This is a genomic window from Novosphingobium lentum NBRC 107847 (assembly GCF_001590965.1).
Lineage (GTDB): Bacteria > Pseudomonadota > Alphaproteobacteria > Sphingomonadales > Sphingomonadaceae > Novosphingobium > Novosphingobium lentum.
On the sequence record NZ_BCTW01000009.1, the window covers coordinates 113,392 to 200,242 of the forward strand.

Annotated in this window: 92 protein-coding genes and 1 pseudogene (1 of these 93 cut by a window edge); 19 read left to right on the forward strand and 74 right to left on the reverse strand. The window is 64.4% G+C overall.

The features are described from left to right. Positions 1-446, reverse strand: partial view of a 16S rRNA (guanine(966)-N(2))-methyltransferase RsmD gene (gene rsmD / locus NL2_RS09775; protein ID WP_068074194.1) — the 5' portion only. It extends 106 nt beyond the left edge of the window; only the first 446 of its 552 coding nucleotides appear in the window; the start codon lies at positions 444-446; its stop codon lies off the left edge, out of view. Further along, on the reverse strand, positions 443-1,372 hold the full coding sequence (locus NL2_RS09780) for a pseudouridine synthase (RefSeq protein WP_084356010.1): 930 nt from the start codon (positions 1,370-1,372) through the stop codon (positions 443-445). The genes rsmD and NL2_RS09780 overlap by 4 nt, the downstream gene beginning before the upstream one ends. Before the next feature lie 161 nt (positions 1,373-1,533). Between NL2_RS09780 and NL2_RS09785 the strand changes: the two genes are divergently transcribed. Continuing rightward, entirely contained in the window at positions 1,534-3,228 is a 1,695-nt protein-coding gene (locus NL2_RS09785) for an AmpG family muropeptide MFS transporter (RefSeq protein WP_068074196.1), read from the forward strand. Here the strand turns inward: NL2_RS09785 and NL2_RS09790 are convergent. From NL2_RS09790 to NL2_RS09895, 23 genes and pseudogenes are all read right to left on the reverse strand, one after another. Beyond that, positions 3,225-4,532: a bifunctional folylpolyglutamate synthase/dihydrofolate synthase gene (locus NL2_RS09790; protein ID WP_068074198.1), complete on the reverse strand. Its 1,308-nt coding sequence runs from the start codon at positions 4,530-4,532 to the stop codon at positions 3,225-3,227. The genes NL2_RS09785 and NL2_RS09790 overlap by 4 nt on opposite strands. A gap of 138 nt (positions 4,533-4,670) precedes the next feature. Continuing rightward, positions 4,671-5,522: an acetyl-CoA carboxylase, carboxyltransferase subunit beta gene (accD, locus tag NL2_RS09795; RefSeq protein WP_068074200.1), complete on the reverse strand. Its 852-nt coding sequence runs from the start codon at positions 5,520-5,522 to the stop codon at positions 4,671-4,673. Next, complete coding sequence (gene trpA / locus NL2_RS09800; RefSeq protein WP_068074204.1) at positions 5,519-6,322, reverse strand: tryptophan synthase subunit alpha; 804 nt, start codon at positions 6,320-6,322, stop codon at positions 5,519-5,521. The genes accD and trpA overlap by 4 nt, the downstream gene beginning before the upstream one ends. After that, the gene (trpB, locus tag NL2_RS09805) at positions 6,319-7,566 is read right to left on the reverse strand and encodes a tryptophan synthase subunit beta (RefSeq protein ID WP_068074206.1); all 1,248 of its coding nucleotides are present in this window, start codon (positions 7,564-7,566) and stop codon (positions 6,319-6,321) included. Before trpB ends, trpA begins: the two co-directional genes overlap by 4 nt. 165 nt (positions 7,567-7,731) lie before the next feature. Then, the gene (locus tag NL2_RS09810; protein WP_068074208.1) at positions 7,732-8,376 is read right to left on the reverse strand and encodes a phosphoribosylanthranilate isomerase; all 645 of its coding nucleotides are present in this window, start codon (positions 8,374-8,376) and stop codon (positions 7,732-7,734) included. A 94-nt stretch (positions 8,377-8,470) separates the two neighbouring features. Continuing rightward, positions 8,471-9,157 (reverse strand): orotidine-5'-phosphate decarboxylase, encoded by a 687-nt coding sequence (gene pyrF, locus NL2_RS09815; protein WP_068074210.1) that lies wholly within the window; start codon positions 9,155-9,157, stop codon positions 8,471-8,473. Beyond that, the gene (locus NL2_RS09820) at positions 9,154-9,465 is read right to left on the reverse strand and encodes a LapA family protein (RefSeq protein WP_068074212.1); all 312 of its coding nucleotides are present in this window, start codon (positions 9,463-9,465) and stop codon (positions 9,154-9,156) included. Before NL2_RS09820 ends, pyrF begins: the two co-directional genes overlap by 4 nt. Before the next feature lie 70 nt (positions 9,466-9,535). Further along, positions 9,536-10,864 carry an adenylosuccinate lyase gene (gene purB / locus NL2_RS09825; RefSeq protein WP_068074214.1) on the reverse strand — a complete coding sequence of 443 codons (1,329 nt, stop codon included), beginning with the start codon at positions 10,862-10,864 and terminating at the stop codon, positions 9,536-9,538. A 369-nt stretch (positions 10,865-11,233) separates the two neighbouring features. After that, the gene (locus tag NL2_RS09830) at positions 11,234-11,851 is read right to left on the reverse strand and encodes a hypothetical protein (RefSeq protein WP_068074219.1); all 618 of its coding nucleotides are present in this window, start codon (positions 11,849-11,851) and stop codon (positions 11,234-11,236) included. 139 nt (positions 11,852-11,990) lie between these two features. Then, a complete protein-coding gene (locus NL2_RS09835; protein ID WP_068074221.1) occupies positions 11,991-12,233 on the reverse strand; it encodes a hypothetical protein in 243 nt (80 codons plus the stop codon). Between the two features lie 153 nt (positions 12,234-12,386). After that, positions 12,387-12,587 (reverse strand): hypothetical protein, encoded by a 201-nt coding sequence (locus NL2_RS09840; protein WP_068074224.1) that lies wholly within the window; start codon positions 12,585-12,587, stop codon positions 12,387-12,389. Continuing rightward, the gene (locus NL2_RS09845) at positions 12,584-13,903 is read right to left on the reverse strand and encodes an MFS transporter (RefSeq protein WP_245647642.1); all 1,320 of its coding nucleotides are present in this window, start codon (positions 13,901-13,903) and stop codon (positions 12,584-12,586) included. Before NL2_RS09845 ends, NL2_RS09840 begins: the two co-directional genes overlap by 4 nt. A gap of 141 nt (positions 13,904-14,044) precedes the next feature. Beyond that, entirely contained in the window at positions 14,045-15,406 is a 1,362-nt protein-coding gene (locus NL2_RS09850) for a S8 family serine peptidase (RefSeq protein WP_169799502.1), read from the reverse strand. A gap of 201 nt (positions 15,407-15,607) precedes the next feature. Next, entirely contained in the window at positions 15,608-15,946 is a 339-nt protein-coding gene (locus tag NL2_RS09855) for a hypothetical protein (protein ID WP_068074226.1), read from the reverse strand. Positions 15,947-16,024: 78 nt separating this feature from the next. Beyond that, a pseudogene (locus NL2_RS20745) lies at positions 16,025-16,189 on the reverse strand (JAB domain-containing protein); the annotation flags it as partial. A gap of 103 nt (positions 16,190-16,292) precedes the next feature. Further along, entirely contained in the window at positions 16,293-16,580 is a 288-nt protein-coding gene (locus NL2_RS09860; protein ID WP_245647643.1) for a helix-turn-helix transcriptional regulator, read from the reverse strand. A gap of 193 nt (positions 16,581-16,773) precedes the next feature. Further along, the gene (locus NL2_RS09865; protein ID WP_068074227.1) at positions 16,774-17,436 is read right to left on the reverse strand and encodes a TetR/AcrR family transcriptional regulator; all 663 of its coding nucleotides are present in this window, start codon (positions 17,434-17,436) and stop codon (positions 16,774-16,776) included. 161 nt (positions 17,437-17,597) lie between these two features. Beyond that, entirely contained in the window at positions 17,598-17,987 is a 390-nt protein-coding gene (sdhC, locus tag NL2_RS09870) for a succinate dehydrogenase, cytochrome b556 subunit (protein WP_084356011.1), read from the reverse strand. Between the two features lie 58 nt (positions 17,988-18,045). Next, the gene (locus NL2_RS09875; RefSeq protein WP_245647644.1) at positions 18,046-19,491 is read right to left on the reverse strand and encodes an efflux transporter outer membrane subunit; all 1,446 of its coding nucleotides are present in this window, start codon (positions 19,489-19,491) and stop codon (positions 18,046-18,048) included. 3 nt (positions 19,492-19,494) lie between these two features. Then, positions 19,495-20,508 (reverse strand): TetR/AcrR family transcriptional regulator C-terminal domain-containing protein, encoded by a 1,014-nt coding sequence (locus NL2_RS09880; protein ID WP_068074230.1) that lies wholly within the window; start codon positions 20,506-20,508, stop codon positions 19,495-19,497. Beyond that, positions 20,508-21,140: a TetR/AcrR family transcriptional regulator C-terminal domain-containing protein gene (locus tag NL2_RS09885; protein ID WP_068074233.1), complete on the reverse strand. Its 633-nt coding sequence runs from the start codon at positions 21,138-21,140 to the stop codon at positions 20,508-20,510. The genes NL2_RS09880 and NL2_RS09885 overlap by 1 nt, the downstream gene beginning before the upstream one ends. Before the next feature lies 1 nt (position 21,141). After that, positions 21,142-22,746 (reverse strand): DHA2 family efflux MFS transporter permease subunit, encoded by a 1,605-nt coding sequence (locus tag NL2_RS09890; protein WP_068074236.1) that lies wholly within the window; start codon positions 22,744-22,746, stop codon positions 21,142-21,144. Further along, positions 22,743-23,774: an HlyD family secretion protein gene (locus NL2_RS09895; protein WP_084356012.1), complete on the reverse strand. Its 1,032-nt coding sequence runs from the start codon at positions 23,772-23,774 to the stop codon at positions 22,743-22,745. Before NL2_RS09895 ends, NL2_RS09890 begins: the two co-directional genes overlap by 4 nt. 92 nt (positions 23,775-23,866) lie before the next feature. On the opposite strand from NL2_RS09895, the gene NL2_RS09900 reads away from it, so the two are divergent. Beyond that, positions 23,867-24,487, forward strand: coding sequence for a TetR/AcrR family transcriptional regulator (locus tag NL2_RS09900; RefSeq protein WP_068074239.1), 621 nt, complete (start codon positions 23,867-23,869; stop codon positions 24,485-24,487). On the opposite strand, the gene NL2_RS21165 is transcribed toward NL2_RS09900, so the two are convergent. Beyond that, a complete protein-coding gene (locus NL2_RS21165; protein WP_157083127.1) occupies positions 24,476-24,670 on the reverse strand; it encodes a hypothetical protein in 195 nt (64 codons plus the stop codon). The genes NL2_RS09900 and NL2_RS21165 overlap by 12 nt on opposite strands. A gap of 83 nt (positions 24,671-24,753) precedes the next feature. Then, a complete protein-coding gene (locus NL2_RS09910) occupies positions 24,754-25,125 on the reverse strand; it encodes an SPW repeat protein (protein WP_068074243.1) in 372 nt (123 codons plus the stop codon). Positions 25,126-25,337: 212 nt separating this feature from the next. On the opposite strand from NL2_RS09910, the gene NL2_RS09915 reads away from it, so the two are divergent. Beyond that, positions 25,338-25,955 carry a TetR/AcrR family transcriptional regulator gene (locus NL2_RS09915; RefSeq protein WP_068074244.1) on the forward strand — a complete coding sequence of 206 codons (618 nt, stop codon included), beginning with the start codon at positions 25,338-25,340 and terminating at the stop codon, positions 25,953-25,955. A gap of 34 nt (positions 25,956-25,989) precedes the next feature. Here NL2_RS09915 and NL2_RS09920 read toward each other — a convergent pair whose 3' ends face one another. The 3 genes from NL2_RS09920 to NL2_RS09930 form a co-directional block, all read right to left on the reverse strand. Next, positions 25,990-26,634 (reverse strand): DUF3159 domain-containing protein, encoded by a 645-nt coding sequence (locus NL2_RS09920; protein WP_068074245.1) that lies wholly within the window; start codon positions 26,632-26,634, stop codon positions 25,990-25,992. Next, entirely contained in the window at positions 26,624-28,156 is a 1,533-nt protein-coding gene (locus NL2_RS09925; protein WP_084356013.1) for a multicopper oxidase family protein, read from the reverse strand. Before NL2_RS09925 ends, NL2_RS09920 begins: the two co-directional genes overlap by 11 nt. Before the next feature lie 162 nt (positions 28,157-28,318). Then, on the reverse strand, positions 28,319-29,221 hold the full coding sequence (locus NL2_RS09930) for a LysR family transcriptional regulator (protein WP_068074251.1): 903 nt from the start codon (positions 29,219-29,221) through the stop codon (positions 28,319-28,321). 266 nt (positions 29,222-29,487) lie between these two features. Between NL2_RS09930 and NL2_RS09935 the strand changes: the two genes are divergently transcribed. The 5 genes from NL2_RS09935 to NL2_RS09960 all read left to right on the forward strand — a co-directional run bounded on the left by NL2_RS09935 (position 29,488) and on the right by NL2_RS09960 (position 34,831). Then, complete coding sequence (locus NL2_RS09935) at positions 29,488-30,975, forward strand: amidase (protein ID WP_084356014.1); 1,488 nt, start codon at positions 29,488-29,490, stop codon at positions 30,973-30,975. Positions 30,976-31,061: 86 nt separating this feature from the next. Then, the gene (locus NL2_RS09940; protein WP_157083128.1) at positions 31,062-31,493 is read left to right on the forward strand and encodes a hypothetical protein; all 432 of its coding nucleotides are present in this window, start codon (positions 31,062-31,064) and stop codon (positions 31,491-31,493) included. 81 nt (positions 31,494-31,574) lie between these two features. Next, on the forward strand, positions 31,575-32,336 hold the full coding sequence (locus tag NL2_RS09945) for a MipA/OmpV family protein (protein ID WP_068074256.1): 762 nt from the start codon (positions 31,575-31,577) through the stop codon (positions 32,334-32,336). A gap of 149 nt (positions 32,337-32,485) precedes the next feature. Further along, positions 32,486-33,754 (forward strand): FAD-dependent oxidoreductase, encoded by a 1,269-nt coding sequence (locus NL2_RS20750; RefSeq protein WP_084356024.1) that lies wholly within the window; start codon positions 32,486-32,488, stop codon positions 33,752-33,754. 60 nt (positions 33,755-33,814) lie between these two features. Then, on the forward strand, positions 33,815-34,831 hold the full coding sequence (locus NL2_RS09960; protein WP_068074261.1) for a LysR family transcriptional regulator: 1,017 nt from the start codon (positions 33,815-33,817) through the stop codon (positions 34,829-34,831). On the opposite strand, the gene NL2_RS20755 is transcribed toward NL2_RS09960, so the two are convergent. From NL2_RS20755 to NL2_RS10015, 12 genes are all read right to left on the reverse strand, one after another. Further along, positions 34,764-35,003, reverse strand: coding sequence for a DUF2274 domain-containing protein (locus NL2_RS20755; RefSeq protein WP_084356016.1), 240 nt, complete (start codon positions 35,001-35,003; stop codon positions 34,764-34,766). The two genes, NL2_RS09960 and NL2_RS20755, sit on opposite strands and share 68 nt — an antisense overlap. 3 nt (positions 35,004-35,006) lie before the next feature. Next, positions 35,007-36,230, reverse strand: coding sequence for a TraB/TrbI/VirB10 family type IV secretion system protein (locus tag NL2_RS09965; RefSeq protein ID WP_068074263.1), 1,224 nt, complete (start codon positions 36,228-36,230; stop codon positions 35,007-35,009). Continuing rightward, positions 36,227-37,276 (reverse strand): P-type conjugative transfer protein TrbG, encoded by a 1,050-nt coding sequence (gene trbG, locus NL2_RS09970; protein WP_068074266.1) that lies wholly within the window; start codon positions 37,274-37,276, stop codon positions 36,227-36,229. The genes NL2_RS09965 and trbG overlap by 4 nt, the downstream gene beginning before the upstream one ends. Then, positions 37,273-37,956: a conjugal transfer protein TrbF gene (gene trbF / locus NL2_RS09975; RefSeq protein WP_068074268.1), complete on the reverse strand. Its 684-nt coding sequence runs from the start codon at positions 37,954-37,956 to the stop codon at positions 37,273-37,275. The genes trbG and trbF overlap by 4 nt, the downstream gene beginning before the upstream one ends. Further along, positions 37,956-39,320, reverse strand: coding sequence for a P-type conjugative transfer protein TrbL (gene trbL, locus NL2_RS09980; RefSeq protein ID WP_068074274.1), 1,365 nt, complete (start codon positions 39,318-39,320; stop codon positions 37,956-37,958). Before trbL ends, trbF begins: the two co-directional genes overlap by 1 nt. A 4-nt stretch (positions 39,321-39,324) precedes the next feature. Further along, a complete protein-coding gene (trbK-alt, locus tag NL2_RS09985) occupies positions 39,325-39,714 on the reverse strand; it encodes a putative entry exclusion protein TrbK-alt (RefSeq protein ID WP_068074277.1) in 390 nt (129 codons plus the stop codon). 10 nt (positions 39,715-39,724) lie between these two features. Next, positions 39,725-40,501, reverse strand: a complete 777-nt coding sequence (gene trbJ / locus NL2_RS09990) for a P-type conjugative transfer protein TrbJ (RefSeq protein ID WP_068074279.1) — start codon at positions 40,499-40,501, stop codon at positions 39,725-39,727. Beyond that, the gene (gene trbE, locus NL2_RS09995) at positions 40,498-42,954 is read right to left on the reverse strand and encodes a conjugal transfer protein TrbE (protein WP_068074281.1); all 2,457 of its coding nucleotides are present in this window, start codon (positions 42,952-42,954) and stop codon (positions 40,498-40,500) included. The genes trbJ and trbE overlap by 4 nt, the downstream gene beginning before the upstream one ends. A gap of 12 nt (positions 42,955-42,966) precedes the next feature. Continuing rightward, positions 42,967-43,248: a VirB3 family type IV secretion system protein gene (locus tag NL2_RS10000; protein ID WP_008827607.1), complete on the reverse strand. Its 282-nt coding sequence runs from the start codon at positions 43,246-43,248 to the stop codon at positions 42,967-42,969. Beyond that, a complete protein-coding gene (locus NL2_RS10005) occupies positions 43,248-43,577 on the reverse strand; it encodes a TrbC/VirB2 family type IV secretion system protein (protein WP_436626979.1) in 330 nt (109 codons plus the stop codon). The genes NL2_RS10000 and NL2_RS10005 overlap by 1 nt, the downstream gene beginning before the upstream one ends. Further along, the gene (gene trbB, locus NL2_RS10010; RefSeq protein ID WP_068074282.1) at positions 43,577-44,560 is read right to left on the reverse strand and encodes a P-type conjugative transfer ATPase TrbB; all 984 of its coding nucleotides are present in this window, start codon (positions 44,558-44,560) and stop codon (positions 43,577-43,579) included. Before trbB ends, NL2_RS10005 begins: the two co-directional genes overlap by 1 nt. A 223-nt stretch (positions 44,561-44,783) precedes the next feature. After that, the gene (locus NL2_RS10015; RefSeq protein ID WP_068074285.1) at positions 44,784-45,668 is read right to left on the reverse strand and encodes a LysR family transcriptional regulator; all 885 of its coding nucleotides are present in this window, start codon (positions 45,666-45,668) and stop codon (positions 44,784-44,786) included. A 108-nt stretch (positions 45,669-45,776) separates the two neighbouring features. Here NL2_RS10015 and NL2_RS10020 point away from each other — a divergent pair, with 108 nt between their 5' ends. Together NL2_RS10020 and wrbA are read left to right on the forward strand one after the other, a co-directional pair. Then, the gene (locus NL2_RS10020; RefSeq protein WP_169799503.1) at positions 45,777-46,169 is read left to right on the forward strand and encodes an MAPEG family protein; all 393 of its coding nucleotides are present in this window, start codon (positions 45,777-45,779) and stop codon (positions 46,167-46,169) included. 52 nt (positions 46,170-46,221) lie between these two features. Next, positions 46,222-46,848 (forward strand): NAD(P)H:quinone oxidoreductase, encoded by a 627-nt coding sequence (gene wrbA, locus NL2_RS10025; RefSeq protein WP_068074424.1) that lies wholly within the window; start codon positions 46,222-46,224, stop codon positions 46,846-46,848. A 60-nt stretch (positions 46,849-46,908) separates the two neighbouring features. Here the strand turns inward: wrbA and NL2_RS10030 are convergent, their stop codons facing one another. The 18 genes from NL2_RS10030 to NL2_RS21430 form a co-directional block, all read right to left on the reverse strand. Next, on the reverse strand, positions 46,909-47,343 hold the full coding sequence (locus NL2_RS10030) for a CopG family transcriptional regulator (RefSeq protein ID WP_068074288.1): 435 nt from the start codon (positions 47,341-47,343) through the stop codon (positions 46,909-46,911). Between the two features lie 9 nt (positions 47,344-47,352). After that, positions 47,353-49,341 (reverse strand): conjugal transfer protein TraG, encoded by a 1,989-nt coding sequence (locus tag NL2_RS10035; protein ID WP_068074293.1) that lies wholly within the window; start codon positions 49,339-49,341, stop codon positions 47,353-47,355. Positions 49,342-49,366: 25 nt separating this feature from the next. Beyond that, positions 49,367-51,106, reverse strand: coding sequence for a relaxase/mobilization nuclease domain-containing protein (locus NL2_RS10040; RefSeq protein ID WP_068074294.1), 1,740 nt, complete (start codon positions 51,104-51,106; stop codon positions 49,367-49,369). Between the two features lie 244 nt (positions 51,107-51,350). Beyond that, positions 51,351-52,112 (reverse strand): lytic transglycosylase domain-containing protein, encoded by a 762-nt coding sequence (locus NL2_RS10045; protein ID WP_068074295.1) that lies wholly within the window; start codon positions 52,110-52,112, stop codon positions 51,351-51,353. Between the two features lie 3 nt (positions 52,113-52,115). Next, the gene (locus NL2_RS10050; protein ID WP_068074298.1) at positions 52,116-52,463 is read right to left on the reverse strand and encodes a DUF736 domain-containing protein; all 348 of its coding nucleotides are present in this window, start codon (positions 52,461-52,463) and stop codon (positions 52,116-52,118) included. 45 nt (positions 52,464-52,508) lie between these two features. Then, positions 52,509-53,054, reverse strand: a complete 546-nt coding sequence (locus tag NL2_RS10055) for a S26 family signal peptidase (RefSeq protein ID WP_068074300.1) — start codon at positions 53,052-53,054, stop codon at positions 52,509-52,511. Next, positions 53,051-53,569, reverse strand: a complete 519-nt coding sequence (locus tag NL2_RS10060) for a DUF2840 domain-containing protein (protein ID WP_068074302.1) — start codon at positions 53,567-53,569, stop codon at positions 53,051-53,053. The genes NL2_RS10055 and NL2_RS10060 overlap by 4 nt, the downstream gene beginning before the upstream one ends. Next, positions 53,566-53,820: a hypothetical protein gene (locus NL2_RS10065; protein WP_068074304.1), complete on the reverse strand. Its 255-nt coding sequence runs from the start codon at positions 53,818-53,820 to the stop codon at positions 53,566-53,568. Before NL2_RS10065 ends, NL2_RS10060 begins: the two co-directional genes overlap by 4 nt. After that, entirely contained in the window at positions 53,817-54,455 is a 639-nt protein-coding gene (gene parA / locus NL2_RS10070) for a ParA family partition ATPase (protein WP_068074305.1), read from the reverse strand. Before parA ends, NL2_RS10065 begins: the two co-directional genes overlap by 4 nt. 208 nt (positions 54,456-54,663) lie before the next feature. Then, positions 54,664-55,551, reverse strand: a complete 888-nt coding sequence (locus NL2_RS10075; RefSeq protein ID WP_068074306.1) for a replication initiator protein A — start codon at positions 55,549-55,551, stop codon at positions 54,664-54,666. Between the two features lie 11 nt (positions 55,552-55,562). Further along, a complete protein-coding gene (locus NL2_RS10080) occupies positions 55,563-55,844 on the reverse strand; it encodes a helix-turn-helix transcriptional regulator (RefSeq protein WP_008832698.1) in 282 nt (93 codons plus the stop codon). A 138-nt stretch (positions 55,845-55,982) separates the two neighbouring features. After that, positions 55,983-56,363, reverse strand: coding sequence for a DUF2285 domain-containing protein (locus NL2_RS10085; RefSeq protein WP_068074307.1), 381 nt, complete (start codon positions 56,361-56,363; stop codon positions 55,983-55,985). Positions 56,364-56,427: 64 nt separating this feature from the next. Further along, complete coding sequence (locus NL2_RS21775; protein ID WP_084356018.1) at positions 56,428-56,739, reverse strand: transcriptional regulator domain-containing protein; 312 nt, start codon at positions 56,737-56,739, stop codon at positions 56,428-56,430. A 123-nt stretch (positions 56,740-56,862) separates the two neighbouring features. Beyond that, the gene (locus NL2_RS10090; protein ID WP_068074308.1) at positions 56,863-57,126 is read right to left on the reverse strand and encodes a DNA -binding domain-containing protein; all 264 of its coding nucleotides are present in this window, start codon (positions 57,124-57,126) and stop codon (positions 56,863-56,865) included. Between the two features lie 128 nt (positions 57,127-57,254). Beyond that, complete coding sequence (locus NL2_RS10095) at positions 57,255-57,500, reverse strand: helix-turn-helix domain-containing protein (protein ID WP_068074309.1); 246 nt, start codon at positions 57,498-57,500, stop codon at positions 57,255-57,257. Between the two features lie 189 nt (positions 57,501-57,689). After that, positions 57,690-58,019 carry a DUF736 domain-containing protein gene (locus NL2_RS10100; RefSeq protein WP_068074310.1) on the reverse strand — a complete coding sequence of 110 codons (330 nt, stop codon included), beginning with the start codon at positions 58,017-58,019 and terminating at the stop codon, positions 57,690-57,692. A gap of 577 nt (positions 58,020-58,596) precedes the next feature. Continuing rightward, positions 58,597-59,127 carry a hypothetical protein gene (locus tag NL2_RS10105; RefSeq protein WP_439646890.1) on the reverse strand — a complete coding sequence of 177 codons (531 nt, stop codon included), beginning with the start codon at positions 59,125-59,127 and terminating at the stop codon, positions 58,597-58,599. Between the two features lie 53 nt (positions 59,128-59,180). Continuing rightward, on the reverse strand, positions 59,181-59,345 hold the full coding sequence (locus NL2_RS21430) for a hypothetical protein (protein WP_169799504.1): 165 nt from the start codon (positions 59,343-59,345) through the stop codon (positions 59,181-59,183). A gap of 328 nt (positions 59,346-59,673) precedes the next feature. On the opposite strand from NL2_RS21430, the gene NL2_RS10110 reads away from it, so the two are divergent. Further along, a complete protein-coding gene (locus tag NL2_RS10110) occupies positions 59,674-60,234 on the forward strand; it encodes a flavin reductase family protein (protein ID WP_068074312.1) in 561 nt (186 codons plus the stop codon). 16 nt (positions 60,235-60,250) lie between these two features. On the opposite strand, the gene NL2_RS10115 is transcribed toward NL2_RS10110, so the two are convergent. The 4 genes from NL2_RS10115 to NL2_RS10130 all read right to left on the reverse strand — a co-directional run bounded on the left by NL2_RS10115 (position 60,251) and on the right by NL2_RS10130 (position 67,460). Next, complete coding sequence (locus NL2_RS10115; RefSeq protein WP_068074314.1) at positions 60,251-61,183, reverse strand: DUF2493 domain-containing protein; 933 nt, start codon at positions 61,181-61,183, stop codon at positions 60,251-60,253. A gap of 317 nt (positions 61,184-61,500) precedes the next feature. After that, complete coding sequence (locus NL2_RS10120) at positions 61,501-62,547, reverse strand: DUF7146 domain-containing protein (protein WP_068074317.1); 1,047 nt, start codon at positions 62,545-62,547, stop codon at positions 61,501-61,503. Beyond that, the gene (locus tag NL2_RS10125; protein WP_068074319.1) at positions 62,547-66,866 is read right to left on the reverse strand and encodes a strawberry notch family protein; all 4,320 of its coding nucleotides are present in this window, start codon (positions 66,864-66,866) and stop codon (positions 62,547-62,549) included. The genes NL2_RS10120 and NL2_RS10125 overlap by 1 nt, the downstream gene beginning before the upstream one ends. A 156-nt stretch (positions 66,867-67,022) precedes the next feature. Beyond that, entirely contained in the window at positions 67,023-67,460 is a 438-nt protein-coding gene (locus NL2_RS10130) for an antirestriction protein (RefSeq protein ID WP_068074321.1), read from the reverse strand. Between the two features lie 238 nt (positions 67,461-67,698). Between NL2_RS10130 and NL2_RS10135 the strand changes: the two genes are divergently transcribed. Continuing rightward, entirely contained in the window at positions 67,699-68,058 is a 360-nt protein-coding gene (locus NL2_RS10135) for a hypothetical protein (RefSeq protein ID WP_218006107.1), read from the forward strand. A gap of 6 nt (positions 68,059-68,064) precedes the next feature. Here NL2_RS10135 and NL2_RS10140 read toward each other — a convergent pair whose 3' ends face one another. The 5 genes from NL2_RS10140 to NL2_RS10160 all read right to left on the reverse strand — a co-directional run bounded on the left by NL2_RS10140 (position 68,065) and on the right by NL2_RS10160 (position 72,561). Then, positions 68,065-68,301 carry a DUF6117 family protein gene (locus tag NL2_RS10140; RefSeq protein ID WP_068074323.1) on the reverse strand — a complete coding sequence of 79 codons (237 nt, stop codon included), beginning with the start codon at positions 68,299-68,301 and terminating at the stop codon, positions 68,065-68,067. Then, positions 68,301-68,711: a hypothetical protein gene (locus tag NL2_RS10145; RefSeq protein WP_068074326.1), complete on the reverse strand. Its 411-nt coding sequence runs from the start codon at positions 68,709-68,711 to the stop codon at positions 68,301-68,303. Before NL2_RS10145 ends, NL2_RS10140 begins: the two co-directional genes overlap by 1 nt. Positions 68,712-68,780: 69 nt before the next feature. Next, positions 68,781-69,002 carry a hypothetical protein gene (locus tag NL2_RS10150; protein WP_068074328.1) on the reverse strand — a complete coding sequence of 74 codons (222 nt, stop codon included), beginning with the start codon at positions 69,000-69,002 and terminating at the stop codon, positions 68,781-68,783. A 58-nt stretch (positions 69,003-69,060) separates the two neighbouring features. Beyond that, positions 69,061-71,193: a ParB/RepB/Spo0J family partition protein gene (locus NL2_RS10155; RefSeq protein WP_068074330.1), complete on the reverse strand. Its 2,133-nt coding sequence runs from the start codon at positions 71,191-71,193 to the stop codon at positions 69,061-69,063. Positions 71,194-71,364: 171 nt separating this feature from the next. Next, entirely contained in the window at positions 71,365-72,561 is a 1,197-nt protein-coding gene (locus NL2_RS10160; RefSeq protein ID WP_068074333.1) for a hypothetical protein, read from the reverse strand. Positions 72,562-72,833: 272 nt separating this feature from the next. Here NL2_RS10160 and NL2_RS10165 point away from each other — a divergent pair, with 272 nt between their 5' ends. Beyond that, a complete protein-coding gene (locus tag NL2_RS10165; protein ID WP_245647645.1) occupies positions 72,834-74,717 on the forward strand; it encodes a putative bifunctional diguanylate cyclase/phosphodiesterase in 1,884 nt (627 codons plus the stop codon). A gap of 92 nt (positions 74,718-74,809) precedes the next feature. On the opposite strand, the gene NL2_RS10170 is transcribed toward NL2_RS10165, so the two are convergent. After that, positions 74,810-75,190, reverse strand: a complete 381-nt coding sequence (locus NL2_RS10170) for a COG4315 family predicted lipoprotein (protein WP_068074336.1) — start codon at positions 75,188-75,190, stop codon at positions 74,810-74,812. A gap of 220 nt (positions 75,191-75,410) precedes the next feature. Here NL2_RS10170 and NL2_RS10175 point away from each other — a divergent pair, with 220 nt between their 5' ends. Genes NL2_RS10175 through NL2_RS10190 form a run of 4 tightly spaced genes read left to right on the forward strand, consistent with a single transcriptional unit; the run spans position 75,411 to position 78,575 of the window. Next, entirely contained in the window at positions 75,411-75,785 is a 375-nt protein-coding gene (locus NL2_RS10175; RefSeq protein ID WP_068074338.1) for a DUF305 domain-containing protein, read from the forward strand. A gap of 2 nt (positions 75,786-75,787) precedes the next feature. After that, positions 75,788-77,251 (forward strand): YncE family protein, encoded by a 1,464-nt coding sequence (locus NL2_RS10180; RefSeq protein WP_068074340.1) that lies wholly within the window; start codon positions 75,788-75,790, stop codon positions 77,249-77,251. Positions 77,252-77,271: 20 nt separating this feature from the next. Continuing rightward, complete coding sequence (locus NL2_RS10185; RefSeq protein ID WP_068074343.1) at positions 77,272-77,802, forward strand: RNA polymerase sigma factor; 531 nt, start codon at positions 77,272-77,274, stop codon at positions 77,800-77,802. Then, complete coding sequence (locus NL2_RS10190) at positions 77,799-78,575, forward strand: anti-sigma factor family protein (RefSeq protein WP_068074346.1); 777 nt, start codon at positions 77,799-77,801, stop codon at positions 78,573-78,575. Before NL2_RS10185 ends, NL2_RS10190 begins: the two co-directional genes overlap by 4 nt. 85 nt (positions 78,576-78,660) lie before the next feature. On the opposite strand, the gene NL2_RS10195 is transcribed toward NL2_RS10190, so the two are convergent. Continuing rightward, positions 78,661-79,752, reverse strand: coding sequence for a hypothetical protein (locus NL2_RS10195; RefSeq protein ID WP_245647646.1), 1,092 nt, complete (start codon positions 79,750-79,752; stop codon positions 78,661-78,663). 268 nt (positions 79,753-80,020) lie between these two features. Then, positions 80,021-80,575: a hypothetical protein gene (locus NL2_RS10200; protein ID WP_068074350.1), complete on the reverse strand. Its 555-nt coding sequence runs from the start codon at positions 80,573-80,575 to the stop codon at positions 80,021-80,023. A gap of 96 nt (positions 80,576-80,671) precedes the next feature. Between NL2_RS10200 and NL2_RS10205 the strand changes: the two genes are divergently transcribed. Together NL2_RS10205 and NL2_RS10210 are read left to right on the forward strand one after the other, a co-directional pair. Beyond that, positions 80,672-81,304 (forward strand): hypothetical protein, encoded by a 633-nt coding sequence (locus NL2_RS10205; protein ID WP_068074352.1) that lies wholly within the window; start codon positions 80,672-80,674, stop codon positions 81,302-81,304. Positions 81,305-81,323: 19 nt separating this feature from the next. Continuing rightward, a complete protein-coding gene (locus tag NL2_RS10210) occupies positions 81,324-84,302 on the forward strand; it encodes a TrlF family AAA-like ATPase (RefSeq protein ID WP_068074354.1) in 2,979 nt (992 codons plus the stop codon). A 9-nt stretch (positions 84,303-84,311) separates the two neighbouring features. On the opposite strand, the gene NL2_RS10215 is transcribed toward NL2_RS10210, so the two are convergent. Together NL2_RS10215 and NL2_RS10220 are read right to left on the reverse strand one after the other, a co-directional pair. After that, positions 84,312-85,580, reverse strand: coding sequence for an endodeoxyribonuclease RusA (locus NL2_RS10215; RefSeq protein ID WP_068074356.1), 1,269 nt, complete (start codon positions 85,578-85,580; stop codon positions 84,312-84,314). Positions 85,581-85,622: 42 nt separating this feature from the next. Continuing rightward, positions 85,623-86,851: PDDEXK nuclease domain-containing protein (locus tag NL2_RS10220; RefSeq protein WP_068074358.1), on the reverse strand; the 1,229-nt coding region annotated here is incomplete at its 5' end.

Consider the following 86,851-nt stretch of genomic DNA (forward strand, 5'->3'; position numbering starts at 1 on the left):
TCCAGGCTGACCCAGGTCGCCTCGCCGATCCAGCCGAGCCGGGCCAGCCGATCGATCGCCACCAGTCCGGCACCGCTGCCGTACGGCGGATCGAGCAGCATCAGGTCAACCGGCGCCTTGGCCGGGCCGAGCGCGAGCACCGACGTGGCCCGCACATCGCTGCGATCCTGCGCCTGCAGGCTGGCGATGTTGGTGCGCAGGCTGCGGATCGCGGCGGGGTCCTGCTCGACGAACAGCGCCGATGCGGCACCACGTGACAAGGCTTCAAGCCCCAGCGCGCCCGATCCGGCAAACAGATCGGCCACGCTCAGCGCTTCGAGCGTGCCCAGCCGACTGACCAGCATAGAGAACAGCGTTTCGCGGGTGCGGTCGGCAGTGGGGCGAGTCACGTCCCCGTCGGGCGCCCGCAATTTGCGGCCACGCCATTCCCCGGCAACGATTCTCATTCCGCGCCCAGACCCTTGCGGAACCGCTCGACATCGACCTGCCGCACTTCTTCGGCAGCGCCACGGGGCAGGTCTTCCAGATGGAACGGACCATACGCCAGCCGCAGCAGCCGCGACACTTCGAGCCCGAGAAATTCCAGCACGCGCCGCACTTCGCGGTTCTTGCCCTCGGTCAACGTCAGTTCGATCCACTGGTTGCGCCCGGTGCGCCGCTCCATGTTGGCGTCGATCGGACCATAGCGCATGCCCTCGATCTCGATCCCGTCCATCAGGTCTTCGAGCTGCGACTGGGTGACATCGCCATAGGTCCGGGCGCGATAGGTGCGGGGGATGCCGCTGGCGGGCAGTTCCATCGCCCGTTTCAGCTCGCCGTCATTGGTCAGCAGCAGCAGGCCTTCGGTGTTGAGATCGAGCCGGCCGACCGGCATCATGCGCGGCGTGCCAGTGGGCAGCGCGTTGCGCAGCGCATCGTAGATCGTCGGCCGCTTCGCCGGATCGCGCTCTGCCGTGATCAGGCCCGCCGGCTTGTGAAACCGGAACAGGCGGGCAGCAGCGGGCGGGGCGACCGGCTTGTCATCGACCGCGACGCCGCGCAAGTTGAGCAGCACCGTGGCGGGCGTATCGATCACCGTGCCATTGAGCTTGACCCGGCCATCGGCGATCATCCGCTCGACCTCGCGGCGCGAGGCGATCCCGGCGCGAGCGAGCAGCTTGGCGATACGCTCGCCATCCCGGGGCGGCAGGCTGGCATCCTTCGGCGTGGCCGGGGCACGTGGCCCGGATGTCGGAACGCGCGGCTTGTAGCGTTCGCCCGGCACGGTTTCGCCGCGTTCGGGCAGCTTGCGGCGGCGGCTGGCGTCCTCGTTGCGGGACGGGGAGCGCGAAGGCGTGCGCGAGGGCGGCTTGGATGGCGGTCTGGCGGGCATGGACGGGCCTTACGCCGCCTGCTCGCCCGCGTCACCTGATCTTCGCGCGACGGTGGCGGGCGATCTCATAGGGGCTGTTCACGCCCCATTTCCCCGCTAGTCTCACGCCAAAATGCGGTGCCCCCAAACGGCGCCGATGCAGGAAAGAAGGGTCACGCTCCATGGCATCAGCCGCCGCCGAACCGGCACCGCGCCCCAAGGGGTTCCGGTTGCTGAAGATCGCGCTGCAATCGCGCAAGTCGGCGACGATGCTGGGCTTCGGGTTCTCATCAGGCCTGCCTTACGCGCTGCTGATCGGCACGCTGAACGCGTGGCTGGGCGAAAAGAAGATCGATCTGGCCACGATCGGCGTGCTGTCGTGGATCGGCCTCAGCTATTCGTTCAAGTTCCTGTGGTCGCCGCTGGTCGACCGCGCGCGGCTGCCGCTGCTGGACAAACTGGGTCGCCGCAAGAGCTGGATCCTGGCGTGCCAGGCGGTGCTGGTGCTGGGCTTCGCCGGGCTCGCCGCGACCGATCCGGCGACGAATATCGGCACGTTCGCGCTGTTCGCGTTCCTCGCCGCGTTGGCGTCCGCGACGCAGGACGTGGCGGTCGACGCGTGGCGGATCGATGTCGCCGATGCCGATACCCCGGTGGAACTGCTCTCTGCGATCTACCAGTTCGGCTACCGCATTGCGTCGATCGTCGGCGGAGCGCTGGCGCTGGTATTGGCGGCGCGGATGGACTGGGGGCTGGTCTACCTGCTGATGGGCGGGCTGATCGTGCTGATGGGGCTGGTGACGCTGCGCGCGCCCGATACCCCGCGACCCGAGAAAGGCCTGCTGTATGACGCGCTGGCGCAGCCGGGTGCCTTGTCGCCCGGTGCGCGGATGGTCGCGCTGGCCATCGTCGGGGTCAGCTGGGCTTGGGCGATCGCCTCGATCATCGGGTTCATGGTGTCGATGCTCGCGCCGGCCGTACCCGGCCAGCCACATCCTTCGGTGGCCGATTTCCTGAAGGGCCACGGCCCGTGGATCATCTTCGCGACGGTGGCGGTGCCGCTGATCGTCGCGGCCACGACCAACTGGATGATGGCGCGCGGGCGCGGCGTGATGACCGCGCCGGACGACCACGTCTCGCCGCTGCGCACCGCTGCCAACCATCTGTATGTCGCGTTGGTCTCCCCGCTCGCCGAACTGTCCGCCCGGCTCGGCTGGGGCGTGCTGGTGGTGATCGGCATGATCCTGACCTACACGCTGTGCTACAACATCTGGTCGAGCTTCGCCTTCCCGTTCTACCTCGATTTCCTGCACTACACCAAGGACGAGGTGGCGTTCGCGTCCAAGCTGTTCGGCATTTTCATGACGATCCTGGGCATCAGTCTGGGCGGCTACCTGTTCGCCCGGCTGGGCCGGATGCCCACGATCCTGATCGGCGCGATCCTGCCGATGCTGGGCAATTTCGTTTATGCCGACCTCGCCGAAGGGGCGGTGCACATCGATGCGGTGGGCAGCGCGATCGGGCTGAAAGCACTGTTCGCCGCGTTCGGGTTCGATGAACGGATGGTGCGGCTGCTGCTGGCGATTAGCTTCGAGAACGTGTCCACGGGCATCGCGGGTGCCGCGTTCGTGGCGTATCTTTCGGGCATCGTCAGCAAGAACTACACCGCCGTGCAATACGCGCTGCTGTCGTCGCTCACATTCCTGATCGGCTCGCTGGGCCGGGGTATCGCGGGCGAGGCGTTCGACACGTTCGGCTATGCCACGGTATTCCGCTGGACCGCGGCGGCAGGGCTGGTGGCGGTGGTGTTCGTGCTGATGGAATGGCTGCGCAGCAGTCGCGTGGATGCCCGCGCCCGCGCCGCAACCGCGCCCTAATCGGGCAGTTCGCCATTGAGCCGCAGCACTTCGCCGGCAAGATACAGGGAGCCGGCGACCAGCACTTCGCCGCCCGGCGGCAGGGTGCGCAAGGCAGACGGCACGGTGGCGGATGCGCGCGGACCCACCGACGCGTGCGGCACGAACGCCTCGATGCCATGTGACGCGTGGCCTGCGATCGGCACCACGGTCACGCTGGCAAGGCGCCCAGCCAGCGGTGCGACTATGGCGGACGGGTCCTTGTTGGGGAGCATTCCGATGATGAGGTGAACGTCATTCCTGGCCGCGAAAAACTGTGCGATCGCTGCGCCCGCATCGGGGTTGTGCCCGCCGTCGAGCCACACGGGGCGGCCTTGTGCCAGCGCGGTCAGCGGACCTTCGCCAAGCCGCTGCAACCGCGCCGGCCAGCGCGCGGCGACGATCCCGGCGGTCATCGCTTCGGGCGAAACCGCGATCGCCTGCTGGTGTCGCAACATCGCCACCGCCAGCGCGGCGTTGTCGGCCTGGTGCTTGCCGGGCAGCGAGGGCAGCGGCAGGTCGAGCGCGCCCGCCGCGTCGCGATAGGCAATCGTTTCGCCAGCGTCGGCCCACCAGTCGCGACCGCGAGCGATGACCGTCGCGCCGATCTGCCGGGCGGTCGCATCGACGGCTTCGCTCGCTACCTGCGGATACGCCATCGTCACCAGCGGCACGCCGGGCTTCGCGATCGACGCCTTTTCGAACGCGATCCGCGCCAGCGGTTTGGTGGGCACGCCGTCTTCGGGCGAGAGCAGGAACGCTTCGTGGTCCAGCCCCAGCGTGGCGATGCCGCACACCGCCGGGTCATCGATCACATTGGTCGCGTCTAGCCGTCCGCCAAGCCCGGTCTCGATGATGCAGGCATCAGCCGGAATCCGGGCGAATGCGAGGAACGTCGCCGCCGCCGTCACCTCGAAGAAGCTGGGGGAGAGGTCCTTGGCGGCGTTGAGCACTTCCTTCAACAGCGCCGCCAGCAGCGCATCCTCGATCAGCCGCCCGGCGATGCGGATACGCTCGTTGTAGCGCACCAGATGCGGCTTGGTCGCGGCGTGGACGGTGAGCCCCTGCGCCTCCAGCATCGCGCGCAAGTACGCACAGGTCGAGCCTTTGCCGTTGGTCCCAGCGACATGGAACACCGGCGGCAGGAACCGATGCGGGTTGTCGAGCCGGTTCAGCAGCGTGCGGATCGTGTCGAGGCTCAGCCGCCCTTGCGGCAGCGACAGCGCGGCGAGCCGGTTGAGCTGGCCCTGTACGGCCGGATTGTCGGAAATGGCGAAGTCGCGCAAATTACCCCTCCGTCAGTTCCTCCCGGAACTGCCACCTCCCCATCGCAAGTCGATGGAGAGGAACTTGAATGTTGCGACCCTCACCATGGACTGGCGATGGGGAGGTGGCTGGCGCGAAGCGTCAGACGGAGGGGCCAATCAGGCCGCCTTGGCCGCCGTCAGGTAATCGATCAGCCGGGCCAGTGTGGCTTTGAGTTCATGCCGGTGCACCACCATATCGACCATGCCGTGATCGTGTAGGTACTCGGCGCGCTGGAACCCTTCGGGCAGCTTTTCGCGGATGGTGTCCTGGATCACGCGTTGCCCGGCAAAGCCGATCAGCGCGCCGGGCTCGGCAATCTGCACGTCGCCCAGCATGGCATAGCTGGCGGTGACGCCGCCCGTGGTCGGATCGGTCAGCACGACGATATAGGGCTGTCCCGCGCGGCGCAGGCGGCTGATCGCGACGGTGGTGCGCGGCATCTGCATCAGGCTGAGAATGCCCTCCTGCATCCGTGCGCCGCCCGCCGCCGTGACGGCGACGTAAGGGCACTTCTCCTTGATCGCCCGCTCGATCCCGGCGACGAAGGCGCTGCCCACGGCCATGCCCATCGATCCGCCCATGAACGCGAATTCCTGGACGCCGACCACGGCCTTGTGCCCGCCGACTTTGCCCAGACCGTTGGTCAGCGCATCGGCATGCGGATTGGCGGCGCGCGCGGCTTTCAGCCGGTCGGGGTACTTCTTGCTGTCGCGGAACCTGAGCGGGTCTTCCTTGACCTTGGGCGCCGCCAGCACCTCGTACCCGCCATCATCGAACAGCTGGGCCAACCGCGCGTCGGCGCCGATCCGGCCATGGTGTTCGCAGCGCGGGCAGACCGACAGGTTCTCCTCGTACTCGCGCGTGAACAGCATCTCGCTGCACCCCGGGCACTTGATCCACAAGTTGTCGGGCGTCTCGCGCTTGGGCGCGAACGGCAGCGCGTTGCGGACGCGGTTGATCCAGCTCATGCGGTCACCTCGCGGGCATGATGGACGGCAGCGGAAAGCGCGGCGGTCAGTTCGCGCACTGGACCGGCGGCCTTGGCGCCGTGCTTGGCGACCAGATCGACGAACGCGGAACCCACGACCACGCCATCGGCCACCCGCGCGATGGCGCGCGCCTGATCGGGCGTGCGCACGCCGAAGCCGACCACGACTGGAATGTCGGTCGCCGCCTTGAGCCGCGCAACCGCGCTTTCGATCGAACCGAGCTGTGCCTGCTGCTTGCCGGTGATGCCCGCGACCGAAACGTAGTAGAGAAAGCCCGACGAGCCTTCGAGGATGGTCGGCAGCCGCGCGGCGTCGCTGGTTGGCGTGGCCAGCCGGATCGGCGAGATACCGTGCGCGCGCAAGTTGGGGCCGAGCGCGTCGTCCTCCTCGGGCGGAATGTCGACGCAGATCACCCCGTCGACCCCGGCAGCGGCAGCCTGTTCGGCAAACCATTCCGGCCCGCGCCGCACCATCGGGTTGGCGTAGCCCATCAGCACCAGCGGCACGTCGGGGTGCCGTTCGCGAAAGCCCTTGGCGATCGCGAGAATGTCCTTCGTTTTCGTACCTGCGGCGAGTGAGCGCAAATTGCCTGCCTGGATCGCCGGGCCATCGGCCATCGGATCGGTGAACGGCATGCCCAGCTCGATCACGTCCGCGCCGCCGGCAACCAGCGCATCGAGGATCGCGGGCGTGGCGGCCGGTGTGGGATCACCCGCCGTGACGAAGCACACGAGCGCGGGGTGGCCCTTGGCGAAAGCGGCGGAGAGACGTGCGCTCATATCTTCGCCCCCAGATGCTCGGCTACGGTGAAGATGTCCTTGTCGCCGCGACCGCACAAGTTCGCGAGGATGATCGAGTCGCGCGGCAGGGTCGGCGCCAGCTTGGCCACGGCGGCGATGGCGTGGCTGGGTTCCAGCGCGGGGATGATGCCCTCGGTGCGGCACAGCAGCTGGAACGCGTCGAGCGCTTCCTTGTCGGTGGCCGAGGTGTAATCGACCCGGCCGACATCGCGCAGCCACGCGTGTTCCGGCCCGATGCCCGGATAATCGAGGCCCGCGCTGATCGAGTGCGCTTCGGTGATCTGGCCGTCATCGTCCTGCAACAGGTACGTCTTGTTGCCGTGGAGTACGCCCGGCGCGCCTCCGGCGAGGCTGGCGGCATGTTCCTTGTCGAGGCCATGGCCCGCCGCTTCCACGCCGAGCATCTTCACGCCGGGATCGTCGAGGAACGGGTGGAACAGCCCGATCGCGTTCGATCCGCCACCGATCGCGGCCACCAGCACATCGGGCAGGCGTCCGGTGCGGCTCAGCATCTGCGCGCGCGCTTCCTTGCCGATCACGCTCTGGAAATCGCGGACGAGTTCGGGATACGGGTGCGGCCCGGCGGCGGTGCCGATGATGTAGAACGTGTCGTCGACATGCGCGACCCAGTCGCGCAGCGCCTCGTTCATCGCGTCCTTGAGCGTGGCCGCGCCGCTGGTGACCGGCACCACTTCGGCGCCCAGCAGCTTCATCCGGAACACGTTGGGCTGCTGGCGGACCACGTCGGTCTGCCCCATGTAGATCACGCAGGGCAGGCCGAACCGCGCGCACACCGTGGCGGTGGCGACACCATGCTGGCCCGCGCCGGTCTCGGCGATGATCCGCGTCTTGCCCATGCGCATCGCGAGCAGGATCTGCCCGACGCAGTTGTTGATCTTGTGCGCGCCGGTGTGGTTCAGCTCATCGCGCTTGAACCAGACTTGCGCGCCGTGTCCTTCGGGTGCGCTCTTGCGCAGTTCATCGGTCAGCCGTTCGGCATAGTACAGCGGGCTGGGGCGGCCGACGTAGTGTTCGAGCAGGTCGTTGAACTGTTCGGTGAACGCCGGATCGGCCTTGGCGCGGTTGTATTCGCGCTCAAGCTCAAGGATCAGCGGCATCAGCGTTTCCGCCACGTAACGTCCGCCGAACTGGCCGAAATGGCCGCGTTCATCGGGCTGCGTGCGAAAGCTGTTGGGCGCGGCTGTGATGGTGGTGGCAGTCATGCCCGGCGCTTGGCAGACGGGGTGCGGATTGTCCAGATTCGCGCGCGTCGCGGCGCATCGTGTTCAGGCGGCGTTTATCCGCGAGCCGTAAAGACCGCCACGCAACGTCGTGAGGGCGGCTTCTTTCGGGAGGCCGCCTTCTAGCGTTTTGGGCGAGCCGATTCGTCAGGCGCTGCGCGCGGCCTTGCAGAATGCGGCGATCAGCGCGGCGTCCTTCACCCCTGGCGCGCTTTCCACACCGGACGAGACATCGACCAGCGGCGCACCGGTCAACCGAACCGCGTCGGCGACGTTCGTTGGGCCAAGCCCTCCCGCCAGCCCCCACGGCAGGCCGATCCGCAGCCCCGCCAACAGCGTCCAGTCGAAAACCAGTCCCATTCCGCCGGGCAGGTCCGCGCCCGCAGGCGCCTTGGCGTCGAACAGCACCAGATCGGCGGCACCGGCATAGGCCTGAGCGCGCGCCACATCGGCCGAGCCGGCAACGGGCACCGCCTTCCACACCGGCAAGCCGAACCGCGCGCGCAGTTCGCCCGCGCGATCGGGGGATTCGGTGCCGTGGAGCTGGAGGATGTCGAGCCGTCCGGCGGTGATGGCGTCGGCGATCTTGCCATCGCTCGCATCGACAAACAGACCCACCGCGCTGACCCGGCCAGCGTTGCGCTCGGCCAAAGCGGCGGCATCGGGAGACGTCACGTTGCGGGGAGAGCGCGCGAAGAACACAAACCCCACATGGTCGGCGCGCGCGGCAATGGCTGCGTCCAGAGCGGCCGGGGCGTTGATACCGCAGATCTTGATGGCGGGTTGGGACATGGGCACTCCCATAGCGCAGGCGGGCGCGGGAGAAAGGGGGATGTGCGGCGAGCTGGGTCGAAAGCCGAGCCCGGGCGCCCGCGTTACGCCCCGGTCAAAGCGTCGCTTCGATTGCGCGCGCGGCGGCGACCGGGTCTTCCGCGCGTGCGATCGGCCGGCCGATCACCAGCACGCTGGCGCCGGCATGGCGCGCCTCGCGCGGGGTGACGGTGCGCTTCTGGTCGCCCGCTGCCCTGTTGGCCGGGCCATCGACCGGGCGCAGGCCGGGCACGACGAAGAACCCGTTCTTCCACTGGCGATGCACCGCCGCGACTTCGTGGCCCGAGCAGACGATGCCGTCGAGCCCGGCTTCCTCGGCCAGCGCGGCCAGCCGCAGCACCTGGTCATGCGCGCTGCCGCCCACGCCGGTGCGCGCCAGATCGCTTTCATCGAGGCTGGTCAGCACGGTAACGCCCACGACCTTGCAGTGTTCGCCGGCCGCCGCCTTGGCATCTTCCATCATCGCGCGCCCGCCGGCGGCATGGACCGTGACGATCGCCGGTTCGAGCACGTGGATCGCCTGCATCGCGGCGGCGACGGTGTTGGGAATGTCGTGCAGTTTGAGGTCGAGGAAGATCGGCAGGCCGATCTTGGCCAGTTCGTGCACGCCGTGGTGGCCGTGGGCGCAGAAGAATTCGAGCCCCAGCTTGATCCCGCCGACATGGCTGCGCACTTTCTGGGCCATCGCCACCGCGGCATCGAGGCGCGGCATGTCGAGCGCGAGATAGATCGGGTTGGTCACGCTGCCGGATTGCCCGGCGTCGCCGCGTCGAACTGTGTCGTCGTGCCCAGCGGCGGGGCGGGGGTGCGTGACAGCAGCGAGTTTTCCAGGCTCATGATCCGCCGTCCCAGCCGCCAGCGGGTGGTGCGGTAAAGCAGCCAGCTGGGCAGCAGGCCCAGTCCGAACGCGCCGATCACCAGCGCGGGCAGCTTGGTTTCCAGCACCAGCCCCTGCCAGATGTGCACCGTCACCGGTTGCCAGTTGGCCAGCGTGAACGCCGCCAGCACGACGGCCACCAGCACCCAGACAATCGTGCGCACAACTTGCATTCGGTCTCTCCGTGGCTTCCCGTCGCGATGCTAGGGCGTCTTGGCGCGCTTGGCCAGTGTCGCCCCGTTTCTACTTCCCGAACACCCGGGCAAAGATCGTGTCGACTTGCGCCAGGTGGTAATCGAGGTTGAAGCTCGCCTCCAGATCGGCGGCGGCGATCTTGCCGGTCACTTCGGGATCGGCCTTCAGCAGATCGAGCAGCGACAGCGCGCCGTCCGATTGCCACACTTTCATCGCGTTGCGCTGGACGATGGCATAGGCATCCTCGCGGCTGACCCCGGCTTGCGTCAGCGCCAGCAGCACGCGCTGCGAGTGGACCAGCCCGCCCATCCGGTCGAGGTTCTTCTGCATCCGTTCGGGGTAAACCAGCAGCTTGTCGATCACGCCGGTCAGTCGGCCCAGCGCGAAATCGAGCGTGATCGTCGCATCGGGGCCGATGAAGCGCTCTACCGACGAGTGCGAGATGTCGCGCTCGTGCCACAGCGCCACGTTTTCCAGCGCCGGCACCACCGCCGAACGCACCATCCGCGCCAGCCCGGTAAGGTTCTCGGTCAGGATCGGGTTGCGCTTGTGCGGCATCGCCGACGAGCCTTTCTGACCCGGCGAGAAATACTCTTCCGCCTCCAGCACTTCGGTGCGCTGCAGGTGGCGCACTTCGACCGCCAGCCGTTCGATCGATCCGGCTATGACGCCCAGCGTGGCGAAAAACATCGCGTGGCGATCGCGCGGGATGACCTGGGTGGAGACCGGCTCCACCGCCAGCCCCAGCTTGGCCGCGACATGCGCCTCCACCGCCGGGTCGATATTGGCGAAGGTGCCCACAGCGCCCGAAATCGCGCAAGTCGAGATTTCCTCGCGCGCCGCGATCATCCGCGCCCGGCAGCGCGAAAACTCGGCGTAGGCTTGCGCCAGCTTCAATCCGAACGTGGTCGGCTCGGCGTGGATGCCATGGCTGCGGCCGATCGTGGGGGTGTACTTGAACTCCATCGCCCGGCGCTCGATCGCCGCCAGCAACGCGTCGAGATCGGCAATCAGCAGGTCGCTCGCCTGCCGCAGCTGGACCGACAGCGTGGTGTCGAGCACGTCGGAGCTGGTCATGCCCTGGTGCATGAACCGCGCCAGGTCGCCGCCGGAATGTTCGCCCACCCGGTCCGCCACCCAGGTCAGGAATGCGATGACATCGTGCTTGGTCACCGCCTCGATCGCGTCGATCGCGGGCACGTCGATTACCGGCGCTGTGGCCCACCAGTCCCACAGCGCCTTGCCTGCAGCAGCAGGGACGACGCCGAGTTCGCCCAGCTTGTCGGTGGCGTGGGCCTCGATCTCGAACCAGATGCTGTAGCGCGCTTCGGCTTCCCAGATCGCGGTCATCGCGGGGCGGGAATAGCGGGGGACCATGGTTCGACTCCGGGCAAGAACGTGGTGGACGGTTGCGGTGGCCGCTAGGGGCGGGGCGGCGCGAAGGCAAGGGCGGCGGGCCGTTTTGGGGCTGGTTTGGCGCCTTCGTCCTTCGGCCGGGTTTTCTAACTTCTCTAACATTGCCCGAGTGCGTGCCGAATGGTTTGCGCGAGCGAGTCGCCTCGGTCAGCGCGATTGCCGATGCAAATCAGGGGGTTGCGACAATGTCAAAGAGCGCACGGAGTCTAGGCGCGGACGCGGCGTGTAGGACAGGGGAAACTTCGGATGACGACACGACACGTCACCGCCCCCGACTGGGGCGAGGTAGGTCGTGCCCCGGTTTGGCAGCGTCAGTATTGTGCTCCCGGCTTACCGAACCCGGGGGGCTTCCTTGACCTTGCCGACCTTCACGGCGTCCTTGCCGGAACTGCCACCGCCCGTACCGCTACCGCCCGTACCGCTACTTGCAGTTGTGCCTGCCGATGACGCGCTGGCGCTACTGGCCCCTACGCCGATCTCGCTGCTGCCCAATGAATTTGTGCCACTTGTCCCGCCTGATCCGGTGTCGGTGGAGTTGTGCTGCCCGCTGTCGATCCCGCCCGAGCCGATCTCGCTGCCGTGCGACGAACCCGTTTCGCTGGTCCCACCCGAACCGGCATCGCTGCTGGGCGTTGAACCTGTGTCGCTAGACCCGTGCTGGCCGCTGTCGACGCCACCCGATCCAGTGTCGCTCTCTCGGGGCGTGCCGTTGTCGATGGGCTGTTTGCCCGAACCCGGATCCGGGTTGTCGTGCGATCCGACTTCCCCAGTTCCGGGCGTGCCGGAATCGGTGCCGCCATTGCCCGGCTCGACAGTGTCGTGACCACGTCCATCCTGCTGATGCGCGTCTCCGCCCGATTTGGCGAAGGCCGACGTGGCCAGCGAGGTCGAGAGCAGCACCGTCATCGCCGGCGGCATCACGACCGCGAACTTTCCGCAGGCTTCCATGAACGCCCTGCGATCCGCGTCCCCGATTGTAAGTTCTCTGTTGGCCGGTTTCATGGCGACGCCTTCTCTATCTTGCTCTGTCGGCTTGGGATTTGAAGGCAACTTTCGATCCTGAACCCGCCTCCGCAATGGCGCCGCGTCAACCCGGCAGGCGCCGTTCCTTCGGCTTGTGATGCCGATCGCGCTTGTCGTGTCCGCCGGTGAAGTGCTGGCCGTTGGATGACTTCGCAATCGCCGGCGATGCCAGCGACGTCGATAACAGCACGGTCATCGCCGGCGGCACCAAGACGGCGAGCTTGCCGCACGATTCCAGAAACGTCCGCCGGTCTTCGCCGCCCGGTGAAATTCCGGAATTTGCAATATCGGTGTGTTCGGGGTCCACGATCAGTCCTTTCGCAACAGTCTGCGATCACTTGACATCAACGTGTTCCGACATTCAACCACCGAGCCGTAATTTCCGGATGTATATAATTGAAATTCAAATAGATTATCGATTTTGGATTATGTCATTGGGCCGCCCTGCATTCAACTTAAGTTAGACGACTGCCCGGCAGCGGCGTTCCTTGGCGAAGGTGGCATCGAGCCTGATCTTCAATTCTGCAAGCGTGTCGGCGCAGAGCTGTTTCAAGCCTGCGGCATCGAAGGGAAAGATCGGTGTCGCGAAGGGCTTGAGCCCAACAAAATACAGGTCGCAAGAATCCCGATTGACCCCGGCATCAGTATCGCCAGCCTTCACGCCGCAACCGCCCTGCTGACGACACCACCGCGCACTTGCCGCCGCAGCACCAGCAGCAGCACCGCCAGCGGCAGGCACATGACGAACAGCAGGGCCAGGCCGGCGTGGAACGTCCCGGTTGCGTCCCTGGCCACGCCCCAGGCGAACGGGGTCACGAACGCGCCGATCTGGCTCATGGTGTTGATCGCCGCCGCGCCGACCGCGAGTTCGCTGATCGACAGGAGGCTGGCCCAGCCCGACGAGGTCAGCATCGGGATCGCAAAGCACGAGCCGGCGAACGCGAGGTAGGCAATGGCGACGACCAGCGGCGTGGTCGACAGGTCGATCACCGCGAACGCCACCGCCATCACCACCGCGAACCAGAACGCGTTGAGCCAGCGGTCGCCGTGCTTGTCGGCATGGTCGCCCGCGATCAGCATGGTGGCCGCGCCGACGATGCCGCCGGCGGTCACCAGGTAGCCGACGTGCTTGAGGTCGAGCCCGGTCGCGCCGGTCAGGATCATCGGCGCCGAGAGGATGAAGGTGGTGATCGCGCCGATCAGCAGGAAGCCGATCGTGCCCGTCAGCAGCACGCGCGGATTGCGGAATGCGGCGAGCGCGTTGTGGTGCGATGGCGGCGCCATGCCGGCCTGCTCGCGCGCCAGTTCGCCCAGGATCCAGTCTTTCTCGGGCGGGGTGAGCCATGTTGCGGTGGCCGGGGCATCGGGCAGGAAGCGCAGCACGACCAGCCCGATCAGCACGTTGGGCAGGCCTTGCGCCACGAACAGCCACTGCCATCCGCGCAAGTGCGCCAGCCCGTCGAGCCCGAGCAGCCAGCTCGACACGCCGCCCATCACCACCGAGGCGAGCGGGCTGGCGACATAGAACCGGCTGACCGCGCGGCCGCGATGGCAGGGCGGGAACCACGATGAGAAGTAGTAGATCACGCCGGGATAGAACCCGGCTTCGGCCACACCCAGCAGGAAGCGCAACGCGTAGAACTGCCCCGGCGTGTGGACGAACATCATCGCGGCCGACAGCAGGCCCCAGGTGATCATGATCCGTGCGATCCACTTGCGCGCGCCGAAGCGTACCAGCAGCAGGTTCGACGGAATTTCGAACAAGGCATAGCCGAGGAAGAACAGCCCGCCGCCCAGGCCATAGATGGTTGCGTCGAACTTGAGGTCGGCATTCATCTGGGTGGCGGCGAAGCTGACGTTGACCCGGTCCATGTAGGCGAACAGGTACGCCACCATGATCAGCGGCAGGATCCGCCAGAACGCCTTGCGCATGGCGGATGTGGCGAATGCGGGTGATGCACTGCTGCGCGTAGCCAAAGCTGTTCCCCCGATGGAGCGGAACTATGCCCCGTCAGCCCGGGCAAAGGGTACGCGAATCAGGCAAATCCTCAACCGCCGATTCAGGATGACCGAGTGCGGTAGACGGGGACACGAACCACCGTGCCCCCGTCGGGTCCGTCAATGTCCGCCGATGGGATCGGGATTGCCGTCGGGATCGCCAATCGCGGTGCCGACCTGCCGGGGCGCGCCGAGCAGCAGGATGCCGGCCATGTGCGGCGTGGACATCGATGTGCCCGATATGGTGTTGTAGCCGTTGGCCAGCCACGTCGACAGCACCAGCACGCCCGGCTCGGCATAATCGACCGGCGGGTTGCCGAAGTTGGAGAACGAGGCGAACTTGTCCGCCGCGTCCACCGCCGAAACGGTGTAGATGTTCTGGCCGTTGACGCGCGCGGGCGAGTGCAGGGTGGCGCTTTGCGTTTCATTGCCGGCGGCCAGCGCGAATTTCACGCCCGTGGCGGCGGCATTGATCACCGCCTGATCGAGCGCGGTATCGATCGGTCCGCCCAGGCTCATGTTCGCCACGTCGCCAGGGTGACCGTTGGCGGCAACATAGTCGATGCCCGCGATCACGTCAGAGGTGGAACCACTGCCCTTGCGATTAAGCACGCGCACCGCCACCAATGTCGCGCCGGGCGCCACGCCCACCACGCCGATGCCGTTCTTCTTGGCGCCGATCGTGCCCGAAACGTGCGTGCCGTGGCCGTTGAGATCGTTGGGCGAGGTTTCGCCGGTCACGAAGTTGCGGCTGCGCACGGTATCGACGTTGAGATCGGGGTGGGTCAGGAAGATGCCGGTGTCGATCACCCAGGCGGTGCCGGTGACCGTGACCTGCACGCCGCCGCCCACACGGGTGATGCCCGCCGGGATGGTTTCGGGCGGCTGGGTGCCGCCGCCACCGCCGCCGCCCTTGCCACCGTCAGTCGGCTTGGGCGTGGGTGTCGGGGTGGGGGTTGGCGTGGGCGTGGGCGTGGGCGTGGGGGTTGGCGTGGGGGTGGGTGTCGGCGTGGGTTTGGTATCCAGCGGGCCGATCGGGTCGTCGATGAAGCTGATCACCCGGTCCTCCTCGCAATACGAGATGGACGCGTTGTGCGCGCGCATCGCATCGACGCGCTGCTTCGAGGCGTTGACCGCAAAGCCCTTGAGCGCGGTGTCGTAATAATGGCGCACCGCGCCGCCATCGGTGCGCGCGATGCGGTCTGCCTCGCCATGGATCGCGTCGCGCTGCACCGCGCCGGTGCGGAACACGCAGATAAAGCTGCCGGGGATGACGTCGCCGGGGTTCAACGTCGAGATGTCGGCGGCAGCGGGGGTGGGGTTCAGCGCGGACGGGGCCGCACTGCTGCCGGCCGAGCTGGCCGCTGGCAGCTTCACCATGCTGGCGCCGATGCCTTCGACAAGTCCGCTGCCGACGCCCGCGTAAGCCAGCGCTGCCATTGCGACGACACTAACCGAAACAGCAAGTCCGATCCGCTTCATGATCCCGATCCTTTTCGTTGCCAGGCGCAGCGCCGTGGCCGAACGTGTGGGATGGTCCTGTCGTCTTGCCCCTCGCAATCACCCCGAAGGGTTAGAAGCGGACGTGTTTCGCGACTATTTCGAGAGTCGGCCGGGCGCCACGGCACCGGCCGATCCGCTCGGTTTCGGGGTTTTTTGAGCGATGTCAGCCGCTTCGCGCGGTTACTTGCCGTCGAGCGCCAGCTTCGCGCCTTGCCATGTCCCCAGCGCCAGCATCGCCAGCCCGATCGTGCCCAGAACGGCGTCGTCGTGCCTGACCGTGTGCAGGTGCAGGACGTGAACGGTCGCCACGCCCAGCGCGATGGCGCCCAGCACGGCGATCAGCGCGAACAACAGGGTGCCCTGCAGGTTGGTGGCGGCGCGATAGTAGATGTGCCGCCGCGATCGCCCTGCGTAGCGCCACCAGCGCCCTGTCGGGTGTGTCGGCTGGTCCGGCGCGCGCTGGAGGATGCCGGAGACGGTCGTCTGGGGCGGCTCCGGTTCGGGTGGTTCAGCGGCCATGGCGTCGATCTCCTTACAGCACCGTACCGCCACCCTTGCGCACTGCACCGGCCCTGCACACTGCGCCGCGCGCGCGGGTCAAATCAGCCCCTTGGAGCGCAGGCTGACATGCCCTTCGCGGCCGATGATGATGTGATCGTGGACGATGATGCCCAGAAGGCGCCCGGCTTCGGCGATCTTGTTGGTGATCTGGATGTCGGCGCGGCTCGGCTGAGGGGAGCCGGACGGGTGGTTGTGCACCATGCCTTCCAGAATTCTAAGCCATTGATATAAAAGCGTTAAATGGAAATATGGCAGGGACTGGTGCCGGCGACTGGGGGCGGTTGATCATGCCCGAACGTGACCATCACGCCTGATCACCCCTAGGCTCGCGGTGCCCCTTGGATGCACGGCACTGCACCTTATTCTTTTCATCCCACGCATCAAGCTCGTCGAGGGGGTAGAGCACGGCCTTGCCAACTTTGACGAAGGACGGGCCGAGACGCATCGCGCGCCAATTTCTAAGAGTCCCAACCGAAACACCGCCTCGGTAGCGTTCAGCCACCTCGTCAGGCGTAAGGAATCTGCTGTCTGGCACTACCGCCTCCTTCGGCAGAACGACCAAAGCCGTGCCGCCAAGTCTTGAGTTGATCATCGCGGCTGTCCGTCAAGCATCGCTTCCGGCTATGTTTGAGCGCCCAGGACCGGTGCCTCACGCGTCCGCACGGACATACATGCTGCGCCATTCACCGCCGCGAAAGACGCTCCAGGCGGGTGTCGGAGAAACGGATACTGTAGAGGCCACATAGGCGGGGTGGCCGCGCTGTCTTTCGTCGATGGCGCTAGGTTTATTCCTTAGCTGAAAGGCGCCCGCTCATTCGCCCAGGGCAGCCGTAGGCGCGCAAAAACACATCGACGGCCAATCTCGCATCGGCGCGGATTTCGTGGGCTTCTACGTTCTTGCTCAGTCCGAATGCAGCGCGGCGAAAGCAATTTCCATGGCAGATGGAAGTTAGGACCTGGGCGGCCTCCAAGGCATCGCCTGAGCGTAGATTGCCGCTCCTCATATGCGTCTCGAGGATCGTAGCTAGCAGGTCATGAAGGCGTGCTGGTGCGTTGCGGAAGAAGATCTGGGCCACCTCTGGGAATCGTACGGTTTCGGCGGCAACCACGTGGCGGAGCGCCAACGCGCGTTGGGACACGACGCTCTCGATAAACTGCCGACAGAACCTGAGTAGGGTCTCCTCAAGGATGTCACTCTGCTCGAGCCCTACGGTCAGCTCACGCTGCAATTCCATTGATGCAGCACTGACAACATGTCTGAAGAGTTCTTCTTTCGAAGAAAAGTAGGTCCAGAGCGTCGCCTTCGACCCCCCGAGGCGCTCGGCGATTTGAGACATGGACGTGCCGGAAAATCCATTCTGCAGGAACTGCTCCTGCGCCGTCTGAATGATCTTTTTACGTCGTTCAAGCCGTCGTGACTCTCTGCGACCGGCCTCTCGTCTGCTCATGGCGGCTCAGCCGACGATCCAAAAAATCGTGCTGAACGCTGCGCAGACTATCGCCACCCCAAATACAAGCAGGAGGGTAGCTCCGATACTGTTGCGCGGTGAAATCAAAACTAGGAGCTCCGCCCACTTTTGGTTCTGGCGAGAGTTCATTCGAAAGCCTCCTACTTCAGTGTTAGGACCGTCCAAAATGCGAGGGTCAGGACGGCGGAAATCGCGAACGTCGCCAAGGCGCCTCGCTGAGCGGTCTTAAGCTCGAAGCCGGCGCCGATATCCATGATTAGGTGGCGGATGCCCGACGCGAGATGCTGGAAGAAGCACCAACTCAAGCCGAACAGGATGCACGTGCCGAGCCAACTGGAGGCGAAGCCGGCGAACTGTTCGTAGGTACGCGGCCCCTCGGCGAGCGACCACAGCCACCAGACCAGCATAGGCGCTCCCATGAACGACATCGCGCACGCCGAGATGCGATGCATGATCGACGTCATCATCGCCGCGGGAGGACGGTAAATTGAGGCATGTGGTGATAACGGACGTTGCTTCTTCTCGGGCATGCTTCCTCCGTATTTCGCAAGCCGCGGCACCTAGTTTGAACGGCGGCATCGACCGGGCTTAGGACGTGAGCGTAGCCTCCACATTCTCCCAGCCGCCTCCGAGGGCCTTATAGAGAGCCGCAAGCTGCTGGAGCTGTGCGGCCTTGGCCTGGAGAGCGAGACGGTCGGCGGCGCTATAAGCGGACTGCGCTTGCAACAGCACCGTCAGGTCGTCCTCGCCGGCGGAATAGCGGGTACGAGCGAGCTGGAGCGCCTCACGCGCGTCTTCGCGAGCCTGGTTACGCTCGCTGGTGGTGCGTTCGGCCGACGCGAAGCGATTGATCGCCGTTTCGCTATCAGACAGCGCATTCAGGACAGCGCGTTCGTAGCGGATCGCTGCGGCGTCTGAGCGGGCGTCGGCAGCGCGAATCTGAGCGCGAATGCGACCCGCCGAGAATATTGGCCAACGAAGCGAGGGACCTACCTGGAAGCGCAGGCTGTCGCTGGCGAACAAATCCCCCGGAGTTCTGGCTTGTTGTCCGATTGCTCCGATAAGAGAGAAACGCGGAAAGAGTTCGGCCGTGGCGACGCCGACATCGGCGGTGGCGGCCGCGATCTCGCGTTCGGCCTGCCGGACGTCAGGCCTTCTGCGCAGGAGATCCGAGCGCAAGCCTACCGAGAAATCGAGGTCGCTTGTCGGCAAGGCAGTCGGGGCGGAGAGCTGCTCGTATCGAGCTTCTGGGGGCTCCCCGACCAGAACTGCGAGGCGGAAGGCGGCCGCGGTGGCGTCCGCCTCCAGACCCGGGATGGCACCCGCCGTTGTCCGCGCCTGGGCCTGAGCGCGTGTGAGATCGAAACGCGAGGCCGCACCGACGCGTAAGCGGTCCGCGACGATCTGGGCAATGCTAAATTGAGCGTCGGCGTCCTCGCGCACGCTCGCCCGGAGGGCCTGCGCGGTGCGAAGGTCTATATAGGAGCGAACGACTTCACCAATGACCTGAAGGATGACGCCACGCCGCGCTTCTTCGGCCGCCTCGACGCGAGCGTTGGCACTCTCCACGGCGCGCCGCGTGCCTCCCCACAGATCGATCTCCCAGGAGGCGTCGAAGCCGATGTCGTAGATGGAGAACTCCGGTTCGAGCGCCGGGATCTTACCTACCGGCAACTGCCCATTGGAGCTGAGACGATTCTCTGTGGCCACCCCCGCCGCCCCGACTTGGGGGAATTGGCGGCCGAGAACGGCGTCCCGGTTGGCGCGGGCCTCGCGCAGGCGCGCTGCGGCCTCGTCGAGGTCCTTGTTGTTGGCAATCGCCGCGTCGACCAATTCGATCAGAATGGGATCGTTGAGCTTGCGCCACCACGCGGCGTCCACTTCGGCCGTGTTGACCGGCGAAATCCAGGCCTCGCGAACGGGTACGGCTGGCGCCTCGAAGTCGGGCCCAACAACACAGGCGCTTAACAGCAGGCACGGGATGGCCAGCCCAAGCGGCAGGCAACGACTGCTAATGCTGGGAAGTCTTTGCACTGGCTATTGTCCTTCATTGACGGGCGCCGTCGCCCGGCCAGCGGTCATGCCGTCTAGGAACAGCTTCACCGCAGTGCGCGCGCGGAGGTCTATTTCGGAGGGCGTGGGCACATCACCGATTTGCAGGATCGCCTGCAGGTGAATGTCGCCGTGGAGCATGGCAAGGAACTGCCTTGCTCCGGCATCGCAATCGGAAAGCTCGATATGGCCGTCGCGAACAGCCTGCTCGAGAATCTTGGAGAGAACCGCGATCGCACGCTTGGGGCCGTGTTCGGCATAAATCCGCGTGGCCGCTGGATATCGCTCGGCCTCGAGAACGGCGGTGTAGCAGACCTCGAGAAGCGACGGCGTCATCATCGCCTCAAGTAGATTGCGGCCGATGATGGTCAAAAGCTCACGGAATGGCAGGGAGAGCTGATCGGCGCTGACCGCGAGGGCGCTGTCGGAATGCTGGCTCACCACCTTGGTGAACTGCTCGACCAGAAGGGTCTCGACACTTTCGCGGCTGGTGTCCTTCTCTCGCAGCAATTGAAGGTACAGCCCGTGCGGCGTCCAGGTGAAGCTCCGTCGGCCGAGAACGAAGGCCGTAAGGACGGCGCAGTTTGACCAGCCTCGGACCTGGCTGGCGTGGCCAGGCACGGCTTCACGCACTCTCAGGATGTCCCCCGTGCCGCCCCAGCGCAGGAACTTGACCGCATCGGCCGGCGGCAGGACCGTGACCATCATGCGCGACCACCAAGGCTCAACGAGAATCCAGCTTCCGGTGTTCGTCGGTCGCATCGCAAACACGTGCTTGTGCTTGCTGAACACGAAGCGGTGCCACCATTGCGCTTGCAGTCCGGGGACGAAGCAGATGATCCATTCGACCGGGTCGAGCGTGACGAGAGAGCCGTTCTCGTCAGCGCTGTTGGCAAGGTCCGCCGGAACGGCGGACACGACTTTTTGGTCGACGCCGGGGCTGTTCCTGCGACGGAGCCAAGCGGCGCGGATCTGAGGGGTGTCGTCGCGGTCGAACATCACGCCTGCCCGCGCGCGCAGCCGTTCAGAACCAGATCGATGCTCGCGGCGACGGGCTCTGCGGCGTCGGCTGCTGTGGTTGAGCCTGCGGGATGCAGCATAAGCGCCTTGTATAGGGGTTCTCGAAGCATCCCCATGAGCTGTTCGGCCGCGAGGTGCGCGTCGGATACCGACAAGACGCCTAGGCCATGCGCTCGCGAGAAAAACTTCCGAAGTTCGAGGGCAACCGAAGCTGGGCCCGCGTCGTAAACCCGTTTGCGCAAATCGGGGCTGCGCGCGCCTTCCGCCATCATCAGCCGCACCAGCGCGATGATGGAGCTTGAATATTCCCGCCACGCCAAGGTGCCGAATTCGGTCAGCACACGCCGCACCAAGTCCAGGTCGGCGATCCGTTGAGCCCCGGTCAGGGGCGTGATGAGGTAGGCGGCTTTGCGCTCCGCGATCGCGACGAGAAGGTCATCGATGCAGCCGAAGGCGGAGAGAATTTCGTCGTGCGAATAGCCTTCGCGTTCGAGGACAGGATCGAGACCAAGCAGCGTGCCGTGTGGATCTTCGAGGCTCAGGGTAAGCGTCTGCAGCATCGCGTCGCGATGCTCAGGACCGTTGGCGGAGTTGGTGGGGTTGCCGATCATGCTAGACGCCTTCCTCTGCTGAGAGCTGCGCACGACGCGCCTTTCCCGCGCGCGAGAGAGCGATCTTGATCGCGATGAGCACCGGCGCGGCGATCACGAAGAGCAGGGCTACTGCATTGAAGGCCGTGTTGAAGGCGATGACGGTGGACTGTCCACCGACGGCCCGCCCTAGAAGCAGCGAAGCGGCCTGGTTTGCTCCGGCGGCATCCATGCCCCGTCCGATCAGCATCGCAGTCGTGGTCGCGAGGCGCTCGGCAACGGCGGGGGTGCCTGCGCTGATGGAGGCTCCCAAGACCGCCTGATTGCCGACTACCTGATGATCGATGAGCGTCTGCAGGGTCGCGACGCCTATCAACCCGCCCAGTTGGCGGCCGACGTTAAATAGTCCGATACCGGACGCAACGAGATGCTTTGGCAGGCCGCCGAATGCGATGAGGGTGATCGACAGAAACAGGAACCCCAACCCGAGGCCCCGCAAGAGGATCGCGGGCATCATGTCATCGGAGCCGCTCTGGCTGGTCGACCATGACAGCATCCACATCGCGACCATGATCAGGAGAATACCAAGGGGGACGGTGGCAATCGGTGGAATCTTGCGCGCCTGCATCAGGAGCGCTGCGAGAAGAAGCGCCCCAACGAAAAGTCCGCCGCTTGGAAGAAGGAGTTGCCCTGCGTCGGTCGGCGTGAAGGCCAGAACGGAAACTGCGAAAGCGGGTATCAGAAAGGCGCTTCCAAAGAGTGCGGCCCCTGCGACAAAGCTGACAACGAAAGCAAAAGCGAAGTCGTCGGTCTTGAATGCGCCGAACTGGAGCAGGGTTTGCTGACGCGTCGTGATTTGGCGCACGACAAAAGCACCGAACGCGGCGACGGCTCCGATCGTCAGCCAGACGATGCGTGGCTCATCGAACCAGTTCCAGCGGCTTCCTTGGCTGCAGATGTAGGTCACGCAGCCGAGGCTCGTCGCGAAGAAGGCAAAGCCGATCCAGTCGAATGGGCCGGTCTGCGATACTTCGTCCGGTCCCGCATCCGACATGAGGAGAAGGCCGACGGCCCCTATCGCAATCGGAGCGTTCCCGAAGAAAATCCATGTCCAGGATTGATTGTCGAGCAACCAGCCCTGCAGTGCCGGAGCAATCGTCGCCGGCGCAACCACGGACCCCATTGCGAAAAGCGCCTGGACAATGGGCTGCTGTTCTCGAGGGTAGGAAAAAAATAGCAGCGTTTGGCCGGCGACGAGCAGGACGCCGCCTGCGAAGCCTTGAACGACGCGAAGGGTCGTGAGCGCTCCGAGATCGACAGTGACAGCCGCGAGCGCACAGGCCGCGCCCATGATGACGGTAGCCCAGAGGATCAGCTTTCGCGGTCCGAAATAGGAGATCAGCCATGGTGCTGCGACAAAGCCCATCAGCTTGAGACCGGTATAGCCCATGTCGAGCCACGCGAACTCGTCGGGCGTGGCGTAGGTGTCACCGAGGATGTCGCCGCGTCCGAGCGAAAGAACTGTGCTCGCCACAGCTTCCGTGACCGATGCAAGGAGGACCGCAGCGATGAGGATGCCGCCGTGAGTCTGTACCGATTTGCGTTCAGAGGTCGTTATGGCAATCATGAGCCACTTCCGCGCTCGATCTCCACTCGCGCGGAGAGACCGGGGACGATCCTGCCCGGCAGTGGATTGTTCACCAGCCGGATCTTGACCGGCACTCGCTGGACGACACGGATGAAATTCCCGGTTGCGTTATCGGCGGGGAGCAGGCTGAAGGCCGAGCCGCTGCCCGGTGCGAAACTGTCCACAACGCCTTCAAAAGTACGATCCGGGTAGCCGTCGATCGAAATTCGAGCCCGCTGTCCTGGCCGGATGTTGGCGACTTGGGTCTCCTTGAAATTCGCGACGAGCCAAACGTCATTCACGGGAACGATGTCGAGAAGCGGCGCGCCCGGCGCGACGAGACGACCGACGCGGACCTGTCGATTGCCCACCACGCCTCCTACCGGTGCGCGCACGACAGTGCTCTCAAGGTCGAGCCTTGCAAGGTCGCGCGCAGCTTCGGCCTGCGCGACGGCGGCCACGGCGGCTTCGCGCTGGGTGCCGAGTACGGTGATCCGTTCCTGCTGAGCATCCACGGTTGCAGAGGCGGCGGCCACACCAGCTTCCGCGCGAGTGCGGGCCGCGTCGCTTTCATCGACCTGCGCTTGGCTGACCGCGCTCGACCGGATGAGTTCTCGACGGCGGTCGCTAGCCTTCGTGGCGAGATTTAGTTCAGCGAGTGCGGCTTGCCGCTGCGCCGTCGCTTGGCGGATCGTGGCACGTTGCAGCGTCGTGTCTGCGGCGGTGTTTGCGAGGCGAGCCTTGGCTGCCTCGACATTAGCATCTGCTTGCGCGAGGCGGGCCCGGTAGTCGCGATCGTCAATTCGAAACAGGACATCGCCCGCTCTGACGGTCTGATTGTCGGCGACCTCGACGCTCATCACATAGCCACCGACTTTTGGAGCGAGCGAGGTGATGTCGCCACGCACAAAGGCGTTGTCGGTAGAGGTTTCGCCACTCGACTTGGCCCAGGTCCATGCGACCGCACCGAGCACGATCGCGGTGAGGCACAGCACTACGCCGATAAGCTTCTTGTTGGGCCGCGCCATGCTCCGCCTCCGGTAATGGGTGTTACCATTGACCGGTACGGTAATGGACGTTACCAGTCAAGGGGATTTGACGAAATGAGGTGACGGACGCGATGGTTGCAGCGAAATTGGATCGGACCTTGGGGCGACGTGAAGCCCTGCTGGCAGCGGCTGCCGAAGTGTTCTTCGAGCAGGGCTACGCGGCAACCAGTATCGATGCGATCATCGAGCGCGTGGGCGGATCGAAGCGCAATATTTACAATGAGTTTGGAAGCAAGGAGGGCATGTTCACAGCGCTCGTCAGCAAATTTGCCGAGGAAGTCCTATCCTCTCTAGTCATCGATGAGATCATGGGACGGAATTTGCGCGAAACTCTGATCGCCTTTGGTGAACATCTAATGGGCGCCTATATGTCTCCGGCCCTGATTGGCGTGTATCGGACGGTGGTCGCGGAGGCCAATCGGTATCCCACGCTCGGAAAGACGTTCTATGAGAACGGGCCCGCGCGGGCGACCGGGCGACTTGCCGAGGTGCTAGAAGCGGCAAAGGCGCGTGGCGAAATTCATGCCGACGACTGCTTCCGAGCCGCGAGCCATTTTGTGGGGATGATCCGCGACAACCTCCACCTTCAGGTGGTTCTAGGGCTGCGGTCGCCCCCAGATGCGGAGGAGGCACGCATCGCCGTCCTTTCGGCCGTCGACGTCTTCCTAGGTGGAGTGGCATCACGCCGATAGCGCGAAATCGGATCCAGAGCTCGGTAAGCGCGGCTTTTCTTTATTCGTGCAGTGGGCCTGGCGAGCGCGATTGACGACCTCCCGAACATCTTCTGGTGTTACCCCGTCGCGCTGCATGACCAGCTGCACGATGGGATCGGCCAGAAGTTCGTCGAGCGTGAATTCCTTGTTTGCTTCTGCCATGGGGCCGCCCTACTTGTTCTACAGGCTGCAGCGCGAGGGGGGAGCCAAATTTGACTCTCCCCTCGGTAGCTCTTCTGGACAAGTTAGCGGCCGTGGGCTGGACGGTCGTGGGTGATGCCCTGCGACCGCCGCGCCGACATGAGTTGCACGGTCGCGATAGTGGCGACGCAGATGCCGATGAGAACATGCGTCCACATCGCCGTCTGGGCCGCGCCGAAGCCGAGCACGAACGGCGCGGCGATCGCCCAGCAGCCTAGTGCGATATTAGACCACTCCGCCCACGCGCCGTAACGTCCGAGGGCGACCGCCGAGCAGCAGACGACGAGCAGACCCACAATGCCGGCGTTCCACGCCGCTGCAGGTATGGCGCCGAACGCGAGTGCTGCGCAGGCGAGGCCGAGTCCGAGGAGCAGATTGGTCCACTCGAGCCCCTTGCTTGGTACTTCCGTTTTCATTTCCTATCTCCTTTGGTGCAGGTCCGGTAATGTACCGTACCATCTCTTAAACCTCGTAAGGCCGATAGGGTTCCGGAGGAATTTTGGCGGATTGAATGGAAGTTACCCGGTGCCTTCTCGGCACCTGACTGAAAGCTTCGGGCAAACGCAATGCGGGATACGGAACCGTACCGTCTCCTATAGATTCAACGAATAACAAAAGGAGATCAGATTTGTCGGAAAACGGTCACGATCGGCGAGCGGCACAGCGACGCGAGGAAATTCTAGCCATTGCTACCGAAGTCTTCTTCGCGAAGGGCTTCTCGAGGACGTCGATCGACGACGTGTTGGAGCGTATTGGTGGGTCTAAGCGCACGCTGTATAGGCACTTCCCAGGGAAGGAGGCGCTATTCACTGCCATTGTCACCACGTTCTCGGATCGGGCTTCCAATTTTGCACCCACCACGAGATCGGGCGAATTGCGACCCCTCCTTCTTGAGTTGGGAGAGCACTACCTCGAAAACCTCCTCTCAAAAGACGTTGTCGCAATGTTTCGAATGGCGGTCGCCGAGGCACCCCACTTCCCGGAAGTGACAAAGGTTGTCTACGAGAATGGGCCAAAGCGCGCTTGCGAGCTGCTGGCGAAGAAATTCTTGGAGTATAACGAGAGCGGCCAGGAGAAGATCGACGATCCCGCGGAAGCCGCGCAGGCCTTCCTGGCGACACTCAGAGGCGACTTGTTCTTCAGGGTACTCTTGACTGCATACAAGCCAACGCCGACCCAAGTTAAGAAAAGCGTCGCCGCCGCCGCCGATTACTTCTTGAAGACGCATGTGAGCAGCAGAATGTGATTGTCTGTCGCGCGGATTCGGGGCGAACCCAAGTCTAGCGACCAGCCTCCCTATGGGCGTTGGAGGGCGCCAGGAGCGCAGTCTCATGCCGCTGCGCATGGCGTTTGACCTCCTTGCGGGCGAAGACAAGCGTCACCGCGACCAGCGTTGCGAAAACAGGTCCCGTTGCCACGTGGATGGAAGCAAGAACGATGGTATTGTCGGCGACGTAGAATACCGCTTGTAGACCGAAATTGACGATGTTGATCGCGACTGCGGTCGCCGTGGTGAGAGCATACACTCGCAGCAATGGGCGTAATTCGTACCAGTTGCCGGGACCACCGACGACGCGGTTGAGCAGGACGCCCGTCAACGGCCTGCGAACTATCAGCGAGCCGATGCAGACCAGCATCGCCGCTACGGGAATGAGCGCCGGTGCGATGAAGAAATCCCGCGCATCGCCGGTAAAAGCTGCGACACCGGCGCAGGCGGTCGCGATTGCCAAGCCAATCAAGGCCTGTTTGAGCGGCTGCTTGCGGATGAGCCTGTAGAGAAAGATGACGACTGCGGACGCTGCGGCAGCGCCTAATGCCGGCCAGAGCGTGCATGCTGCGTTGACAGCGACGAAGACGACGGACGGAACGGCTGTCACGATAATGCCCACGACGCGGGACAGCGGAGATTTTTGCTCAGACGACATCGAAGCGCGCCATCATGTCATGATCCTCGTGTTCAAGATTGTGGCAGTGGAGGAGGTATCGGCCACGGTAGCCGTCGAAGCGCATGATGACCGTGACGGACTGGTCGAATTCGAGCGCGGCGGTGTCCTTCCATCCTCGTTCGTGCGGCAAGGGCGGCTTGCCATCCCGTTCGAGCACCTGGAAGTTGACCAGGTGCACATGGGGCGGATGGCACATCGTCGGGAAAATCGTTTTCTGACGGATGAACCGCCAGATTTCGATGTCACCGTACTTTGGCGCGGCATCAACCCGTTCCGGGTCGAAACGATTGCCGTTGATCGTCCAGTAGATCGGAGGAAACCGGAGAGCAAAGTAGGGCTTTGCTCCGAAGACAAACTCGCGCACGCGCACAGCATCTTCTGGCCGTAAACGTTCGATCCGGCTGAGCCTGGCCGGCACGGTGGCTTCATCACGGACGGAATCACCTACGACGTCGAACCGCATGACCTCACTAAGCGGTCCTTCGCCGCGCAGATTGCGCACAATAATGGTCTCGCCAGCTCGGCAAGTTGCAAAGTCGACCACGATCTCGACCCGTTCGGCCATCGCTAGGGGCAGGCGCGTCAACGTCACAGGCGCATCAAGCAGACCGCCATCAGTCGCGATCTGGACAAAGGGGCGGTCGCCTTCGAGCGCTAACTCAAGCGGCTCCGAATTGTCGGCGTTCAGGAGTCGAAAACGATATTTCCGTCGCTCGACAGCGAGGCGAGGCCACGGAGCCCCGTTGGCGAGCATCATGCCACCACCAGCGCCTAGATGACCGTGATGTTGATATTCCAACTCGCCGGTCCTGGTGAGACGGCGCGTGGCGATCATGATGGGAATGTCCTGAGCGCCGCGGGGCAGCGACAGGCCCGCTTCTTCTTCGTCCTCGAGGATGTAAAAGCCGAGGAGGCCCATATAGGTGTTGCGACCGGCGCCACCCATGCAGTGATCGTGATACCAAAGCGTGGCAGCTCGCTGGTCGTTAGGATAGATGTAGGTCCGCGTGTTTCCAATCGTCGCCTGAATCTTGGACAGGTCCGTTCCGGGTCCGCAGAGTGCGGCCAGATTGTCGAAATTCTTTGGAAGGATGACGTCCATGGGGAAGCCGTCCGACTCGGACGGGACCCGGCCGCCATGGAGATGCACGACCGTCAGCGTATCGAGATTGTTGGTGCAGCGGAGGATCGTCGGTGTGCCGCGTTTGGCCCGGATCGTCGGGCCGGGGAAGGTGCCGTTGTAAGTCCACGCCGTGGTCTCGACACCGGGTAGAATGCTGACCTTCGCTTCGCGCTGCTCGATTTCGTAGTGCGCGCCTGATGCGTCGACTTTTTTTGGCGCGAGAACCGGCGAAATCGGCAGGTCGCGCCTGAAGCGGATGTCCGGCGCCGCAGTTAGCTCGGTCGTGCTCACGCAGCCCCCGACCGTCGCCGCAACGCCGAGCGCGCCCATGGCCAGCGCTTCGCGGCGTGAAAGCATTGGTTCGGATGGTCGGGTCATAAAGGCGCCTCTATTCGGAGGGCGAAGCGCCTGAGTTGACGGACTTCGCTGCCTGCCGGTGTCGCAGGGCTAGCGCGAAGCTACGTAATCCGTCCAATCGATGATCAGTATACTTAGATATCGCCTCAACAAATACTGGCTCTCGTCTCGGAAGGGGGGCAGTCACAGCTCTCCGAGCTGTAGTCCTTGGATCGTGGAGCGGACATGCTGCACGGCGACATCGACATCGTGTCGGGCGTGCCAGGCGATATGGATCGGGAATTCTTCCAGTACGATCGGGGGCTTGAAGATGGCGAAATCTTCGATCGACGCCAAAGGCAGGCTGAGCGTCGGTATTACACTTAGGAAGTCAGAACGTTGGACGAGCGGCGCCACCATCAGGAAGCTGGGAACCACGAGGGCGATGCGACGGGTCCGCCCGAGGGCGGCGATTTTGTCGTCCAGTGCGGCTCGTACTTCCCCCCTGCCGGAGACGTTGATGTGCGGGAAGGCTAGCCACTGATCGAGGTCGAAGTTCGTTGCGGCGGGGTGATCCTTTCGCATGATCACCCGCCACCGCTCGCGCATGAATTCCTCCCGCGTAATTGGGGGGGCAGCGGTTGGAAGAATCGAGATGGACAGATCGATTGCGCCTTTCCCGAGCGCCTCCAGCGCACCGACGGCGCCGTGGTAGGGCTGGAAGACAAGATCGATACCGGGTGCTGTTTCTGACAGCAGTCGATGTAGCTGGTCAGCGATGCGGATCGCGAGATGATCGGCGGTAGCGATGCGCACCACCTTCTGGACCGTTCGCAAAGCTTCCGGCTGCAAATCGAGAAGAGCATGGGTGTCGGCCAGCAGGTCCTTGAGGCGGCCGCGAAGAGCCTCAGCGACCGGTGTCAGGCGCATCGCGCCTTCTGCGCGCTCCAGCAGCGGGTCACCAAAGAGCTGCCGCAGGCGGGCGAGACTCGCCGATGTTGCCGGCTGTGACAGATTCAGACGGTTCGCGGCGCGCGACACATGGGCCTCATCCAAGAGGGCGTCGAGGATGACGAGGAGGTTCAGATCGACTGCGCGCAAGTTCATGGCGGATAGTATAATCTAAACAAATGAATTGTCGATCAAGGTATCCTTCAGGGGGATACCCCCATCCGGCGCTCGGGCCAGCGCCGCGCGAGTGGTCGGCAACTCTCATCGCTGCTGCAGATGGGGCCATCCTCGCGTTATTTGTCCGTCAAATGTCGCTTCATAGCAAAAGCCGATTGGGAATTGGCCCGGCTCTTCGAGAGTAAAGGGTCGTTCGACCGTTTGACGTTTCTCGACTTGGTCTGAAGTCGCCGAGGACAGGTATAATGAATCAGGAAATTCTCGAATCTACAGCAAGTGCTGCGGAACTTATCCGGTTGGTTCGTGCAAAGGAAATCTCGCCTAGCGAGGTTCTCGGTCAGACGATCTCCAGAATCGAGCGGCGCAATCCATCTCTGAACGCGATCATACACCTTGATGCCGACGCCGCTCTTGAGACGTCTCGTAGCGTCGAGGCGCGGCTTCTCGCGGGCGACGGGACCGTACGCCTTGGCGGCGTGCCGACGGTCACCACGGAATTGTTCAGTAGCTATCCGGGTTGGCCCAACAGTCTCGGTGGAATTCCATCCGTGAAGCACGCCAAGGGAGCGAGCCGTTCCCTCTATCCCCGGCGGATGGAAGCGTCCGGCGCGGTGCTCCTAGGGTACACCAATTCGTCCCCGCTCGGTTTTACCAGCGTCTGCGACAACCGCCTGTTCGGGCCGACCGCCAACCCGTTTGATCTGGCGAGGAACAGCGGCGGCGCGGCGGGCGGCAGCGCGGCGGCCGTGGCAGACGGCCTAGTGCCGATTGCTGGCGCGCTCGACGGCGGCGGGTGGATCCGAATTTCGGCGGCATGGTGTGGGGTCTTTGGATACCAGTCTTCGCACGGGCGGGTCGCGCGCGTCACACGGCCGAGCGCGTTCGAAGTTTCTCCGTTCGCTTACGACGGCGCGATCAGCCGGACTGTGGAAGATGCAGCTCTCGCGCTGAATGCGCTGGTCGGGTACGAGCCGGACGACCCCTTCAGCGTCCCTTCCGATGTTGATTGGACACATGCGCTGATCAATCCGGTACGCGGATGTCGGATTGGCTTCGCCCCGCATCTTGGCGGGTTTCCGGTTGCACCGGAGATCGTCGAGGTTCTGACCGCGTCTGTCGCCGCGTTCGAAACGCAAGGTGCGCACGTGGTGCCGTTCGAAATTCAATTTCCGCATTCAGCCGAAGAGATCAGCGCCGCATGGCGGCGGATGGTGTCGATGCGCATGGCAGGCGCGTTCAACGGATTGAAGAAACGCGGCATCGACCTGTGCAATGACTTCAGAGACGAGATTCCGGAGGAGGTCTGGGTCTCGATCGATCAGGCGCAGTCGCTCGGCTCAGCCGGGATGCAACGTGATCAGCAAATCCGCACCGCCGTGTACGACGGCATCAATCGCGCTTTGGCTGAAGTGGACGTGATCGCCTGCCCGGCAACGGGTGCGCTGCCTGTGATGAACGGCGTAGCGGGCGACACCAGCGCCCCGAGCGCGATCGACGGCGTGGCCGTCGATCCAGTCGTGGGCTGGTGCCTCGGCTTCCTGACCAACCTCTCCGGCCACCCTTCGGCGTCCCTACCAGCGGGATTTGCGAAAGGTCTCCCGGTCGGTCTGCAACTGATCGGGCAGCGACATGGGGATTTTGAGCTCCTCTCGCTCTGCGCCGCGTTCGAAGCGGCGCGACCCTGGGCGGCTTCCTACGACCGATGTGCGGCCAGAGTGCTGGCTTCCGCATGAAACAATCGGGGCTGGTGCGAAGTACCGGGGGCGCGGACGACCGCCCCGTACCGTACGCGCCAGCTCCTTCAACCAGGAGAAGCGATGTGAGGGTGAAGAACGCATCAAATCCGAAAGGCATTCTTCGATCGAAAGCGCTGGGGCTTCACGTCCCCCGCCTTCTGCTCGGGCTGCTGTTTGTCGTGAGCGGGACTGACGGCTTTTACTTCCTGGCGACCGGCGAAAATCTCATCCATCCGCCGGCGACGCCCGACGCACGCGCGTTAGAAGAGGCGATGCTGGCGAGCGGGTTCATGTGGCCACTCGTGAAGGCCGTGAATCTTCTCGGCGGCATGTCCCTGTTGTTCAACTTCAGGCCGGCCTTCGGGCTGGCGATCATCATGCCTGCCATCACGGTGATCACCCTCTATCACCTGACTCTCAATCCGGCCGGCGTTCCCGCAGCCATCGTCATGGATCTGTTGGCGGGCGTCCTCGCCTACGCCTACCGGCGCAACTACGCGCCAATGCTCGCCTAGGCCAGCGGGGGCTCCCACGAACATCCAACCGTCGCGCAGCGCTCGAAGCGACGCACGATCATGCCAAGAAGGTCATTTGCCATGCAGAAACAGCTAGTTCCTGCAACATTGTTGTTGCTGATCGCCGGAGAGGCGCGCGCGGACGACGTCCAATCCGGCGCCGGGGACAAAGACTACAATCTGAGCGTCGGGCCCGGGGCTGCGATATTTCCGACTTATCAGGGATCGAATAAGTCCAGGGTGATCCCGCTTCCTGTCATAGAGGGGCGGTATGGCCGGTTCTTCGTCGACACGTCGGAAGGCATCGGGGTCGATCTGTATCGCGACGACATCTTCAGGCTGGGGGCGAGCGTCACCTATGTCGCGGGGTACGATAGCGGTGATGTTCCGAAAGGCATCAACGGGATCGACGATACCGCTGGCGCGCGGGTCTTTGGAAGTGTTCGGCTCGACCGCTTCACCTTCTCTGTCGGAGCCGTACAGTCCATCGGTGGAACCAAAGGGCTGGTGGCCGACGCGGGACTTTCTTACTACCTGCCGCTGACATCGAGTTTCGCACTTGTCCCGTCCGTCAGCACGACCTGGGCCGACGGGAAGTATATGGACAACTACTTCGGTATCAGCGCCACGGAGTCGGTGGCTTCCGGGCTTCCGACGTTCAAAGCCAATAGCGGGTTTAAGGACGCCTCACTCTCGCTGACCGGGATCTACCGCGTCTCCGACCGATGGACGGTCACTGGCAACGTGGGCGCGACAATGCTGTTTGGCGACGCCCTCGATACGCCTCTGAACCAGGAAAAATGGAATCCTACGGGGTTCCTCGGGTTGTCGTATCGGTTCTAGTCGATGGCGAGGCCGTGCGGCGAGCCGGATCGACCAGCACTTATATCCGCCGAACAAATACGCGGGTATATGAATCATCAATTGTACGGATGGCGGCGCCAGTTTTACAGCTCTGCTGCCAATAATGCGCCCGATGGCGAGGTGGAGTGATGCGAGTTCTAATCATTGGTGGGGGCCTTGGTGGGCTTTGCCTCGCGCAAGGCCTTCGTAAGGCCGGGACGGACGTCTCGGTATTCGAACGGCAGGCGAGTGCCTCCGAAAATCTGGCCGGCTATGGCATCCACATCAATCGCCACGGTCAGCAAGCTCTGAAGGCGTGTTTGACACCGGAAGGCTGGTCGCGATTTGTCGACCTCAGCACCCAGGCGGGCACCGAGCTGCATTTCCGCGACGAACAACTCCGCCGGCTCGCAACGCGCGACGAAGCGGCTCTCTCGGGCAAACCCGCGAGCGAGGTCGGACTGCGCGGCGTCGGGCGCATCGAACTGCGGGAGATTCTTCTCGATGGGCTGACGGATGCCGAACGCCCTGTGGTTCAGTGGGACAAGACCTTCATCCACTATGAGCAACTTTCCGGCGGCGGCGTCCGCGCTTACTTCGCGGATGGCAGCAGTGCTGAGGGCGACTTGCTCGTCGGGGCGGACGCGAGCCATTCGAAGGTACGCCAACAATATCTTCCGGATGTGCATCGTCTGGAGTTGGGCATCCTGGCGATCGCAGGCCGTTATGTTCTCGACGAAACTCGGGCGCGGGCCTTGCCGCGTGCGCTGACGGATGGCTCCCTCAACAACATCGTCCCGGCGGGTCCAGGCTGGATGTTCGTTGCGGCCTGGCGCTCGCGCTCGGCTGATGTGGACGGACACCGCCAAGCTGCGCAGAACTATGTGATGTGGGCCTATGTCACGCCCCGGTCGCAGCTCGGTCTCGCTCCCCTGGACGATGGGGCATTGGCGCTGCAGGAATTCGTGCTGAGGCGGATACAGGATTGGTCGCCCGACCTAACCACCCTCGTTCGCGACGCTGACCTCGAGACGGTGGCTCCCGTCCCGCTCCGATCCATGCCGGAGCTTGAACCATGGCCGCCCAGCAACGTCACGCTGATCGGGGACGCGATCCATAACATGACGCCGATGGCCGGCATTGGCGCGAACACGGCGCTTCGCGACGCACGCATCCTGTGTGACGCGCTGGTCGAGGCGAAAGCCAGCGACGGACCGCTGGTGCCGGCCGTGGGCGTCTATGAAACGCAAATGCGTGAATACGCCAACAAAGCAGTCGGCCTTTCCAGGCGAAATGCCGAGAACGCCAGTTCCGACGCGCCTTTTCCGAGGCGCATGTTCCGGCTGGTCCTCCGGCTCGCGCAAGCCTTCCCGCCGGTCATGCGCGCAACCTTGGGTCGGAGTTCGAAGGAACCCTGACGAGCGGCACCAGTGGGCGCCTCATCGATGGAGCGGCCTTCATTTTCCTACGAGGAGGCCATGCCCGATCTGTCGCTGGATTTGAGACATTTGAGATACGCGATTGCGGCAGCGCAGCACCGAAGCTTCAGGCGCGCCGCGGTGGCACTCAACATCTCGCAGTCGACGCTTACGCGTCGAGTGCAGTTGCTCGAGCATCGTATCGGGTTTCGCATCTTCGACCGCGGGCCTGATGGGGTCCGCCTAACCCGTGCCGGCAAGTTGTTTCTGGAAGAGGCATCGACGGGCATGAACCAGCTCGGACATGCGGTGCAAGTTGCGGCATCGGTGCAGAACGGGGAACGCGGTGAATTGCAGGTCGGCGTTCTCGTGCCGCTCACGGAAGGTCGTCTACACCTTGCTCTCAAGGAGTTTCACAGACGTCATCCCATGATCCGTGTTCGGTTGCGCGAGGGCTCGTCGGAGCAGAACCTCGCGCGTGTCACGACGGGAGAGCTGGACATCTCGTTCCTCCCTGGGCGCCCACGGCTGGCTGAACACGAGGCGATGCTGCTTTGGACCGAGGGTATCTTTGTCGCGATGCCCCAAGATCATCGACTTGCGGAACGGGAGGAGCTGGTCTGGCAGGATCTGCGTGACGAGACTTTCTTGGTCACTCAGAGGGGGGTCGGTCCGGAGATCCATGATTATGTTGTGCGGAAGCTGTCCGCGCCAGGCTTCAGTCCGCAGATCGACGTCCACGACGTCAGTCGAGAAAGTCTCCTGAACATCGTCACCATGGGTTATGGGATTACCCTCGCAAGTGCTTCATTCCTCGGCCGCGGCGCGGCTGGCATCACATTCCGACCGATCGGCGGAGATCCAGAGCAACTCCCCTCTACAGCCGTGTGGTCGCCGAGCAACTCGAACCCTGCGCTTTTTCACCTGTTGTGTCTCGTCAAGGACGTGGCTGCCGGGCGAATGCCCCAGATAGGTGGAAGCCAGGTTCGAAAGGTCCTAGTGCTCCTGATTAGCTTCCAGGCGTTCGCTCAGTCCTATCTCGGCGTGCCCGTGCAAATCCTCGATCCGTTTGTATGAAGCGTTGAACCATCGCCAGGATGAGCTTTTCAAGTTCGGCGACAGCAACGCCTTCTTGTTGAGCTAGAATCTCTGCATATTGGCGCAAGTCTCGATGGAGAGCCGCAGGCAATTCGAGCGAAACCTTGATAGGCTTTTCGTCGATGACGGCGCCCAGTTTCAACTTGCTCATCGGTCAACCTCCGTAGGGCTCGAGCACAACGTCTCGGGTGACGATCACGCGGACGGGGAACCCCGGACGAATCGTCAGCGTCGGCGCGACGTTGAGCTGTCGGCGGATAATTTGCTGGCCGGCGTCATTGATGGTGTCCTGGCCTCCGTTGCGGATCGCTTGGATCAGGCGGTCATCGTCATTGGTAGCGAGTTCGGCGCCGACGCTGAGCAAGGTCGAAAGCCCCGCTGCCTTGGCGAGATCCCACCAATGATAATCGACGCCGTCCTGCAGGCCGGCATAGCCCTCGGCGTCTGCGCCGGGTTGGCGCTCGAGCACGATCGAGCGACCGTTCGGAAAGATGAGCCGGTTCCAGACCAGCAGCACGCGACTTTGCCCGAACTGCACGTTGTTGTCGTACTGGCCGATGACGCGCGTACCCTGCGGCACGAGAAGGATGCGGCCGGTCGGACTGTCATAGATGTTCTCGGTCACCTGCGCGGTTATCTGGCCTGGCAGGTCCGAGCGAATACCGGTGATCAGCGCAGCGGATATGACCGCTCCGGCCTGCAGGATATTGGGCGAGGCCGGTGCTGCGACGCGATCGGGTGAGACAGTGCGGCGGTCGGCGGCCGCGTTGAGAAAGGCGTTCTGGCGGTCCTGCGCCGTCGGCGTGGCGGGCTGCGGCGCCAATCCGAGACTGGTCAGGTCGGGTAGCTGTTGTGTGCTGGGCGTGGTCGAGGAAGGCCCTGCGGCGGCGGACCGGGTTTCAGTACCGGCGAACAGCCGCGCCGTGCGGGCCGCCTCAAGCTCCTGAATGCGTCGCTGCTCCTCCGGACTGAGACCGGGATTAGCGGTGGCTCCGCCGGGTGCGGGAACGGGTTGGCCGCGATTTTGTGCCCCCAGCATCGGGCGGCCGAGGTCGCCGGGGAGCGGCGGACCAAGCTGGGGCACACCGCTATAGTCGCGCGGCAAGCCCGCAATGCCGTCGGCGGTGGCGCGGTTCTCGGTCGAGTAGAGCTCCTCGTTCGGGCGGCCACCGTCGCGGGTCTGAAGTGCATAGACAAGCGCGCCACCGATCCCGACGCTGGCGACGAGGCCAATTCCCGCGAGGACCTTGCGCGATAGCCGGGTGACACGCGGCGGCTCGGCGCGCAGCCGCATCGGCGCCGGGCTAGCCGGCTCGCCGGTCAGGGACTGAGCCTCGTCGTCGGGCACTTCCTCGTTTCGGGGGTCGCGCTCGCTCACGACGCGGGCCTCCCATCGGTGCGGGTGATGCGGACGCGCTTCTGGTTATCGCCGGAACCGAAGCGTAGCTCGGCGGCTGCGAAGAGGCGGTCGACGATCATGTGGTGTCCGCGGACGCGATAGTTCACCAGTTCCGAGGAATTCCCCTCCGGTCCGACGACGAAGAGCGGCGGCATCTCGCCCTGACCGATGCCGCGCGGAAACTCGATGAAGACCTGACGGCCATCGTCGAAAGCGCGCAGCGGCCGCCAAGGCGCGCGATCACCCTCGATCGCGTACCGGAAGTTGACGTTGGCGAGATCAACTCCGCTCGCCACCGGCTGCGTCGCCTCTGCCTGCGAGTTCTGCCGGCGCAGCGCGATGAGCTGGTCCTGCGGATACTGCCAGGAGACCGACGCCATGTAGGTGCGCTCCGTCGAGCGCAGCTCCATGTGGTAGGTGCGCAGGTTGGTGTTGATGACCAAGTTCGTCATCAGATCCGCGCGGGTTGGCTTCACCAAGATGTGGATTTGGCGCGTCGCACCCGATCCGCTTTCGGTATCGCCGATGATCCAGCGGACTGTATCGCCGGCGGCAACGGGACCGGCGCCAACGAGCTGCTCGCCGGGCTGCAATGCAACGTCGGTGATCTGCCCGACAGCCGTATAGACCTGATAAAGCGCGCCCTGAGTGAAGGGATAGACCTGCATCGAGTTGATGAAGCCGTCCCGCACTGGCTGGATGCGCGCGGCCGCATTGGCCTGGTTCACCCTCGCCGCAGGATCGGCCGGCTCGGGCGCGCGCCGCGTTTCCTCAACCGGCTTCATCTGACCTGGCAGCGGTAGCGGCCGCGGCAATTCGACAACCTGCACAGGTCCGGGCGGATCGATGGTCTGCACGGCCGGAGCGGCATTGTCGTAGGAGATTTCCGGCGGCGGCGTGGTGGTGGCGCATCCGGCGAGGGCGGACGTCGCCAGCAACACGAACGGCAATGCGGATTTGCGCAGAGACGGAAACACGAGGATGTGTGAAGCCGGATTGCCGACTTTACGGAAAGACGGCTTCATTGCCCAAGCTCCCGTGACCAGTTGATGGCGTTGACATAGATGCCGAGCGGATTCGCCCTCAGGCGGTCGGCATTGCGGGGGACCTGCACGACGATCGTCAGGATCGCGGTCCAACGTGTGGTCTCGGCGATCTGACCGTTCTCGTAGCGACGCTCGACCCAGGCGACGCGGAAGCTGTCGGGCGAAGCGCGAATGACGCTCGAGACGTCGACGGCCACCTGTTGGCGGCCGACCTTGGTGAAGGGGTCGTTCGACCGTGCATAGTCGTTCAGAGCCATCGCCCCGCGATCGGTCGTGAAGTCGTACGCCCGTAGCCAGTTCTGGCGAACGATGATCGCGTCGGCAGGGATCGAGCGCACCTGCTCGATGAAGCGCGCCAGGTGGAAGGCGATCTGAGGGTCGGTCGGCCGATAGTCGGCCTCGGCGGGCGCAACGGCTTGAGCCTGACCAAGCCGGTCGACCTGCACCACCCATGGCACGATCGTTCCGCGTGCCGACTGCACGACCAACGCGGTGGCGAAACCGGCTGACAGGATCAGCGAGCCGAAGGCCATGAGCCGCCAGTTCTTCGCCTGAACGCGCGAAGCGCCGATGCGCTCGTCCCAGACCTGGGCGGCACGCTGATAGGGGGTCTCGGGTTCTGCGGCTTTGCCGTAGTGAGTGGAGGGTCGTTTGAACATCAGCGATCGCCTTCGGAAAGGTTGATGGATGAGCCGCCGCCATGGGCGTCGCCGGAACGGACGGCATGTGCCGTGGCCTGAATGGCGTGGGTCATGTGCTGTGAGCGGCGCATCCGCTGGGCCCAGGCGGGCGGGCCGCCAGCAGTCGGAGAGCCGCCTGCGCCGGCTCCGTCTCCGGTGGATGCCGCGCCAGTAGAGCCCATGGTCGAGGAGCCGCCCGTCGCTTCGAAGGCGGCCTTGCCCCCAGCGTTGAAGCTGGACCGCAAGCTGTCTGCGGCCTGTGATGCGGCACGGCGGAGCGGGGAGGCAGCCGCGCTACCGCCGGCTCGTGCCACGCCGCCAAGGCCCGAAGCGACGCCGGCCGCGCCAGACTGGCCGGCGGCGCCGAGGCTGTAGGCGGTGGACGCTCCACCAGCCATAGCGGCGCCGCTACGGGCAGCGGCGGCCGCGCCGCCAGCCAAGGTCGCGCCACCCGACGCCACCGCGCCAACCGCGCCAGCACCGAGCGCGACCATGCCACCAGCGGCCATGCCGGTGCCGACAGCAGCGCCCGCGCTGAGCTGCGGGCCGCCGGAGACGATGCCGCTGGCAATGCCGGGCCCGAAGATGCCGAGGCCGAGTAACGACAGGGCGGCGAGCACGATCGCCATGGCCTCGTCGATCGTCGGGGTTGCGCCGCCAAAGCCGGCCGTGAATTCGGAGAACAGCGTCGAGCCGATGCCGATGATCACGGCCAGGACAAGCACCTTGATGCCGGAGGAGATGACGTTGCCCAGCACGCGCTCGGCCATGAATGCCGATTTGCCGAACAGGCCGAACGGGATCAGCACGAAGCCGGCGAGGGTCGTCAGCTTGAACTCGATGAGCGTGACGAAGAGCTGGATCGCGAGGATGAAGAAAGCGAGCAGCACCAACGCCCAGGCCAGGAACATGCAGGCGATCTGGATGAAGTTCTCAAAGAACGACCAGTAGCCCATCAGGCTGGAAATCGAGTCGAGCAGCGGTCGGCCGGCGTCCAGTCCGGTCTGCGCGACCTTACCGGGGCGTAGGAGATCGGCCGTGGTGAAGCTGGTGCCGCTGGCTTTCAGGCCGAGGCCGGCGAAGCTCTCGAAGATGATGCGGGCGAGGTTATTCCAGTTGCCGATAATGTAGGCGAAGACGCCGACGAACAGCGTCTTCTTCACCAGGCGCGCCATGATGTCGTCGTCGGCGCCCCATGACCAGAACAGTGCCGCCAGAGTCACGTCGATGACGATCAGCGTCGTCGCAATGAAGGCCACTTCGCCACTGAGCAGGCCGAAGCCGCTATCGATGTAGCGGGTGAAGACCTCGAGAAAATGGTCGATGACGCCTGTGCCGCCCATGATGTTATCTCGCCTGGTCGAGCTGCGGCGGCGCGATCGGTGCGGGAGGCTCGAAGACCGGCTGATCGGTGCGGCCCGGTTGGGGGATGACATTGACCTGCGGAGCCGGCGGCATGTCCGGCAGTCGCTCGGCAGGACGCGCGCCGGGTGCGAGGAAGCGGTTGCGGTTCTCCGCCCAGGCGCGCAGGCAGGCCGGATCGCGCGGTCCGGCCTCGCCCAGGGACTGACACCGGATCAGCGCGTCTCGCAGCGGATCAGCTTGCACCTGCGTCATCCGACCGGAAGGCCACGCCTCCGGCGCTTCCTCCTTCCGGTTCATCTCGATTGCGGTCGCGGTGATCGCGACCGCCACGAACACGACGGCGCCGAGCCGGGCGAGCATCTTGCCGTCCATCGTCGCGTCCTCAGTTGCCGTTCGGGAACATGCGGGCGTTGCCGGGCTGATAGCCGGCGCCCGGCGTCAAGAACCGGCGGCGCTGCTCACGGCCCTGTTCGGCGGCGGCGGAGCGCTCCGCTTCGGATAGGCTCTGGGCCCGGCCATTGGCTGCGACGACAGCCGTGAGGTCAGCGAGTTGCTGTGCTTGCAGCGCAAGGAGCTGGTTGCCCGCCTGGGTCGCCTGCAGCGCGCCGGTCGCGCCTTGGCTCTGGCCAACCAGCGCCGACATCTGGGTCCGGTTCGTGTCGATATTGCCGACCACACCGGCTTGGACGCGCATGGCGTCCTGCAAGCCGCCGACGGTGTTTTGCCAGCGTTCGCGAGCGCCGGTGACGAGCTGCTGGTCCGAGGCGGACATCGACGCATCGCCGTAGGTCGTGCGGAAAGCCTGGTCGATGTTCTGGACGTTATAGGCGATGCGCTGAGCTTCGCCGAGAAGTTGCTGGGTGCGCTGGACGGACTGTTGGAGCTGCTGGAGAGACGAAAATGGCAGGCTGGTGAGATTGCGCGCCTGATTGATCAGGCCCGTCGCCTCGTTCTGGAGCGACGTGATCTGGTTGTTGATCTGCTGTAGCGACCGCGTGGCGGTCAGAAGATTCTGAGCGTAGTTCGTCGGGTCATAGACGATCCCCCCGAACTGCGCGTGCGCGGGCACCGCGAAAAACGGGATCGCGGAAACGGATGCGGTGAACAGCGCGGCGGTCAAGCGCAGCATGCGCGAGCGGGAACGAACGGAACGTGTCATGGGCGTGCCTCCGGGTCAGTTTGGGGGGTGACGTTGGTGAGGTCGGCGACGAGGTCGGCGGCCCAGGCAAGCCGGTTTTCGGCGAGCCACTCGGCAAGGAAGCCGTCCGTGCCGCTGCGGGCATGGACTTCCGCGATGAGCGCCTGATGCTGCTTCGATGATGCGGCGCAGAGCGCCAGTGCGACGTCGGACAGGCCGAGCTCAAACAGCCGGTTGCCGCGCCGGGACTGGCAGTAGTAATCGCGTTTGGGCATCGCCCGCGCGAGGATTTCGATCTGGCGATCATTGAGGCCGAAGCGGCGATAGATGGCCGTGATCTGAGGCTCGATGGCGCGTTCGTTGGGCAGCAGGATGCGGGTCTGGCAGCTCTCGATAATGGCCGGCGCGATCGCCGAGCCGTCGATGTCCGACAGAGACTGCGTAGCGAAGATGACGCTCGCGTTCTTCTTGCGTAGCGTCTTCAGCCACTCGCGGAGCTGACCCGCGAAGCCCTCGTCGTCCAGCGCCAGCCAGCCTTCATCCACGATCAGCAGCGTCGGCCGGCCGTCGAGGCGGTCCTCGATGCGGTGGAACAGATAGGCGAGCACGGCTGCGGCCGCGCCGGTGCCGATCAGCCCTTCGGTCTCGAAGACCTGAACATTGGCTTCGCCAAGATGCTCGGCTTCGGCGTCGAGCAGCCGACCATAAGGACCGCCGACGCAATAGGACCGCAGCGCCTGTTTCAAATCGTTGGATTGAAGCAGGACCGAGAGACCTGTCAGCGTCCGCTCGACGATTGGCGCGGAGGCCAGTGACGAAAGCGCCGACCAGAGGTGCTCCTTCACCTCGGGCGTGACGGGGACGCTCTCGCGCGCCAGGATCGCGACAAGCCAGTCGGATGCCCAGGCTCGCTCGGCGACGTCGTCGATCCGGGCTAGCGGCTGAAGCGACACGCTGTCGTCGGCGCCTTCAGTGAGGCCGCCGCCGAGATCATGCCAGTCGCCGCGCATGGCGAGCGCGGCGGCGCGGATCGACCCGCCGAAGTCGAAGGCGAAGACTTGGGACTGCGGATAGCGCCGGAACTGCAGCGCCATGAGCGCCAGCAGCACCGACTTGCCGGCGCCCGTCGGCCCGACGATCAGCGTATGGCCGACGTCGCCGACATGGATGGAGAGCCGGAACGGGGTGGAGCCTTCGGTCTTGCCGAACAGCAGTGGGGGTGCTGCAAAATGCTCGTCCCGTTCCGGTCCCGCCCACACCGCCGAAAGCGGGATCATGTGGGCGAGATTCAATGTGTTGATCGGCGGTTGCCGGACGTTGGCGTAGACATGGCCGGGCAGCGACCCGAGCCAGGCGTCCACCGCGTTGATCGTCTCGGGCATGGCCGTGAAGTCGCGGCCCTGGATAACCTTCTCGACCGTCCGCAGCTTCTCGGCTGCAATGCGGGGATCGTCGTCCCAGACGGTGATGGTCGCGGTCACATAGGCCTGGCCGGCGTAGTCGGCGCCCAGCTCCTGCAGCGCCATGTCGGCGTCGGCGGCCTTGTTGGCCGCATCGGTGTCGACGAGCGCGGAAGCCTCGTTGGTCATCACCTCCTTGAGGATGGCGGCGATCGACTTGCGCTTGGCGAACCATTGCCGCCGGATCTTGGTCAGCAGTTTGGTGGCGTCGGTCTTGTCGAGCAGCACGGCCCGCGTCGACCAGCGATAGGGAAAGGCCAGCCGGTTCAGTTCGTCGAGGACGCCGGGCGTAGTCGCGGTCGGAAAGCCGACGATGGTGAGGATGCGGATATGCGCATCGCCGAGCCGGGGTTCGAGGCCGCCCGTTAGCGGCTGATCGGCCAGAAGCGCATCGAGATACATCGGCGTTTCGGGGACACGGACGCGATGTCGCTTCGTCGAGACGGTCGAGTGCAGGTAGGTCAGCGTCTCGCCGTCTTCGAGCCAGGCGCATTCCGGCATGAAGGCGTCGATGAGCTGAAGGATTCGATCGGTGCGGTCGGCAAAGCCGCGCAGGATCTCGTGTGCATCGACACCAACATGATCGCGGCCCTCGTAGAGCCATGTCTCTGCGCGGGCAGCATCCTCGGCCGGCGGCAGATAGAGGAAGGTCAGGAAGTAGCTCGACTCGAAATGCGCGCCGGCCTCTTCGAAGTCGGCCTTGCGCTCGGCGTCGACCAGGCCGGAGGCGCTGTCGGCGAACATGCTGGCCGGATAGGTCGCGGCGCCGTGGCGCTGCGCCTCGACGAAGATCGCCCAACCGGAACCGAGGCGACGGAAGGCGTTATTGAGTCGGCCGGCGACGGCGACCAGCTCGGCAGGCACGGCGCTGTCGAGGTCGGGACCGCGGAAGCGCGCCGTGCGCTGCAGGCTGCCGTCCTTGTTCAGCACGATACCTTCGCCGACCAGTGCGACCCATGGGAGGTAGTCGGCGAGCCGGGTATTGCGGTTGCGATATTCGGCGAGGTTCATCATCGACGTCGCTCCTCAGACGGACAGGTGGCCGGGGATGCGCAGATGCTTGCGCACGACGTCGACGAACTGTGGATCGCGTTTGGCCGCCCAGACGGCCGCGAAATGTCCCACGGCCCAGAGACCGAGGCCGACCAGCCAGAGACGGAGGCCAAGGCCGAGCGCGGCCGCCAGCGTGCCGTTTAGGATGGCGAGCGAGCGCGGGGCGCCGCCGAGCAGGATGTGCTCGGTCAGCGCCCGGTGGACCGGGACCGAGAAGCCCGGCAACTCGCCGCCATGATCCGCGCCGTCGGCCATCAGACGAGCGCTCCGCCGCCGAACGAGAAGAAGGACAGGAAGAAGCTGGACGCGGCGAAGGCGATCGACAGGCCGAACACGATCTGGATCAGCTTACGGGCACCTCCCGACGTGTCGCCGAAAGCGAGTGTCAGTCCGGTGATGATGATGATCATCACGGCGATGATCTTGGCGACCGGTCCCTCGATCGATTCAAGGATCGACTGAAGCGGCGCTTCCCAGGGCATCGACGAGCCGGAGGCGTGGGCGGCGGGTGCGAGTGCGAGTGTGAGGAAGGTGACCGACACCGCCGTGGCGATGTGGCGACGGATGCGCAGGGCATGCTTGATCATGACGGGTCTCCTGTGAGGGGCTGGTTTGCGGGGGTGACGCGGTAATCGCCGTCGGGGCCGAGGCCCTCGATGCGGGCGAGTTCGGCCAGGCGGCGCGAGGAGCCCCGGCCGGAGAGCACGGCGACGAGATCGATCGTCTCGGCGATCAGCGCGCGCGGAACGGTGACGACGGCTTCCTGGATGAGCTGTTCCATGCGGCGCAGCGCGCCGATCGCGGTGCCGGCGTGGATGGTCCCGACGCCGCCGGGGTGGCCGGTGCCCCAGGCCTTGAGCAGGTCGAGGGCCTCGGCGCCGCGGACCTCGCCGATCGGGATGCGGTCTGGGCGCAGGCGAAGAGAGGAACGGACGAGATCGGAGAGCGAGGCGACGCCGTCCTTGGTCCGCATGGCGACGAGATTCGGCGCCGCGCATTGCAGCTCGCGGGTGTCTTCGATCAGCACGACGCGATCCGAGGTCTTGGAGACTTCGGCTAGCAGTGCGTTGGTGAGGGTTGTCTTCCCAGTCGAGGTGCCGCCGGCGACGAGGATGTTGCGGCGGTCGGCGACGGCCTGGCGCAGGGTCTCGGCCTGAGCCGCCGCCATGATTCCGGCTGCGACGTAGTCGTCGAGCGTGAACACGGCGACGGCGGGCTTGCGGATCGCGAAGGCCGGCGCGGATACCACAGGGGGCAACAGCCCCTCGAACCGCTCCCCCGTCTCGGGCAGCTCGGCGGACACGCGCGGTGCGCCGGGATGAACCTCCGCGCCGACATGGTGGGCGACGAGGCGGATGATCCGCTCGCCGTCAGACGGCGAAAGCAGCTCACCTGTATCGGCAAGTCCCTCGGAAAGCCGGTCGACCCAGAGCCGCCCATCGGGGTTGAGCATCACCTCGACGATCGCGGGGTCTTCCAGAAACCGGGCGATGGCGGGGCCGAGCGCGGTGCGCAGCATGCGCGCGCCGCGAAGGATCGCCTCGGATTTCTGGTGAGTGGCCGCCACATCGTCCCCGTTCTCTTGCGGGTCCGCGAAGTGCGGCCCTGGATCGGGGTTGAGTAGAAGAGGCAGAATTCAGGTCATTACAACAACCATAATGTGGTCGTCGTACTGTGGCGTACAAAGACAGGAGAATGGCGGATTGTGAGGTTACTTGCGCAAGACGGCGCTCGCGCTATCTGCGTCACGCGCGACTAGGGCGAGTCGACGATAGCTTCCGTGGGCGATCTCAAGGATTCATCGTTGCAGAAAGATACTCAAGGAGAGCGCGTGAGGCGGGCTTTGCGGCTCTTCCCGCAGGCAGGACCGCGTGTACATCGACCGAGCCCATTTCCCAACCGGGCAAGATTTGCACGAGAGCGCCGCTGCGCACTTCATCGCGACACCCCCACGCCGCCGTGGAGGCGATGCCGAGACCCGCTAGCGCCGCTGAGATCGCGACTTCGTTCACGGAGATATTGAGCTTGCTCTCAAGGCGGACAGATACGGACTTGCCTCGGGCGCGGAATGTCCATCCGTCTGGTCGCATGCCGGAAGGGCCCATGATCAAGGCGTGGGAGGATAAATCGGCCGGCCTTTGCGGCGTGCCGGCGCGCTCGAGATAAGCGGGCGACGCCACGAGCATTCTTAGAGAACTTCCCAGCTTACGGGCCGTCAAACTGGAGTCATCGAGCGCGCCGAAGCGCAGAGCCACGTCGACAGCTTCATTGATCAAGTCCTGCCGACTATCGGCGAGCACGAGATCGACCCGCAGTGAGGGATGCCGATCCATGAAGGTCGGCAGACGAGGAACAAGCTCGCGCATTGCAAAGCTGGTCGTGGCGCCCAGACGCAGCACGCCTTTCAGTTCGCCCGTGCCTCGGGCTTCGTGATCGGCTTCCTCAAGCGCTGCCAGCACCGGTTCGATCCGGGCGAGATACTGCATGCCCGCTTCGGTCAGGGTAACGGCGCGTGTCGAGCGTGAGAGCAGCGTGACGCCAACATCTCGCTCCAGGCCCGCGACGATGCGTGACACGGATGGCTGCGACAGACCGGTCTCACGGGCCGCCGCGCCGAAGCTTCCGGTGCGGGCCACGCGGCCAAGGAGATGGAGGGCGCCTAGCTTGTCGGTCATTCGAAATACGAATTACTCTTAGTTGTTTGATCAGGCTACCCAACGAAATCCGAATGGGCAAGTATCGTCTGGTAAATGGCGACACAATTCATACGGATGGAGATGTTCTTGGAAGCTCAGTCACTTATTTTTGCAGGCATCCTCATTTGGGTTTCCGTGCTCGTGCAGCACGTAACCAATATGAAGACGCGCGGAGCGCAGTTCTTGATGAGCGACAGATCCGCTCCGCTGTCCGAAGATGGGCTAACGGGCCGGGCAACGCGAACTCTGCGTAACAACATCGAGTCGATCGCGATGTATGTGCCGATTGCGGCCGTGGCGGTGGCCATGGATGTCACGACACCCGTGACCTATTGGTCCGCGATCACCTGGATGGTCGTGCGGACGACCTTCAGCATCGGCTACTGGCTCAAGATCAACATGTTGCGGTCGCTGTCGTGGCTGGTCGGTATGGCCGCGATCGCCGCCTTCGCAGTGGCCCTGGCTGTGCAGGCCGCCTGATCGGACGCGCGCGCCGAATCTCAACCTGCACTCCAATTTCATGAGGAAAGCCATGACCAAGATCTTGATCCTGTATTATTCGAGCTATGGCCATATCGAACAAATGGCTCATGCCGTCGCCGATGGTGTTCGCGACAGCGGCGCCCATGCGACGATCAAGCGGGTGCCGGAGATTGTACCTCCCGAGACCGCCTCGGCCTATGGCTTCAAGGTGGATCAATCTGCTCCGATCGCGGTGCCCGATGAGCTGGCGGACTACGACGGCATTGTCCTGGGTGTACCGACGCGCTTCGGTGGGATGGCCGCGCAGATGCGGAACTTCCTCGACCAGACTGGAGGACTCTGGCACGCCGGAAAATTGATCGGGAAAGTCGCTTCGATCTTCACGTCGTCGGCGACGCAACACGGTGGCCAGGAGGCGACGATCCTCACCAGCATTCCGACTCTCCTGCACCACGGCATGATTGTCGTCGGTTTACCTTACAGCGCGACCGACCTTATGGGGCTCGACGAGGTCAGCGGCGGGACCCCCTATGGTGCAAGCACGCTCTCAGGAACGGACAACAAGCGGCAGCCGAGCGAGCGAGAGCTGGGGCTTGCCAGAACCCAAGGACGATTTGTTGCGCATGTCGCCATTCGGCAAAGTCCGGGCGGGAATGAGGCTGCGCATCCAGTTTGAAGACTGATGCGAAGATTAAAATGACTTGGGGACAGCGATCATTGTCGGTCCGCGCTCTCATCATTCCGCGTCGTGGCTCGGCGTGATATCATCCGAGATCTCCTGCCGCAGCTTCGGCCCGTGTGCTAGCCGCCGACCGAGCGCGGTGACGAACGCCTCGTAGCGTTCGCCGGCCTTGGCCCGCGCTGCCTGAGCGGCGGGCTCGGGCAGTGCCGGGGTCGTGGTCACCCAGAAGCGGACGAACACCGCCAACGTCTCGACGGCGATGCCGAGGTCGCGCTCCATCCGCGCCATGCGCCGGTCGAGCTGGTCGAGCCGTTTGGTCGTGGCCGCTTCCTGGCGCTCGGCGGCGTCGGGCGAAAGGAAGGAGGCGATGCCGGCTTCCGCGATCAGCGAGAGGGACTGATCACGCCGGGCGGCATGCGCGGCGAGCGCCTTCATGACGTCCGGTTCAAGATAGACCGACAGCCGCTGCTTTTTCGGGGGCTTTGCCAGAGTCGCCTCCTACAGCTCGATGCCGTCGCCGGGATCTAGGGACGCCTGGCGCGCCACCTGGCGCATGGTCTGGTTCATGCGCGAAAGGCGTGCGGCGTCTTCATCAGCGTCATCGCGGGGATCGATCTCGAACTCGTTCTCGATTGGCCTATTCGGCTCGACCGGCTTGGCGCGGCTCAGCTCCGGCTGATGGCGGCGCTCGGATTCGGTCGTATCCTCGTCTTCCGATCCGCTCCCGCCGCCGGTAACGGTCGCCGCGGGCGGTATCGCTGGAAGAGGAAGCGTGCTCCAGTCGTCCGGCCGGGCTGTTGTCGGTTTCACCAACGTCGGCGGCGTCAGGATGCGCTCCTGAAACCGGCGATCCTCATAGTAGCGGGCCTTCTTCGCGCGGATCGGCGGGGTGCCCGCCACCATGACGATCTCGTCGGCGGGCGGGAGCTGCATGATCTCGCCGGGCGTCATCAGTTGCCGTGCCGTTTCCGAGCGGGAGACCATCATGTGGCCGAGCCAGGGCGACAGGCGATGACCGGCATAATTCTTCATCGCCCGCATCTCGGTCGCGGTGCCGAGCGCATCGGAGACGCGCTTCGCGGTGCGTTCGTCATTGGTCGCGAAGCTAACCCGCACATGGCAGTTGTCGAGGATCGAGTTGTTCGGCCCGTAGGCTTTCTCGATCTGGTTCAGCGACTGGGCGATGAGGAACGCTTTCAGGCCGTAGCCGGCCATGAAGGCGAGCGCGCTCTCGAAGAAGTCGAGGCGGCCGAGCGCCGGAAACTCGTCGAGCATGAGGAGTAGCCGGTGGCGGTTGCCCTTCGCCTGCAAATCCTCCGTCAGGCGCCGGCCGACCTGATTGAGGATCAGGCGGATCAGCGGCTTGGTCCGGTTGATGTCCGACGGCGGCACCACGAGGTAGAGCGTGGTCGGATGCTTGCTGCCGACGATATCGACGATGCGCCAGTCGCAGCGGCGCGTGACCTCGGCGACGACGGGGTCACGATAGAGGCCGAGGAAGGACATCGCGGTCGATAACACGCCCGACCGCTCATTGTCGGATTTGTTCAGCAACTCGCGCGCAGCGGACGCAATGACCGGGTGCGGCCCGGCCTCGCCGAGATGGGCCGTCTTCATCATGGCGGCGAGCGTCGACTCGATCGGCCGCTTCGGGTCGGAGAGGAAGGCGGCGACGCCAGCCAAGGTCTTGTCGGCTTCGGCATAGAGGACGTGAAGGATCGCGCCGACCAGCAGCGCATGGCTTGTCTTCTCCCAGTGGTTCCGCTTCTCGAGACTGCCTTCGGGGTCGACCAGAATGTCGGCGATATTCTGCACGTCGCGGACCTCCCACTCTCCGCGACGAACCTCCAGCAGCGGATTGTACGCGGCCGACTTCGTATTGGTCGGATCGAACAGGAGCACGCGACCATGACGGGCGCGATAGCCGGCCGTCAGCGTCCAGTTTTCCCCCTTGATGTCGTGGACGATGGCGGAGCCCGGCCAGGTCAGCAGCGACGGCACGACCAGGCCGACGCCCTTGCCGGATCGCGTCGGTGCGAAGCACAGCACATGCTCAGGCCCGTCATGGCGGAGATAGTCGCGGTCGAACTTCCCGAGGACGACGCCATCCACGCCGAGCAGGCCAGCGGCGCGCACTTCGTTGGCATCAGCCCATCGCGCAGAGCCGAAGGTCTCGGCATTCTTGGCCTCACGCGCCCGCCACACCGACATGCCGATCGCAACGGCGATGGAGATGAAGCCGCCGGACGCGGCGATATAGGCGCCTTCGATGAAGATCCGCGGGGCATAAGCGTCGTAGGCATACCACCACCAGAAGAAGGACGGCGGATAGTAGATCGGCCATCCGGCGAGTTCGAACCAAGGATGCCCAAGCTGCTGCTGGAAGCCGAGACGATAGGCTGTCCATTGTGTAGCCCCCCAAGTCGTCATCAACACGATCAGGAAGACGGTGAGGATCTGGCCCCAGAGGATTTTGGTCGCCGACATGGCGGGCGCTCCTTTCTTGGTTGGGCTACATGCCGAGGCCGCGATTGCGACCGAAGCTCCAATCGACGCCGCCAGCGCCGCGCGACACGCCGGAGACGTGCTGACCGATCTGGCGTTCAAGGGTTGGGGACCAGGGCACGAGCTGGAAGCCGAGGCCGTCGTCGATCATGGCGAAGCGGCCCGACGCGAGCGCGAAGCGCTGGCGATAGGTGCCCGCCACATATTCGCCCGTCCCGGCCTTCGAGAATTGCCGGCTGGTCTCGGCCGCGAGCTTTTCGCCAAGTGCTTCCACCTCGCGCTGACGCAGCGTATCGATCAGCCCTGGCGAGAAGCTGACGCCGCGGGTTTGCCGCTCGGCGAGGCCTTGGCCAACGAGATGGTCGGCCCGCTTGTCCATCGCCTGGCGCACCTCCGCGCCGAAACCGCCACCGCCGAGCGCGACGGGATCGCGGGCGATCGCCTGCCGGTCGAGCCAGGTGGCGCCGTTGGCACTGACTTGCCGTTCGATGTCGAGATCGGAGCGTACCGCGAGCGCGACGCGGCGGCGGCCCTGCGCGTCATCGAATTTGCGCAGCTCGACGATCGAGCCGGGTGCGCTGTCACCGGCGGCATCGAGGTCGGGCAGCTTGATGTGATGGGTGCGGCCGTCCGTGCCGTCGATCACGGCATAGGCCGTGCCCTTCAGCTCGTCGTCGAGACCGCGATCGACCAACCGGCCGACGACAGGATCGTTGAGGCTTTCGCCGGCGAGGACATAGCTGGCCGCTCCGCGCTCGATGCCGCGCTCGGTCAGGCCGCGATGAATGCGTTTGATGATGTCGCCGCGCTCGCCCAGCTCGCGCAGGGTCGCTTCGGCGTTCTCGGACACGACCCATTGGCCGGGACCGACCTGATCCGCGAGCCCGAGCGTCTCCAGCTTGCGCAGCCGGCCGACTTTCATCGCATGGAATTCGTCGGGCTGGCGGTCGGGGTGCGGGGCGAGATCAACCACGCCGGTGCGATAGCCGTCGCGGGCAAGTTGCCGGTCGAGGTTGGTCCAGCGTTCCGCCTCGATCTGCCGTTCGAGGTTGCGGCGGATCTCGTGATCGGTGCGCGGCCCCAGTTCCTGAGTGACGAGATCCTGCGCGCGGGCGCGCATGCCCTCCTTGATATAGTCGCGGGAGATGACGAGGTCCTGGCCGTCGTCGGTGCGGCCCCGCAGGATGATGTGGACGTGCGGGTTGTCGGTGTTCCAGTGATCGACGCCGACCCAGTCGAGGCGGGTAGCCAGGTCCTTTTCCATCTGGCCCATCAGGTCGCGGGCATAGGTCTTGAGGTCGCACATCTCCGTCGCGTCCTCGGGCGAGACGATGAAGCGGAAATGATGGCGATCATCTTGGGTCCGCTCGGCGAAGGCCTTCGGATCGGCGTCCTCGATCTCCGGCCCGAACAGCTTCGCCTTCTCCCCATCCCGGGTGACGCCCTCGCGCCGCAGATAATTGAGGTGAGCGGAGAGCGGTGCGGCCCGCGCGGTGTGGCGAACGACACGGGTCTTGATGACCGTGTTGCGCGATCGGCTGGTGAGCAGCCGGTTGGCCTGCACCGTCGCGCGCTGGCCGCGACCGAACCGCGAGCGGTTGCCCGAGCTGATCTTGCCGGAGCGCGAAACGCTGCCGCCGGCGCGCTGGGCGGCGGCGAGCGCCTGTGCGATGAAGGGCCGCGCCTGTTGCGCCCGGGTCGAGCGGATGCGGCCCGGTCGGATGCGGAAATCGTCCTCGCCTCTCATGGCCGGGGCTCCGCACATCGCGCAAAGCCGATGAAATCCTTGACGATATCGCGATAGCGCAGGCTGCGCCGATCAGGCGCACCTCGCGCAAATGCGCTGTAAGTCCCTGAAAACACACGACCGCACCAAGCCGCACATCGCGCGCTTTTATCTCGCCATCGAGCGGTTGTGTTGCCTGCTCCTCCTCCCCGGACCGCCATCTGTCCGCCAGAGCCCGCCATTCCCCGATTCGGTGCGAACGCCGTCATCGGGGGCTTCCTGATGCATTGCGAGCCACGAACAGCCCATCGGTGCGTGGCGCAATCGTGTTTGGATCGCGCGCCGGGGCTGGCGTTGTTGCTTCATCCGGCGCGCTTTCACGTTGCACCGGAGCGACGGTCATGCTGCTTGATGGCTGCACGACGAAGAGCGGCGCACGGGTCCAGGCGAGCGGATCGGCGGCCGCCACCACGACGGGGGAGACCATCTCGCCGCCGCCGACGACGGGTCCGAGCATGGCGACATAGGTGCGCGTTTCAGCGGGCAGCGGACGGCCGGCGAGAGATTCTTCGTAGCGACCGGGACCGGCATTGTAGGCCGCGAGGAAGCCCGGCGAACCGTAGCGGTCGTGCATTTCGCGCAGATACGCCGCGCCCGCCAGGATGTTGTCGCGCGGATCGTAGGGATTCGCGCCGAGGCCGTGACGGGTACGAAGGCTAGCCCAGGTGGCGGGCATGATTTGCATCAAACCCCGCGCGCCGGCAGACGAGATGGCGCGCGCATCGCCACGGCTTTCGACGCGCATCACGGCGCGAATCCACGCCTCTGGCACGCCGAACCGTTGCGCCGCCTCTGCGATGAACGTCGCATAGGGATCGACGCGTGATGGGCGATCGGCGGGCATCTCCTGTGCAGTGGCGGCAGGTGCGAGCGGCGCGGTGAGAAGCAGGCCGGAAAGGAGAAGGAAGGCTGTGCGTCGGAGGGCGATCCTCCCACCGACGACAGTTTGCGAGCGAATGACGGGCATCGCTCAGTCCCGCCCGCCACGCTTCGGCGGGCGATTCCAGTGCAGGCCCCAGGCGGATTTGTCATCAGCCGACTGGAAGAGGTTGGCGCGGATCGGATGATCGAAGGTTGGATCGTCGATCTGTAGCGAGACGTAGTCGCCGGCCTTCTCGCCGGTGCGCTTCCAACCCGCGCCGATCTCGGCGCCGGGTTCGTTGTTCATACCGTCGAAGACATGAACGCGGAAATCCGGCGCATTCTCGGCATCGGAGGCCTCGGTCGGAATGATGATGATGTCCTGCTGCAACAAGAGCGTTTGCAAATGGCCGATGAAGCCGGAATCGTCGCGCGTGAATTGACCGATCAGGGACATGATTTTCTCCGTGGCTGTGCGGTGGACAAGGTCATGGGCGTGCCGTCACCGCGTCGGCGCGCGCCAGACGAAGCGGCCATCGCCGTCCTCGTCGGTGTAGAGCGGGGTGGCCCGGCCAATGACCGAGCTGGCGGGGAGCGGACCGAAGTAGCGGCCGTCGAGGCTGTCGCGGACTTCCCAGTTCATCAGGAACAGCTCACCGTCCGCGACCACGCGGCAGCCTTGCCAGATCGGCAATGTTCGGCCGCGACGGTCGTGGTCCAGCGCATCGCCCATCGGCACCGCATCGACCGTGATGGCGAGCCCTGTTCTGCACACGCGCTGCCCGGGAAGCGCCGCGACGTGCTTCATGAGAGGCACGCCGCGCGGCAGATATCCGCCGTCCGAGAGGAAGGTCGCGAGCGGCTCGGGCGCGCGGACTGCGACCAGATCGGTAACATCCAGCCGGCCAGGTGCGCCGATCGCGTACAGGCCGATCGGCGTGCTCGCCGAAGCATTCCAGATCAGCTTCGGCTCGAACGAGGCGATCGACGCGATGCCGAGCAGCGACACGGCGGCCGTCGTGACCAAGGCATAGGCGAGCCGCGTCATGCGCCAATCTCCCGGCGCAGAATGAAGGCGCGGTGCTGCTGCGCATCGTAGGCGCGCGGGGCTTCGCAGACGGTCAGCCGGTTATGGACATGACGCCAGTGATCCGGTGAAACCTCGATCGCATCGATGCCGCGCGCCTCGATCGCATCGATGAGCTGGAGCACGCGCTCGACCTTCGGCCAGCCATCGGCGCGCAGCAGGATGTCGCCACCGGGGCGCACGAATGGCAGGGTCTGACAGTGCTCACCGGCATTCACGGCGCGGACGATGTCGAGGCGCGACAGCGCGGTGCCGTAATCGTTGGAAGTCCAGCGAACGAAGGCGAAGACGCTGTTCGGTGCGAACGACACGACGCGCCGGCGGCGGTCGAGGATCTGTTCGGCGGCCTCGCGACCGAACCTGATCCAGAACTCGATCTTCTTCTCAATCCACGTCAGCTCGACATGGGTCAGGGCATCGGCGGCAAGCGCACGCGGCAAGCCGCTGCGCACCGATGCGTCGGCGACGCCGATCATCGTGGATCTCCTTCGCTGTGTGGGAATTCGCGCTCGAACAGGGCGCGCAGCATGTCGGCGACGGTCTGTCCGCGCTGGAAGGCTGCGATCTTGATCCGGCCGCGCATGTCGGCGGTGACGTCGATCGTCAGTCGGGCAGCGAAGTCGGCCGCGGGCTCCGCGCGCGGCGATGGCCGGTCTGGCGCCTTGATCCAGCTTTCCGGGTCCGCCGGCCGAGCGGCGAAGCTGTGTTTCGGGGACCGCTCGCTCATACGCCGATCCTCGCGACTTCGGCGGCGAGTGCGGCGATCTCCCGCGCGGCAGGCGAGGTATCGTCCTGCTCGGCGGCGAGCCGTCCGGTCTGAACGACATCGGCAAAAGCGATGCGCTGGCCGATGGTTGTCAGGAGCGGCGGCGGGTCATGATCGGCCAGCGTCTCGGCGGTCTCCCGGGCGAGCACTGTACGCGCCGCGCAGCGGTTCAGCACGAACCGGGCTTTCAGGTCCGGGTGGTAGATCCGCGCTTCGTTAAGCAGCGTCAGCATCTCGGCCGACGCCCAGCCGTCGAGCGGCGATGGCTGGACGGGGATCAGTACGAGGTCGGCGGCCAGTAGCGCCGAGCGCATTAGCCCGGCGACACGCGGCGGTCCGTCGATGACGACGTGATCGACGTCGCGCGCCAGCTCCGGCGCTTCGCGGTGGAGCGTATCGCGCGCCAGGCCGACGACACCGAACAGCCGTTCCAATCCCTCCCGGCTGCGCTGCTGCGACCAGTCCAGCGCCGAGCCTTGTGGATCGGCGTCGATCAGCGTCACGCGCTTGCCATTGCGCGCCCATTCGCCGGCGAGATGCAGGGCGAGCGTCGTCTTGCCGACGCCGCCCTTCTGGTTGAGGAGCGCGACGATCATGACGGGCCCCCGGCGATCGGGGACTCGTCCACAGCCGTCGAAAAACGGACTTCCGTTAGAAAGATTCCGTAGGAATCTAGGTTAGATAAGTTACGGGGCTCGCAAGGCGCTGATTTAGCGCGATGAATCGGCGATTTCGGTCCCCGATAGCACGAGAGTCCGGTCCCCGATGGCACGATAGTGCCGGTCCCTGATAGCACGAGATGATTCACAGCTTATCCCCAGGGCGAGTTGTCGAGCGGCGACGGCGGCGCGGGATGCCGAGAGCGTCGGGATCGGTCGGTACGAAGGACAGGATCTCGGGACCGCCGACGCATTGCTCGATGGTCAGGCGGTAGCCAGGCAGCGGCTGGCGGCGGACGATGTCGCGCAGGTCGTAGGCGAAGTGCTTGAGCGGCGAGAGGCTGCCGGACTTGGCGTGGAGATGCGGGAAATCGAAGCTCCAGCCGAACTCCTGTTTGCCGCCATGCTTGCGCACGAGGCGATAGAGCCAGCGCTCCAGGCCGCCGGTCAGCCCGAAATAGTTGCGGTCGATGGTCAGCACCAAAGCATCGTCGAGCACCGCGCCGTAGAACCAGTCGGGCAAGATCAGTTCGAGCCCGAGCGGCCGGCCGCGGTGATCGGCGCGCTCCTTCCACTCGTTGATCCAGGAGAAGCGGTGCATCCGCCGCTCGGTCGGCTGGCGGATCGAGGTCGCGATGGTGGTGGATTGAAGCCGGTCGAGCGCGGCCTTCAGCCGGTCGTAATCGCGCAGCGAGACGCCGCGTCCGATGAAGTTCAGGATCTCATAGGGCGTGGTCGCCATGAGGCGCGACGGGCGCAGCCCGACGTCACGCGCTTCGACGATTTGGGAAGCAGCCCAGATCAGGACGTCGGCATCCCAGATCGTCGCTATGCCGTGCTCGGCAACGGCCTCGACCCGGATGACAACGGAGCCAGCCTTGAAGTCGATCGGCGCCAGGCGCTTCGATTTGGCGAGCGAGAAGAACGGATAGGCCATGAGGTCCTGCGCGTCGCGCGGCGCGAGATCGCCGGGCAGCGCCCGGAACAGATCGAGCTGCGCACGTTCGTCGGGGTGATGCTGGCGGGACGACATAGCCGGACGTCTCAGCGCGGCTGGCGGCCGGCGAAACGCCGGTCCGTGGGCTCCTGCCTCTTCGCGGGAAGCACCGTGCCGCGCGGGTCCGACGTCGAGCTGACAAGGCCACGATCGGCCCAGGTCTGCAAATCTTCGATGGCGTAAACGACTCGACCGCCGAGCTTCCGGTAGGCCGGACCGGTGCCGTAGGTGCGGTGCTTCTCAAGCGTGCGCTCGGACAGTCCGAGAAAGCGAGCGGCTTCCTGCGTGCGCAGGTAGCGTGGCGGGATGCCGGCGGTTGTTTCGGCCATTGTCGAGCCTCCGTGGTCTCATCGGGGGCCGCTGCCGTCAGGCGGCGGTTCGAGAGCACGGTGGCGTGAAGACGGTGGGCCGGACGATGTCGAAGATAGGAATCCAGTTTCGACACGTCCCAGCCGATGGACGGCGGGCTATGATCGACGGGGTCGGCGCAGGAGGGAGCGGTAACCGCCGTCAACGAGTTTCACGCCGTCGCGCACGAGGCGGATCGTGGTTTCACGGACAGAGTTTCCGACCCAGGATTGCGCGTCGATCTGGTGTCCGAGGAAAAGGGTTTCGCCGATCGCGCGATAGGTCTCACCCTCATAATGCGCGTCAACCGCTCGGAGCATGGTTCGCATTCGCTGGCGTCGCGGGGTGGTCAAGCGATCGTCGGGCGGAATCTTTCGCCGCCACATCGTCGACCAGAAACGGCCGATCGCCTGGAGCCGATCCGGCGTGATGTCGTCGATTATGACGAGGACGGCGAGCGGTGCGTCGCCGGCTTCGCCATGGAAAGCGATGTCGAACATCTCGCCACCGGCGGCGCGACGACGAGTCCCATCGGCAGCAAGGAGAGCAGAGGAAATTGTTTCGCTAGTTACCCCTCTGCCAGCGGGCGGTGCTGGTGACGGAGCGAGGAGAAGTTTGAACGGATCGGCGGTAAGGGTCCAGGAGATAGCCGCAGTCAAGGCATTGAGGGCCGGGTCTGTTGCGAAAAGACAACCCCCAGTGCTCAGACAGAGCCCTTGCTTTGTCTGGAGCGAGATGGCCGGCCTGCTGTAATTCCGCGTATTCGCGCCGGTAGTCGCGGTTTCTCCGTAGAAACTCCCACGCGATATCTGGTGCAGTTAGACCATCGATATAGTCATAGACCGAGCCAGTTCTCCAACTTCCTTCCTCAGGCATGGTTTTCCTCTCCCGTCGCGCCTCTCTGGGGCGAGCAACACGGAGAACACGATTCCAAGTTGTCTTTGGTTTGGGAAGTTCGAAGGCGGCGCAACGTGATGCAGGTTCTGCATCACCGGTTGATCAGTGGTAACTAGACCGGACCAGATGGCGAAAGCCGTTCTCGGTCATCCATTTCGCGCGGGCCATGTGGCTGGTGTAGACGCGCGCAGCTCGCTGGGCATCCTTGTCAGGGTCGAGGCCGAATATAACGGTGACCGCTTCTTCCCAGCACGCCCCGTCGGCCTCGGCATCCAGCAATCGCAGATAGGTCTTCAGGTGCTCGCGATCATAGGGGGTGAGCACGGCACTATCAGGCGGTTGGTCTAGGAAATCTGTCTTGGTCACACCGGTCCCCTGCAGTCATTCTTATCCATTCCGGTGGCATTTGTTAACCATGTGTCGGTTGCATCGCAGCAAAATCGGCGCGGCGATGGCAACGGCGCACCGCGGGCATGCGGTTGGCAAGGGAGATGCTATCGCTTGTCGATTTTCGCACGAACCACCATCACTCCTTCGCCTTGGTCGGTGGTCAGGAGGAGGATGCCGTGGCCTTCAAGCGCCCGCCGAACCTGATCGCGCGTGGTCTCATACACCTCGTGGCCGCTTACGGATTCGAGGCGTTTCAGCGCGGTCAGTGATACCTGGGCCTTGTCAGCGAGCGTCTCCTGATTCCATCCAAGCAACGCGCGTGCGGCCCGCGATTGTCGGGCGGTGATCATGCATGATCACCTCCCACTCGGACATACGCGCACACCAGAACTACGACTATAATAGTCGCTCTTGAGCGGCGGCGCTACCCGATACTGCCTTTACGGGATGGCTCGTTAACCATTGGAACGCCAACTGATTCGGTCGCCCATAAAGCGATCGGCCCCGCCCGGACGATCCGGGCAGGGCGTCGCTCGCCTTCACTCGCCGTTGCGGCGGCCGTTGGGGCGGGACCAGATGAGGCTGAAGCCTTCGCCTTCCTCGTCGTCGAAGAGGTTGGCATAGATCGGGGCGTTGAAGCTGGGGTCGTCGAGCTTCAGGCCCAGATAGGCACGGCCCTCGTTGGAGGTCTTGGACCAGGCGGCGCCGATCTCGGCACGGCCGACGAAGATGCGGTGGCTGGGGGCGTTCTCGCCGGTGGCGCGGGCATCGGGGACGACGCGGACGTTCTTGGTCTGGAGGCTGAGGGTGACGATTTCGCCGGTGAACTCGTTGTTGCCGATCTTTTTGAAGGTGCCGATGGTCGCCATGGTAGTTCTCCTTGAACTCTGTTCCGAGCCCGCACCATTGCGGCCTCGATGGCGATCGACAGGCCGGAGGCGATTGACGGCGCACCCCGCAGGGGCCTGACAGCAAAGGAGGGGCTTTCTTGTCTCGCGAGGAATGACGGCGCAGCCGGCAGGGGAAGAAAGTTTCGACGCCGCTGTTGCGGCATAGGCGATCGAGGCGCAGCCGACCTTCGGCCAGATCAGCCCATTGAAGAGGCCGTTTTGGAGCGGTCGACGTGACAGAGACGCATCACAGGAGAACGTGGCGACCATCCTCGACCGATATGACCGTGGCCACATCGAGAAATCGCGATGTCTCCCGGCTCCGTTAGACCCAATGTCCTGCCGGTTCCCGACCGTCGCGCACGAGAGCGCCCCTCCCGGCACTCGCACCGTCTGCGCGCTGTCACGGCAGTGCCACCGGCACCGTCACCGAGGGGATGGCGCGCCCGTCTGGGCTAGCCGTCGATCCTACCACCGCGGTCTTAGACGAACCCGGGCGTCGAAAAGCGCGATGCGCAAGATATCGGCTACTGTCCCGCCGTCGCGGGCAACGATGTCAGGCGCGCGCGACGTTCTGTCTGGTTGGTCCGGGCGCGGCCATTGCTGTCACCCTGATCAGCGCGGTGATGCCGACGGCAATCGCGCCAATGACGGAGAAGATGAACTGCCAGGTGTCGGAGGGCATGGTGTGTTTCACGATGCCATGCGTCGCGTGATAACCTGCGAGCGCTGCCGGTGCGACGAACGCAAGAGCGATTGCCAGACGTATCCAGAGCGGACGGATGAAGGCGAGCAGAAACTGCCCGAGGCCGAGTGTAAGTGCGGCGGCTACGAGGCCGACGACGATCGCGCCGATCCAGCCGGAACCGGTCTGATAGGCCCAGGTCCCGGCGCTGACGCCCGCGAAGAACGGCAGCGCGAAGACAGCCAGTGTGAACAACAGCCAGCACAGGCCGCCGATCGCGGCGATGCTGGCGAGGATACCAATGAAGATCATAGCGGTGGTCTCCGTGAGATAAAGGTCTGACGGTCGCGCCTCCACCACCACCACGGCGCGGTCTGAAGTATAGCGGAAGATGACCGTCAACGGGAGCGGAAATCGGCTCGATTTCCGCATCCTCGACTGGCAATCGCCCCCGGTTAGGGGGCGAAGGGATCGATCTCCGCTACGACCTCGGCGTCGCCGTCGAACTCGGTGATGGGCGTGACGGAATGGGTGCCGTCGCCTGCCTTGAAGATGATGATCGCGACCATGAGGGTGGTGGCGAGGCTGAAGGCGTAGGCGTGTGCGTCGTTGAGGGACATCGTACCGGCTCCTGTCTTGGAGGCGGGGGACCATCCCCCGCGTGACAGGCGCCCGATGTGTCCGGCCGAGGGCCGCAATCACCGCGTCGGCGAAGCAAAGCGGCGGCATGCTCGCATAGCCGACCCTTTACGGGTTGATGGCGTCAGGCCTTCGGCTGGACCAAGGATCAGCGAATGGATGCGGGGGTGGTTTTCCGTCGGTGAGAGGAGCCACCACAAGACTGGACTTCGATGCATCTGCCGGGTCCGCCTCGCACCCAACCGGTCGTGATGCCGCCGACATCAGGCGCTATGATCCGGCACAAGTAACTGCCTGCGAGGTCGCTGCATGACGAAGATTCCGAAGAAGAGCGATTTCCCCGTCGGTCAGGTGCGCCGCTATCTGGAGCCAGGCCCAATCGTGCTGCTGTCCTCGAAGTGGGAGGGCAAGACCAACATCATGACGCTCGGCTGGCAGACGGTCCTGGAATTCTCGCCGTCCCTCATTGGCCTGATGATCTCTGGCGGCAATCATAGCTCCGAGATGATCCGCAACAGCCGCGAGTGCGTCATAAACCTGCCGACGACGGCGCTGACCGACACAGTGGTCGGGATCGGCAACACGTCCGGGCGCGAGATCGACAAGTTCGCCCATTTCGGGCTGACGGCAGAAAAAGCCGACGAGGTCGGTGCGCCGCTGATCGGCGAGTGCCATGCGAGCTTTGAATGCCGGCTGCACGACGATGCGCTGGTCGAGAAGTACAATTTCTTCATTTTCGAGGTGGTGAAGGCGCACGTCGCGACGTCGCCGAAGCATCCCGAGACGCTGCATTATACCGGCGATGGCGTGTTCATGGTGTCCGGCAAGATCATCAGCCGGCGCTCCCAGTTCCGGCCCGAGATGCTGTGATCGTAGTGGGTGGCGCTCACGCGCCACCCGTGCCGAATTTCCAGACCGGGATGCCGAGTTTTTTCGCCTTGTCGGCGAGGTTGTCTTGAATGCCGGTGCCCGGGAAGTGCATGACCCCGATCGGCAGGACGTCGAGCATCTGATCGTTGCGCTTGAATGGCGCGGCCTTGGCATGTTTGGTCCAGTCTGGAGCAAATCCGACCTGCGGCACCTTGCGATGGTCGGCCCAACGGGAGGCGATCTTTTCGGCGCCCTTTGGTGATTTGCCGTGGATCAGCACCATGTCGGGATGCTTGGCGTGAACCTGATCGAGCTTGGCCCAGATCAGCGTGTGATCGTTGAAGTCGAGCCCGCCGGTGATGGCGATCTTCGGACCGGCCGGCAGCAGCACCTCGTTGTCGGCGCGCTTCTTCGCGGCGAGGAAGTCGCGGCTGTCGATCATTGCCGAGGTCAGGTTGCGATGGTTGACCATCGATCCGCTGCGGGGACGCCAGGGTGAGCGGGTGTGCCGTTCGTAATGCTCGGCGGCCTGGTCGCGCATCAGCTCGAAGGCGTTGCGACGCTCGATCATCGTCTGCCCTTCGGCCGTCAGGCGTTCCAGCTCGACGGCCTTTACCTCGGAGCCATCCTGTTCGCGTTGCCCGCGGCGCTGTGCCTGCTCGTTATCGTCCAGCTCGCGCTCGATCCGGTCGGTGGCGCGGTGGAAGACATTGACGGTCGACCAGAGGAGATCGTCGAGGTCGGGCTCGAGGCGGGTGTCTTCCAGGGTGACGATCAGGGCGTCGAAGATATCGGCGATGGCGCCGGCGACGTGATTGCCTTCAGGCAGCGGCCTTCCGTCGGGTTCGTCCGCAAAGGGACGGTAGCCATAAAGCTGAAGTTCGTGGAGGACGTGGTCGGTAGGCGATGACTCGTGATGCGGCTCGTAGCTATCGTCGTGCTCGCTCATCGGGATGCTCCTTCGTCGGTGTGACCGCGACCCTCGCGGCCTTCTGGCGACGAAAGCCGGCAGGCGGACCGGACCTGCACCCGGAGCGAAGCGAGAGGGCTGGAGCGCAGCGGAGGACGGCGAAGGACGGCTATTTTGCTTTCGCGATGGAAAGGCCGAATGGCCGCCGGAAAATAGCCGGGCGCAGGCGTTGCTGGTCCGGGTCGTTTGCTGGCCGATCGCCCTCTCGAAGGCCGGGTTGCGGCTCTCCCCGACACCTGGGAGCATGCGGGCGAGTGCCAAGCGACGGCGTTGCCGTCACCAGCCTTCCCTGCCGGCTATGCCGCCAGTGCCATGAAGCGCGCGACGTCCTGCGGTGCGAGCTGCACCCGCGCCGCTGCCCGCAGGCTTTCCATTCCCAGGCTGCGGAGATCCTCGTTAAAGTCGCCCAGAACAGGAGACACGGTGATCGCCTCGATCCCGGCCGCGTTCGCTCGTTCGATCAGCGTCGCCATCGCACCGTCTCCGGCCGGATCGTTGTCGCGCGCGATGTAGAGCCGGCGCAGCGTTTCGGGGAATGCGACGGCGGAGAGATGTGCTGCCGAGAGCGCCGCCGCCATGGCCATGTCGGGCAACACGCATCGCAGCGACAGCACCGTCTCGATGCCTTCGCCCGCCGCCATCACGTCGCCCGGTAGACCAAAGCGGACCGCGTGCCCGAGCAGGTCACCCATCGCCCGTCTTGGTGTGTCGATCGGCGCCTTGTCCGAGCCGTCGGGAGCGAGCCAGGTGCGGTGTGCGCCGGTGATCCGGCCAGCCAGATCGGTGACGGAGGCGATCATCGCCGGCCAGGTCTCGGTCGGGGAATGCTCGTCGGGCCGATAATAGCAACGGGGGTGGAAACGCAGTGATCCGGTTCCGTGCAAAGCCGTAATCGCACGTTCCCGTAGATACGCTTCCACGACAGTGCCCGAAATCGGCTGCGACATACCAACGAGCCGCCGCGCCGCTTCCGGCGATCCGGTTGGCGCCGGTGATTTGCGCTCGGCAGCATGCGGACTATCCGGTTCGGGATGTGGCAGCGACAGGAAGATGCGCGCCTCATCGGCGACGTCCTTGAAGTCGATCAGGCCGCAGCTCTCGCGGATGACGTCCAGCAAATCGCCATGCTCACCGGTCGCGGCGTCAGTCCATTTGCCGGCCGCACCCTTGCCTGTGTCGCCGCCTTTCAGCCGCACGAACATCGAACGACCGGGCGTGTTGCGGACGTCGCCAACCAGCCAATAGCGACCCTCGCGGTGACCGGAGGCGAGGTAATGACGGCAGACAGCCTCGGCCTGTCGGCCGAGCCGCTGCGCCAGTTCGGAAGCATCATGACGGGCCATCACGCTGCCTCCCGTTCGCCGATGCGCTCGACGGGATAGCGCTCCAGCACCTTGGCGAGGATCGAAGGGCCGGAAGCATCGGTCGGCACGAAGAAGCGCAGCTTCCACGAGATGATCTCGCTGAACAGGCCATAGGCGCGTAGGCGATCGCGCATCGCGTCCGTGAAGCCGCACAGTTCGATGCGGTTGGCGCCCATGACGCGGACGCGGCGGAGCTGCATGCCCTCGGCGATGTCGAGGATTGTGCGGCCATCGATCAACGCCGTGAAGGCGTTGTCCGGCGTCAGCGTGCTCGCCCCCGTCGCCAGCGCGCCCGCGACCCAGGCGGGGGAGACACGGCGGCCGATGATGCGCTCGCCCGCATCGGTCTGAAGCCGATAGACCCGCGTCGACTCGTTCGGCAGCCGCTTCCAGATCGGCAGCAACAGACCGGCGACGATGTGGACGGTGCTGTCGGCAAACTCCGACACCTCGGCGATCTCATCGGTCCAAGCCTCTGCGAAGCTGTTCCGATCCGCTTCCTCCCAATGGCTTTCGTCCATCGAGCGGAGGGTGGCGTGATGCTGCTCCATCGGACGGATCAGCGCCACGCGCCGTTCGATCTCGCCATCGTCGAGCATGATGGACGATGCCGGAACCTGTACGGCTGCGCGGCCGGAGCGGCCGTTGACCAGCAGCTTTGCGCGTGGATCGGCGAGAAGATCGAACGCCCCGTCAAGCAAGGTCGGGCGGTTGCGTTCGCGCCGGGTGATCGTGAGCAACTGCGTCTCGGCGCCGGTGCCCGGATGGACGTGGATGGTGCGACGGTCGGCGACGGTGAAGCTCTCGGCCTGGAGCGTCTCCAGCCCAAGGTCATAGACGCCGCTGGCGATCGCGCCCTCGATCTTGGCGTTGAGGAGCTGCTCGAACGCCGTGAACAGGATGCCCTGCAATCCGATGGTCAGCGCCAGCAGCCGGTTGAGGAAGGTGGTGATCGGAGGCAGCTCGTCCTTGATGCCGTTGTCGTCCATCAACTTGAGGCCGGTGGCGTCCTCGAACATCTGCAGCGAGCACCCCCCGACCTTGCCGCGGACCAGCAGCAGGTAAAGCTGACGCAGCGCATCGCGCGCATAATGCGATTCCAGATTGTCCTCGGGCCGGAACAGGCCTTGGCCGCCGGTCTGGCGCTGGCCGCGCGTGATCGCGCCCAGCGTGTCGAGGCGGCGGGCGATCGTCGAGAGGAAGCGCTTCTCAGCCTTCACATTGGTGGCGATCGGCCTGAACAATGGCGGTTGCGCCTGGTTGGTGCGGTTGGTGCGGCCGAGCCCCTGGATCGCGGCGTCGGCCTTCCAGCCGGGTTCGAGCAGATAATGGACGCGCAGCCGCTGGTTCCGTGCCGACAGGTCGGCGTGATAGCTGCGGCCCGTGCCGCCAGCATCCGAGAAGACGAGGATGCGCTTCTGATCGTCCATGAAGGCGGAGGTTTCCGCCAGGTTGGCGGAGGCGGCGCGGTTCTCGACGGCGAGGCGCTCGCCCTTCCTGACAATCCGGCGGGACCGGCCGGTGACTTCCGCGACGATGTCGGTGCCGAAGCGCTGGACTATCTGGTCGAGTGCGCCGGGCACTGGCGGCAGACTGGCGAGCGTCTCGATCAGGCCATCACGGCGTGCGACGGCCTCGCGGCTCTCGACGGGCTGTCCATCGCGATAGACCGGGCGCGACGACAAATTGCCCTCGCTGTCGGTGAACGGCTCATAGAGCTGCACCGGGAAGGAATGGGCGAGGTAGTCGAGAACATATTCCCTCGGCGTGATGTCGACGCGGACGTCATTCCATTCCTCTGTCGAGATCTCGGCCAGGCGGCGTTGCATCAGCGCCTCGCCGGTCGAGACGATCTGGATGACGGCGGCGTGGCCATCGGCCAGGTCCTGATCGATCGAACGGATCAGGGTCGGCGTCTTCATGCTGGTGAGGAGGTGGCCGAAAAAGCGCTGCTTGGCGCTCTCGAAGGCCGAGCGAGCGGCGGATTTGGCCTGCCGATTCAGCGTGCCGCTATCGCCGGTGATGTTGGCGGCCTGCATGGCGGCGTCGAGATGATTGTGGATGATCGCGAACGCCCCGGCATAGGCGTCGTAGATGCGTGTCTGCTCGGGGGTGAGTTGGTGCTCCACCAATTCATATTCGACGCCGTCATAGGAGAGCGAGCGAGAGGTGTAGAGGCCGAGCGAGCGGAGATCGCGGGCCAGCACCTCCATCGCCGCGACGCCGCCGTCCTCGATTGCCTCAACGAACTCAGCCCGTGTGGCGAAGGGGAAATCCTCGCCGCCCCAAAGGCCGAGCCGCTGCGCATAAGCGAGATTGTGGACCGTGGTGGCCCCAGTTGCCGAAACGTAGACGATACGCGCATTCGGCAGAGCGTGCTGGAGCCGCAAGCCTGCACGGCCCTGTTGCGAGGCGGCGACATCGCCGCGTTCGCCCCTGCCGCCGGCGGCGTTCTGCATGGCGTGGCTCTCGTCGAAAATGATCACTCCATCGAAATCGGCCCCCAACCATTCGACGATTTGCTTGACGCGCGAAAGCTTCTCCCCACGGTCGTCGGACCGTAGCGTGGCATAGGTGGTGAATAGGACGCCTTGGCCTAGCGTGATCGGCTTGCCCTGCGGGAAGCGCGACAGTGGCGTCACCAGCAAGCGTTCCATACCGAGCGCCGACCAATCGCGCTGCGCATCCTCGAGCAGCTTGTCGGATTTGGAGATCCAGACCGCCTTGCGACGTCCGCGCATCCAGTTGTCGAGGATGATGCCGGCCGACTGGCGGCCTTTGCCGGCGCCGGTGCCGTCGCCGAGCATGAAGCCACGGCGAAAGCGGACGGCGTTCTGGGCATCGTCGGGCGCTGCCGAGACGAGATCGAAGGTCTCGTCCACGGTCCAGGCCCCGGCGAGGAATTCGCCATGGGCCTCGCCGGCATAGATCACGGTTTCGAGCTGGGCGTCCGACAGGATGCCGTCGATGACGATGCTGGCGGGGAGCGTCGGCCGATAGCTCGGCTTCGGCGGTGCGACCGAGGCCATGGCTGCCGACTGGACCAGCTTGGTCGGGTGCGCCTGAGCGCCGGGAATACGGATCGCCTGAAGCCCGTATTCCTCATAAATGGCATCGGTCAGCCGGCCGCCTTCGGGCGGGGTCCAGTCGACGGTCTCATAGGCGAGTTCGATGCCTTCGGGTTCGGCGATGGTGCGGGCCGGCGACGACGCGGCGCGAGCGAGATAGCCGTGCACGGTCCGAGGCGCCGAAGCCGCAGATACCGTCTGCGGCAGTGTGACTGGCAGGCGCGGCGGGACCTGGGCTTCGATCCAACGGAGCAGTGTCGCGACATCGGGTGCAATGCCGGCCGACGGCGGAAACGCAGTGGGGTCTTCGGCGGGCACCTTGTCGATGACTGTCAGTCGGGTCTCGATGGTCGTGCCATGCTTGGCATAGACCGCACCGTCGATCGCCGCCGTGAACACGACACGTCCGAGCTCCTGCAGCCGCGTAAAAGCATCGCGCCAAGCCGGTAGCTCCGGTGCGAAGTTCGCGCCCGTAATCGTCACGAGCCGTCCGCCATCGGCCAGACGCGCCAGCGCCGAGGCGACATGGCGATAGGCGGCGTCGGCCATGCGGCCGGAGACATTCGCCATCACCGAGAAGGGCGGGTTCATCAACACGACGCTCGGCACGGCGGTCGGATCGAGATGATCATCGATCTGGGCGGCGTCGAACCGCGTGACGGGGATGGCCGGAAAGAGGGAGGACAGAAGCGCTGCGCGGGTGTCAGTCAGCTCGTTGAGCATCAGCGTAGCACCGGCGGCTTCAGCCAGGATGGCGAGCAGCCCGGTTCCGGCCGAGGGCTCCAGCACACGGTCGACAGGTGTGATGGCGGCGGCAGCGAGCGCAGCGAGGCCGAGCGGCACCGGCGTCGAGAACTGCTGGAAGGCCTGCGTCTCCTCCGAGCGGCGTGTATGCGTCGGCATCAGGCCGGCGATCTTGGTCAGCATGGGCAGACTGGCGGCCGGAGACCCGGACTTGCGGAAAACCGCCTTTCCGTATTTGCGCAGAAACAGCACCGTCGCCGCTTCGCAGGCCTCGTAGGCCGTCTTCCAGTCCCAGGCACCCGACGTGTCGGAAGCGCCGAATGCTGCCTCCATAGCACGGCGCAAGGTTGCGGCATCGACGGGCTGGCCGTGTTCGAGATGGGGGAGAAGGCGGTGGGCGGCGGCGAGGATGGCGGCCGGCACCGGGCTCGCGGCAAGCGGAGACGGCGCAGCCGGAACGGCCGCGGATGCGGAAGCAATGGTCATGAAGGGCACCTCGGGAGAGCGGGAAACGGAGGAGCCGACAGGCGCTCTCTCTCGACCGCACCGGCTCGAACCCGTCCCGGCGGACCTTTTCCTCTCTACCGCAGGCACGAAAAAAGCGCCTGACCGGGAGGCCAGGCGCTCAGTGGGTTCCAGCGCTCAATCGATCGCCTGGAAGATCTCGGCGGATTCGGTGTGGTCCGCCGCATAGTCGTAAAGGCGGCTGTATCCCTCTGACATCAGATTGACGGGGTATTGGAAGGAGAGATGGGAAAAGGCGAAGAGCGTCGCGATAATCCCTGCCGCCCCGGCGGATACCTCACCTTCATAGCCATTCGTGTCGCAGACGATCTGAAGTCGGGGCTTCGAGGCTGGCGCGAGGTAGAGCGGCTTTCCATCGCGCTCATAGAAGTCCCAGAGACCGCCTCGATAATCGCGCGGACTGAGGCGCTCCATGTGGTGATAGACCGTCATCTCTCCGATCAGGAGATGCTGACGGCCGAAGAGGGTCGGAAGGAAATCCATTCGGCGGGCATCCGGCACAAGAAGCGCGGAGCGGTCGAGCGGGTCTTCAGCGTGGGTTGACGTTTCGAACATGGGAGGCACCTCGGGAGAGCGGGGAACGGAGGAGCCGGCGGGCGCTCTCTCTCGACCGCACCGGCTCGAACCCGTCGCGGCCTGCTCTCGCTCTGGCGCGCGTGATGAACTTTTGACCGCTTCATCTTCCGATGGCGTCCGCGCGACGCTACACTCTCTCATCCAACAGATGGCGGGCGGCGGCCTCGCCGATCGAGGACGCGCGCGCTTCACCGAGCGAGGTCAGGGAGAGACGGATATGAAGGGAAGCGCGATCGGCATGGTGGCGGCGGTGTGCCTGGTGCTGGGCTTCGGTGCGGGTTTCGTGGCGCGACCGATGATCTCGCCGGGCGGATCGTCGGCTGCGGCCGTCGCCGGCGTCGCACAGCCAAGTGAGGAAGAAGCGATCGCCGCGGTCCGCCGCCACCGGCTCTTCACGGGAACGTCGCTCGCCAATGCGACGCTGAAGCTTGGCGATTGCTCTCCGGGTGGCGTCGGTCCTGGCGTGACGTGCATGACGCAGCTCACGATGGACACGACGCGGGCTAACGCCACACCGCAGAACCGGCCGATCGGCTTCGCGCGCGTCAAAGACCAGTGGGAAGTCGCGGTCTGGTAGCGGATATCAATCCGCGATGCCGTCACCGCCGTTCGGAGGCGTGTACGCCTCGTAGGGATCGCCGTCGGCGAGATGGCCGAATGGCATGAACACGTAGTCACCATCATCGCGGCCGACCGCGCAGATGACGTATCGGGCCTCTCCGGTCGCGGAGTCCGCGCACTCCATAAGCGCCAGGTTGCCATTGGCTGCGGCGCGCAGCAGCGTCTGAAAATTGTCGCGCGCATGGTCGGGGATGCTCATTACGCGCCTCCCGCAGCGAGTCGGTCGGCGAGCCAACGGCCGCTGCTCATCCATTCGACGGTCTGCCCCGTCGTCAGGTCGAGGACATGGGCGCCTCCCGAGAAGCCGTCGATGCGCCGCTCGGAGGCGACGCCCGCCCATTGGAATCCCCAGCATCCAGCGAGGCCGAAGGTCTCGGCGCACCGGGTCACGAAGGTGATGAGGAGCTGGGGGTCGGCGGTGCCGGGATCGCGCATCCAGAGGTGCGTGGCGCCATGTTCAGGCTCGATCGAGAGCAGGAACGGCTCGGCCGGAGGGTATTCTGTGGCGTTCTGCGCCATCAGGTTGTTGTAGATGTCGAGCGCGCGCGCGGCGTTCTCGACTGTGCCCACATCCAGCAGGCATGAAAAGCGTGTGCAATAGTCCGCCATGGCGGTCTCCTGAAACGAAAAGAGCCCGGCGCTAGGCCGGGCTCGAGGTGGATGAATGGGTTGGTGGGCTCAGTAGCCGAACTGCCAGGACGGCCATGCCTGGCCGTCGTCGGACGCGCGCACCGCCTCGTCGAGATAGGCGCTATCGCCCTCGACGACGGCGGGGTCACGCACGCGCGTTTCGTCGATCACTGTCACGCGGCAGACGAGGCCATCTTCGACCTCGACGTGAACGGGGACGAGATATTGGAAGACGACACGGCGTGGCGCATCGATGCCGGAGCTATCCATGTGACGATTCCTTGAGAAAGGTGGCGGGGAGCAATCGGTCTGCTCCCCGCCAAAGGGCCTATTCGGCGGCGATCAGGTCGGACGCGTCCTCGTCGGCCTCGACCACGTCGTCATCGTCACCTGCGAGGAAGTCCGGCAGCGCCTCGGCGTCACCGGCGTCACCGCCCTCAGGCTGATCGACAACATCAGCAAGACGCAGCGGTTCGGGCAGCCAGCCGCTGTCGGCCAGCAGCCGTTCGGCCTCCTTGGCCATGTCGCCCTTCTTCAGATGGTCGATGAGCTGCGCGGCCTGTTCGCCCTTCGCCTCGCGAACCGCTTCGAGGATGCGCGGCTTGGTCACGCGATTGAGGTAGTTGCCGAAGGTCGGACGCCAGCCGGCCTCCACCATGTCGAGCCCGGTCGCGCGGGTCAGGCGGTCGGCCTGGGCCAGCCGCATGTCGAGCGTATGCTGCGAAACGCCGCTGGAGCTGTGCGGATTCGGCCGCTCGTAGAGAGCGTTGACGCCGTAGCTGACGCAGTGCGCCAACAGCGCCAATCGGCTGGCGTCGTCGAGGCCTGCCAGCCAATCCCAGAGCGCGTCGTCGTCTTTCGGGATGTCAGCGGCCCAGGCGTCGTGCCGCTCTTGCACCGCCCGCGCGGACGGGCTGTCCGCCAGACTCTCGTCCTGTGCGGGGAAGTAGATGTGCTTCACCCCCGCTTCCATGGCGCCGTTATACATGCGGGTCATGAACCGGTCCGAGACGAGCTTGTGGAGCAGCGCCGTCATGGCGACGTGCGGGTTGTTCGCGACGGCGTCGCGCAGCGCGAGCGTGCGGTAGGCGGTCAGCTCGATAACGAGGCGTTCGGGCAGCGGCTTGATGGCGTCGTCTTCGTCGTCATCTTCCGGCTCGGAGGGCTGGCCGCCGATGGTGATGACCGCACGCTGCACGGTCGGGCCGGCGGGTTGGCCCGATACGCTATCGACCTCCCGCCCGCTGTCACCGTCGCCGTTGACCGGGATGGCCGGAACGTCTTCAGGACGGACAAATCCGCGATCGACCGTGAGCGAGCCGTTGGCGTCGATGCTAACGAACACGCCGGCGATGGCGATATCGGCCGACTCGTAGTGAACCGGGCGATCCTCGAAATTCGCGAGCGCGGTCTCGATTTCGCCCAGACGCTGATCCACCTCGTCCGGCAGTTCGTCGGCGTCCTGATACTCGGCTTCCAGCTTCGCCATCTCGGCGTTCAGCGCGTCGATGGTCGCCTGCTCGTCCGCCGTGATATCCAGCGGCGTGCCGGTGATCTCCTGCAGGCCGCGTGCGGCATCATACGGGAAGCTGACGGCCACCTCGATCCACTTCCAGCCTTCGGCCGCGATCGTCTCGGCTTCGGCCTTCAGCTTGTCGCCAACGAGGCGGTCGAGAAGGCCTACGTCCTGCAGCCAGCCGCCATCGTCGGACTGGAACAGGTCGCGCATGACGATGCCGCCCGCCGCCTCATAGGCCTCGATGCCGACGAAGACGGCACGCTTGTCGGAAGCGCGCACCGTCGTCTCGGTCAGCATACGCCGGATCTGATAGGGCTCCTTGGACCAGGCGTCCTTGATCGCGTTCCAGACCTGCTGGTGGCGCACATGGTCGTCGGAGACCGTGAACGCCATGAGCTGCTCCAGCGTCATGCCATCCTCGGCATAAACGTCGAGCAGCGCCTGAGAGACCGAGGCGAGCCGCAGCCGCTGTTTCACGACATTGACCGGCACGAAGAACGCCGCAGCGATTTCCTCCTCGGTCATGCCGTTGGCGCGCATGTCCTGGAAGGCGCGGAATTGATCGAGCGGATGAAGCGGAGCGCGCTCGATATTCTCCGCGAGCGAGACTTCCTCGGCGAGGATATCGCTGTCGCGGTCTCGAACGACACAGGGCACCGGCGCGATTTTGGCGAGGCGCTTCTGCTTGACCAGTAGTTCGAGGGCACGGAAGCGCCGGCCACCGGCCGGAACCTCGAACATGCCGGTCTCCACGCCTTCGGCATCAACGACGGGCTGGACGCTGAGGCTCTGGATCAGGCCGCGACGCGCGATCGAGGCCGCGAGGTCATCGATCGAGACGCCGGCCTTTACACGCCGGACGTTGGACTGGGACAGGACCAGCTTGTTGAAAGGGATGTCGCGCGAGGACGACAGGGTGATCTTCTGAACGGCAGTAGCCATCGGGGTAGTCTCCGCGACGGGCGCCGAGAGACTCTCTCTCAGCCCTAAACCCGTCACGAAGCGAAGCGCCGCCCTCTTCCTCTAAAGGGGGCAGCGCCAGGCAACGGAATTGGGACACGCGGAAGCGCAAAGCCGGAAACACGGAAAACCGCATTTCCGGCTTTGCTGAGGTCAGGCGGCTCGATCGAGCAGCTTCTTCGCCTTGCCCTCCATGTCGAGGCGAGCGTCCTGGTGCGGCTTGTCGCGCGCGACGGCGGTGATGCCCTGCACGAAATCGAAGATACTCTCGGGCGGGCGACCTTCCTCGGCGAGCACCGTGTCGATGATCTTGCCGGTCTCGGCCTTCGAGAAGCCGCGGCGGCGCAGGAAGTCGGTACGATCCTCATCGGTGCGCGCCACGATCCGCTCGCGGGCCATCTTGATGCCGTTGACGAAAGGCAGGGCTGAGGAATTGGCGAAGTTCGCCAGTGCCGGTGCGGCCTCATGGGCAAAGCGGTTGGCGGCATATTTGGAGTGGCGGATGGTGATCTCCTCGAAATCCTCCACGCCCCAGAGATTCCGGTTCTGGCAAACCGCGCGCAGATAGAAGCTCGCCATGCCGAGCGTCTTGGCGCCGACCTCCGAGTTCCAGCAGTAGAAGCCCCGGAAGTAGAGGTCGGGCGAGCCATCCGGCAGACGGCCGGCCTCGATCGGGTTCAGATCATCGACCAGAAACAGGAAGACATCGCGGTCCGAGGCATAAAGCGTCGTCGTATCCTTGGTGATGTCGACGCGCGGATTGTAAATGCCGGTCGACCAGTCCAGCACGCCGGGCACTTTCCAGCGCGTGTCACCGGTGCCGTTGCCGGCGATGCGCTGCACGGCCTCGACCAGTTCGTAGTCGTAGATACGGCCGTAGTCCGGGCCGGTGACGGCGCGCAGTTCGATGCGGCCGTTATCGGTTTCCAGGGTCTTAATCTGCTCGGCCCGATTGGACGTCAGGCCATATTGCAGGTTGATCGCGGCGAGCGGTGCAGGGAGTTGGCGTAGATAGGCGGCCGGCGCGCCGACCAGGCTGGCCAGTTGGCCGAAGCTCCAATGGGTTGGGGCGATGGGCGTATCCGTGCCTGGCAGGATGAGCGCCAACCGCTCCGGGTCGCTGCGGTTCGCCTCCACATGGATGAGCGCGCTTTCCACCACGCGCGTCCGGCTGTGGTCGGCACGGTCGCGAACAGCCCGAGCCAACTCGGATAGAGAAAGGTAGCGCTCGTCGGCCGGGCGCGAAAACCATTCGGACGAAACGCGGCCGATCCGCTCGCCGCGGCCGACATCAACCTTGTAGCCGCCGCTGGTGTCGCGGCGCGCGTCGAGAACTGAAACCTGGGTCATGGGACAAATCTCCATGACGGGCGCCGGAGACCTCTTCTCCAGCCCTCAACCCGTCACGGAAAATCCCTCCGCACTCTCACTCTCGGGGGGCGTTGCGGGGTCTCCCCGCAGAAGGGGTCGGACGAGACGCTAGGCTCGGCCGCAGGGGAAGGCTTTCCCCTCATCAAAGCGAAGTTTAACTCGAATTTTAGTATATCAATTACGCCGCCATTTACCGGGCACGGCTATTATAGTCGCACCTCTCGTCAAGTATGTTGTCAGGCGGATCTTCTTTGCTGCGCATCCAGAATGAAATACTCCGGATGATCGCAAACGGCGAACCGCTGACGGATACGGCGCGGCGGATCTGTGAACTCGTCGAAACTCAACTTCCGGGCACCGTCTGTTCGATCTTAACCGTCGACCGAGCAGGCCTGCTTCATCCCTTGGCGGCTCCCAGTCTTCCAGACGACTATTCCGCCGCGCTCGACGGCATGGTCATCGGCCCCGAAGTCGGCGCCTGTGGAACTGCTGCGTATCTTCGGCAGACCGTGGTGATCGAGGACATGGCCATCGACCCGCGCTGTGCGAAGTTTGCATCGCGTCTCGATGGTCTCGGCGTGACAGCCTGTTGGTCCATGCCGATCGTGAATGACGAAGGCAATGCGGTCGCGGTTCTGGGGCTCTATCACCGCGACGCGCACGTGCCCGACAGCACGGAACGGGCGTTGGCCGAGGCCTGCGTGGACCCCTGCACAATCGCACTTCGTCGCAACGAACGGATTGCGGCCCGGGAGCGGCGGGCGAATATCGACGCCTTGACTGGCCTGCCAAACCGGTCGGCCTTCGAGGCGGCGATGGCGAACATTCCCTGCGACGATGTCGGTTCGTGGGGGCTGTTCATCCTCGATCTGGACAATCTGAAGGTCGTGAACGACACGTTCGGCCACCTCGCTGGCGATGCGCTGATCCGGACCGCAGCGAGCCGCATCGCGCGCGTAATGGCGCCGGACATCACGTTCCGGCTTGGCGGCGATGAATTCGCCGTCGTCATGCAGGCGCCGGACGTGCTTAGCGATCTCGACGCGGCCGCAGCACGCATTTTCGCGGCGCTCGAGTTGCCGGCGCCGTGCGCTGGCCACATGGTGGTGCCGCGCGCGACGATCGGGGGAGCTGTGCTCGCGAAGGCTGAAGCGACGGCAATGGCCGTGAGCGAAGCCGCCGATTTTGCGCTTTACCACGCCAAGGAGACCGGACGCGGCGGCTTCGTGCGCTATTGGCCGGGCATCGGTAGTCGCATCACGCGGAGGCGGGATGCCATTCGAGATGTTGCCGAGGCGCTAAAGGACGATCGTATCGAGGCGCACTACCAGCCCGTGGTGCGCTTGGACACCGGCGAGATCATCGGTCTCGAGGCGCTTTGCAGAATGCGCACGGTCGAAGGTGAACTGATCACCGCTAGCGACTTCTATGAGGCGACGACAGACGCCCATGTCGCCGCAGAACTGACAGAACGGATGCTGGCCGCCGTAGCCGGAGATATCCGCCGTTGGCTGGATGGTGGAATTCCGGTCCAGCATGTCGGTATCAATGTTTCGATGGCCGATTTCTACACGGGCAGCGTGGCGAGAAAGCTTCAGGCCGCGTTCGGGCGCGCCGGTGTCTCGCTGAACCACATCATCCTTGAGGTGAGCGAAGACGTGTATTTCGGGCGACGTGACCGTGTTGTCGCGAAGGAGATCGAGTCTCTGCGCGCGGCTGGCGTGCTCGTCGCGCTCGACGATTTCGGAACCGGCTACGCATCGCTCACACATTTGCTGAACGTGCCGGTCGACATCATCAAGATCGACCAGGCGTTCGTTGCCCGGCTATGGCCAGATGACGCCAGCATGGTGATCGTTGAGGGCCTCATCGAGATCGCGCGCCGCCTGGACATTCGCGTGGTCGCCGAGGGCATCGAGACGGAAGTGCAGGCTAGCCAGCTTTGGGCGATGGGCTGCCAGCTTGGGCAGGGCTTTGCCTTTTCTCGCGCGGTAGGCAGCAAGGATATAGAGACGCTGCTGCGCAGACATGCGCAGGGAATTCCCGGGGTTACACCGCTGTTTGCAGGACAAGGGGCCGTGCTTAAGCAAACCGGTTCGGAATTACCCCTGCAACGCCGCGCGGCGGCAAGCTGAGCTTAGCGATCTGGCGTGACCTACGCGCCAAGACTCGCGTCGGCTGGGTCGGCCTGCCAGTGGACAGGAGCCGCTGACAGGCCGCGAAAGCCTCACGGCATGGCGACGTGCCATGCGCCATTCAGAAAGCCGTCGCCGGTGATGTCGCCCGGCTTGGCGTCCTTTACCCAGGTATAGAGCGGCCGACCGCGGTAGGCCCACTGACGCGACCCATCATCGCGGGCGATGACTGTGTAGCCGCCACTTGCCTGCGCATCGCCGGCCGCGGACAGAGGAGGCCAGTTGGCCGCGCAAGGGCCATTGCAGGCGGACTTTCCGTTGGCATCCTTGTCGAACGTGTAGAGCGTCATGCCCCGGTCGTCCGTGAGCGTGGGGCCCTTGGCGCTTTGGCCGGTTTTGGCGGGGTCGGCAGCGAAGGCCGGGCCGGACATGGCGATTGCGAGCATCGCGGCGAGTACGGTTTTAGTGAGCATGGTTGTCTCCGTGGTGAGGTTGTGACCGCCGAGAGACAATCGGGAAGCGCAATTATTCCCGCGCCGCCAGAATTCTTGTCGTGGATTTTTAAGGGGCAAGAAATTTTTCGGTCCGTTGGAATAAATCCGCCGCGGCGTTGTCTTCCGCTCCAACCCGGTAAATGGAGCGAGAAAAGCCATGAACATACGAACACGAGCGATTGCCGCCTTGGCGATCGTAATGGCATTCCCGCTTTCGGCGGCCGCGCAGCACGCTCATCACCAGCGCCCCGCAGAGGCCGCGTCGGCGCTTTCGGAGGAAGCCAACACATTCGTCGCCGAGAACGACGCGGCGATGGAGCGGATGATGGCGGCGATGCATGTGGCCCCCACTGGCAACGTCGATCAGGACTTCATCGCGATGATGATCCCGCATCATCAGGGCGCAATCGATATGTCCCGGGCCGTGCTGCGATCAAGCCGGAACGTGGCGGTGCGGCGGTTAGCGCAGGAGATCATTGTAACCCAGGAAGATGAAATCCGAGTGATGCGTCTCGCGATCGATCCTCCGGCAGCTGCAGCGCTCGCTGACGTGAAAACAGAACAGGATCGTTGATCATGAACCATCGTTTGCTCGCCCTCGTACTCGCCGGCTGCTCGCTCTTGTCGCTGGCGCCAGCACTGGCTGGTCAAGCTCCACGCGCAGCGTCAAGCGCCGACATCCCGATCAGTCGCACCGACCGGATTTATGCCGCTGACCAGTTCTCCAATACCGTCTCGGTGATCAGTCCTGCCGACAATCGCTTGCTCGGCGTCATCCGGCTCGGCGATCCGCAGCCCGCCAACCTAAGCCCACTCTATCGGGGGCAGGTTCTCGTGCATGGTCTCGGCTTCGCGCCCGATGGGAAGACGCTCGCCGTCGTGTCGATCGGCTCCAATTCCGTCACCTTCATCGACACCGCCACGAACGCGGTGAAGGCCACGACCTATATCGGCCGCTCGCCGCACGAAGCCTTTTTCACCCCGGACGGGCGCGAACTCTGGGTTACGGTACGGGGTGAGGACTATATTTCAGTAATCGACGCGGCGACCTATGCGGAGAAAACCCGCATTCGCGTTCCCGCCGGCCCGGGCATGCAGATTTTCTCGCCGAGCGGGGAGTATGGATATGTCTGCTCGTCGTTCACGGCGGAGACCGTCGCCATCCGACTGGCCGATCATCAGATCGTCGGGCGGATCAAACAGGACTCGCCGTTCTGCCCGAACATCGCTGCGAGCCCCGATGGCCGGCAGGTCTGGCTGACGCTGAAGGATATTGGCCGTGTCATGGTCTTCGACGCCAAGCCACCATTCAACGTCATTCGCACGATCGACACCGGGCCGCTCACCAACCATGTCAATTTCGCGCACACGATGACGGGCGACTTTGCCTATGTCACGGTCGGGGGCCTCAACACGGTCAAAGTCTTCCGCACCGACAATTTCGAGGAGGTTGCAGCAATCCCGGTTGGACAGCTTCCGCACGGCCTTTGGCCCTCCGGCGACGGAAGCCGCATCTATGTTGGCATCGAGAACGGCGATGCGGTCGCCGCGATCGACACGGCGACCAACCGGATCGTCGCGGAGATTCCGGTCGGCCAGGCCCCTCAAGCCGTGGTCTATGTCGCCAACGCAGTGCCCCAGGGCGATGGAACGACCGGGCTTCAGCCGCTCGGTGTCGCGGCGCAAGCGACCCATCTCACGCTCGGTCCGGTTAGCGCCTCTACGGCTTTGCGCGGTCGAACGAGCGTTTCCCTGTTCGATCAGGGTCTGACCCAGGTCCTTCAAGCCGCAGTGGCTGGCTTGGAGCCACGCAAGCCCTATATCCTCGGGCTGGCAGAACGGGCCGATGGTTCAGGGCCGATTGAGCCGCTCGCCAGCTTCATGACGACTCCGGCGGGCTCGGCGGTTGTGAACGCGGTGGGGCCTATCCGACAGGTGGTCCGGGACCGAACAGGCGGGCAGGCTCGCTATCTGGTCATTGTCCCTGGCACGGTTTCAGAGCATGGCGGTCCGGTCCAGGTCCAGTCGCGAGCCTCCTGAATCGGTGATCGGAGATAGCCATGCAGGACATGATGGCCCTGGTTGAGCCGCTGATACCGTCGCTGCGGCGTTACGCCCGCAGCCTGCTGCGCGACCAGGCGGGCGCTGACGACCTGGTGCAGGATTGCCTCGAGCGCGTGATCAGTCGTTGGCATCAGCGCCGCGCCGACGGCGACGCCCGTACATGGGTCTTCACGATCCTGCACAATCTCGCACTCAATCGGCTGAAGCAGAAGACGCGTCGCGGTCCGCATATACCGGTCGAGGATGTGAGCGAGGCCCTGTTCGCGACCGCTCCAGCGCAGGAAGATCACCTCCACCATCGCGCGGTTCTCGCCGCCCTCACGAAGCTTCCGGATGATCAGCGCAGTGTGCTCCTCCTAGTTTCTGTTGAAGATCTTTCATATGCGGAGGCCGCAGCCGTTCTCGGCGTCCCCTTGGGCACCGTGATGTCGCGCCTCTCGCGGGCGCGCCACCGACTCGCCGAAATCATTGAAGAAGGCCCGGGTCGATCAGCGACGACGGGAGCCACGCTCAGGAGGGTCAAATGAGCCGTCCGATCTCCGAAGACGATCTCAACGCATATATCGACAATGCGCTGCCCTCGGCCCGGCGCCTTGAGGTGGAAGCCTATCTGGAGCGCAATCCGGATGTAGCCGCCCGATATGCGGTGTTCGGAGTTCAGAGAGAAGCGCTCCGCTCGGCGTTGGGGCCGATCGCAGCCGAACCTGTGCCCCCACAACTCAATCTCACGCACCTGGTCGCTTCGCGACGCCGCCGCGACTGGGGCGGCTGGCGAGCCGCGGCAGCGGCCTGCCTTCTCCTTCTTGTCGGGGGCGCAAGCGGCTGGATGCTGCGGGGCGTCGGAACCGAACACGGCGTCGGCATCAATGCGTTGGCTCAGGAGGCCTCATACGCCTACGCCGTTTTTGGATCGGATCGCGGTCGCCCTGTAGAGATCGCCGCGGCGGACAGCGCCGCCCTGGTCCGCTGGGTCGAAAATCGCTTGTCGCGCCAGATTGCGGTCCCGGATCTCGCCGCGGCCGGATATCAGTTCATGGGCGGCCGGGTTGTCGCGACAGGAAACGGACCGGCGGGCCTGCTGATGTATGACGATGCGAAGGGCGGTAGGATTGCAATCCTGATGCGGCCGATGGTGCAGGACCAGAATGCATCAATGGCGGAGCATCGCGAAGGCGACGTCTTTGGTTATGCCTGGGCGGACAACGGCATGGGATACAGCCTTGTCGGTGGCAGCGACAACGCGAGTCTACTTCATCCTGTCGCAGACGAAGCGCGCAGGCAGTTCCGAGCGAGGACCTGACCTCCACTATACAGCTGGATTCCATTAGGCAGCCAGCACATCGGCCAGACTGCCGCATCGCGATTGAGTGGTAGGAGGGTCGAGTCTACAGATATTGCACGCCGCGATCGAGGAGATCGCTCATTACGTCCGTGCGCGGGCGGGCTCCCTGCAAGGCGACATTGACCAGCCCCCTCGCAACACCGCGCGCCAGACTCCGCGCCATGACGCGCTGCGCTGTGGAGACCTTCTGGAGTCCAGAACGTCCATGAACGAAGGTGCTGCGTAATTCGAAAAGGTCTTTGTAGGCCTCAACGCTCGCGCGATCGTTCAGAACGGCGGCAATGCGCGCGGCGACCCTGTCCGTCGCGGACGACACCTTCTTGTGGGGATCGGGCTTCGGGCGGAGCCACTTCTTGTGATCCATCTCTAGGCCGACCGCGGCTTCGATTGCGGTCATGTGCGCCATGACCTCATCCATGCCATCTGCGAGGAAGGCACGAACGAGGAAATGCGCGACCGGCGTCTCGAAGAGGCCGGTCGCCCTTGCAGCTTCCAGTTCACGCCACGCGCCATCGGTAAACAGGGCGAGTCCCGACGCGGCGTCGTCGTCGAGGCGCAAGGCGGTCGGCCGTTCAAGCTCGACGTCTTCGCCCCAATGGTCCTGGACAATCCAAGGCTCGAGGCTGAGGCTATCCGCGCTGGGGGGCGGCGACGGCCGAATGAACAAGTCATCGTCGACTGTATGAATCCACGGCACCCGGAAGCCTCTCCAGTCGACTTCCTGCATCGTCGACCACGTCTCCCATGGCGCCAGCAACAAGAAGAAAAGCGCAGCTTCGACCACCGGCGGGAACCGTCCGAGATGCGGATCGATCTCGCCGAAGTCCCGGTCGAACGTCATGTACATGAACGGGGAGGCGCGCGCCTCGGGCCGAGGATCGAGTTCGATCTCTTCCTCGACAACCAGCCAGTGGAATTGTGCCAGCCGCTTTACATCGAAAGGCTGGTTGTGAAAGTTGCGGGCAAGGCGCGGCGCGTCGAACAAGGCCGCCAGGTCGTCGGCGCTGAATTCTGCGACGCGGGCGCTGCCGAAGCTCATCATCGGTAAGTCGTCTGCAAGGTCGAGCGGGCACAGATGACGCCGGAAGGTGGTCTTGCGCTTGTAGGCCTCGTCGATCGCGTTCGCTGCGTTCACGGGGTCAAGGCTTAGGGGAGCACCGTTTTCTGGGAGATGACAGGGGAGCCCTAGGGAACGCAGCGCCGTGCTAAGCGCCCAAACCGGCTTCCCACCGCCATATTCTGATTGGCACAGTTCGCTCAGCGCGACGAAGCTTGGAGCGGCCAAAAGGTTGTCTGGCCCTGGTCGCGGGATCCGCCACAGGGCTTCGACTGCAGCGATCAGCGAAGTACTTGCCGCCATCAGGCCCGCCTAAGCGTGATGTGTGAGCAATCTGCCATGAACATTATGCACGTCGCAGCATCCGCTCGATGCGCACCCGCTGATAGCCGTGCGCATGCACATGTTGGCGAAGTTGACGGATATCGCGAACGCCAAAGGCTACGGCCGCCTTCAACGGGCTGGCGAAGGTCGCGTAATAGGACCATCGCGCGTCGGCCGGGAGCGGCGCGTTCTGACGACGATCGGTGAGGACGACATCGCGCGGGTCGCTGGCGTTGCGGAACGCGTGGAAGGTGATCCAGTCGGGCCGACGATAGCGCGCGGCCTTGCTGAACGGCACCGACTGCACTTTCACGTCGGTCTGATCGAGGACCCAGTCGCGCTGCTCCAGAATCTGGCGGACCATGTGGCCGACCATCTGCTTGACGCGATCGACGAGGACGTCCTCACGAAATTCGGCGAGGAGCTGTTCCTCGATACCCTCGACCGCCGGCTTGCTGAGCTGCGAGGCGGTTTCTAGCCGAGCGATATTCTCGGGTTGGGTCAGGAACGCCCATACGCGTTGACCCAGTTCGGTCTCATAGAGCGACGCGAATTTTTCGGGATTATAGGCAAACATGACAGCCCTCCTTTACCGGGCAAATATGGCCGGTTATAACTGCCTGTCAATGGGCGTCGGATAGATCCCTAACTGGGTTCACGGGAGGGCTGGGCTTTGGATTTTGAGGATCTCGTTACGGCACTTGCGCCGCCGCGCAATCGCGTCGGCAAGTCCGATGGCGATCACGAACACCATCTCTACGAGGGCGCGGTGATGATTGCCTATGCAATGCATCTACTCCGCACGGAAGGTGCGCAGCACGTTCGAATCCACCCTGATGGCGAGCACGGCAAGCAATTTGACTTTTCTGGCTGGTTGGAGCGCCGCCAGTTCCGGAAGATTTCGACGATAGGCACCACTGCTTATGGCGGCGGATACGAGAACGCCGCCGGGCAGACGATTACTGTCAATCCGAGATCGGGCCTGGGCGATGTCGTGGCCGAGGTCGGCGATCATGTCATCTCGGCCGAATGCAAGGGCGGCATCATCAACACCAAGCATTCCGGCCAGGTGTCACGGCTCTACAAGGGCCTTTGCGAGACGGTCGGAATGCTCATGGCGACACCGTCACAGGGCCGACAGGTTGCGGTCGTCCCCTTGACGCGCAGCACTTTGCGCTTGGCAGAGCGCCTGGCGCCCCGATGCGCCTTGGCTGGGATCGAGATCGCCTTGGTCAGCAGTCGTGGCGAAGTCATGAACGTGAAGTCGCCGCAAGGCGCCGAGCGCGCTACAAGCGCGGCCAAGTAAGAAGAAAGGTTCGGGGGAAATGCTGAGTCGGGGATCAGAGTGGCGGCGGTGGGAGCCGCATATTCATGCGCCGGGGACGGCCATGAACAACCAGTTTAGCGGACCCACGGCGTGGGAAGATTATCTGACGGCGCTTGAACAGGCGACGCCGACGATCGAGGCGATCGCGGTCACCGACTATTATGTCACGGACACCTACGAGGAGGTGCTTCGCCGCAGAAGCGCCGGCCGCCTGCCGCGCGCCAAGCTCGTCTTCCCGAATGTCGAGGTGAGGCTGGATGTGGCGACCGCCAAGGGCGGTTTCGTCAATCTGCACCTCTTCGTGAGCCCCGAAGATCCGAACCATGTTGAAGAGCTGCGGCGACTGCTGTCGCGTCTGCAGTTCAACGTCATGCAAGATCGCTTCGACTGCACAAAGGAAGACCTCATTCGCCTCGGCAAAAAGGCCGATCCGAACATCACCGATGATCGAGCGGCGCTGTCTTACGGGGCAAACCAATTCAAGGTGAATTTCCAGAAGCTGCGGGAGGTTTTTTCTGAAAGCGGGTGGGCAAAGAAGAACATCCTGATCGGGGTGGCCGGCGGCGCAAACGACGGCACGTCGGGCGTGCGGGAAGCCGCTGATCAGACACTTCGGCGCGAGATTGAGGGATTTGCCCATGTGATCTTCGCGAGCAGCGAGGCGCAGCGGGAGTTCTGGCTCGGCAAACGTGATCTGACACCTGCAGAGATACGGACTCGATACGGTGGCCTTAAGCCCTGCCTGCACGGCAGCGACGCTCATAAACTGGAAGACGTCGCCACCCCGTTCGGCGATCGCTTCTCATGGATCAAGGGTGCGCTAGAGTTTGACGCGTTGCGCCAGTCCTGCATCGATCCCGGCGGTCGGGCGCATGTCGGCGCGGAGCCGCCGGCGTCGGCCACGCCATCGCAGGTGATCGCGAAGATCGAAATCCTCGACTCGCCGTGGGCGGCTACACCAGTTATCCCGCTCAACCCTGGCCTGGTGGCGATCATCGGCGCCCGAGGGTCCGGCAAGACCGCATTGGCCGACATGATCGCGGCGGGGTGCGATTCGATCACCGACGAATCTTGGCATGCCGACGAATGGGCCAACCCTTCCTTCCTGGTCCGGGCCCGCCCGTTGATCGGCGAAGGCAAGGTGAAGGTGAGCTGGGCGGCGGGTGAGCCGAGTGTTCGGTCTCTCGACGGTTCGGACGCCAATGGGCCGTTTGCCTACGAACGCGTGCGCTATCTCTCGCAACAGTTTGTCGAGGAGCTTTGCTCGTCAAGCGGTCTGACCGATGGCCTGCTTCGCGAGATCGAGCGCGTGATCTTCGAAGCCCATCCTGACGAGGAACGCGACGGCGCGCTGAATTTCGAGGAGCTGCTGGAGCAGCGGGCGACGCGGCATCGCCTTGCGCGCGAGCGTGAGGCTGAGGCTGTCTCGCAAATCTCCGATCGGATCAGCACCGAACTTGAGAAGGAAAAGCTCGTTGCGACCTACGAAGGTCAGGTGGCGCAAAAGAAAAAGCTGATCGACGCTTACACGGCCGACCGCGCCAAGCTGGTCTCGGCCGGAAGCGAGTTGCGCGCGCAGCGGCATACGGCTCTGGCAGGGGCGGCGAACCAGGTGCGCGCGAAGCTGCGCCGGTTCACAGGCCAGCGTCAGACTTTCCTGGCGATGCAGGATGAAGTGAGGGACCTGCGACGAAATCAGGCTCCCGAGACGCTTCGGCAAGCCCAGACCCGCCATCCGAACAGCGGCATGTCGGACGAGCAGTGGGCGGCGTTTCTGCTGGATTACAAGGGCAAGGTAGACGACAACCTCGTTGACTATGTGAAATGGGTGGACGGCAAGATTGCCGAACTCAAGGGCATTGCGCCGCCCGCCGGCGACCCGAACATGCCCTTTTTCGCGGATGATACTGACCTCGCGGCCTTGTCCCAGGCCGTCCTTGACGCGGAAATGAGCCGACTGGAGAAGCTGGTAAGCGCCGACAAGGAAACTCAGAAGCGGTACACTGCTCTATCCGGCAGCATCGCGACCGAGACGGCGGCCCTTCAGACCCTCACCGATAAGCTGAAGGACGCGCAGGGCGCCAAGGACCGGGCGCGCGATCTGCAAACCGAGCGCGAGGAAGCCTACGGCAGAGCGTTCGATGCCCTGGTCGCCGAGCAGTCCGTTCTTGAAGAATTATACGCGCCGCTGATGGCGAGGCTGGCCGCGTCGTCCGGCACGCTGAAGAAGCTATCATTCTCGGTCGCCCGGATCGCGAATGTCGAGCAGTGGGCGTCAGAAGCCGAAGATGGGCTCATCGATCTGCGCAAGGGCGGCTCGTTCAGGGGCAAGGGCACTCTGCTTCAAAAGGCGAACGACGTCCTGAAAGCCGGGTGGGAGACCGGCGATTCCGCCGCTGTGCGTACAGCGATGGCGGAGTTCCGCCGGCTCTACCAAAAGGATTTGCTCGAGCACTCGCCGGTCGCTCACACCGACCAAGCCGAGTTCCGTGCATGGTCGAAGCGCTTTGCGCAGTGGCTGTTCAGCACGGACCATATCTCGATCCGGTACGGCATCGACTATGACGGCGTCGACATTCGGAAGTTGTCGCCTGGCACGCGCGGGATCGTCCTATTGCTGCTGTATCTGGCCCTCGACGACAGCGATGATCGCCCGCTCGTGATTGATCAGCCGGAAGAGAATCTCGACCCGAAGTCAGTGTTCGACGAGCTGGTCCATTTGTTTGTGGACGCCAAGGCGCACCGTCAGGTGATCATGGTGACGCACAATGCCAACCTGGTGATCAATACCGACGCAGACCAGATCATTATCGCTGAGTCTGGTCCGCATCCGCACGGCGCGCTGCCTCCGATCACCTACACGTCTGGCGGTCTCGAAAGTGCCTCGATTAGGGAAGCGGTGTGCAACATCTTGGAAGGCGGCGAAGGCGCGTTTCAAGAGCGCGCTCGCAGACTTCGGGTCAGGTTGGAGCGCTAGAGCTCGCGGCTATCGGCGCCGCCGACGTCGCCAGGAAGGCCGGCCATCGTTCGACAGATTGTCTCGCCACTCGCTGATCTGATCGTCCATCTGCCGCATCAAATCGCCCTTGGCGTCGATGTCAGCGACGAGGGCGACGCTGACGAAGCCCGGTTCGCCCTCGACTGCCGGCAAGCGCCAGACTTCGTACCGCGTGACGCCATTTCTCGTTCCGGCCGGCGGTGTCGGGGTTGGCCCCCATGCGTCGGCGAGCTTCGGGTCGCGGGCGCGTAGTTCGGCGAAGTCGATTGTCCATCGGTGGTCGGAGACCGTGCCGAAGGCCGGGACGATACCGGGTATCAGATAGTCCCGAACGATATTATCGAGGTCATGCAGGACCGCTGGCGGGGTCTTGGGGTTGGGTCGAACGACGACTTCGAGCGCAACAGCGACCACTAACGGGCTAATGATCCAGTCCCAGCGTTTTTTGAAGGCGGCGATTTCAGCCGCCACCGTCTGCCTGAAGGCCGACGATCCGCCGGCTACGATCGGGAGCTCGCCGACCTGAAGCCGCAGCTTCGAGTCGCCGACCAAACTGGACCACATGGTTTTGTCGAGCCCGGTGGGAAGGCCTCGCGGAAGTCCGTACATCCAGCCAAGGACAGCGATGTCGACGCCGCTGCGACCGAGGAGCGCGCGTTGCGCGCTCCAGCGGACCATCTCTCGATACGCTTCGTACATTTTGTCGCCCAGCGCTTTGCGCTGGCCTTTTTCGTCTCGAACGAGATCCCGGAACGTATCGATCCACTCACCTTCGCGCTCTCGCTCATAGTAGGACTGCATGGTCTCGGCAGCCTGCAGAGCCTTTGCCGCGAGTTCTAGATCGTCGAGCATAGCGGTGAAGGGCCTGGCTTCGATGCGAATGTTGGGACGGTCTTCGCCGTGGCGACACAGCACCGACAGCGCCTGGATCTGGCTGTCGTCGGCGTACAGGAGGCTCTTCTTCGGCCAATCTACGCCATCCATCCGCTGGCCGAGGAGGTCCAGAATGTTCTTGGCGATCGTATGCGCGTGCGGAGGGGACTTGCTGGCTGTGGCGAGGTCCAGCTGGAGTGCAACGTCGCCTCTGAAGGTGCTGCGCTTGATCGAGGTGAGCTGTTCGGCGACCGCTGCTTGAAAAGCCGCGCGATCCGCGGCTGACATCTTCTTCGACTGCGGCTCGATGTCGTCGATGTTGATATGGATGCGTCGTTCGCGCCGTGATTGGTATCGGGCGGATGCGCCAGCGTCGCTTGCCATGAAACTCCTGAAATCGCTCAACGCTTTCTACAACCTCACGCCTCAGTCATCGCTGCCTACAGTCCTCAGTTCGGCTAGGAAAACCGTGCCGATCGCGACCGCCCGCTTTGCTGCTTCTGCATCGACGTCCACGCCGTGTGAAGCCTCGTTCATGACCCGTAGGGAACCAAGCATCTGCTCGGTGCTGGCGGGAGCCAATCCCTGCCGCTGCAAGTCGCGCAGCATGTTCATGATGCCGACCGGGCGGGTCGCGAGAATCCCCCTCGCTGCAGCGAGGTCACGAAGCGCACGCTCAATCTCGATGCGGAGTTTGACCACTGACATGAGCGGAAACTCGCGTGCGAACTCCTCGATCGTCGGAAGATCCCGCTCCAATTGTGAAGGAAGGGCCTGCGACAGATGGTATTGGGCGACGCCCATGGGCTTGCTGGAGTCGCGAAGCGCGTACTCCACGATCACCTCGTTGCGCCCCTTGCACAGGATGATGCCGATGGTTGGCGCGTCGTCCGGGTGGCGAAGCTGATCATCGACGGCCGACAGATAGAAATTCATCTTGCCAGCGAATTCTGGTTTGAAGTCCTCGATTTTCAGCTCGATCACCACGAAACACCGCAGGCGCAGGTGATAGAACAGCAGATCGAGATAGTAATCTTGGCCCCCGACCTCGAGATGGTACTGGCTGCCGACGAAGGCGAAGCCTTTGCCAAGTTCCAGAATCAGCGATCGGAGATGTTCAATCAGCCCGCGCTCAAGATCGCGCTCCAACATTTCTGGGCCGAGCGCCAGGAAGTCGAACGTGTAGGGGTCTTTGAGGATTTGCTGAGCGAGTTCCGACTGCTCGGCTGGCAGAGTGCGTGAGAAATTCGTCAGCGCGCTGCCCTGACGGGCAAACAGATTGCTGCCAATCTGGTGTACCAGGACATTGCGGCTCCATCCGTGCTCAATCGCCTGTCGCGCATACCAGGCACGCTCCTCATGTGTTTTGACGGCATCGAGGAGGCGCACGTTATGACCCCAGGGCAATAGTGCAACGACCTGTTGCACAAACTCGTCGTCGGGCCAGGCCTCGGCGAAAGCCCGCATATATTTCAGATTTCGAGCCGAGAGCCCGGTCATCTCGGGGAAGGCCCGACCAAGATCCTCGGCCAGCCGGTCGATGACCTTGGTGCCCCAACCCTCGCGCTCCTGCCGACCCAGGATGTCGCGGCCGATGGTCCAATAGAGGAGGATAAGCTCTCGATTGACCGACAGGCCAGCACGATGCCGCGCCT

Excerpts from the sequence above, each read along its gene's own strand:
- NL2_RS09780 (WP_084356010.1), bottom strand. The coding sequence starts at position 1,372 with ATGCCCGCCAGACCGCCATCCAAGCCGCCCTCGCGCACGCCTTCGCGC.
- NL2_RS09785 (WP_068074196.1), top strand. The coding sequence starts at position 1,534 with ATGGCATCAGCCGCCGCCGAACCGGCACCGCGCCCCAAGGGGTTCCGG.
- accD (WP_068074200.1), bottom strand. The coding sequence starts at position 5,522 with ATGAGCTGGATCAACCGCGTCCGCAACGCGCTGCCGTTCGCGCCCAAG.
- trpA (WP_068074204.1), bottom strand. The coding sequence starts at position 6,322 with ATGAGCGCACGTCTCTCCGCCGCTTTCGCCAAGGGCCACCCCGCGCTC.
- trpB (WP_068074206.1), bottom strand. The coding sequence starts at position 7,566 with ATGACTGCCACCACCATCACAGCCGCGCCCAACAGCTTTCGCACGCAG.
- NL2_RS09810 (WP_068074208.1), bottom strand. The coding sequence starts at position 8,376 with ATGTCCCAACCCGCCATCAAGATCTGCGGTATCAACGCCCCGGCCGCT.
- NL2_RS09820 (WP_068074212.1), bottom strand. The coding sequence starts at position 9,465 with ATGCAAGTTGTGCGCACGATTGTCTGGGTGCTGGTGGCCGTCGTGCTG.
- purB (WP_068074214.1), bottom strand. The coding sequence starts at position 10,864 with ATGGTCCCCCGCTATTCCCGCCCCGCGATGACCGCGATCTGGGAAGCC.
- NL2_RS09830 (WP_068074219.1), bottom strand. The coding sequence starts at position 11,851 with ATGGAAGCCTGCGGAAAGTTCGCGGTCGTGATGCCGCCGGCGATGACG.
- NL2_RS09850 (WP_169799502.1), bottom strand. The coding sequence starts at position 15,406 with ATGAAGCGGATCGGACTTGCTGTTTCGGTTAGTGTCGTCGCAATGGCA.
- NL2_RS09855 (WP_068074226.1), bottom strand. The coding sequence starts at position 15,946 with ATGGCCGCTGAACCACCCGAACCGGAGCCGCCCCAGACGACCGTCTCC.
- NL2_RS09860 (WP_245647643.1), bottom strand. The coding sequence starts at position 16,580 with ATGATCAACTCAAGACTTGGCGGCACGGCTTTGGTCGTTCTGCCGAAG.
- NL2_RS09865 (WP_068074227.1), bottom strand. The coding sequence starts at position 17,436 with ATGAGCAGACGAGAGGCCGGTCGCAGAGAGTCACGACGGCTTGAACGA.
- sdhC (WP_084356011.1), bottom strand. The coding sequence starts at position 17,987 with ATGCCCGAGAAGAAGCAACGTCCGTTATCACCACATGCCTCAATTTAC.
- NL2_RS09880 (WP_068074230.1), bottom strand. The coding sequence starts at position 20,508 with ATGTTCGACCGCGACGACACCCCTCAGATCCGCGCCGCTTGGCTCCGT.
- NL2_RS09885 (WP_068074233.1), bottom strand. The coding sequence starts at position 21,140 with ATGATCGGCAACCCCACCAACTCCGCCAACGGTCCTGAGCATCGCGAC.
- NL2_RS09890 (WP_068074236.1), bottom strand. The coding sequence starts at position 22,746 with ATGATTGCCATAACGACCTCTGAACGCAAATCGGTACAGACTCACGGC.
- NL2_RS09895 (WP_084356012.1), bottom strand. The coding sequence starts at position 23,774 with ATGGCGCGGCCCAACAAGAAGCTTATCGGCGTAGTGCTGTGCCTCACC.
- NL2_RS09900 (WP_068074239.1), top strand. The coding sequence starts at position 23,867 with ATGGTTGCAGCGAAATTGGATCGGACCTTGGGGCGACGTGAAGCCCTG.
- NL2_RS21165 (WP_157083127.1), bottom strand. The coding sequence starts at position 24,670 with ATGGCAGAAGCAAACAAGGAATTCACGCTCGACGAACTTCTGGCCGAT.
- NL2_RS09910 (WP_068074243.1), bottom strand. The coding sequence starts at position 25,125 with ATGAAAACGGAAGTACCAAGCAAGGGGCTCGAGTGGACCAATCTGCTC.
- NL2_RS09920 (WP_068074245.1), bottom strand. The coding sequence starts at position 26,634 with ATGTCGTCTGAGCAAAAATCTCCGCTGTCCCGCGTCGTGGGCATTATC.
- NL2_RS09925 (WP_084356013.1), bottom strand. The coding sequence starts at position 28,156 with ATGACCCGACCATCCGAACCAATGCTTTCACGCCGCGAAGCGCTGGCC.
- NL2_RS09930 (WP_068074251.1), bottom strand. The coding sequence starts at position 29,221 with ATGAACTTGCGCGCAGTCGATCTGAACCTCCTCGTCATCCTCGACGCC.
- NL2_RS09935 (WP_084356014.1), top strand. The coding sequence starts at position 29,488 with ATGAATCAGGAAATTCTCGAATCTACAGCAAGTGCTGCGGAACTTATC.
- NL2_RS09945 (WP_068074256.1), top strand. The coding sequence starts at position 31,575 with ATGCAGAAACAGCTAGTTCCTGCAACATTGTTGTTGCTGATCGCCGGA.
- NL2_RS20750 (WP_084356024.1), top strand. The coding sequence starts at position 32,486 with ATGCGAGTTCTAATCATTGGTGGGGGCCTTGGTGGGCTTTGCCTCGCG.
- NL2_RS09960 (WP_068074261.1), top strand. The coding sequence starts at position 33,815 with ATGCCCGATCTGTCGCTGGATTTGAGACATTTGAGATACGCGATTGCG.
- NL2_RS20755 (WP_084356016.1), bottom strand. The coding sequence starts at position 35,003 with ATGAGCAAGTTGAAACTGGGCGCCGTCATCGACGAAAAGCCTATCAAG.
- trbG (WP_068074266.1), bottom strand. The coding sequence starts at position 37,276 with ATGAAGCCGTCTTTCCGTAAAGTCGGCAATCCGGCTTCACACATCCTC.
- trbF (WP_068074268.1), bottom strand. The coding sequence starts at position 37,956 with ATGTTCAAACGACCCTCCACTCACTACGGCAAAGCCGCAGAACCCGAG.
- trbL (WP_068074274.1), bottom strand. The coding sequence starts at position 39,320 with ATGGGCGGCACAGGCGTCATCGACCATTTTCTCGAGGTCTTCACCCGC.
- trbK-alt (WP_068074277.1), bottom strand. The coding sequence starts at position 39,714 with ATGGACGGCAAGATGCTCGCCCGGCTCGGCGCCGTCGTGTTCGTGGCG.
- trbJ (WP_068074279.1), bottom strand. The coding sequence starts at position 40,501 with ATGACACGTTCCGTTCGTTCCCGCTCGCGCATGCTGCGCTTGACCGCC.
- trbE (WP_068074281.1), bottom strand. The coding sequence starts at position 42,954 with ATGATGAACCTCGCCGAATATCGCAACCGCAATACCCGGCTCGCCGAC.
- NL2_RS10000 (WP_008827607.1), bottom strand. The coding sequence starts at position 43,248 with ATGGCCGACGGCGCGGATCATGGCGGCGAGTTGCCGGGCTTCTCGGTC.
- NL2_RS10015 (WP_068074285.1), bottom strand. The coding sequence starts at position 45,668 with ATGACCGACAAGCTAGGCGCCCTCCATCTCCTTGGCCGCGTGGCCCGC.
- wrbA (WP_068074424.1), top strand. The coding sequence starts at position 46,222 with ATGACCAAGATCTTGATCCTGTATTATTCGAGCTATGGCCATATCGAA.
- NL2_RS10035 (WP_068074293.1), bottom strand. The coding sequence starts at position 49,341 with ATGTCGGCGACCAAAATCCTCTGGGGCCAGATCCTCACCGTCTTCCTG.
- NL2_RS10040 (WP_068074294.1), bottom strand. The coding sequence starts at position 51,106 with ATGAGAGGCGAGGACGATTTCCGCATCCGACCGGGCCGCATCCGCTCG.
- NL2_RS10045 (WP_068074295.1), bottom strand. The coding sequence starts at position 52,112 with ATGCCCGTCATTCGCTCGCAAACTGTCGTCGGTGGGAGGATCGCCCTC.
- NL2_RS10050 (WP_068074298.1), bottom strand. The coding sequence starts at position 52,463 with ATGTCCCTGATCGGTCAATTCACGCGCGACGATTCCGGCTTCATCGGC.
- NL2_RS10055 (WP_068074300.1), bottom strand. The coding sequence starts at position 53,054 with ATGACGCGGCTCGCCTATGCCTTGGTCACGACGGCCGCCGTGTCGCTG.
- NL2_RS10060 (WP_068074302.1), bottom strand. The coding sequence starts at position 53,569 with ATGATCGGCGTCGCCGACGCATCGGTGCGCAGCGGCTTGCCGCGTGCG.
- NL2_RS10065 (WP_068074304.1), bottom strand. The coding sequence starts at position 53,820 with ATGAGCGAGCGGTCCCCGAAACACAGCTTCGCCGCTCGGCCGGCGGAC.
- parA (WP_068074305.1), bottom strand. The coding sequence starts at position 54,455 with ATGATCGTCGCGCTCCTCAACCAGAAGGGCGGCGTCGGCAAGACGACG.
- NL2_RS10075 (WP_068074306.1), bottom strand. The coding sequence starts at position 55,551 with ATGTCGTCCCGCCAGCATCACCCCGACGAACGTGCGCAGCTCGATCTG.
- NL2_RS10080 (WP_008832698.1), bottom strand. The coding sequence starts at position 55,844 with ATGGCCGAAACAACCGCCGGCATCCCGCCACGCTACCTGCGCACGCAG.
- NL2_RS10085 (WP_068074307.1), bottom strand. The coding sequence starts at position 56,363 with ATGTTCGACATCGCTTTCCATGGCGAAGCCGGCGACGCACCGCTCGCC.
- NL2_RS21775 (WP_084356018.1), bottom strand. The coding sequence starts at position 56,739 with ATGCCTGAGGAAGGAAGTTGGAGAACTGGCTCGGTCTATGACTATATC.
- NL2_RS10095 (WP_068074309.1), bottom strand. The coding sequence starts at position 57,500 with ATGATCACCGCCCGACAATCGCGGGCCGCACGCGCGTTGCTTGGATGG.
- NL2_RS10100 (WP_068074310.1), bottom strand. The coding sequence starts at position 58,019 with ATGGCGACCATCGGCACCTTCAAAAAGATCGGCAACAACGAGTTCACC.
- NL2_RS21430 (WP_169799504.1), bottom strand. The coding sequence starts at position 59,345 with ATGTCCCTCAACGACGCACACGCCTACGCCTTCAGCCTCGCCACCACC.
- NL2_RS10110 (WP_068074312.1), top strand. The coding sequence starts at position 59,674 with ATGACGAAGATTCCGAAGAAGAGCGATTTCCCCGTCGGTCAGGTGCGC.
- NL2_RS10115 (WP_068074314.1), bottom strand. The coding sequence starts at position 61,183 with ATGAGCGAGCACGACGATAGCTACGAGCCGCATCACGAGTCATCGCCT.
- NL2_RS10120 (WP_068074317.1), bottom strand. The coding sequence starts at position 62,547 with ATGGCCCGTCATGATGCTTCCGAACTGGCGCAGCGGCTCGGCCGACAG.
- NL2_RS10125 (WP_068074319.1), bottom strand. The coding sequence starts at position 66,866 with ATGACCATTGCTTCCGCATCCGCGGCCGTTCCGGCTGCGCCGTCTCCG.
- NL2_RS10130 (WP_068074321.1), bottom strand. The coding sequence starts at position 67,460 with ATGTTCGAAACGTCAACCCACGCTGAAGACCCGCTCGACCGCTCCGCG.
- NL2_RS10135 (WP_218006107.1), top strand. The coding sequence starts at position 67,699 with ATGAAGGGAAGCGCGATCGGCATGGTGGCGGCGGTGTGCCTGGTGCTG.
- NL2_RS10140 (WP_068074323.1), bottom strand. The coding sequence starts at position 68,301 with ATGAGCATCCCCGACCATGCGCGCGACAATTTTCAGACGCTGCTGCGC.
- NL2_RS10145 (WP_068074326.1), bottom strand. The coding sequence starts at position 68,711 with ATGGCGGACTATTGCACACGCTTTTCATGCCTGCTGGATGTGGGCACA.
- NL2_RS10150 (WP_068074328.1), bottom strand. The coding sequence starts at position 69,002 with ATGGATAGCTCCGGCATCGATGCGCCACGCCGTGTCGTCTTCCAATAT.
- NL2_RS10155 (WP_068074330.1), bottom strand. The coding sequence starts at position 71,193 with ATGGCTACTGCCGTTCAGAAGATCACCCTGTCGTCCTCGCGCGACATC.
- NL2_RS10160 (WP_068074333.1), bottom strand. The coding sequence starts at position 72,561 with ATGACCCAGGTTTCAGTTCTCGACGCGCGCCGCGACACCAGCGGCGGC.
- NL2_RS10170 (WP_068074336.1), bottom strand. The coding sequence starts at position 75,190 with ATGCTCACTAAAACCGTACTCGCCGCGATGCTCGCAATCGCCATGTCC.
- NL2_RS10175 (WP_068074338.1), top strand. The coding sequence starts at position 75,411 with ATGGCATTCCCGCTTTCGGCGGCCGCGCAGCACGCTCATCACCAGCGC.
- NL2_RS10180 (WP_068074340.1), top strand. The coding sequence starts at position 75,788 with ATGAACCATCGTTTGCTCGCCCTCGTACTCGCCGGCTGCTCGCTCTTG.
- NL2_RS10185 (WP_068074343.1), top strand. The coding sequence starts at position 77,272 with ATGCAGGACATGATGGCCCTGGTTGAGCCGCTGATACCGTCGCTGCGG.
- NL2_RS10190 (WP_068074346.1), top strand. The coding sequence starts at position 77,799 with ATGAGCCGTCCGATCTCCGAAGACGATCTCAACGCATATATCGACAAT.
- NL2_RS10200 (WP_068074350.1), bottom strand. The coding sequence starts at position 80,575 with ATGTTTGCCTATAATCCCGAAAAATTCGCGTCGCTCTATGAGACCGAA.
- NL2_RS10210 (WP_068074354.1), top strand. The coding sequence starts at position 81,324 with ATGCTGAGTCGGGGATCAGAGTGGCGGCGGTGGGAGCCGCATATTCAT.
- NL2_RS10215 (WP_068074356.1), bottom strand. The coding sequence starts at position 85,580 with ATGGCAAGCGACGCTGGCGCATCCGCCCGATACCAATCACGGCGCGAA.